Source organism: Nocardia sp. NPDC050630 (genome assembly GCF_044457245.1).
Taxonomy (GTDB): Bacteria; Actinomycetota; Actinomycetes; order Mycobacteriales; family Mycobacteriaceae; genus Nocardia.
In genome coordinates this window covers 594,289-709,631 of sequence record NZ_JBITGN010000001.1, presented here as the reverse complement: position 1 = coordinate 709,631, position 115,343 = coordinate 594,289, and the positions used below count along the sequence as shown (strand labels likewise).

The 115,343-nt window shown below is 65.6% G+C and carries 109 protein-coding genes and 4 tRNA genes (1 of these 113 running past the window's edge); 36 read left to right on the top strand and 77 right to left on the bottom strand.

Annotated features, from left to right (window positions below):
* On the top strand, positions 1–194 hold the 3' portion of the coding sequence (locus ACIBG0_RS03155) for an RNA polymerase sigma factor (protein WP_397028710.1). 1,063 nt of this gene lie to the left of the window's left edge; only the last 194 of its 1,257 coding nucleotides appear in the window; its start codon lies off the left edge, out of view; its stop codon occupies positions 192–194.
* A gap of 19 nt (positions 195–213) precedes the next feature.
* Here the strand turns inward: ACIBG0_RS03155 and ACIBG0_RS03150 are convergent, their stop codons facing one another.
* Positions 214–1,383, bottom strand: a complete 1,170-nt coding sequence (locus tag ACIBG0_RS03150) for a phosphotransferase family protein (RefSeq protein WP_397028708.1) — start codon at positions 1,381–1,383, stop codon at positions 214–216.
* A gap of 193 nt (positions 1,384–1,576) precedes the next feature.
* On the opposite strand from ACIBG0_RS03150, the gene ACIBG0_RS03145 reads away from it, so the two are divergent.
* On the top strand, positions 1,577–2,932 hold the full coding sequence (locus ACIBG0_RS03145) for a hypothetical protein (protein ID WP_397028707.1): 1,356 nt from the start codon (positions 1,577–1,579) through the stop codon (positions 2,930–2,932).
* Between the two features lie 66 nt (positions 2,933–2,998).
* Here the strand turns inward: ACIBG0_RS03145 and ACIBG0_RS03140 are convergent, their stop codons facing one another.
* Positions 2,999–3,967 carry a DUF389 domain-containing protein gene (locus ACIBG0_RS03140; RefSeq protein ID WP_397028706.1) on the bottom strand — a complete coding sequence of 323 codons (969 nt, stop codon included), beginning with the start codon at positions 3,965–3,967 and terminating at the stop codon, positions 2,999–3,001.
* 65 nt (positions 3,968–4,032) lie between these two features.
* Positions 4,033–5,835 (bottom strand): aspartate--tRNA ligase, encoded by a 1,803-nt coding sequence (gene aspS / locus ACIBG0_RS03135; protein ID WP_397028705.1) that lies wholly within the window; start codon positions 5,833–5,835, stop codon positions 4,033–4,035.
* 333 nt (positions 5,836–6,168) lie between these two features.
* Here aspS and ACIBG0_RS03130 point away from each other — a divergent pair, with 333 nt between their 5' ends.
* Positions 6,169–7,092, top strand: coding sequence for a neutral zinc metallopeptidase (locus ACIBG0_RS03130; protein WP_397028703.1), 924 nt, complete (start codon positions 6,169–6,171; stop codon positions 7,090–7,092).
* Between the two features lie 195 nt (positions 7,093–7,287).
* On the top strand, positions 7,288–7,809 hold the full coding sequence (locus ACIBG0_RS03125; RefSeq protein ID WP_397028702.1) for a hypothetical protein: 522 nt from the start codon (positions 7,288–7,290) through the stop codon (positions 7,807–7,809).
* Positions 7,810–8,042: 233 nt separating this feature from the next.
* On the opposite strand, the gene ACIBG0_RS03120 is transcribed toward ACIBG0_RS03125, so the two are convergent.
* The gene (locus ACIBG0_RS03120) at positions 8,043–9,641 is read right to left on the bottom strand and encodes a hypothetical protein (protein WP_397028701.1); all 1,599 of its coding nucleotides are present in this window, start codon (positions 9,639–9,641) and stop codon (positions 8,043–8,045) included.
* Positions 9,642–9,646: 5 nt separating this feature from the next.
* On the bottom strand, positions 9,647–9,976 hold the full coding sequence (locus ACIBG0_RS03115) for a type VII secretion target (RefSeq protein WP_397028700.1): 330 nt from the start codon (positions 9,974–9,976) through the stop codon (positions 9,647–9,649).
* Positions 9,977–10,221: 245 nt separating this feature from the next.
* On the opposite strand from ACIBG0_RS03115, the gene ACIBG0_RS03110 reads away from it, so the two are divergent.
* From ACIBG0_RS03110 to ACIBG0_RS03095, 4 genes are all read left to right on the top strand, one after another.
* Positions 10,222–11,226, top strand: coding sequence for an NAD-dependent epimerase/dehydratase family protein (locus ACIBG0_RS03110; RefSeq protein WP_397028699.1), 1,005 nt, complete (start codon positions 10,222–10,224; stop codon positions 11,224–11,226).
* 31 nt (positions 11,227–11,257) lie between these two features.
* The gene (locus tag ACIBG0_RS03105) at positions 11,258–12,274 is read left to right on the top strand and encodes an Rv2578c family radical SAM protein (protein ID WP_397028698.1); all 1,017 of its coding nucleotides are present in this window, start codon (positions 11,258–11,260) and stop codon (positions 12,272–12,274) included.
* Between the two features lie 83 nt (positions 12,275–12,357).
* Positions 12,358–14,283, top strand: coding sequence for a 2-oxoacid:acceptor oxidoreductase subunit alpha (locus ACIBG0_RS03100; protein ID WP_397028697.1), 1,926 nt, complete (start codon positions 12,358–12,360; stop codon positions 14,281–14,283).
* The gene (locus tag ACIBG0_RS03095) at positions 14,283–15,362 is read left to right on the top strand and encodes a 2-oxoacid:ferredoxin oxidoreductase subunit beta (protein WP_397028695.1); all 1,080 of its coding nucleotides are present in this window, start codon (positions 14,283–14,285) and stop codon (positions 15,360–15,362) included. The genes ACIBG0_RS03100 and ACIBG0_RS03095 overlap by 1 nt, the downstream gene beginning before the upstream one ends.
* Here the strand turns inward: ACIBG0_RS03095 and ACIBG0_RS03090 are convergent.
* Positions 15,355–15,801: a MarR family winged helix-turn-helix transcriptional regulator gene (locus ACIBG0_RS03090; RefSeq protein ID WP_397028693.1), complete on the bottom strand. Its 447-nt coding sequence runs from the start codon at positions 15,799–15,801 to the stop codon at positions 15,355–15,357. The two genes, ACIBG0_RS03095 and ACIBG0_RS03090, sit on opposite strands and share 8 nt — an antisense overlap.
* Before the next feature lie 58 nt (positions 15,802–15,859).
* Between ACIBG0_RS03090 and ACIBG0_RS03085 the strand changes: the two genes are divergently transcribed.
* Positions 15,860–16,255: a hypothetical protein gene (locus tag ACIBG0_RS03085; protein WP_397028691.1), complete on the top strand. Its 396-nt coding sequence runs from the start codon at positions 15,860–15,862 to the stop codon at positions 16,253–16,255.
* Between the two features lie 20 nt (positions 16,256–16,275).
* Here the strand turns inward: ACIBG0_RS03085 and ACIBG0_RS03080 are convergent, their stop codons facing one another.
* The 3 genes from ACIBG0_RS03080 to hisS all read right to left on the bottom strand — a co-directional run bounded on the left by ACIBG0_RS03080 (position 16,276) and on the right by hisS (position 19,612).
* Positions 16,276–17,283, bottom strand: coding sequence for a malate dehydrogenase (locus ACIBG0_RS03080; RefSeq protein ID WP_397028689.1), 1,008 nt, complete (start codon positions 17,281–17,283; stop codon positions 16,276–16,278).
* Between the two features lie 352 nt (positions 17,284–17,635).
* Positions 17,636–18,205, bottom strand: a complete 570-nt coding sequence (locus ACIBG0_RS03075) for a hypothetical protein (protein ID WP_397030171.1) — start codon at positions 18,203–18,205, stop codon at positions 17,636–17,638.
* 129 nt (positions 18,206–18,334) lie between these two features.
* On the bottom strand, positions 18,335–19,612 hold the full coding sequence (hisS, locus tag ACIBG0_RS03070) for a histidine--tRNA ligase (protein ID WP_397028687.1): 1,278 nt from the start codon (positions 19,610–19,612) through the stop codon (positions 18,335–18,337).
* 159 nt (positions 19,613–19,771) lie between these two features.
* Between hisS and ACIBG0_RS03065 the strand changes: the two genes are divergently transcribed.
* Both ACIBG0_RS03065 and ACIBG0_RS03060 read left to right on the top strand, forming a co-directional pair.
* Positions 19,772–20,587 carry a peptidylprolyl isomerase gene (locus ACIBG0_RS03065; protein WP_397028686.1) on the top strand — a complete coding sequence of 272 codons (816 nt, stop codon included), beginning with the start codon at positions 19,772–19,774 and terminating at the stop codon, positions 20,585–20,587.
* A 415-nt stretch (positions 20,588–21,002) separates the two neighbouring features.
* Complete coding sequence (locus tag ACIBG0_RS03060) at positions 21,003–21,557, top strand: hypothetical protein (RefSeq protein ID WP_397028684.1); 555 nt, start codon at positions 21,003–21,005, stop codon at positions 21,555–21,557.
* Positions 21,558–21,619: 62 nt separating this feature from the next.
* Here the strand turns inward: ACIBG0_RS03060 and ACIBG0_RS03055 are convergent, their stop codons facing one another.
* The 19 genes from ACIBG0_RS03055 to ACIBG0_RS02965 form a co-directional block, all read right to left on the bottom strand.
* Positions 21,620–22,006 (bottom strand): DUF4913 domain-containing protein, encoded by a 387-nt coding sequence (locus ACIBG0_RS03055; RefSeq protein WP_397028682.1) that lies wholly within the window; start codon positions 22,004–22,006, stop codon positions 21,620–21,622.
* Positions 22,007–22,079: 73 nt separating this feature from the next.
* A complete protein-coding gene (locus ACIBG0_RS03050; RefSeq protein WP_397028681.1) occupies positions 22,080–23,903 on the bottom strand; it encodes a type IV secretory system conjugative DNA transfer family protein in 1,824 nt (607 codons plus the stop codon).
* A 48-nt stretch (positions 23,904–23,951) separates the two neighbouring features.
* Complete coding sequence (locus ACIBG0_RS03045; RefSeq protein ID WP_397028679.1) at positions 23,952–24,674, bottom strand: hypothetical protein; 723 nt, start codon at positions 24,672–24,674, stop codon at positions 23,952–23,954.
* The gene (locus tag ACIBG0_RS03040; protein WP_397028677.1) at positions 24,671–26,353 is read right to left on the bottom strand and encodes a peptidoglycan DD-metalloendopeptidase family protein; all 1,683 of its coding nucleotides are present in this window, start codon (positions 26,351–26,353) and stop codon (positions 24,671–24,673) included. The genes ACIBG0_RS03045 and ACIBG0_RS03040 overlap by 4 nt, the downstream gene beginning before the upstream one ends.
* Positions 26,354–26,399: 46 nt before the next feature.
* Positions 26,400–26,708, bottom strand: a complete 309-nt coding sequence (locus ACIBG0_RS03035; protein ID WP_397028675.1) for a transposase — start codon at positions 26,706–26,708, stop codon at positions 26,400–26,402.
* A gap of 88 nt (positions 26,709–26,796) precedes the next feature.
* A complete protein-coding gene (locus ACIBG0_RS03030; RefSeq protein ID WP_397028673.1) occupies positions 26,797–29,100 on the bottom strand; it encodes a hypothetical protein in 2,304 nt (767 codons plus the stop codon).
* 7 nt (positions 29,101–29,107) lie between these two features.
* Positions 29,108–30,598: an SCO6880 family protein gene (locus tag ACIBG0_RS03025; protein WP_063825095.1), complete on the bottom strand. Its 1,491-nt coding sequence runs from the start codon at positions 30,596–30,598 to the stop codon at positions 29,108–29,110.
* A 2-nt stretch (positions 30,599–30,600) separates the two neighbouring features.
* A complete protein-coding gene (locus tag ACIBG0_RS03020; RefSeq protein WP_397028671.1) occupies positions 30,601–32,085 on the bottom strand; it encodes a hypothetical protein in 1,485 nt (494 codons plus the stop codon).
* The gene (locus ACIBG0_RS03015) at positions 32,079–32,930 is read right to left on the bottom strand and encodes a hypothetical protein (RefSeq protein ID WP_397028670.1); all 852 of its coding nucleotides are present in this window, start codon (positions 32,928–32,930) and stop codon (positions 32,079–32,081) included. Before ACIBG0_RS03015 ends, ACIBG0_RS03020 begins: the two co-directional genes overlap by 7 nt.
* Positions 32,924–33,739, bottom strand: a complete 816-nt coding sequence (locus tag ACIBG0_RS03010; RefSeq protein ID WP_397028668.1) for a hypothetical protein — start codon at positions 33,737–33,739, stop codon at positions 32,924–32,926. The genes ACIBG0_RS03015 and ACIBG0_RS03010 overlap by 7 nt, the downstream gene beginning before the upstream one ends.
* Positions 33,736–34,386: a hypothetical protein gene (locus ACIBG0_RS03005; protein WP_397028666.1), complete on the bottom strand. Its 651-nt coding sequence runs from the start codon at positions 34,384–34,386 to the stop codon at positions 33,736–33,738. Before ACIBG0_RS03005 ends, ACIBG0_RS03010 begins: the two co-directional genes overlap by 4 nt.
* A 23-nt stretch (positions 34,387–34,409) precedes the next feature.
* Positions 34,410–34,685: a hypothetical protein gene (locus tag ACIBG0_RS03000; protein WP_245567243.1), complete on the bottom strand. Its 276-nt coding sequence runs from the start codon at positions 34,683–34,685 to the stop codon at positions 34,410–34,412.
* An 8-nt stretch (positions 34,686–34,693) separates the two neighbouring features.
* Entirely contained in the window at positions 34,694–34,990 is a 297-nt protein-coding gene (locus tag ACIBG0_RS02995) for a hypothetical protein (protein ID WP_040692318.1), read from the bottom strand.
* A gap of 25 nt (positions 34,991–35,015) precedes the next feature.
* Entirely contained in the window at positions 35,016–35,657 is a 642-nt protein-coding gene (locus ACIBG0_RS02990; protein ID WP_397028664.1) for a hypothetical protein, read from the bottom strand.
* Positions 35,654–36,529, bottom strand: coding sequence for a MinD/ParA family protein (locus ACIBG0_RS02985; protein WP_397028662.1), 876 nt, complete (start codon positions 36,527–36,529; stop codon positions 35,654–35,656). Before ACIBG0_RS02985 ends, ACIBG0_RS02990 begins: the two co-directional genes overlap by 4 nt.
* A 19-nt stretch (positions 36,530–36,548) precedes the next feature.
* The gene (locus ACIBG0_RS02980) at positions 36,549–37,487 is read right to left on the bottom strand and encodes a hypothetical protein (RefSeq protein WP_397028661.1); all 939 of its coding nucleotides are present in this window, start codon (positions 37,485–37,487) and stop codon (positions 36,549–36,551) included.
* A gap of 50 nt (positions 37,488–37,537) precedes the next feature.
* Positions 37,538–39,166 (bottom strand): cutinase family protein, encoded by a 1,629-nt coding sequence (locus ACIBG0_RS02975; protein ID WP_397028659.1) that lies wholly within the window; start codon positions 39,164–39,166, stop codon positions 37,538–37,540.
* A 323-nt stretch (positions 39,167–39,489) separates the two neighbouring features.
* Positions 39,490–41,895 carry a RelA/SpoT family protein gene (locus tag ACIBG0_RS02970; RefSeq protein ID WP_397028657.1) on the bottom strand — a complete coding sequence of 802 codons (2,406 nt, stop codon included), beginning with the start codon at positions 41,893–41,895 and terminating at the stop codon, positions 39,490–39,492.
* 194 nt (positions 41,896–42,089) lie between these two features.
* Entirely contained in the window at positions 42,090–43,061 is a 972-nt protein-coding gene (locus tag ACIBG0_RS02965; RefSeq protein ID WP_397028655.1) for an alkaline phosphatase family protein, read from the bottom strand.
* Between the two features lie 179 nt (positions 43,062–43,240).
* Between ACIBG0_RS02965 and ACIBG0_RS02960 the strand changes: the two genes are divergently transcribed.
* Positions 43,241–43,996 carry a metallophosphoesterase gene (locus ACIBG0_RS02960; RefSeq protein WP_397028653.1) on the top strand — a complete coding sequence of 252 codons (756 nt, stop codon included), beginning with the start codon at positions 43,241–43,243 and terminating at the stop codon, positions 43,994–43,996.
* Between the two features lie 2 nt (positions 43,997–43,998).
* Here ACIBG0_RS02960 and ACIBG0_RS02955 read toward each other — a convergent pair whose 3' ends face one another.
* The 6 genes from ACIBG0_RS02955 to ACIBG0_RS02930 all read right to left on the bottom strand — a co-directional run bounded on the left by ACIBG0_RS02955 (position 43,999) and on the right by ACIBG0_RS02930 (position 49,242).
* Positions 43,999–44,625, bottom strand: coding sequence for an NUDIX hydrolase (locus ACIBG0_RS02955; RefSeq protein WP_397028651.1), 627 nt, complete (start codon positions 44,623–44,625; stop codon positions 43,999–44,001).
* A gap of 216 nt (positions 44,626–44,841) precedes the next feature.
* A complete protein-coding gene (locus tag ACIBG0_RS02950) occupies positions 44,842–46,095 on the bottom strand; it encodes an adenylosuccinate synthetase (protein ID WP_397028650.1) in 1,254 nt (417 codons plus the stop codon).
* Positions 46,096–46,120: 25 nt separating this feature from the next.
* Positions 46,121–46,276, bottom strand: a complete 156-nt coding sequence (locus ACIBG0_RS02945; RefSeq protein ID WP_397028648.1) for a hypothetical protein — start codon at positions 46,274–46,276, stop codon at positions 46,121–46,123.
* Positions 46,277–46,307: 31 nt separating this feature from the next.
* A complete protein-coding gene (locus tag ACIBG0_RS02940; RefSeq protein WP_397028646.1) occupies positions 46,308–47,258 on the bottom strand; it encodes a hypothetical protein in 951 nt (316 codons plus the stop codon).
* A gap of 276 nt (positions 47,259–47,534) precedes the next feature.
* Entirely contained in the window at positions 47,535–47,900 is a 366-nt protein-coding gene (locus tag ACIBG0_RS02935) for a DUF4345 domain-containing protein (RefSeq protein ID WP_397028644.1), read from the bottom strand.
* Between the two features lie 73 nt (positions 47,901–47,973).
* Positions 47,974–49,242, bottom strand: coding sequence for a hypothetical protein (locus tag ACIBG0_RS02930; RefSeq protein WP_397028642.1), 1,269 nt, complete (start codon positions 49,240–49,242; stop codon positions 47,974–47,976).
* A gap of 65 nt (positions 49,243–49,307) precedes the next feature.
* On the opposite strand from ACIBG0_RS02930, the gene ACIBG0_RS02925 reads away from it, so the two are divergent.
* Positions 49,308–49,661: an MmcQ/YjbR family DNA-binding protein gene (locus ACIBG0_RS02925; protein ID WP_397028640.1), complete on the top strand. Its 354-nt coding sequence runs from the start codon at positions 49,308–49,310 to the stop codon at positions 49,659–49,661.
* Between the two features lie 5 nt (positions 49,662–49,666).
* Here ACIBG0_RS02925 and ACIBG0_RS02920 read toward each other — a convergent pair whose 3' ends face one another.
* Together ACIBG0_RS02920 and ACIBG0_RS02915 are read right to left on the bottom strand one after the other, a co-directional pair.
* On the bottom strand, positions 49,667–50,932 hold the full coding sequence (locus ACIBG0_RS02920) for a HEAT repeat domain-containing protein (RefSeq protein ID WP_397028638.1): 1,266 nt from the start codon (positions 50,930–50,932) through the stop codon (positions 49,667–49,669).
* A gap of 67 nt (positions 50,933–50,999) precedes the next feature.
* Positions 51,000–51,500: a winged helix-turn-helix transcriptional regulator gene (locus ACIBG0_RS02915; RefSeq protein WP_397028636.1), complete on the bottom strand. Its 501-nt coding sequence runs from the start codon at positions 51,498–51,500 to the stop codon at positions 51,000–51,002.
* A 69-nt stretch (positions 51,501–51,569) separates the two neighbouring features.
* Here ACIBG0_RS02915 and ACIBG0_RS02910 point away from each other — a divergent pair, with 69 nt between their 5' ends.
* Positions 51,570–52,013 carry a nuclear transport factor 2 family protein gene (locus ACIBG0_RS02910; protein WP_397028634.1) on the top strand — a complete coding sequence of 148 codons (444 nt, stop codon included), beginning with the start codon at positions 51,570–51,572 and terminating at the stop codon, positions 52,011–52,013.
* On the opposite strand, the gene ACIBG0_RS02905 is transcribed toward ACIBG0_RS02910, so the two are convergent.
* The 8 genes from ACIBG0_RS02905 to ACIBG0_RS02870 all read right to left on the bottom strand — a co-directional run bounded on the left by ACIBG0_RS02905 (position 51,984) and on the right by ACIBG0_RS02870 (position 61,873).
* Positions 51,984–53,564 carry an ABC-F family ATP-binding cassette domain-containing protein gene (locus ACIBG0_RS02905; protein WP_397028632.1) on the bottom strand — a complete coding sequence of 527 codons (1,581 nt, stop codon included), beginning with the start codon at positions 53,562–53,564 and terminating at the stop codon, positions 51,984–51,986. The two genes, ACIBG0_RS02910 and ACIBG0_RS02905, sit on opposite strands and share 30 nt — an antisense overlap.
* 260 nt (positions 53,565–53,824) lie before the next feature.
* Complete coding sequence (locus ACIBG0_RS02900; protein WP_397028631.1) at positions 53,825–54,430, bottom strand: DUF4291 domain-containing protein; 606 nt, start codon at positions 54,428–54,430, stop codon at positions 53,825–53,827.
* A 51-nt stretch (positions 54,431–54,481) separates the two neighbouring features.
* On the bottom strand, positions 54,482–55,054 hold the full coding sequence (locus ACIBG0_RS02895) for an adenine phosphoribosyltransferase (protein WP_397028629.1): 573 nt from the start codon (positions 55,052–55,054) through the stop codon (positions 54,482–54,484).
* Between the two features lie 37 nt (positions 55,055–55,091).
* Entirely contained in the window at positions 55,092–56,795 is a 1,704-nt protein-coding gene (locus ACIBG0_RS02890) for an ABC transporter substrate-binding protein (RefSeq protein ID WP_397028627.1), read from the bottom strand.
* A 24-nt stretch (positions 56,796–56,819) separates the two neighbouring features.
* Positions 56,820–58,016: a protein translocase subunit SecF gene (gene secF / locus ACIBG0_RS02885; RefSeq protein ID WP_397028626.1), complete on the bottom strand. Its 1,197-nt coding sequence runs from the start codon at positions 58,014–58,016 to the stop codon at positions 56,820–56,822.
* Entirely contained in the window at positions 58,013–59,740 is a 1,728-nt protein-coding gene (secD, locus tag ACIBG0_RS02880; protein WP_397028624.1) for a protein translocase subunit SecD, read from the bottom strand. Before secD ends, secF begins: the two co-directional genes overlap by 4 nt.
* A gap of 113 nt (positions 59,741–59,853) precedes the next feature.
* Entirely contained in the window at positions 59,854–60,201 is a 348-nt protein-coding gene (gene yajC / locus ACIBG0_RS02875) for a preprotein translocase subunit YajC (RefSeq protein ID WP_397028622.1), read from the bottom strand.
* 181 nt (positions 60,202–60,382) lie between these two features.
* The gene (locus tag ACIBG0_RS02870; RefSeq protein WP_397028620.1) at positions 60,383–61,873 is read right to left on the bottom strand and encodes a flavin-containing monooxygenase; all 1,491 of its coding nucleotides are present in this window, start codon (positions 61,871–61,873) and stop codon (positions 60,383–60,385) included.
* A gap of 96 nt (positions 61,874–61,969) precedes the next feature.
* Here ACIBG0_RS02870 and ACIBG0_RS02865 point away from each other — a divergent pair, with 96 nt between their 5' ends.
* Together ACIBG0_RS02865 and ACIBG0_RS02860 are read left to right on the top strand one after the other, a co-directional pair.
* Positions 61,970–62,620: a TetR/AcrR family transcriptional regulator gene (locus tag ACIBG0_RS02865; RefSeq protein ID WP_397028618.1), complete on the top strand. Its 651-nt coding sequence runs from the start codon at positions 61,970–61,972 to the stop codon at positions 62,618–62,620.
* 150 nt (positions 62,621–62,770) lie between these two features.
* Entirely contained in the window at positions 62,771–63,340 is a 570-nt protein-coding gene (locus ACIBG0_RS02860; RefSeq protein WP_397028615.1) for a DivIVA domain-containing protein, read from the top strand.
* Positions 63,341–63,438: 98 nt separating this feature from the next.
* On the opposite strand, the gene ruvB is transcribed toward ACIBG0_RS02860, so the two are convergent.
* The 4 genes from ruvB to ACIBG0_RS02840 all read right to left on the bottom strand — a co-directional run bounded on the left by ruvB (position 63,439) and on the right by ACIBG0_RS02840 (position 66,282).
* Positions 63,439–64,524 (bottom strand): Holliday junction branch migration DNA helicase RuvB, encoded by a 1,086-nt coding sequence (ruvB, locus tag ACIBG0_RS02855; RefSeq protein WP_397028613.1) that lies wholly within the window; start codon positions 64,522–64,524, stop codon positions 63,439–63,441.
* Between the two features lie 6 nt (positions 64,525–64,530).
* Positions 64,531–65,136 carry a Holliday junction branch migration protein RuvA gene (gene ruvA / locus ACIBG0_RS02850; RefSeq protein WP_397028611.1) on the bottom strand — a complete coding sequence of 202 codons (606 nt, stop codon included), beginning with the start codon at positions 65,134–65,136 and terminating at the stop codon, positions 64,531–64,533.
* Positions 65,133–65,702 (bottom strand): crossover junction endodeoxyribonuclease RuvC, encoded by a 570-nt coding sequence (gene ruvC, locus ACIBG0_RS02845; RefSeq protein ID WP_397028609.1) that lies wholly within the window; start codon positions 65,700–65,702, stop codon positions 65,133–65,135. Before ruvC ends, ruvA begins: the two co-directional genes overlap by 4 nt.
* Before the next feature lie 94 nt (positions 65,703–65,796).
* On the bottom strand, positions 65,797–66,282 hold the full coding sequence (locus tag ACIBG0_RS02840) for an MmpS family transport accessory protein (protein ID WP_397028608.1): 486 nt from the start codon (positions 66,280–66,282) through the stop codon (positions 65,797–65,799).
* 178 nt (positions 66,283–66,460) lie between these two features.
* Between ACIBG0_RS02840 and ACIBG0_RS02835 the strand changes: the two genes are divergently transcribed.
* The gene (locus ACIBG0_RS02835; RefSeq protein ID WP_397028607.1) at positions 66,461–67,927 is read left to right on the top strand and encodes an alpha/beta hydrolase; all 1,467 of its coding nucleotides are present in this window, start codon (positions 66,461–66,463) and stop codon (positions 67,925–67,927) included.
* 34 nt (positions 67,928–67,961) lie between these two features.
* Here the strand turns inward: ACIBG0_RS02835 and ACIBG0_RS02830 are convergent, their stop codons facing one another.
* On the bottom strand, positions 67,962–68,957 hold the full coding sequence (locus tag ACIBG0_RS02830) for a GlxA family transcriptional regulator (RefSeq protein WP_397028606.1): 996 nt from the start codon (positions 68,955–68,957) through the stop codon (positions 67,962–67,964).
* 70 nt (positions 68,958–69,027) lie between these two features.
* On the opposite strand from ACIBG0_RS02830, the gene ACIBG0_RS02825 reads away from it, so the two are divergent.
* The gene (locus tag ACIBG0_RS02825; RefSeq protein WP_397028605.1) at positions 69,028–69,978 is read left to right on the top strand and encodes an NADP-dependent oxidoreductase; all 951 of its coding nucleotides are present in this window, start codon (positions 69,028–69,030) and stop codon (positions 69,976–69,978) included.
* A 7-nt stretch (positions 69,979–69,985) separates the two neighbouring features.
* On the opposite strand, the gene ACIBG0_RS02820 is transcribed toward ACIBG0_RS02825, so the two are convergent.
* Positions 69,986–70,237, bottom strand: coding sequence for a hypothetical protein (locus ACIBG0_RS02820; RefSeq protein ID WP_397028604.1), 252 nt, complete (start codon positions 70,235–70,237; stop codon positions 69,986–69,988).
* 302 nt (positions 70,238–70,539) lie between these two features.
* On the opposite strand from ACIBG0_RS02820, the gene ACIBG0_RS02815 reads away from it, so the two are divergent.
* A complete protein-coding gene (locus ACIBG0_RS02815; protein ID WP_397028603.1) occupies positions 70,540–70,746 on the top strand; it encodes a DUF5988 family protein in 207 nt (68 codons plus the stop codon).
* 178 nt (positions 70,747–70,924) lie between these two features.
* Here the strand turns inward: ACIBG0_RS02815 and ACIBG0_RS02810 are convergent, their stop codons facing one another.
* The 4 genes from ACIBG0_RS02810 to ACIBG0_RS02795 all read right to left on the bottom strand — a co-directional run bounded on the left by ACIBG0_RS02810 (position 70,925) and on the right by ACIBG0_RS02795 (position 73,975).
* Complete coding sequence (locus tag ACIBG0_RS02810) at positions 70,925–71,680, bottom strand: YebC/PmpR family DNA-binding transcriptional regulator (protein ID WP_062988892.1); 756 nt, start codon at positions 71,678–71,680, stop codon at positions 70,925–70,927.
* Between the two features lie 114 nt (positions 71,681–71,794).
* Positions 71,795–72,445 (bottom strand): pyridoxal 5'-phosphate synthase glutaminase subunit PdxT, encoded by a 651-nt coding sequence (gene pdxT, locus ACIBG0_RS02805; RefSeq protein WP_397028601.1) that lies wholly within the window; start codon positions 72,443–72,445, stop codon positions 71,795–71,797.
* Between the two features lie 332 nt (positions 72,446–72,777).
* A complete protein-coding gene (locus ACIBG0_RS02800; RefSeq protein WP_397028599.1) occupies positions 72,778–73,014 on the bottom strand; it encodes a hypothetical protein in 237 nt (78 codons plus the stop codon).
* A gap of 139 nt (positions 73,015–73,153) precedes the next feature.
* Complete coding sequence (locus ACIBG0_RS02795; RefSeq protein ID WP_397028597.1) at positions 73,154–73,975, bottom strand: acyl-CoA thioesterase; 822 nt, start codon at positions 73,973–73,975, stop codon at positions 73,154–73,156.
* A gap of 109 nt (positions 73,976–74,084) precedes the next feature.
* Here ACIBG0_RS02795 and ACIBG0_RS02790 point away from each other — a divergent pair, with 109 nt between their 5' ends.
* A complete protein-coding gene (locus ACIBG0_RS02790) occupies positions 74,085–74,711 on the top strand; it encodes a hypothetical protein (RefSeq protein ID WP_397028595.1) in 627 nt (208 codons plus the stop codon).
* A gap of 440 nt (positions 74,712–75,151) precedes the next feature.
* Here the strand turns inward: ACIBG0_RS02790 and pdxS are convergent, their stop codons facing one another.
* The 13 genes from pdxS to ACIBG0_RS02725 all read right to left on the bottom strand — a co-directional run bounded on the left by pdxS (position 75,152) and on the right by ACIBG0_RS02725 (position 90,093).
* Positions 75,152–76,054, bottom strand: coding sequence for a pyridoxal 5'-phosphate synthase lyase subunit PdxS (gene pdxS, locus ACIBG0_RS02785; protein ID WP_040692437.1), 903 nt, complete (start codon positions 76,052–76,054; stop codon positions 75,152–75,154).
* Positions 76,055–76,272: 218 nt separating this feature from the next.
* Positions 76,273–76,470, bottom strand: coding sequence for a hypothetical protein (locus ACIBG0_RS02780; protein WP_397028593.1), 198 nt, complete (start codon positions 76,468–76,470; stop codon positions 76,273–76,275).
* Between the two features lie 81 nt (positions 76,471–76,551).
* Positions 76,552–77,595 carry an NUDIX domain-containing protein gene (locus ACIBG0_RS02775; RefSeq protein WP_397030169.1) on the bottom strand — a complete coding sequence of 348 codons (1,044 nt, stop codon included), beginning with the start codon at positions 77,593–77,595 and terminating at the stop codon, positions 76,552–76,554.
* Between the two features lie 93 nt (positions 77,596–77,688).
* Positions 77,689–78,813 carry a glycosyltransferase family 4 protein gene (locus ACIBG0_RS02770; protein WP_397028591.1) on the bottom strand — a complete coding sequence of 375 codons (1,125 nt, stop codon included), beginning with the start codon at positions 78,811–78,813 and terminating at the stop codon, positions 77,689–77,691.
* The gene (locus ACIBG0_RS02765) at positions 78,810–79,808 is read right to left on the bottom strand and encodes a phosphatidylinositol mannoside acyltransferase (RefSeq protein ID WP_397028589.1); all 999 of its coding nucleotides are present in this window, start codon (positions 79,806–79,808) and stop codon (positions 78,810–78,812) included. Before ACIBG0_RS02765 ends, ACIBG0_RS02770 begins: the two co-directional genes overlap by 4 nt.
* Entirely contained in the window at positions 79,805–80,488 is a 684-nt protein-coding gene (gene pgsA, locus ACIBG0_RS02760; RefSeq protein WP_397028587.1) for a phosphatidylinositol phosphate synthase, read from the bottom strand. The genes ACIBG0_RS02765 and pgsA overlap by 4 nt, the downstream gene beginning before the upstream one ends.
* Before the next feature lies 1 nt (position 80,489).
* Entirely contained in the window at positions 80,490–81,089 is a 600-nt protein-coding gene (locus ACIBG0_RS02755; RefSeq protein ID WP_397028585.1) for an HIT family protein, read from the bottom strand.
* Positions 81,086–83,137: a threonine--tRNA ligase gene (gene thrS, locus ACIBG0_RS02750; RefSeq protein ID WP_397028584.1), complete on the bottom strand. Its 2,052-nt coding sequence runs from the start codon at positions 83,135–83,137 to the stop codon at positions 81,086–81,088. The genes ACIBG0_RS02755 and thrS overlap by 4 nt, the downstream gene beginning before the upstream one ends.
* Before the next feature lie 573 nt (positions 83,138–83,710).
* Entirely contained in the window at positions 83,711–84,373 is a 663-nt protein-coding gene (locus ACIBG0_RS02745) for a (2Fe-2S)-binding protein (protein ID WP_397028582.1), read from the bottom strand.
* Positions 84,370–84,795: a TIGR02611 family protein gene (locus ACIBG0_RS02740; protein ID WP_397028580.1), complete on the bottom strand. Its 426-nt coding sequence runs from the start codon at positions 84,793–84,795 to the stop codon at positions 84,370–84,372. Before ACIBG0_RS02740 ends, ACIBG0_RS02745 begins: the two co-directional genes overlap by 4 nt.
* A 70-nt stretch (positions 84,796–84,865) precedes the next feature.
* Complete coding sequence (locus ACIBG0_RS02735; protein WP_397028578.1) at positions 84,866–87,121, bottom strand: SulP family inorganic anion transporter; 2,256 nt, start codon at positions 87,119–87,121, stop codon at positions 84,866–84,868.
* A 280-nt stretch (positions 87,122–87,401) separates the two neighbouring features.
* Positions 87,402–89,666, bottom strand: coding sequence for a SulP family inorganic anion transporter (locus tag ACIBG0_RS02730; protein WP_397028576.1), 2,265 nt, complete (start codon positions 89,664–89,666; stop codon positions 87,402–87,404).
* A 355-nt stretch (positions 89,667–90,021) separates the two neighbouring features.
* Positions 90,022–90,093: transfer RNA gene (locus tag ACIBG0_RS02725), tRNA-Val, on the bottom strand.
* Between the two features lie 503 nt (positions 90,094–90,596).
* Here ACIBG0_RS02725 and ACIBG0_RS02720 point away from each other — a divergent pair.
* The 3 genes from ACIBG0_RS02720 to ACIBG0_RS02710 all read left to right on the top strand — a co-directional run bounded on the left by ACIBG0_RS02720 (position 90,597) and on the right by ACIBG0_RS02710 (position 90,861).
* Positions 90,597–90,669: transfer RNA gene (locus tag ACIBG0_RS02720), tRNA-Gly, on the top strand.
* 45 nt (positions 90,670–90,714) lie between these two features.
* Positions 90,715–90,785: transfer RNA gene (locus ACIBG0_RS02715), tRNA-Cys, on the top strand.
* A 1-nt stretch (position 90,786) separates the two neighbouring features.
* A tRNA-Val gene (locus ACIBG0_RS02710) sits at positions 90,787–90,861 on the top strand.
* An 83-nt stretch (positions 90,862–90,944) separates the two neighbouring features.
* Here the strand turns inward: ACIBG0_RS02710 and ACIBG0_RS02705 are convergent.
* Together ACIBG0_RS02705 and ACIBG0_RS02700 are read right to left on the bottom strand one after the other, a co-directional pair.
* Positions 90,945–91,619 (bottom strand): phosphodiesterase, encoded by a 675-nt coding sequence (locus ACIBG0_RS02705; protein ID WP_397028574.1) that lies wholly within the window; start codon positions 91,617–91,619, stop codon positions 90,945–90,947.
* A 184-nt stretch (positions 91,620–91,803) separates the two neighbouring features.
* Positions 91,804–92,406: a TetR/AcrR family transcriptional regulator gene (locus tag ACIBG0_RS02700; protein ID WP_397028573.1), complete on the bottom strand. Its 603-nt coding sequence runs from the start codon at positions 92,404–92,406 to the stop codon at positions 91,804–91,806.
* A 78-nt stretch (positions 92,407–92,484) separates the two neighbouring features.
* Between ACIBG0_RS02700 and ACIBG0_RS02695 the strand changes: the two genes are divergently transcribed.
* From ACIBG0_RS02695 to ACIBG0_RS02675, 5 genes are all read left to right on the top strand, one after another.
* Complete coding sequence (locus ACIBG0_RS02695) at positions 92,485–93,495, top strand: GlxA family transcriptional regulator (protein WP_397028571.1); 1,011 nt, start codon at positions 92,485–92,487, stop codon at positions 93,493–93,495.
* Positions 93,496–93,588: 93 nt separating this feature from the next.
* Positions 93,589–94,311, top strand: coding sequence for an alpha/beta fold hydrolase (locus tag ACIBG0_RS02690; RefSeq protein WP_397028570.1), 723 nt, complete (start codon positions 93,589–93,591; stop codon positions 94,309–94,311).
* A gap of 27 nt (positions 94,312–94,338) precedes the next feature.
* Positions 94,339–95,304: an alpha/beta hydrolase gene (locus ACIBG0_RS02685; RefSeq protein WP_397028569.1), complete on the top strand. Its 966-nt coding sequence runs from the start codon at positions 94,339–94,341 to the stop codon at positions 95,302–95,304.
* A gap of 34 nt (positions 95,305–95,338) precedes the next feature.
* Positions 95,339–96,046 carry an alpha/beta fold hydrolase gene (locus ACIBG0_RS02680; protein ID WP_397028568.1) on the top strand — a complete coding sequence of 236 codons (708 nt, stop codon included), beginning with the start codon at positions 95,339–95,341 and terminating at the stop codon, positions 96,044–96,046.
* Positions 96,047–96,323: 277 nt separating this feature from the next.
* A complete protein-coding gene (locus tag ACIBG0_RS02675; protein WP_397028567.1) occupies positions 96,324–97,541 on the top strand; it encodes a sigma factor-like helix-turn-helix DNA-binding protein in 1,218 nt (405 codons plus the stop codon).
* Positions 97,542–97,547: 6 nt separating this feature from the next.
* On the opposite strand, the gene ACIBG0_RS02670 is transcribed toward ACIBG0_RS02675, so the two are convergent.
* Positions 97,548–98,519: a hypothetical protein gene (locus tag ACIBG0_RS02670; protein WP_397028566.1), complete on the bottom strand. Its 972-nt coding sequence runs from the start codon at positions 98,517–98,519 to the stop codon at positions 97,548–97,550.
* 400 nt (positions 98,520–98,919) lie between these two features.
* Between ACIBG0_RS02670 and ACIBG0_RS02665 the strand changes: the two genes are divergently transcribed.
* A complete protein-coding gene (locus ACIBG0_RS02665; protein ID WP_397028564.1) occupies positions 98,920–100,110 on the top strand; it encodes a hypothetical protein in 1,191 nt (396 codons plus the stop codon).
* Between the two features lie 10 nt (positions 100,111–100,120).
* Here ACIBG0_RS02665 and ACIBG0_RS02660 read toward each other — a convergent pair whose 3' ends face one another.
* From ACIBG0_RS02660 to ACIBG0_RS02645, 4 genes are all read right to left on the bottom strand, one after another.
* The gene (locus ACIBG0_RS02660) at positions 100,121–101,032 is read right to left on the bottom strand and encodes a LysR family transcriptional regulator (protein ID WP_397028563.1); all 912 of its coding nucleotides are present in this window, start codon (positions 101,030–101,032) and stop codon (positions 100,121–100,123) included.
* A 406-nt stretch (positions 101,033–101,438) separates the two neighbouring features.
* The gene (locus ACIBG0_RS02655; RefSeq protein ID WP_397028561.1) at positions 101,439–102,962 is read right to left on the bottom strand and encodes a flavin-containing monooxygenase; all 1,524 of its coding nucleotides are present in this window, start codon (positions 102,960–102,962) and stop codon (positions 101,439–101,441) included.
* Between the two features lie 51 nt (positions 102,963–103,013).
* On the bottom strand, positions 103,014–104,330 hold the full coding sequence (locus ACIBG0_RS02650) for a cytochrome P450 (RefSeq protein ID WP_397028560.1): 1,317 nt from the start codon (positions 104,328–104,330) through the stop codon (positions 103,014–103,016).
* Positions 104,331–104,475: 145 nt separating this feature from the next.
* Positions 104,476–105,705: a cytochrome P450 gene (locus tag ACIBG0_RS02645; protein ID WP_397028559.1), complete on the bottom strand. Its 1,230-nt coding sequence runs from the start codon at positions 105,703–105,705 to the stop codon at positions 104,476–104,478.
* Between the two features lie 198 nt (positions 105,706–105,903).
* Between ACIBG0_RS02645 and ACIBG0_RS02640 the strand changes: the two genes are divergently transcribed.
* Together ACIBG0_RS02640 and ACIBG0_RS02635 are read left to right on the top strand one after the other, a co-directional pair.
* Entirely contained in the window at positions 105,904–107,130 is a 1,227-nt protein-coding gene (locus ACIBG0_RS02640) for an MFS transporter (protein ID WP_397028558.1), read from the top strand.
* Positions 107,127–107,666 carry a GNAT family N-acetyltransferase gene (locus ACIBG0_RS02635; protein ID WP_397028557.1) on the top strand — a complete coding sequence of 180 codons (540 nt, stop codon included), beginning with the start codon at positions 107,127–107,129 and terminating at the stop codon, positions 107,664–107,666. Before ACIBG0_RS02640 ends, ACIBG0_RS02635 begins: the two co-directional genes overlap by 4 nt.
* 5 nt (positions 107,667–107,671) lie before the next feature.
* On the opposite strand, the gene ACIBG0_RS02630 is transcribed toward ACIBG0_RS02635, so the two are convergent.
* On the bottom strand, positions 107,672–108,424 hold the full coding sequence (locus tag ACIBG0_RS02630) for an alpha/beta fold hydrolase (RefSeq protein WP_397028556.1): 753 nt from the start codon (positions 108,422–108,424) through the stop codon (positions 107,672–107,674).
* 112 nt (positions 108,425–108,536) lie between these two features.
* Between ACIBG0_RS02630 and ACIBG0_RS02625 the strand changes: the two genes are divergently transcribed.
* The 3 genes from ACIBG0_RS02625 to ACIBG0_RS02615 all read left to right on the top strand — a co-directional run bounded on the left by ACIBG0_RS02625 (position 108,537) and on the right by ACIBG0_RS02615 (position 110,794).
* Positions 108,537–109,424 (top strand): ABC transporter ATP-binding protein, encoded by an 888-nt coding sequence (locus ACIBG0_RS02625; protein WP_397028555.1) that lies wholly within the window; start codon positions 108,537–108,539, stop codon positions 109,422–109,424.
* A gap of 42 nt (positions 109,425–109,466) precedes the next feature.
* Positions 109,467–110,231, top strand: a complete 765-nt coding sequence (locus ACIBG0_RS02620; RefSeq protein WP_397028553.1) for an ABC transporter permease subunit — start codon at positions 109,467–109,469, stop codon at positions 110,229–110,231.
* 74 nt (positions 110,232–110,305) lie between these two features.
* Positions 110,306–110,794 carry a GbsR/MarR family transcriptional regulator gene (locus ACIBG0_RS02615; protein WP_397028552.1) on the top strand — a complete coding sequence of 163 codons (489 nt, stop codon included), beginning with the start codon at positions 110,306–110,308 and terminating at the stop codon, positions 110,792–110,794.
* On the opposite strand, the gene ACIBG0_RS02610 is transcribed toward ACIBG0_RS02615, so the two are convergent.
* Positions 110,791–111,585: a tyrosine-protein phosphatase gene (locus ACIBG0_RS02610; protein ID WP_397028551.1), complete on the bottom strand. Its 795-nt coding sequence runs from the start codon at positions 111,583–111,585 to the stop codon at positions 110,791–110,793. The two genes, ACIBG0_RS02615 and ACIBG0_RS02610, sit on opposite strands and share 4 nt — an antisense overlap.
* Positions 111,586–111,689: 104 nt before the next feature.
* Positions 111,690–112,706, bottom strand: a complete 1,017-nt coding sequence (gene zapE / locus ACIBG0_RS02605; protein WP_397028549.1) for a cell division protein ZapE — start codon at positions 112,704–112,706, stop codon at positions 111,690–111,692.
* 35 nt (positions 112,707–112,741) lie between these two features.
* Here zapE and ACIBG0_RS02600 point away from each other — a divergent pair, with 35 nt between their 5' ends.
* Both ACIBG0_RS02600 and ACIBG0_RS02595 read left to right on the top strand, forming a co-directional pair.
* Complete coding sequence (locus ACIBG0_RS02600; protein ID WP_397028547.1) at positions 112,742–113,503, top strand: pyrimidine reductase family protein; 762 nt, start codon at positions 112,742–112,744, stop codon at positions 113,501–113,503.
* Between the two features lie 32 nt (positions 113,504–113,535).
* Positions 113,536–115,092: an alpha/beta hydrolase gene (locus ACIBG0_RS02595; RefSeq protein ID WP_397028546.1), complete on the top strand. Its 1,557-nt coding sequence runs from the start codon at positions 113,536–113,538 to the stop codon at positions 115,090–115,092.
* The last annotated feature ends 251 nt before the right edge of the window (positions 115,093–115,343 follow it).

The window sequence follows — 115,343 nt, the reverse complement described above, 5'->3', positions numbered from 1 at the left end:
TGCTCGATGACCTCGCCACAGAACCGTCCCTCGCCACCTACGGCTACCTCGAAGCCTCGCGCGCGGCCTTGCTGACCCAGCTGGGCCGCATCACCGACGCAGCCCGAGCCTACGAATCCGCACTACTCCTGACCGAAAACACCATAGAAAGAGCCCACCTCGAATCGCGCCTGTCCGAGCTCACCGCCGAGTAGCAGCGCGAGGTCTCCTGACCTATTCCGACCAGCGCTCTTCGAGCATCGCCGACACATCCTCGGCGAAATCACCCACCGCGTCGTCCCCGGTGCAGCGCGCGTCTTCGGCCAGAGCGGCCCAGCGGTTGATGAGGGCTTCCGAGCGCGGAACCGACAGACCGTGTTCACGGGCGGCGGCGATGCGGGTGTGGTCGGCGGGCAGGAACCAGTAGGTGGTGAGCCACACCCAGATGAGGCGGGCTTCCAGGATGCGTTCGGCGAGCACAGCATCGTCGGCCAGTGCGGGCCAGACACCGACGACCTGGGCGCGCCACGCATCGACCATTTGCTTGGCGCGATCGCGGGACAGTTCGAAGTCGCAGAGGCAGCCGGGGAAGGACACCAGCGCGTAGGCGATATCGAGGGTGGCGTCGCGGTAGCCGCCCCATTCGTAGTCGAGGAAGCGCGCGCCTTCCTCGTTGAGGATCACATTATCGGGGCACAGGTCCGAGGGGCTGAATGCCCGGAAGCGACCTGCGGAGAAAAGACGATTGCCTCGTACGATCCGCTCGGCGATCTCGCCGGGCACCTCGATGCCGAGCTCGCGTTTCAGCATACCGGGCACCTCGGAGATGGCGGCCTCGGCCTGCTGCGCGATGCCGTCGACCCGGTGTACTACATCCACCCGGCGCAGCAGTGCGACGAAATCCGCTTCACGCCCGACGGTTGCCGCATGCATCCGACCCAGTGCCTGTGCGAAGGCCATGAGCGCATTGCGCGTCACCGGTTGCGCACCCGCCTGCAGCACCTGCGTCATCCGTGAATTCTCACCGAGGTCACTCAGGACGAGCAGCCGGTCCGGGAGGCTGTGCGCGATCAGATACGCGCCGGGCCGCTGATCGCGGCTCAGCGCGGTGGTGAATTGATACGACACGGCCTCGCGTAGGAATGCGGAGTCGATGCTGGCGACGCCGGGCGCTAGACCACCCGTTGTGCGGTCCGCCGCGGACCCGCGAACCTGCTTGATGATGAGCGTCCGGGGCAGGGAGTAGGCGTTCTCTGAAACACGCACGCGTAGGACCGTCGTCCTACCACTACCGCTGAGTTCCATCGGATCGCTCAGCTTTACCGGAGCACCCATTCGCTTTGTGAGCAACTGCTGTGCTGCGGACACGACTTCGGCGGCGCGTTCGGCCAATAGTGCGGTCATCGCTAATCAAGCTACTCGCACCGGGTCACTTCTAGCGAGCGGTTACACAACCTTTCCGCGTCGTTCGGCGTGTCTGCGTCAAGGTTGCGGAACGGGCGCTGCTTGCTTGACACCATTGCGGCTGTCCGGTTTTCTCATCGTCAACTGCTGTGCGCCACACCGCAAACCAGTTGCGTCGAAAGGTCTGCAGACAATGTCCGACTCACCGTCGCCCAAGCCGAACGAACCAACTGGCTCGCCCGAACCGAGCGGCGGCGCGCCCGACGAGGCGAGAGGCGAACAGTTCGCCGCGCATCCGGGTCAGCACGAAAGTACCGACGCGGAACCGACGCAAGCAAGCACCGGACACAGCAGGCACGAGATGGCCGGGCCCGCTGGCTACCCACAGTTCGAGGGTCCCGGAGCGGCACAGTACGGCAGTGAACCGCTCGAGCCGCCACCCGCGGTCGGCGCGCCGGGACAACCGGTACAGCCGAGCGACGGTCCACCAGGAACCGGTCCCGGCAGGCCACATCCGGCACCTGTGCCGCCTGGTGCGATGCCGTCCGGAGCTGCCACAACACCTGCAGGCGCGGCCCCGCCGGGCGCGATGCAACCCGGTGTCGGATCGGTTGGCGCGGCAGCCCCCGGCCTGGCGAAGCCCCACACGACGCCGCCTGGTGCCGTACCGCCGGGTGCGATGCCACCCGGCGCACCACAACCCAGCACCACGCCGCCCAGCACCATGCCCCCAGGCGCGATGCCACCCGGCGCACCACAACCCAGCACCACGCCGCCCAGCACCATGCCCCCAGGCGCCATGCCACCCGGCGCACCACAACCCGGCACCATGCCGCCGCCCGGCACGATGCCTCCTCCCGGCGCTATGCCCCCTGGCTCCGAGACCGGCACACCGACCTACGGCTATCAGTCCGCCCCCGGCACACCGATCACCCTCGACGTCGGTAATGCCCTGAGCTACGGCTGGGAGAAGTTCCGCGCGAATTTCGGCCCCTGGCTGGCCATTACCGCGGTCGGCGTGATCATCTATCTCGCCTTCGTGCTCATCGTCCAGGTCGTGCAACCGAATTCGCTGTTCAGTCTGTTGCTGATCTTCCTCGCGGTGATGGCCGCGATCTGGCTGCTGCAGGCCGCCATGATCCGCGGCGCGCTGTATGAAACCGACGGCAACAAACCGACTTTCGCGTCCTACTTCCATTTCGTGAATGCGGGAAATGTCCTCTTGACAGCCCTGCTCGCCTTCGTGCTCACCTGGATCGGCGCGGCGCTATGCTTCGTACCCGGTCTGATCGCGGGATTGCTGTGCATGTTCTCGCTGCACTTCGTCGTCGATCAGGAGCAAGGTCCATTCGACGCGATCAAGTCCAGCGCGACGCTGGTCATCGCCAATATCGGGCAGGTGCTGCTGCTTGCCATCGCGGTGTTGGTCATCGTCATTGTCGCGACTTTGCTGTGCGGCATCGGACTTCTCTTCGCCGGGCCGGTGTGCACGATCGCGGTGACCTACGCCTACCGGGCACTTACCGGCGGCACCGTGTCCGTGACCTAGCATTCGATGCGCTGGGCGCATCTGCCCCAGCGCTGCGGAAGCCCGGCCACGCAATAGAATTGGTCGTCACTTAGCGGGCAGAGTCCGCAGCCACCACCACTGCTTGAACCGTGCGATCGGACCGCCCTCGCTACCCGCGCGCGGGCGCAGCGCCAGCACGAGCACCCCAGCCGTGACGATGCCCGCCAAGTTCACCGCGAGCTGCCCTGCTGACATGAACGCGATATGCCACTCCCCCAGCGTCGCAGCGATCACCGCGAATCCCGCCGCGGGCACGGTCGTCACCGAGATGAACACCCCGACCAGCGCCGCCGATTTCGCGGTTACCAGCGCCAACATGCCCGCCGCGCCCGCCAGCAGTGCCACCACCAGTGAAAACGGCCCCACCTCATAGATGAAGTCGACATTCTTGATGGCGTCCACACCGGTCAAGGTGATCCAGCCGAACTGCTCCCACAGCAAGGTCGCCAACAGCGTGATGACCATCGCCACTGGAAACGCCACCAGCAGCGCGACCGCCGACTTGCGGGCGAGCCGGAAATCGCGCCGCCACAGCCCCACCGAAAAGGCTGCCAGCGGCCCGAATTCCGGCCCGACCACCATCGCGCCGACAATCGTCACCGGCGAGTCGGTAGCCACACCGACCGCCGCGAGCAGGCAGGCGATGGTGAGGAACGCGACGAAACTCAGGGTGAGCGCGGACTCCTCATGAGTCTGCGCGAGCAGTTCCTCCCACACCACCGCATCGGTCGGATCACCGGGCGCCTCCTCGATCGCCCGCTCGCCCGCATCGGAGATCACGGTCTCGACGGGGACGAGTGTGATGCCACCGGTGTGCTTGATCCCGAGCGTGGTCAGATCGGCGAGCACATCGTTGGCGGCCTCACGCGCGACATCGGCCTGGATCAGATCACCGACGGGTTCGACGGCGACACCCCGCGCCAGCGTCACATGGGTGACGCCCCGATCGGCACTCAGCACCGCCATCGCCTTGTCGGTGAGTTCGGGCGGGCTGATCATGCGCAAGTGCAGCACTGGAACCCCTTGTGGTCAGTATCGATGAAACTGACCAGAAAGTACCGTTCCAGCGGCAGCCCGCGCTATTCCGAAGCGCGAACCGCCTCGCCGCCCTCGTCCTTCTTCTTCTCCGGCTTGAAGTCCAAGCCCGCTTCCTTGCGCTGCTGCGCCGTGATCGGCGCGGGCGCATCGGTCAGCGGATCCACCCCGCCACCGGTCTTCGGGAAGGCGATGACCTCACGGATCGAATCCACTCCGGCCAGCAGCGCGGTGATCCGATCCCAACCGAAGGCGATGCCGCCATGCGGCGGGGCGCCGTAGGAGAACGCGTCGAGCAGGAAGCCGAACTTCTCCTGCGCCTCGTCGTGCCCAATGCCCATCACATTGAACACCCGTTCCTGCACATCGCGGCGGTGGATACGGATACTGCCGCCGCCGATCTCGTTGCCGTTGCAGACGATGTCGTAGGCGTAGGCCAGCGCAGATCCCGGGTCGGTATCGAAGGTCTCCAGCGACTCCGGCTTGGGCGAGGTGAACGCGTGGTGCACCGCGGTCCATGCCGAATGACCAAGTGCCACATCACCACTCGCGGTCGCCTCGGCGGCGGGTTCGAACATCGGCGCATCCACGATCCACACGAACGCCCACGCGTTCTCATCGATCAGACCGCATTTGCGCGCGATCTCCCCGCGCGCCGCACCGAGCAGCGCACGCTGCGCCTTGGCCGGACCGGCAGCGAAGAACACGCAGTCACCCGGCACCGCGCCGACATGCTTTGCCAGACCCTCTCGCTCGGATTCGCTGAGATTCTTGGCGACCGGACCGCCGAGCGTGCCATCCTCCTGTACCAGCACATACGCCAGCCCCTTGGCGCCGCGCTGCTTGGCCCATTCCTGCCACGCGTCGAGCTGACGCCGCGGCTGACTCGCGCCTCCCGGCATCACGACCGCGCCCACATACTCCGCCTGGAAAACCCGGAACGGAGTCTCCTTGAAATATTCGGTGCATTCGGTGATCTCGACGCCGAAGCGCAGGTCCGGCTTATCGCTACCGAAGCGGCGCATCGCCTCCGCGTAGGTCATATGCGGAATCGGGAACGGGATCTCATGGCCGACCAGCTTCCACAGCGACTCCAGGATCTCCTCGGCGACCAGGATCACGTCCTCTTGGCGCACGAAGCTCATCTCGAGGTCGAGCTGGGTGAATTCGGGCTGGCGGTCGGCGCGGAAGTCCTCGTCGCGGTAGCAGCGCGCGATCTGGTAGTACCGCTCTATACCGGCGACCATCAGCAGCTGCTTGAACAGCTGCGGGCTCTGCGGCAGCGCATAGAAGTTGCCCGGCTGCAGGCGCGCGGGAACCAGGAAGTCGCGGGCGCCCTCGGGCGTGGACCGGGTCATCGTCGGGGTTTCGACTTCGACGAATTCATGCCGTGCCAGCACCGCGCGGGCGGCCGCGTTGACCTTCGAACGCAGCCGGATGGCCTTACCCGGCGCCTCGCGGCGCAGGTCGAGGTAGCGGTACTTGAGGCGAGCCTCGTCACCGGGCTGCTCGTCGAGTTGGAACGGCAGCGGCGCACTCTCGTTGAGCACCTCGAGTTCGGTGACGTTGACCTCGATGGAACCGGTCGGCAGCTCCGGGTTCTCGTTGCCGTCGGGCCGCTGCTCGACCACACCGGTCACCTGTACGCAGAATTCGGCACGCAACTTGTGCGCCTGAGCAGCGGGCTCACCCTCGCGGAACACCGCCTGCGCCACACCCGAGGCATCGCGCAGATCGATGAAGATCACGCCACCGTGGTCACGACGCCGGGCCACCCAGCCGGTGAGGGTGACGGTCTGACCGGCGTGCTCGCTTCGCAGCGAACCAGCCAAGTGGGTGCGCAGCACGGGATTCCTTTCGACGGATGTGACACCGGCAGGGCGATCCGGTGCGCTTGCCATCGTAGTGAGACACATATCCCGAGAGGAAACCGATATCACCGCGCCGCATGCGAAGCTGTAGACATCAGGTCGTCGGTCCGCAGATTTGGGCCGAAACCGGGCAATACCGCACACGTCCCACCAGGATGCGAGTCTTACGAGCGCCGTTCGCGGCCCGTCTCGCATCCGAGTGGCCGCAGCGCCGTAGGCGCGAGTCTCGGCCGCTCGGATGCGAGACAGCAGGGGCCGCGAATACGCGGCGCCGCGGGCGACGTAAATCCAACACAGAAAGCGAAGCAGATGACCTTCAACGAAGGCCTCCAGATCGACCCGGATCGGGCTTCTTCCGGCGGTGGACCCGGCATGGGCGGCAAACTCGCCCTCGGCGGCGGTGCCGGAGGTCTCATCCTGCTGGTAATCGGCCTGCTGCTCGGCGGAGACCCCGGTTCGCTGCTCGGACAATTGAATGGTAGCGAGAACAGCACCGTGCAGCCCGGCGTCGCGGGCACGCCCGCGCACTGCAAGACCGGTGCGGACGCCAATAGGTACGTCGACTGCCGGGTGGTGCTGACCGCGCAGAGCCTCGACGCGGTGTGGGCGGCACAACTGCCCCAGCAGACCGGCAAGAAGTATTCGAAGCCGAAACTGGTGCTGTTCTCCGGCGCGGTCTCGACCGGATGCGGCAATGCGACCAGTGCGGTCGGCCCGTTCTACTGCCCAGCCGACCGGACCGCCTACTTCGACACCGCCTTCTTCCAGGAACTGGTCGACCGCTTCGGTTCCAGCGGCGGTCCGCTCGCGCAGGAGTACGTGGTGGCCCATGAGGTCGGCCACCACATCCAGAATCTGCTCGGCGATATCGGTCGGGCCCAACAGGATCCGCGCGGCGCGGAATCCGGCGCGGTCCGCACCGAACTCCAGGCCGACTGCTACGCCGGCATCTGGGCCCACTTCGCCGATAAGCAGCCCGCCCCCGGCACCAATCAGCCCTTCCTGAAAACCCTGTCCGACAACGACATCCGTGACGCGCTCTCCGCCGCGTCCGCCGTCGGTGACGACCGAATCCAGCGCGCCGCTCAGGGCCGCGTCAACCCGGAGGCGTGGACCCACGGTTCCTCGGACCAACGCCAGAAATGGTTCCTCACCGGCTACAAGACCGGCCAGGTCCAAGCGTGCGACACATACTCGGCGTCGGACCTGAACAACCCGTCTGCCTTGCGCTGATCACTCAACGGATGCCGCTAGATGGTCTGCTACGGCGATGCGCTGTGCATGCGGTGCAGGTCGACCGAGGCTCAGCGACAGGAATTCGAGCGACACCTCGGCGCGCCGTGCGAGTCGGTGCCCGCGCGCTGAGATGATCGATGCCTCGGTAACCCGAGACCAATTGGACTGCGGCACAGCGTAGATAGGGATTTCATGCGGATAACGAAGTCGGCACTGCTGGTACTCGTCGTGGCACTCGCGGGTAGGTGGGGCGTCGCCTCGGCCGAACCTGCCGCCGACACACCACAACCGCCCGCCACGGCGCTGCTGACACTCACCACCATCCCCAGCGGTTGGTCCGAGCGCGTCGACCTGCGTCCGCTGCTGCAGATCTACCCTGACGGCCACGCGGTCGAACACCCCGACGCGGCATCCACCACCCGCGCCGCCGACACCCCACCCCAGCGGCTCACCGGCACCATCCCCAGCGACGTCCTCAATGCCGCACTGGCGGAAACGAAATCGCTCGCCGCGCTCGACCTCGGCATGCCCAGTGCCACCGACCAGGGCACCGAGATCATCGATCTCATGCAGACCCCGCCCGACCAAGATGTCCATCTGCTCATGTACGCCCCCGACGCGACCGAGAACCTCACGTCCGACCAACAAGCCAACCGCAAGCGGTTCACCGACCTCTACCGAAAACTGCTCGACGCCTTCACCCGAGACCACTGAACCGGGTCGACCTCGAAGGCCATTGCCGCTCACGTACTTCGGCAGCACCCAGACCCGCTCGCGCGAAGACGGTGAGCTCTCGGCCACGAAAGGCTGCGACGGTATGCAACCACGAGAAACTTTGTGCGTCTTTGATATTCACCGGGATCGAGGTAGTACAACGACGTATGTAGGGCCAGAACACCAGTGCCCCCACTCGAAACCGAGCAGGAGCACTGGAGATCTGCTGTCGACTAGAACTGGTCTTGTTCGTAGTCGGAGCTGACCAGTTCATCCGGGTGGGTCGCGCCGATGACGTCCGGGGTGGACTCACCGAGTGGTCCGGTGAGGTCGTCGTTGCCGGTGCGGCTGTGGTACGGGTCCACATTGCGCGAGTGTTCGTCGTCACTGCCGCCGCGTTGGCCGGTGGCACCTGGGCTGCCACCCATGAACGAGTTACCGGCGCTGCCCGCGCTGGTCGAGGTACCCGCGCCCAAGGATGTGCCCGACAGGCCCGAGACCCGGCTGATGGGCGATACGCTGCTGCCCGGAGTGCCGGTCACCTTCTGCGTCGACGGCGAGCCCGATGTGCTCGGCGAACCGGAATGGCTTCCGATACCGGTGATGCCCGAACTCCCCGACGTGGAGTGCCCGGTATTGAACGATGCCGACGTGGTGGACGTGCTCGGCGAACCGGAGGTGCTGGAACCGTCCAACAGACTGGCCGCATTGGTCGACGCATCCTGCGCGACCGACTGTGCCTGTTCCATGATCGGCTCGCCGATGTTCTGCATGACCGCCTGCGCGACCTCCTGCGGCGCGGGCAGACCGCTGGTCCCGAGCAGCTGATTCACCAGACCGGTCAGCTCGGCCGTCTTGCCGGCCAGGTCACCGCGGGTCGCATTGGCGACCGCGACGGCTGAGCCCAGATGTTCGGTGGCGGTCGCGATGAGCGCGGCCTGGCCGGGCGGTGTCAGCGCTACCGGCACGAGTGCGGTTGCCTGCGTGGCGAATTCGCTCGCTATGCCGAGCAATTGCGCATTACCCTGCTGCACCACCGCGGCAGCGCGCTGGGTGAGTTCGGAGATATCGATACCGCGCTGACTGGTGTCCTGGCCCCGGGCCTGCGCGGTGTTGCTCGCGGCCTGCGCCTCCCGGGAGGACTGGCCCTGCCACAGTTGCTCGACGGTCTGCAGGCCGCCTTTGCCGACCGATACCGCGGCCTCGATGATCTTGGATGACTGACTGAGGATCGCGGTCGGGTCGAAGGCTCCGATGACGCCGGTGCCGAAGCTGTTGAGCAGTTCGAGGATCGGCTGGAACAGCGTGTCGATGCCGGGAATTCCGGGAATCGACAGTCCCTGCATCAGCGCCGCGGCCGGATCGGACGGAATATTCGTGGCCGCCGCGGCCGCACCCTGGTTGCCCGACGCGCCGAGCGCGCTGCTCACGGCGCTCTGCGCCTGCTGGGCCGCGCTCTGCGCGGCCTGCACCACCGGAGCGGCCGCATGGCTGATCGCGGTCTGCGCATCGGTGAGTGCCTGCGACACATCCGGCGGCACCGCACCGGACAGAATCGAACTCGCGTCCGGCGTCGAATTGCCGTTGAGCCCCGGCATGCCCGTTGGCATGGTCCCCAGCTGCGGCGAATCCTCGGTGATCTTGCGGGCGAGCACGAATTCGGGCGGCTCGATCGGCGGCAGATCCGCGGGCAACTGCGGCAGCGACAGATCGCTCAATCCCCGCGACGCGTTCTGCAGTGCGTCCACGGCGGTGTTCTGGGTCGCGATCACTGCCTCTTCGATCGCCGCGCTCTGATCAGGTGCGATTACGCCGGTCGCGCCCGTATCCATCGGCCTCATACCCCACCCCCGACCTGGTTGGTGATCGCGCTCAGTACGCTCGCGTTGCCGGAGTCGGTGCTGTCGAAGGCGGCGGCCGCGGTGAACGCCGACTTCGAGAGCTTGTCATATTTGGCCGACAGGTCATTGATGTCCTTGGCCTGCAATACCTGCGCCGCGGCGAACGCCAAAAGATAATCGGCTCCGATCAGACCGAATACCGGCGTGAGCGCGACAACGTTCTGTATGGCATCGAAATCGGCCGCACCGGCGATCTCGCCAGCGACCCCCGCATTAGTCGCCGCGAATGCTCGGACCGCCTCGGTTTCCACCGACAGATCAGCCATCGAGTTGCACCCCCCAAATCGTCGTGAACTGCAGTTCAGTGTTCATAGCGTCGATCAATGTCTACTCCCTGCCCGACCGGCAGCTCGGCTGCGATCGGGCCCCTACGCAGCTGCGAGACCGTACCGGCGCCGCTGCGGTTGCGCTCAATATAGCCGACCCCACCGGCAAGTTTCGAGCCCAACGTGGCCGCCCAGCGGAACTGGAACATGTTGCAAATTAGAACAAGTTCTATATTCTCGATCACATGAAGGTCGCAGTGACCGGCGCAGCCGGCTACCTTGGCACGAATCTGCTCAGCCTGCTGGTCGAACGAGGACACGAGGTCACAGCAATCGATCGCGTCGTTCCGGAGCAGCGGACCGACCCGAACGTCACGTGGGTCTCCGGCAATGTGCTCGATCCGGCATCCATGCGGTCCGTGCTCGCCGGCGCGGAGATCGTCTACCACCTCGTCGCCGTGATCACCCTGGCCGACCAGCACGATCTCGCATGGAAGGTCAATACCGAGGGCGTGCGCGTCGTCGCCGAGGCGGCACTGGATCTGGGCGTGCGCCGCATGGTGCACGCGAGCTCCATCCACGCCTTCAACCAGTACACCTGCGGCGGCCGCATCGATGAGACCTCGGCGCGTTCGACCGATGCCAGCCTGCCCGTCTACGACCGCTCCAAATGGGCGGGCGAGATCGAACTGCGCAAGGTGATCGAGCAGGGTCTGGACGCGGTGATCTGCAATCCCACCGGCGTCTTCGGCCCCCTCGACTACGGCACCCCGCTGTCCAGGATCAATCGCACCCTCAAGGACGCGGCGCGCGGTCGGGTGCCCGCGATGATCGGCGGCGGCTTCGATCTGGTCGATGTCCGCGATGTCGCGAAGGGCCTGATCCTGGCCGGGGAACGGGGCAGGACCGGCGAGAACTACTTGCTCGGCGGTTCGATGATCTCGATGCTCGACCTGTGTCGCATCGCGGCGGCATGCGGCGGCAAGAAGGGACCGAAGTTCTCGATCTCCCCCAAGGTCGTCAACGGTTTGATTCCGGTCCTGGCACCGGTAGGCAAATTGCTCAAGACCGACATCGTGTCCAAGGCCGCACTCGGCGCGCTGGTCTCCGCACCGATCGTCGACCACGGCAAGGCAGCGCGCGAAATCGATTATCAGCCAAGGCCGATCGAGGCGACCGTACGCGATTTGGTGACCTTCTTCGCCGATCCGAAGCAGCTCATCGCGTCCGACGCCCGACAGATTGCTTGACATCACTTAGAACACATGTTCGACTGATGGGGTGCGGTGGCAAAGCCAAACCCTGGATGCCGACGACGGCGCCCTGCCCGGTCTCGACCGGGCGGGCTTCGTGCGCACCGTGCAGACCCCCGAATTCGAGGGCATCACGTTTCACGAGGTGCTGTGCAAGAGCGCGCTGAACAAGATGCCGGAGGCATCGAATCTGCCGTTCCATTGGACGATCAATCCGATGCGCGGCTGTTCACACGCCTGCCGTTATTGTTTCGCGCGCCCCACTCACGAGTATCTGGACCTGGACGCGGGCCGGGATTTCGATTCACAGATCGTGGTGAAGACCAATATCGCCGCGGTGCTGCGCAAGGAACTCGGCCGGCGGTCCTGGCATCACGAACCGGTCGCCCTCGGCACCAATACCGATCCGTATCAACGCGCCGAGGGCCGATATCGGTTGATGCCGGGCATCATTCGCGCGTTGACCGATTCCGGCACGCCGTTCTCCATTCTCACCAAGGGCACACTGCTGCGCAGGGACCTGCCGCTGCTCACGGCGGCGGCGCGGCAGGTCCGGGTGAGCATCGCGGTCTCCATCGCGATCCTGGATGCGGATCTACACCGCAGCCTGGAATCGGGCACTCCATCGCCCAAGGCGCGGTTGGAGATGGTGCGGGCGCTGACCGACGCCGGGTTCGAGGTGAACGTCATGGTCGCACCGGTGATCCCTTATCTCACCGACAGCCGCGCCCATCTGACCGCACTATTCGGTGCGATCGCCGAGGCCGGGGCGGCATCGGTGGTCGCATTCCCGATGCATCTGCGCGGCGCCACCCGAGGCTGGTTCCTGAGCTGGCTGGCCGAGGAACATCCCGCACTGGTGCGCCGCTATCGCCAGCTCTATGGCCGCGGCGCCTATGTGACACCGGAATATGCGGCCTGGCTACGCGAGCGGGTGCAGCCACTGCTCCAGCGACACGGCCTCACCCGCGAGCACACCCCGGAGCCGGAGACACAACTCTCGACGCCGCTGCCCAACGACACGCAGCTGGCACTGTTCGCGTAAAGCATTTCACAAGCAATTCCCGCACACGGCGGAGTAGGTTGGCCAATGGCACCTCCCATCGGACGAGGAAGTGAAGCAGGCATATGGTTTCGGACCAAAGTGATGTCGGCACAGCGAAATTGGAAAAGGTCGTAATTCGGTTCGCCGGGGACTCCGGTGACGGAATGCAGCTCACCGGTGATCGCTTCACGCACGAGGCGGCCGCATTCGGCAACGACCTCGCCACCCAGCCCAACTTCCCGGCCGAAATCCGGGCGCCACAGGGCACGCTGCCCGGCGTCTCGTCCTTCCAGATCCAGATCGCCGACTATGACATCTTGACCGCGGGCGACCAGCCCGACGTGCTGGTGGCAATGAATCCGGCCGCGCTGAAGTCCAATCTCGAGGATCTGCCGCGCGGCGCCACCCTCATCGTGAACACCGACGAGTTCACCAAACGCAATCTCGGCAAGGTCGGCTACACCATCGATCCGCTCGACGACGACACGCTGAGCGATTTCGTGGTCCACCGCGTGCCGATGACCTCACTCACCCTCGGCGCGACCGAGCCGACCGGGGTCGGTAAGAAGGACGCTCAGCGGGCGAAGAATATGTTCGCACTCGGCCTGCTGTCCTGGATGTACGGACGTCCGATCGGCGGCACCGAACGCTTTCTGCGGGAGAAGTTCGCCGCGAAACCCGATATCGCCGAGGCGAATCTACTCGCCTTCCGCGCGGGCTGGAACTACGGCGAGACCACCGAAAGCTTCGCAACCACCTTCGAAGTGGCCCCGGCCAAGCTGCCGCCGGGAACCTATCGCCAGATCACCGGCAATACCGCGCTCGCCTATGGCCTCGTTACCGCAGGACAATTGTCCGGGTTGCCGGTCTTTCTCGGCACCTATCCGATTACACCCGCCTCCGACATCCTGCACGAGCTCAGCAAGCACAAGAACTTCGGCGTCACCACCTTCCAAGCCGAGGACGAGATCGCGGGCATCGGCGCAGCCCTCGGCGCTTCGCTCGGCGGCGCGCTCGGCGTCACGAGTACCTCTGGCCCAGGACTGGCACTCAAGAGCGAAACCATCGGACTAGCGGTGATGACGGAACTGCCGCTGGTGATCGTCGACGTGCAGCGCGGCGGCCCATCCACCGGACTGCCGACCAAGACCGAACAGGCCGATCTGCTGCAGGCGCTCTACGGCCGCAACGGGGAGTCACCGGTCGCCGTACTCGCGCCGCGCTCCCCCGCCGACTGTTTCGCCACCGCGGTGGAGGCGGCGCGCATCGCCCTCACCTATCGCACGCCGGTGCTGTTGCTCTCCGACGGCTCGATCGCCAACGGCTCTGAGCCATGGTCGATTCCGCGGGTTACCGAACTGGAGCCGATCGATCCGCGCTTCGAATCCGAAGCCGAAGAAGGCACGCCGTTCCAGCCGTACTCCCGTGACCCCGACACTCTCGCCAGGCCCCTCGCGGTGCCGGGCACCGCCGGTCGCGCACATCGGATCGGCGGACTGGAGAAGGCCGACGGCAGCGGCAATATCTCCTATGAGCCCGGCAATCACGAACTCATGGTTCGCCTGCGGCAGGCCAAGATCGATGGCATCACCGTCCCCGATCTCGAGGTCGATGATCCGGATGGGCGGGCCGACCTGCTGCTGATCGGCTGGGGCAGTTCCTTCGGCCCGATCGGTGAGGCGTGTCGGCGCGCCCGCCGACGTGGTGTCCCGGTCGCGCAGGCGCATCTGCGATATCTGAATCCATTGCCCGCCAACCTCGGTGCCGTACTGCGCAGCTATTCGACGGTGGTCGCGCCGGAAATGAACGGCGGTCAGCTGGCCATGCTGCTGCGGGCGAAGTATCTGGTGGATGTGCGACCGTGGACGAAGATCGCGGGAACGGCATTCTCCGCGCAGGAACTCGTCGGTGTCATCGATGCGGCACTGGACGGCTCGATCGAGGATATGGAACACGATAAGGCGTTCGCGGCACGAGCGCGGGCCACGTACTCGACTGGGGGCAACTGATGACCATCGTCGAAACCTCGCTCGTCGGAACCGATCTGGGTCTCACCGGACTCTCCGGTGTGCCATCCGCGGACGGCCCGCAGAAGGTCAAGGACTTCACCTCCGACCAGGAGGTGCGCTGGTGCCCGGGCTGCGGCGACTACGTGATCCTGGCGACCGTGCGCGGCTTCCTCGCCGAACTCGGATTGCGCAGGGAGAATCTGATGTTCGTCTCCGGGATCGGCTGCTCGAGCCGGTTCCCGTACTACCTCGAGGCCTACGGCATCCACTCCATTCACGGCCGCGCGCCCGCCATCGCGACCGGACTTGCGGTGACCCGGCCGGATCTGTCGGTGTGGGTGGTGACCGGTGACGGTGACGCGCTGTCGATCGGCGGCAATCACCTGATCCATGCCCTGCGCCGCAATGTGAATATGACGATCCTGTTGTTCAACAATCGGATCTACGGACTTACCAAGGGGCAGTACTCCCCCACCTCGGAAGAGGGCAAGATCACCAAGTCCACGCCGATGGGCTCGGTCGACCACCCCTTCAACACGCTCTCGGTCGCGCTCGGCGCGGAAGCCAGCTTCGCCGCGCGCGCATTGGATTCCGATCGCGCGGGTCTCACCGAGGTGCTGCGCGCGGCGGCCGAACATCGCGGGACCTCGTTCGTGGAGATTTTGCAGGACTGCCCGATCTTCAACGACGGTTCCTTCGATGTGCTGCGCAAGGGCGATGCCGAGTCCCGCCTTATCCCACTGCACCACGGTCAGCCGATCCGTTTCGGCGTCGATGGCGAATTCGCCGTGGTGCGTGCCGGATTCGGGCTCGCGGTGGTGCGCGCCGACGAGGTCGGCGAATCCGACATCATCGTGCACGACGCCTACACCGACAATCCCGAGTACGCCTACGCGCTCTCGCGCCTGTCCGACCAGGACCTCGGCCACGTGGTCACCGGCATTTTCCGCAATGTCACCCGTCCCACCTATGACGATGCGGTGCGCAACCAGACCACCATGGCGCGGGAACGCAAACCGGTAGATGATGATTCGCTGCAATCCCTGCTCAACGGCTCGGAAACCTGGACTATCAGCTAGGCAGACCAAGGCGATCGGCGAGCGTGCCGAGGATGCGATGTAGGTCGGCACGCTCGACGGCGGTGAGGTCCCCGGTGGTCTCGGCGTCGATCGCCTCCGCGGCGTCGAGGCATTTGCGCAGCAGTACGCGCCCGTGAGAGGTCAGGCTCAGGTTCTGACGGCGACGATCCGCCGGATCCCGTAATCGTTCGATGGCCCCGAGGGACTCGAGGTGGTCGGCCAGCGCGACTACCAGACTCGGCGCGACGCGCAGTATCTGTGCCATCTCCATCTGCGATGTCGGCCCACTGGCCGCCAACACATTCAGCATCCCGGCATGCTTCGGCTTGAGCCCGAGACTCGACACATCGGCGCTGAAGCGGTCGGTCAGGAACGCACCCAGCAGTCCGAGCCGGAAGGTGACGGTCTCCGGCAGCTTTTCCGCCTTGACGTTCTTCATAGCCAGCATAATACTACCCCTAAACCATTCAGATACTGAACGATTCAGGGAGTGAAAGATGCAGGCCCAGAAGCTCAACAGCACCGCCATCATTGTCAATGCGATCGGCGCGGGTGCCGCCGTGGCATTCAGCATCGCGGCTCTTGTCGATCCGACCCTCGCGATATCCGGCAGCGCGGACTCGCCCGGTATGGATCTGTATGCCCAGGCCTATGCGGCCCGCGCGATACCGCTGGGTGCCGCGCTGCTGTTCAGCCTGGCCAGCCGCCGCAAGCGCGCTCTCCTACCGCTGTTGACCGTGTCGGGCGCGGTACAGCTCGGCGACGTCGCCATCGGCGCCGCGCAAGGAATTCCGGGCATGATGGTCGGCGGCAGCGTGCTCGCGCTCATTCATCTCGCCACCGCGGGTCGGTTGGCCCTCGACAGAAGTCGCTCCGCCACAGTCGCGGCCTGAGCCACGACTTCGGGCGTGAGTCAGACGTGCTTGGCGAAGCCGAGGTCGACCACGGCGTCGCGTTCCTGTTCGAGTTCGGCGACGCTGGCGTCGATGCGGGCGCGGGAGAATTCGTCGAGCTTCAGGCCCTGCACGATCGAGTATTCGCCGGCCGCGCAGGTGACGGGGAACGAGGTGATGAGGCCTTCGGGAATGCCGTAGGACCCGTCAGAGGGGACAGCCATGGAGGTCCAGTCGTCGGCGTGGGTGCCGAGGGACCAATCGTGAATGTGGTCGATGGTGGCGCTGGCCGCGCTGGCGGCCGAGGAGGCACCGCGGGCCTGGATGATGGCGGTGCCACGCTGTTGGACGGTGGGGATGAACTCCTCGCGCACCCAGGTCTGATCGACGAGGTCCGGGGCGGGACGGCCCGCGATGGTGGCGTGGGAGATATCCGGATATTGGGTCGCGGAGTGGTTGCCCCAGATGGCGACGCGGGTGATACCGGCGGCGGGCGCACCGGTCTTCTTGGCCAGCTGCGCGATGGCGCGGTTGTGGTCGAGTCGAGTCATCGCGCTGAAACGCTCGGCTGGGACGTCCGGGGCATTGCTCATGGCGATGAAGGCGTTGGTATTGGCCGGATTTCCGACCACCAGCACCTTGACGTCGTCGGCGGCGCTGGCGTTGATCGCCTGGCCCTGTTCGGTGAAGATCGGACCGTTGGCGGCCAGCAGGTCCGAGCGCTCCATCCCCGCCGTGCGCGGCCGGGCACCAACCAGCAGCGCGACATTCGCGCCCGCGAACCCGACCCACGGATCGTCACTGATATCGATCGACTCGAGCAGCGGGAACGCACCGTCCTCGAGCTCCATCGCCACCCCCTCCAGCGATGCCACCGCAGCCGGAATCTCCAGCAACCGCAGCCGTACCGGCGTCTCGGACCCCAGCAGCGCCCCGGACGCGATCCGGAACAGCAGACCGTAGGCGATCTGCCCCGCACCTCCGGTCACGGCGACGGTCACGGGCGCGGTCCGAGCAGCGGTGCTCACGAGAAACTCCTTGCGATAGACGGACACTCGATCCCACCCTAACGACTCTCACGGCCCCCGAACCGCAGTGGTGAGCTACGCGACAATCACCTCGCCGTACCCATCCAACCACCCCAGCTAACGACAAGCTTCCCGTCGGCACCGCGGCCCCGACGGACCGACCATCCCCACCCGAGATGCCCTGACCGTTGGGCGCCGAGCCGCCACATCGAAGTCCGTACCGAGATTCGCGCATCCACAACGGGTACGATCCCGACAGCGGGTGCGAATTTTCAGCGCAGCACGCAACCGCGCATCGCATGCGATCTCACATCGCACACCGATTCACGTGTCACCCAACGCGTCTCGCGCATCAGCACAACCCCGCGACTTCCTGATCGGTCAGGACGATGGGCGAAATGTAGTCCTTCGCCCGGGCCAGCCGAACCGCGCGGTACAAAGGTCGCTCCTCCAGTCCGGCGTCTCGGGCCTCGGCGCGCAGTTGATGGACGAGCATGGTCGAAACCGCCACGGCCGCGGCGAGTTCGCTCGCGGCCAGTGCGTCGGCCAGTTCGCGAAGACCGAGCAGGTGCAGTTCGCGGCCGCTGCCCGCGTCGGTATACATCGCGAGCGGGACGACCTGAGAATCCGCTCCCGCGGTAACCCGCAGGACGATGCGGCTCAAACGGGCCGGAAAAACGAGGACTTCGACACCGCTTGCGGCCGCGATATCGACCCGACGCTCGCCGATCACCCGGCGCGCGTGAATGGTGGTCCCGGCCAACCACATCCGTCGCCGACGCAGCGCCATGGCATAGGCCACGGTGGGCGCACCGACGACCAGCCCGATCGCGATCGCGATCGACCAGGGCACCAGCAGCGCCGCGAGCAACGCCGCACCGACACCCACCCCCACTGCGGCTAGGGCGAGTCGCCGCAGCATGGGGGCGTAGGTTTCCGGCGCGACGAGATCGAGTCCGACAGCCGGAACCGGTTGGGCTGCACCGGGATTCGTGGGTTCTACAGGCACGGCTGCCCATTCGTCGTGGTGCGGGTGTACCCCGGCACCGTACTACTCGCCCGTGCGCAACGCGGCGGCGACGGCGGTCACCGTCTCGTCCAGTGGGATCTGACGCTGGTCACCGGTGGCCATATCCTTCAGACCGATGGTGTTCTCGGCCAGGTCACGGTCACCGAGGACCAGGGTGAATCTGGCACCGGACTTATCGGCGGCCTTCAGCGACCCCTTGACGCTGCGGCCGCCGTAGCCCAGATCGACCCGAATGCCCGCGGCCCGCAGCTGTGCCACGAGCACGACCAACCGCTGCTTGGCCGCATCGCCGAGCGATACGCCGTAGACCTCGCACCGCGCCCGATCGCCCGCCGATTTGCCCTCGGCCTGCAGCGCCAGCATGGTGCGGTCCACACCGAGGCCGAAGCCGATGCCGGACAAAGGTTGTCCGCCCAGTTCGGCCATCAACCCGTCGTAGCGGCCGCCGCCGCCGATACCGGACTGCGCCCCGAGCCCGTCGTGGACGAATTCGAAGGTCGTCTTCGTGTAGTAGTCCAGGCCGCGCACCATCCGCGGATTCACCACATAGGGCACGCCGAGTGCGTCCAGATAGCCGAGCACCTGCTCGAAGTGCGTTTTCGCCGACTCCGACAGGTGATCGATCATCAACGGTGCATTCGCGGTCATCTCGCGGACCTCGGGCCGTTTATCGTCGAGCACCCGCAGCGGATTCAACTGTGCCCGCCGCTTGGTCTCCTCATCCAGCGGCAATCCGAAAAGGAACTCCTGCAACAGCTCTCGATACTGCGGACGACAGGTATCGTCACCGAGCGAGGTGATCTCCAGCCGGAAACCATCGAGCCCGAGTCCGCGATATCCGGCATCGGCGATCGCGATCACCTCGGCATCCAGCGCCGGATCATCGATGCCGATCGCCTCGACGCCGACCTGCTGCAGTTGCCGGTACCGACCGGCTTGCGGGCGCTCATAGCGGAAGAACGGACCCGAGTACACGAGCTTCACCGGCAGCTGGCCCCGGTCGAGTCCGTGTTCGATGACCGCGCGCATGACGCCCGCGGTACCCTCCGGCCGCAGAGTGACACTACGATCGCCGCGGTCGGCGAAGGTGTACATCTCCTTGGTCACCACATCGGTGGATTCACCGACGCCGCGGGCGAACAACGCGGTGTCCTCGAAGATCGGCAGCTCAACATGCCCGTACCCGGCGAGTCGGGCGGCGCGGATCAAACCGTCGCGCACCGCGACGAACTCGGCCGAACCGGGTGGCACGTAATCCGGAACCCCCTTCGGGGCGGAGAAGCTGCTGGTCTTGGTCACGATGGTCCAGTTTCCACCACCACGGCCCGTCAAGTCCAACCGGTTTGCCGCCACGGGTTTGTACAGCGTCACGACTGGTCGAAATGGCCTGCTGAGCAGTCTCAGGAATAGATGGCACAATCCTGTGCCGTACGTAACGGATACGGGAGGAACGTGGGAGTGCCGAGCAACGAACAGCGACGGGCAGCGGCGAAACGCAAGCTGGAACGCCAGCTGGCCAACCGGGCCGATCGGGCGCGCAAGCGCAAGCGACTCACGATCGCCGGATCGGCGCTCGGCGTGGTGGTCGTGGCGGCGGCCGCCGTGGGCGTCTACTTCCTGACCAAGAGTGACGACAAGCCCGCGGCCATCAGCTGCGACTACCGAGACAGTCAGAAACCCGCCGATAAGCCGGTGAACAAGCCGCGTACCAGCGGCATCGAGAACACCGGCGACAACGCGAGTCTCAGCGTCAGCATGGAGACCACCCAGGGCCCCATCGGCATGACCCTGGACAATGCCAAGGCGCCGTGCACCGTGAACAGCTTCGCCAGCCTGGCCGGTCAGGGCTACTTCGACAACACCATCTGCCACCGCATGACCGCGGACGAGGGCCTGAAGGTGCTGCAGTGCGGTGACCCGACCGGCACCGGCACGGGTGGTCCTGGCTACCAGTTCGACAACGAGTACCCGACCAATCGCTACAACCCCGCCGACCCCGCATTGCAGCAGCCGATGGATTACCAGCGCGGCACGCTCGCCATGGCCAATGCGGGACCGGATCAGGTCACCGGCGGCGGCACCAACGGTAGTCAGTTCTTCATCGTGTACGGCGATTCCAAACTGCCGCCGAATTACACCATCTTCGGCACCGTCGATCCCGACAGCATGGGCACGCTGGACAAGATCGCCGCCGGCGGTCAGGACAATTCCAACGGCCAGGGCGACGGCAAGCCCAATCTCCCGGTGACCATCCAGTCGGTCCGCATCGACTGAGCGACACACCCGATCCGTCGCTGCATTCGGCCCGCTGCGCACCATGAGCAGCGGGCCCGAACCCTCTTGGCGATAAGCCAGGGTAGGCGACCCTAATCGTTCGGTAAGGTTGCGCTAACACCGGAGATCCTCCGAAGCTTTCCCCTACCCGCCGGAATTGTGCGACATATGCTGTTTAGCGGCACGCCTACACGGTTGGTGCCGAGCTTTCTCGGGTAATCTCGAATGAAGGAGAACGCGTAGCGTAGTCATCCCTGACCGGACGATCCCCACCGGGAATGCCGCGCAACGAGTCCTCCGGGTGTCCACGTTTGCAGGTGGGGCACCGCCGTGGCGGACTACAGTTCGACGTGGCGGCGTCCGTGACGAAGCACCACAACAACCATAGTGATCACTGCAGCATCGGGGAGCAGCCATGTCCGAGGAACTGGACGACATCGGCCGGGAAACCGCGGCCATGATGAGGACAATGTTGCAGCTAGCGACCCTTGTCGCACTGCGGACCCGCGAGCGTGGTCAGAAAGAAGCCGAAGCCCGCGTCAAGATCACCGAGGCCCGCATCAAGGAAGCCCGGGAACTTCAGATCCGTGAGGCTCGTGACGCCAAGGCGAAAGATCCACGCAATCTGGAACTGGCCCGCATGGTCGAGAAATCCGTTCCGGCCAAAGGTATCTCGTTGGAGAAGGATCGGTTCTCGGCACAGGCCGAAGCGAGCCGGATGGCCGCGACAGCGTCGGCTCAGTCCAAACCGCTCGTCCGCTACGACTCCCAGGAACGTCGGCAGGCGATCGCGGCACATCTCGCCCGGATCGGTATCGCACCGGAACTGGCGGCGGTGCGGATGCTCATCGAGGTAGGACAGGGGCAACCGCCCGAAGAAGCGGTACGCATTCGCGACGAAGCCGCCCGCGCGGCTGCGGCCCGAGGCCGGGAACAGGACGCACGCGGTTTGGAACGCGTCCGACAGTAGCCCGAGACCCGAAACCGAAAACGCCCGCTGAAATCAGCGGGCGTTTCGGTGTTTTGAGCTCCTCAGATGCGAAAGTCGCCGACGGTCGGGTCGCCGAAGAGTCCCTGGGCCGGGGACTTCAGCGGCAGTGGGCTGAGCATATCCTTGTGACCGTTACGGACACTGCAGTACTTGAACGGTCCACGGGGATCGAAGAGTTTGGTCATATGCGGATCGGCATGGTCGAGGAACCAGACGCTCAATCCAGTGCTCGGCTCGAGTCGGTAATGCTCCCATGCGCGCCAGAGCGCATCCAGTCGCGCGACAGCCTCGGCATGCTTCCACCACTCCGGGCACCACACCGTTTCACTGATGTCGGTGACCTGACGCCGGTACACCAGGCTGAGATAGTTCTCGACGAACTCCACCACATTGGTGTAGATCATGGGCTGTTCCTGCTGTTCGGTCACAGCCGCACCTCGCTGGCGCTCGGTTCCGCTGCGACCGATGGTGCTGTGCTCATGGTTCGCTCGCTACGCTCGCTCACAGTGGCCGGACCTCCTCGATTTGACCGTATTCGGGTGGCGGAGCAGCCTTGGTCAGGTTGGGCGAGCCGAACAGGTCGGCGATCTCGGTCTTACGGCCCGGAAGATGGTGCGAGATCGACTTCTTCACGTCATCAGCGTAGTCGCCCTCCCACCAGGGCACGGTACGCACGAGCACCGCGGGCTGGCCGGAGGTGAACACGATCGCGCGGCCCTGCGGCAGAGTCGCCAGCGCGTTCACGGTGAACGTCTTGGATGAGCCGAGTGAGCGCGAATAGCTCTTGCCGCCTTTGGATTCCGAGACCGAGGACGAGATCGAGTCGTATTCGCCGATCGCCTCGGAACGGTCGCGCAGGAAGTTCATATCGTCCACGCCGGGACCGAGCACCTTGATATTGGCCGCCGACCACAACGCCAGCATGCCGTCATCACCCCAGCAGCGCGCACCCTGGGCCCAGGACTGCAGCACCGTCATCACCACGATGCCGCGTGAGCCGAAGTGACTGTACTGCTTGGGCAAATCCTTCCACCGCACCACATTCGCCGCCTCGTCCAGCACCGCGAGCATCGGGATCGGCAGCCGACCGCCGGGCGAATGCGTGGCCTTGCGCATGGCCACATCGACAACCGCCTCGGTGAGCGCACTGACCAGCGGCGCCGCCGAACCGCGGCCCTCGAGCGAGAGGCTGTACAGCGTGCCGTTGTTCTCGATGAATTCGAGCTCATCGAACTGCAAGCGATTGTCGCCCGGCAGGATCCACGGGTGCACATTGGACAGCTGCAAGCAGCGGATCATCTTCTTCGCGGTGCCGAAAATACCGCTCTTGGTGCGCGGGTCGGCGTTGTACTGCATCGCCAGGCCCGATGCCGTGTAGTGCTTACTCGAATTGCGCAGCAGTTCGATGGGTTCGGAGTCGTTGGGATTGGTCACCCAGTCCCAGACCTGAACGATCGGGCGACCACCGAGCGCGGCCGCCAGAAACAGCCCGGCGAGCAGATCCTCGGCCTCCGGGTCGAAGAACACATCACCCTTGGCGTCGGAACCGCTGTCGGCATCGGCGAAGTGTCCGGCCAGCCGCGCGGCCCGCATCTCCGCACCGTCGTGATGTGCGTCGACCCAGGCGAGTGGATCCCAGAACCAGGTCGGCTCCTCCCCCGCGACACCCTGCGGATCGAAGACGAAGGTGCGACTTCCCTTGGCTTCGCGCACATCTCGGGTCGCATCGACCACGTCGCGCTTATTCGAGGTGGACAGCACCGGCCCGATCGCGGTCAGGATCGCCGGGATCACCCGCGAGGTCGATTTGCCCTGGCGGGGCCCCCAGATGTCCAGGTGCAGATCCTCATAGGAGCCGTAGAGCATCACACCATCGGCGACACCGACGCCGATCGGCACGCCCGGGCTATCGTTGTAGCCCAGCCGCACGCCGAGCATTTCGGCCTTCGCCCGCACGCCCGCCTCGGTAAGGGATTTGATGGCACTGCCGCTGCCCATCACATCGGCCTTGTCGTCTACGGCGAGCCGCCCGACCGACCGGCGTGCGGCGAGCCGTTTGCGTACCACCACATAGGCCAGGATCGCCGCGATCACGAGCAGCACGATCACCGTGGAAGCGCGCGGCCAGTGCAATTTGCCCTTGACCAGATCGGCGACGATCGCGATCGGGTTGATCGGAATGTCCTGCGGGGCGACAGCCATCGCGTTGCCGAGATGCAGGGCGATCCACAGGGTTCCGAGAGTCGCGAAACCGGCGTAGATCATGTAGAGGGTGAGATCGGGTCCGACCACGGCCGGATCCTGCACCTTCTTCTTTTTCGCCATGTCTGCCTCCTGTTAGGCCCTAGCTATGTGGTTGTCGCCGGTGCGGGTTCAGCGGAAGGCGTCGAGCCGCCAACCTTCCGATGTGCGCACCACGGTCGCGATAACCGTCGCGGGCGCCAGGGATTCCTTGCGCCCGTTCGGGTAGACGACCGTTTGCTCGATCCCGATCTTGAACTGTTGCACGTTCGGATCGGCGCTCGCTGGCGGGCGCTCCCCCGATGCGAACGTAAAGGCCTCGATATGTGCCTGTGCCTTGGCCCAGTCCGCCCACTGCAGCGTCGCTTTCGGTGTCTCGACACTGGTCGGCGTGCTGTCCAGCATGCGGATCAGACTGGGGCCCAGCCATTTCCGCGCGCGCGACAGCGACGCGCCCTGGGCCTCGGTGGCGGGCTGCCAGGAGTAGATCTCCTTCAGCGCGGCCACCGCGACGCCGTCGGGCGTCACCGGATCGGGTGCGGGCACCTCCTCCAGCAACCGGGTCGTTGACGTGGGTGGCTGCGGCGCACCGGAACCCGACTCCCGATCCGAGCTGGCGCACCCCGCACCCGACATCGCGACGCTCACCACCAGCATCACCACCAGTTTCGCGCGTGCAGTGTTCGATATGCGGCGTTCGCGGGCCCCTTCGTGGTCACGCTCCGCTACCGCCTCCGGGTCCGTCGCTCGCGCCGCCGTGTTATTCAAGGCTAGCCGTCGGGACCGACACTTGCGCGGTCCGATCGCCGCTTGTGCTTCGGCGTGTTCGCCCGCTGCGGTATCGGTTGTCCTCACAGCACCCTCCTTCCGCGGCCGTCACCCGGCACCGCGACCTGGGTCACGCCACTGGAATGCCCGTATGCGGCGGGCACGGATTGGATCATTCTGCCGTTGCCGGAATAGATTCCGACCTGGGCGGGTCCCCGCGGGCCGAATGAGCTGAACACCAGATCACCCGGTTGCAGCTTGCTCAGCGGGACTTCGACACCCGCCTCCCACTGCTGTTCGGCTGTTCGCGGCAATGTCACCGCCCCCGACGACGCCGCGAACACCGCCGCCGAAGTGAGGCCGGGACCGTCCATACCGCCGCCGCTCGGGCCCTGTGGACCGCCGCCGCCCCACACGTACGGCGTGCCGAGCCATTGCTGGGCCGCCTGGAGGACCTGGACCCCACCCGCACCCTCCTGCGGGGTGAAGCGGCCATTGGAGCCCTGGGCGCGGTATTGCGGTTCCATCGCAAGGATATTCGCGACGTAGGGCTGGGTCTCGGCGTAGTGCGCGGCCACCTGGTTCGGCATACCGCCAGAGGCGAGCACAGCGCCCTCACCGGCGTTGTAGGCGGCCAGAGTCAGCGCGACGACGTCGCCCTGCACGCGGCCCTGGGACTCCCACGCCATGATCTTGTGCGCGATCGCGCACATATAGCGGCCCTGACCGATGATCGCGTCGCCGTCATCCCATACGCTCGCGACACCGTTGCCGTCGGCATCGATGACATAGGGCTGACCGTCATCGGGATCGATACTTGCCGCGGTGCCGGGTAGGAACTGGGCAAGCCCCTGCGCGCCAGCGGGTGAGGCGGCGCCGCGTCGGAATCCGGACTCCTGCCTGCCCTGTGCGGCCAGCAGCGACGGGGTGATCTGCGGGCAGATGGAACCTGCACGGCGATACCAGATTTCGAGTTCCTGCGGCACCTTGCCCGCGGCCAGCGCACCGCCCGCGGTGCCGAAGCCGCGATTGCAGCGCGGATCGGACGAAAAGGCCTGCGCACCACCCACATCCGGAGTCGGCGCGCCATCGAGCCAGGGCAGCGGGTCGATTTGCCGACCGCCGGTGAAGCGTCCGCCGGGCACGATCTCGAAATGCAGGTGCGGGCCGCTCGATTCGCCGGCCGAGCCGACCTGCGCGATGGGCTGACCGGCCGCGACGGTATCGCCGACGTGCACATGCACGCCGCTGTCCCACATATGACCGTAAACGGCCGAGTACGCACGGCCGTTCGTGTCGACGGAATCGACGACGATCCAATTGCCGAAACCCGAAGCGGGACCGGCCGCTACTACACGTCCGTCGGAGACCGAGTAGATGGTGGTGCCGTCGGTCGCTGCGAAGTCGACGCCCTTATGGGCGCCGCCGCGCGCGCCGAATACATCCGACACGGTGAATGTGCCTGCGGCCAGCGGCAGCGTGCGGCGGATCGGGCCGACGCCCGCGGCCAGCGACGGTGCACCGGTGGCGGCCGAATGAGCTTGGGTGGCAGTTGGATTGCCGGTCGTACGCGTGGCAGTGGGCGTGCCGGCCACCCGCGAATTACCCGGCGCGGATCCGCCGAGCGGCGCCAGCACACTCGACGATACAAGCACCGAGGTGCCCTCGCAGGCGTCGTCCACAGCGGGCATCACGATAACGACCACCAGTGTGATCAGCGCGAGTACGCTCCCCAGCGCTACATACAGGAGGGTCCGCCCGTTCACCGAATCCCCGGCAGCGCCGAACGACCGCGGACCGAAGCGAGCACGTTCACGTTTGCCGCCGAGATTCGTTGAGCGTATCGGCCAGGGTGCGGTTCATCTCCGCGGCGGCGGCCAATTGTTGTTGTAGCAGTGCGACTTTGCGGCGCAGCGCCGTCGCGTCCAGCCGCTCCAGACTCGGTCCCTCGGCGGCACGCACCCAGTTGCGCACCGAGTTGGTATGCACGCCGATCTGCTCGGCGACCACTCGGCAGGCCTCCGATTCGCTGCTCAGTTTGCCGGTAAGTGCGATCACCTGCTCGACCGCGGCCTTGCGCACCTCCGGCGATACTCTCCGATAGGACCGGTGCGGCATCATGCGCCCCACCTCCCGCAGCCATCCGCCGTTCTCGAAAGCTGTGTTGTTTTCAGCGACCCGCACACAGTCGCAAGCGGCGCGAGCCCCCTCATGCGGCACTCCCACTGGGTGAATCGCCACCGCGCGAGGTCGACTCGGTGAACTCCGAGAAGCGCTGGTTGGTCTCGTGGATCCCACTCTCCTTCTCGGACACGGTGAATTCCATATGGAACGGGATGCCGGGACGACGATCCTCACCGATCTTCAGCAGGAATTTGCCGGTACCCGGCGGTGAGGGGCGCAGCTGACCGGGTTTGAGCGCCTCGCCGGTCAGCGCTTGCGGTGCGGACCATCCGGTCACCATCTCCTCCTCGGCGGATGTGAACGGAACCACGCTGTCCAGGCGTTTGATCTCCTCGCCGGGCAGCGCGCCGAATATCTTGGCGCGCGCGCGTTCGAGGAAGCCGAGCGCCTTGGCGATGGCGGCTTCCGATCCCAGTGCTTGCAGGTCCTTGATGGTGTGGCTGATCATGATCAGCGCGGTCGCGATGGTGCGCTGCAGACGGGTCAGCTCATCGACCCGGTCGACCATGAAGTCGCCGAGACCTAGCACCTGCCACAGCTCGTCCATTACCACCTGGAAATAGCGCTGCGGACCGAGTTTCGCATCCGCGAGCACATGCGCGGCCTCCACCGAGGCGAATCCGTCGGCCCAGCAGGCCAGCATCACCGCGGCCTTGAGCTTCTTATCGCCGGTGGGGATATGGGATACGTCGATACAGACCGCGACCGCGCTGGTATCGATCGGAACGGTGGTCTGCCCATTGAAAATCGCGCCGAACGGGCCCTGGGTCAACGCGCGCAGCGAGCGGCGCAGACCCTTGATGGCGACCTGGTATTCGTTCGGATCGTCCGCACCCGCATCGAGCTGCAATTCGTCACCTCCGGCGACGATTACCTCGAGTAGGTTCTCCATGATGGGCGGTTGGTCGGGCGTGTAGCCGCTGCCCGGTCGGTAGAGGATACGCAGCGCGGTGGCGATCAGCGTCTCCTCGTAGTCGCGCACCCGTGCGCCACGCACGAGTTCGACCAGACCGGCGATGAGCGTAACCTGGCGGGCGCGCAGATCCTGCAGCACCTGAAGTTGCAGTGCCGGAAACTCATCCAGCATCGGCACGACCGAACCGAGCACACCGGCGGCGAGCGGGTTGAGCTTGCCGTGGCCGTAACCGAGGTCGATCACCTGGCCGCCGACCAGTTCGACCAACTTGCGGTAGTCCGGTTTCACATCGGCCAGGATCAGCGGAGTGATGCCCTGTGCGATTCCGCCGAGCACAATCCGGCGCACCAGCGAGGACTTACCGAAACCGTTGAGTCCCAGGACGAAAAGGCTGGGCGCGGTGATGAAGCTGCCGCGCAGGAACCAGTTCATCGGGTCGAAGCAGACCGGTGCGCCGGTATGCAGATGCGAACCGAGCGGCGTGCCGATCAATGGCGCGCCCGCACCGACCGACCACGGCCACAGACCGGCCACCTGGGCGGTGGTGGCCCGGTATTCGACCGGGCGGCCCACGACATTCATTCGCCCGCCGCCGGGACCCATATAGCCGCGATCGGTGAGTTGGGCTGTGCTGCGATCGAATCCGTCCTCGAAGACCTGTTCGGCGCGGGCAGCGTAATTGCGCCGGCGAATATCGTCGGTGCGGATGCGGAAGGTGGCGAAGGCCGCCCGCAGGCCGGTGCCCTCTCGGCTGATCTGCTCGAGTTTGGCCCTGGTCGCATCGTCGAGCAGTGGCGGACCGGACTGTTTGCGCTTGTCCGATCTGGCCTTCGCGCGTCGCGCGGCCTTGTCCATCTGCGGGGTGCCCATGGCGCGGTCGGCGGTGTAGTCGATCTTGGCCGCGCGCTGTGCCTCGCGACTCGTCCGCGAGCCATTGCGTTCCGGTCGTGTCACGCGTTCCCCCCGTACCGATCGTTGCGGTGCGCCATCGCGCGGGCGAGCGGTCCTGGCACCGTCGAGACGGCCACGCTCGGCCGAAGTCCGTTCACTACGGCCGTTTTCCGACCTGGTGCGCCCGCGATCATGGTGCGGCCGATCGGCACGGCCACCGTCCGCGGTCGCGGCGCCGGGTCGCGCCCGGCGCTCGGCCGCATCGCGCGACGGTCGCCGCTCCCGATCGGACGTTTCGCCGATGCCGGTCCGCTCGCCGTCGGTCACTCGCGCCTGGCTCCGCGCGGACCGCCGATCCCGGTCGGGCATCTCCTCGATACCCGAGCGCTCGACCCGGCCCCCGGTGGGCCGCTGCGCGCGTTCGTCCGCGGGCCGTTCCCATGCCACGTCGTCGGGGCGCCGCTTGCGCCGCGTCGGCGCATCGTCCCGTTCGCGCACGGGTGGCTCGTACTCACCTGCCATGTATCGCTCACCCCGCCAAGGCTTTCGGAATTGTCGCGTGTTCCGGCAGGATCACCCCGCAGCCGAGCGAGGCCGCGAAGGCCGCCGCCTGGTAGCGGTAGCACCGCCGGATCTTCAACCGCGCCTGCGTGGACAGGTCGCGGGTAATGGCTTCGATACGCGGCAGATCGCCACGCAGGGGCTCGGTGATAGTCACCAGCGCCCCGAAGCGGGTCACACCGTGACCCCGGGCTTGTTCCTCACGGGCCTGCTGGGTGGCACCCACCCGCAGGGTCGCGGCCGCCGAGACGACACCGCGTTCACTCTGCTGGGCCACCAGCGCGTTCTTGAAATCGTCGTCGACGATTTCGGCGGCGTCGGCAGCCGAATGCGGACGGTACACGATGGCGATGCGCTTGCGCGGCACTTCAGGATTCGGTGCGAGCAGCCGCTGCAGCACCCGCTCGTCCACCGCGCCCTCGGGTGCCGCGTCCATCTCCCAGGTGACCGAGCGACCACCATCGTGCACCAGGTGATCCCACTTCTCGTCGTGCGAAACCGGCCCGGCATCGGCCCAATCCAGCCCGTGCCCTTCGGGTTCGCCCGCGGCGACCTCGAGATCGGCCTGCGAGGCCGGATCGTAGCTGCGTCGGATGAACGAAATGACCTCATCGGCAGACATCGGCTGGGCCCGTACACCCGCCTCGGCCAGCGCGGCACAGATGCCGGGCAGCCTGCGCCCGATCTCGACGGCCTCCTCGGCCGGATTCTTGCGCCGCTCGGCGGTGGTCGCCTTGAAGGTGATCGCGACGCGCGGCAGCAGCTGCACCCGCTCCTGCGGCAGCTCGGTGGCGAGTTCGTACATCACCTGCTGCGCCAGCTCTGGCGCTTCCGGGCGGGTGATCGTGGAAACCTCGGTGAGCAGGCGGTTCCCGGTCTCAGGCACAGTATCGATCACCGGGACGACGGCGACGATGTCACTGGTCTGGCCGACCGAGGCGAGAAAGGTGCCCCAGGCCGAGACCCAGCGGTCGATGACCGGCTGGTCCACCGCCTCGTGCCCTTGCGGCCAAGCTCGCAAAACCACTGTGTACTGGGCGAATTGCGGTAAGTGGATCATGCCGAAGCTGTAGCCGCCCGCGTCGATGCCCTCGTAGAGCTTCGAAGGCGCCAGCAGACCGGGTAGCCGCGTGACGCCGCCCGGAATCCGCGAGAACCTCCCACCGCGATACACATGCTCACCGCGGTTGCGTGAGCGCATCCAGTTGAACATCATCAATCCGTTCTCGTATCCGGAGCGGCCTCCGGTCCGCCACACCAGTGGAACCATCACGACGACCCCGGTGCCGCCCACGATCAAACCCCACTTGAAACCGCCGACCATGGCACAGATCAGGGCCGTGATCACGACGACGAAGCCGATGACGGTCTCTTCCCAGCGCAGACCGAAAAGGCCTGCGCTGCGCGGCTTCTGCCACAGCCCGTACGAACGGCGCTCGTAGGTATCGCTCGTCGTCATCGTCATCGCGGAATGGTGCTCCTCCCGAGGTCGGGCGAACGGTTCGCCCAACGGTCGCCCGCCACATCGCCCATGGCGTCATCGGCGCGGTTCAGCGGGGACGTCGCCGCGCGGGCCACGCCGATCGCACCCACCGCCCTCGACGCACCGGACGGTACTCCCGAGCCGCCCTGTGGGACGGAGGCGCGCGGTGGTCCGCTCGCCGCGGCAGCGCCGCCACCACCACCGCCGCCGCGGGGCGGAGTCGGACGCGGAGCGCCACCTCCACCGCGACCACCGGCACCGCCGGGCGGGCGTGGTCCCGCGGATGTGCCGCTGACATACCCCGCCGAACCTGGTGCGGCACCCCTGACCGAGACTGCCTTGGTGCCGACCGCGCCGAGCGCCATGGCGCCCACGACTGTGCCACCTGCCGCGGTGAGACCGGAACCACCGCTACCCACGATCGCGACCGCGGGCGTGACCAACCGCATCAGTGCGGGCAGCACGAACGCGACACTGCACAGCAGCACGATGGCGACCAACATCCGTTGTGCCTGTTCGCCTTCGGGCAGTCCGCCGGTATCGGTCAGCGAATCCACATGCCCCGCGGTGGTGAACGCGATCATGTAGACGATGGCGGCCACCGGCTTCCAGAGCATGAACGCGATGATCCAGCCGATCAGCTTCTGGTACGACTGCTTACCGATATTCATCCCGGACGCGGCCGCGGCCAATGGCAGCACACCCGCCGCGATGATCAGCAGCCCCTGCCGCACGATGGCGAGCACAATCTGTGCCAGCGCACCGAGCAGTCCGACGATCGCGATGATCAACACCAGACCTGGCGAGAATGCCTGCAGCTTACTGGTTTTCACCATCAGCTCGGCCAGATCCTTGGCATTGCCATTGGTCGAGTCGTTGATGATCCACTCGGAGAAGCGATCCGAGGCCTGAGTGCCCGCGACGATGACCGCGCCGAGCATCCAGGAGCTGAAAACCACCCGGGTGAACATGCGGAACGATTCGGCCGCCTCGTTCATGACGGCGCCACGTCTGGCCTCGGCCAATCTGGCGCCGGACAGTATCACCGAGGCTATGAGCAGCAATATCTGCGCTTGATAGGTGTAGTCGTTGATCTTGACGAACAACGACCCCGAATCGCTGGCCACCTCGTTGGGGACCTTCATCCAAAAGGTCAGTGCCAGCATGATGGCCTCGCCGAGGCCGTTCATCAGCGAATCGACGACCTTGCCGAAGGTCGAATCCCATGCCTTGTCCTTGACCGCGTTCGCGGCGCTGCCCGGGTGCGAAGCGGCATTGCCCGCCTTGCACGCGGCCGACGCGGCGTCACCGAGCGAGAAGCCGGGCAGACCGACGTTGTCGAGCGTGTCGTGCAATTCGTTGCACGTATCGTCGAATCCGTAAGTCTGACCGTATGCCACCGTCGGCGTCGCGATCATGACAGTGAAGATGACCGCGAGGATCGTGACAACGCGCCTCACCATTGTGTCCACCCATCGATCGAGTCGATCGTCTCGAGTGGCTGTGCATCACTCGTCGACGACTTGAGTTTCCAACCACCATCGCGCCAGAGCACATTCAGTCTCATGGCTACCCAACTGCGCCCGCCGTGCAGGAAATCACGGGTCTTGCGGGCGATACGTACCACAGCGAAATCGTCACCATAGCTTTCGATTCGGAATGCGTCGGAGGCGAACAACAACGGTTTGATGTTGTCGGGTAGTTCATCGGGAATCTTGCCGTCGGCGATCTTTCGGTCGCGATCGGCCTGCTCCTGGTCGGACAGGATCACCAGCTCCTGCCACAGGACCCGATCCGTCGGACGTGCCACAGTGCGCCAGTAGATCTGCTCGGCCGCGAGCGCGGCGCCCTGTGGGGTCCGAGTGAATCCGATCGGAATGTCGTTGTCGACGCGGGTCGGGCCGTCGGTGGTCGAGAACGGGATCACCGGGCCGCTGTACACGCGCTGCCAACCACCCTGCTGACCCGTGCCGCCCGGAGCGCCGGACAGCCAGTCGCCATCGCCGGGCTGACGCGGCGTAACGGAATCAGAAAGCGGTTGTCCGGCAGGGTTGTTCGGAATATCGAAACGATGCCCGAACGAATCCACATCGGAGCCGCTGAATCCGGTGCCACCCGCGGCGGCGGCCGACGCACTGCCCGAACCCGTGCCGGTCTTCGATACAAGGTCACCCCCGGCGGCATTGTCTCGCATCGCGACCGCCGTCACCGCGACCGCGACTACCACCGCAAGCACCGCGCCGACGCCCAGCAGCACGAGCGGCGAGCGTTTGCCTGCCGGACCGGATCCGGGCCCCGTGGTCACCATTTGGTCCACCCGTTCAACGACTCGATGTATTCGGTCTGCGGGCTATTGGAGGTCGCCGGTTTCAGCCGCCAGTCCCCCGCGTCCCAGATCATCACCAATCGCAAGGCCGCCCACAGCTGCTTGCCGTCGACCACTTGGCCGCGGGTGGCCAGCTGGATGATCGCCAGATCATCCGCGTAATTCTCCACCTTGAACGCATCCGAAGCGACGAAGTACTTGGTCACCTTCTCCGGCTGCTGTTGGGGGAGTTTGTCCTGGGACAGGGCCTTGTCGTAGGCGGCGATCTGCTGGGCCGAGACGCGAACCTGGCGGACGTAGAGGTCGCGGTCGGCGGGGCGGGCGTTGAGGCGGTAGGTGATCTGAGCCGCCGCGAGCACCGCGCCCTGCGGGGTGTGCGAATAGCCAACTGCCAGACCATCTTCGATGCGCGTCGGTCCGTCGGAGGTGGAGAACGGGACCGAGGCGCCGTAGACCCGCTGCCAACCGTGCGGTGCCGTAGTGCCCTCGGGCGCCGCGGTCAGCCAGTCCGCGTCCGACGGCCTGCGCTGTCGGGTCGGATCCTGTGGAAGTGGTTGTCCGGCAGGGTTGTTCGGAATATCGACGCGCCTGCCGAGAATATCCACCTCGGGGGTCGCGAAGCCCTCACCGCCGGAATTGGCCGCGGCGGCGGTCTTGTCGCTACCCGAACCCGAGTCGTCGCGGCTCACGTATACGAAGATGCCGACGACCACGATCAGCACCAATACGGCAGCGGACGCGATGGCACCGAAGGAGACGCGATCGCGCGCGTACGACTCCTTCTCACTCACTTCGGCGCCTCCAATTTCACTATGTCCGTAGGTAATTCGTCGACGGCCTCGATGGGCCGGGCGGGCGAGTCGGGGTCCGGCAGTCGTAATCTCCAGTCGTTGCCCGACCATTCGACAGTGGTGTGGTTCACCGCCTTCGAGTTGTCCGAATATTCGGTATAGACATCGACGGCGGAGGCCGCGTCGGTGTAGCCGATGATCTTGTACCCGAGCACTCTCGGCGCGTATTCGGGCGCGGCCGGGCCGGCGATCGCCAGCTGCACCCGGTTGACCGCCCACTCATCTCTGGCTTTGTTCGGCACCACCTCTCGGCGCACGATCTCGGCCCATTGACTGTCGGCGGCCACCGACAAGCGCACCGTGTGCACGATCGCCGCAAGCGCGGCACCGATCGGCGAATGCTCGAAACCCGTTGCAGCGCCGTCGGTTACCTGCTTCGGCCCTTGGTCGGCGCTCGGCAGCGCTACACCCTGGAACGGCTGCCACCGCACGTGGGTCGGCGCGGCCGCAAGGTTCGGGCCGGAATCGCCGTCACCGCCGCCGCAACCTACCGCCGCCAACAGCAGGGCAGCACCGACCGCACCGGCGGGCTTGCGGATGCCGCGCCGCCACACGCCGGGGTGCTCCCGCACAACAGTGGAAATCATCCCAGGGCCGTCCCCATCCCCGTTCACGTCGGCAGGAACGCCAACGCGATCCCCGAGGCAGTGCTCGCCACCGCTGCCCCGAGCAGACTCATCAATACACCGTGCGAGGCGTCGTTCATCGCCAGATCACTGCGGAACGCGATCCACAGGCGGCCCGCGGACACGATCATCCATGCCAGGCACACCAGCAGTACGAACCAGAGCAGCCAGTTCAGCAGCTGCATCAGCGGTTGCAGCACTTCGGCGGGCATCTGCTTGTAGGCAAGCAGTTCCGCCGCCGACATTCGCACGGTAGCCATCGCGTACATCAGGTTCCGATGACGGCGTTCATGATGGTGCCCGCGCTCGTCGCGACGACGCCGCCGATCATGGCTCCCGCCACCATTTTCGGTGATTCGAGCCCACCACCGGTCCATTTCTCCCACGCGAATTTGCCACCCGCGTAAGTGATTCCGCAGATACCGGAGAGCAACACGAACCAGGTGAGGTAGCGGACCAGCTGCAGGATCTTCTCCGAGCCGGGAGGCGCCTCCGGTGTCGGGTTACCGACCTGAGCGAGCACAGTGCCGTACGTGTCCTGCACGGCAAGGAGAATCATGCTCATCGGCTGCCTTTCTTGGTTGTGGTGATCAACGCTGGTCCTCCTCGAAAGATGCACCGTTGTCCAGGTTTTCGCGCACGACCGCAACAATATCGGCCCCGAGCTCCCGGATCTCGAGCGGAACTTCCTCGAGCGGGTCGATCCTCTTCTTCTTCTGCGGTATCTCGTCGCCCGGGGTCCAGATCGGCAGGGACTCCGGCTCGACGAGGGTCCATTCCTCGTACCACGGGACCTGCCAGACTTGACCGGCCAGGGAGCCGACCACGTCGCGATAGCGGCGGATTTCGGCTGGCATGCGGCCGGGGCGGGCCGCTACGGTGATCAGTCCGAGGACCTCGCTGGAACCGGCGAAACCCGAATGATGTTGGCGCAGTAGATCGTGTGCGCGTGCAAGCCCGGCTATGGTCTCGCGGGCCACCAAGACGACGAAGGGCGATTCGCGGTCGAAGACGCCCGGCCAGCGGCGGCCCGAATCCGCCGCCGGCGCAAGCACACGCGCGAGGCTACTGGCTCCGGCACCGCCGTGCACACCTAGCAGCCACCACAGCGGCGCCCGGCCGACGCCGGGTACGGGACGGTCCCAAATGGGCGCGCGACGGGACTCCGGCGGTGCGATCACACCGGCCTGCGCGGCTTCGGACTGGCGACGAAGTTTCATGGCGGCCGTCATGATGCCACTCCAGCGAGCAGCCGCCCATAGGCCCGGCGCGTCTGCGAAGCCAGCGATGCGTGGCGAACGAGTTCCCCGCGCGCCAGATGCGGATCGTAGGGAATCTCCATGATGTCACGGACCCAGCCCGAAAGATGTTCGCGCAAATGGTCGGCAACATGGGAATCGGTGCCAGGAAGTTGGTGCGAGACCACGATTGTGGTATCGCCGACGATGCCGCCGCCCTGCCCCTCGGCCGAATCGCCGAACTGGTCGTCGAGCCATTCCAGGGTCACCCGCAGTCGATTCGCGGCATCGGCACGCGCCGGAATGGCAAGAACCAGAGCGATATCAGCGTCATCGAGCAGCGGCCGCAGTTGCCGTCCGGCAATCGGATTGCCACCGTCGTAGACCGCAGTGTACCCAGCGTCATAGATCGCGCGCGCGACTGTGAGATATGTGGCACGTCGACGCAACGGCGCGGCGTCGCGCCACAGCAGGCCGATGCCCGAGCTCGCCTGCGACAGACACTCCTTCAACGGCGCCGGTTCGTCATTGCCGCGCCCGTACAACCACGATTGCAGGCTGATCGGATGCAGGTGCTCATCCGCCCCACGCAGCGCCAGATCGCTGCCCGCCGCCGTGGCGTCCACCGCCACCGTCGAGGTGCCCGTCGTGCCGAGTTCACCGGCCAAGCCCAATGCCGTGGTGGTGGTTCCCGCACCACCACAGCCGCCGACCACCAGAATCGAACGCTGCTTCGGTTCGGCGGATTCACTGTCTCCGCCCTTACGCCGCAGACGCACCACCGGAGCCTTCGAAGGCGCGGGCCGGTCCGACGAATCACCCTCATCGGGCGCCTCGTCGAGCCAGCGGCTCCAGTCGTCTCCCATCGCTATCAGCTCTCCCTAATCATCCGGCCGCGACGCTCGAGATGAGCGTGCGACCGTCGACCACCACCGTGGTGACGGTCTGCTTGTTGTACGTGGCGGGCGCGCCGCCGGGTCGGTACTCGGTGACCTCGACCGAATACCGGTCATCGGTGATCGTCTGGATCCGCACACAGTGCGTGGTGCCCAGCGGAATAGTGTCGATGCCGTGCTGGATCACCGCGGCCGAGGAGATATTCGAATCCGATGCCACCACCGCCCGGACCCGCTCGCCGGAGCGTTCCACGTAGTAGGCGTATTGGAACGCCAGGATCGCGTCCGGTCCCGATTCGGTGCCGCCGGGTTCGGCACTGCGCACGATGCGGTCACCGCGTTCGGTCGGACAGTCGGCGATACCACGGGATTGGACACTGCCCGCGGTGAATTGCATCGAGGGCACGACCGGGGCGGCGCCGCGATCACCGGACGAATGCAGGAGGTACAACGCGCCGCCGGCGGCCGCGGCCAACAGCAGCACCGCAACGACGAGTACCACGAGCACCCGGGCACGGCGTGCGGCCGGATGATCGCGCGCCTCCTGGCGCAGTGCGCGCGTCACGCGCGTCGACTCTCCGCGCGGAGCATCGTCGTTGTCATGGTCGTCCTCCGGCCACGGGAACTGTACAAGTTCGCCATCGCGCGGACCGATGTAGTCGTCGTCGGGGCCGGGGGCCCGCCCGGCCACCCAGTCCGACCACCCACCGGTGAATTCGCTGCGATTGGAGGCCAGATCGGCAGGCACTTCGTTGCGCGCGCGCACCTCGTCGGGATCCTCTTCACGGATGTAGTGCGGAAACCGGGGCGCACCGTCCTCGTCACCGGGTTCGCGCAATCCCGGCTCGTCGGGGTGCGCGGCAGCCACCCCCGTCTCCGGCTCCAGCGCGCCGTACCAGCGCGACAGCTGTTTGTACGACTTCAACATTCCCCCATTCCCGCAGAGCAAGGCACATGCATATCGGACCCTCTCTGCGATCAGTTCGTGGAGAACGGGTAGGTGTTGTTTACGGTGCCGGGTACTACGGTGGGCGGAGTCGACGTCGCGCCGCCGGATGAGGCGCCATCGGCTCCTGTCCCGAACGGAAATTGTCCCGTACCGGACGAATTCGGCGTAGTCGACGCGCCGGAACTTTCTCCGAAGAATCCGGTGGTCGATTTTGTGCTGCCACCGATAGGCACGGCGCGGCTGCCGAATTTGTCGGCCAGATCATGCGCCGCCGCGGCGAACCAGTCCGCGACGAATCGGGTGGGCGCATCACCGGTCGCGGTGACCGCCGCGGTGCTATAGGCGCCGTGGCGTTGCACGGTATCCCAATACCGTACCCAGGTTGTCACATTGAGCAGTTCGCTGTTATCGGTGATGTTCTGGACAACCGCGTCGAAGGCCTGGGTAACCAATCGGGCACCGGTTGTCGGCGGCACCAACTGTGGAATCGCGCCCAGCAATTTCGTGCCGAACAACAGGATTCCGGAGATCGGATCGGTTAGCCCCGCGGTCGCCAGTTGGCTGATATTGGCCGCATTGATGACCGACTTGACCACAGCGGATACCGCATTCAGTCCGATCGTGCCGACTTTGAACAGTGCCTGAAGTGCTGCGGGAATATTCAACGGCGCGCGCGGATCGGCAGCATCGGCCAGGCGCTGCGAAATCGACTTCTGCGGTGAAATCGACAAATTCGCGAGGGAGTTGCCCTGGACGTCCTCGTTGACGACTTTGGCGGCGGTCTTGATCGACGTGTACGCCAGCGCCTGGGAAATCGAAACCAATGACGCGATCGGATCGCCGCCACTCAACTTGGACTGTCCCGCAATAGACGCGACTGCCTTCAGGATCGGCGCGCCCTCCGGCGCATCGCACGCGAGATCGCCTGCGGCACAGAAGCTCGCGACACGCCCGGTGAGCGCGGCGAAATTGGGGGCCTTATCGCGTTCCGGCCCGATACCGCCGCCGCTCGCGGGCTCCTGCGGCAGTGCCGCGATGGATGCGATCCGGTTCCCCGCCGTGCCAGGCGCGGGATCGGGTGTCGCCTTGCCCGGCGAGCCGGGAAATAGCGGCGCACCGGGATTGCGGGTCGGATCGGCGAACAGGGCGACGGCGGCGACCTTCTCGGGCGGGATCACGCCGTGGCCCTGACCGACCTCCTGGGCGAACATCGAAGCCACATGCGCGCCTTGCGAATAGCCGACGATCGCCAACCGGGTCTGGGTGCAGCGGGCCGTGACATCCTGGGCCATCGAGCGCAGCCGGAGCAGCCCGCCGATCACCGACTCCGCATAGGACACCGTGCCACCGGCGGTCGCGCCGCCGAAGCCGGATTCGTATGGGACATAGGCGCGGTCGACCAGACCGGGATCGGCCTCGGCCAGCATCGGCATGAAGACCGTGGAGAGCATGCCGGTATCGGTGGTCGGCGCGGCATCCGGTGACGATTCGCCTGTGCCCTGAATTCCCAAGGCGTACAGTGCCGGACACGTACCAATGGCGAGGTTCGTCGTCGGTCCCGCGGAATCGGAGGGTTCGGCTACGGCGGTCCCTGCGGTCGCGACAGCAACGGCGAATGCGATCAGCATTCCCGAGATCCGCGCCGTGTACCTCATCATAGCGATCCGCAATCAATTCGTGTTGCCGCACATAACCTCAACGCCATGAAACCCAATAGACCGTAACAGATTCCGACTCTTGCTGCGGCTTCGGCGAAAAGTTTGCGGGAACCGCCGAATGGCGCATGGCAGTTCACGGCGTGCCATCCTGGATTGTCCAACATGTTTCCGACGACGAAAATCTCCCGCAATCTGTGGGCGACCCTTCGATGCTTCGAAACATCAACCTGGACTTCGCATTCCGGCGATCCCTACGCGAGGGCAGACAGCCGCAACTTTCCATGCGGGTACGCCAGCTATGTCCAGCGAGATTGACGGGTGTTTCAGGTGGCCGAGGTCACCCGGTAGACGTCGTAGACGCCCTCCACATTGCGCACCACATTCAGCAAGTGGCCGAGATGTTTCGGATCGCCCATCTCGAAGGTGAACTTGCTGATCGCGACCCGGTCACCGTGCGTGGCGACCGAGGCGGACAGGATGTTCACCTTCTCGTCGGCGAGCACCTTGGTCACATCCGAGAGCAGCCGGGTGCGGTCCAGGGCTTCGATCTGGATCGCGACCAGGAAAACCGAGGACGGCGAGGGCGCCCACTCCACGTCGATGATGCGCTCGGCCTGTTCGCGCAGTGAACCGGCATTGGTGCAGTCGGTGCGGTGCACGCTCACCGCGCCGCCACGTGTCACGAAGCCCATGATCTCGTCACCGGGGACCGGCGTACAGCACTTGGCGAGCTTGGCCACCGTGCCCGAGGCACCGGGGATCAGCACCCCCGCGTCCCCGGTCACGCGCTGCCGGCTCGGCGTCGTCGACGGGGTGGAGCGCTCGGCGAGTTCGTTCTCGACATCACCGATGCCGCCGAGTTGCGCCATCAACCGCTGCACGACGTGATGCGCGGACACCTGATGCTCGCCGACCGCGGTGTAGAGGGTGGAGATGTCGGTGTAGTGCAGTTCGTGCGCGACGGCGGTCATCGCGTCCACGCTCATCAACCGCTGCAGCGGCAGCCCGACGCGGCGGACCTCCTTGGAGATCTGCTCCTTACCGCTTTCCAGGGCCTCCTCACGGCGTTCCTTGGCGAACCACTGCCGGATCTTCGCCTTGGCGCGCGGGGAGACCACGAAGTTCTGCCAGTCGCGGCTGGGCCCCGCGTTCTGCGCCTTCGAGGTGAATACCTCGACGACCTCGCCGTTTTCGAGCTGACGTTCCAGGGCGACCAGGCGGCCGTTGACTCGCGCACCGATGCAGCGGTGCCCGACCTCGGTGTGCACGGCGTACGCGAAATCGACCGGAGTCGACTTCTGCGGCAATGTGATCACATCACCCTTCGGGGTGAACACGAAGATCTCCGGCGACTTCAGGTCGAAGCGCAGCGACTCCAGGAATTCGGCCGGATCGGCGGCCTCTCGCTGCCAGTCGAGCAGCTGTCGCATCCACGCCATATCGTCGACTTCGGTGGAGTCGTTGGAATGCTTGCCGCGCGTCTCCTTGTAGCGCCAGTGTGCGGCGATACCGAATTCGGCGGTGCGGTGCATGTCCTGGGTGCGGATCTGCACTTCCAGCGGCTTACCGTCGGGGCCGACGACCGTGGTGTGTAACGACTGGTAGACGCCGTAGCGCGGCTGGGCGATGTAGTCCTTGAACCGGCCCGCCATCGGCTGCCACAGCGAATGCACGACACCGACGGCCGCATAGCAGTCGCGCACCTCGTCGCACAGGATGCGGATGCCGACCAGGTCGTGGATGTCGTCGAAGTCCTTACCCTTGACGATCATCTTCTGGTAGATCGACCAGTAGTGCTTGGGGCGGCCCTCGACGATCGCGTTGATCCGCGACGCCGCAAGGGTATTCACGATCTCCGCGCGCACCCGCGCCAGGTAGGTATCGCGCGAGGGCGCGCGGTCGGCGACCAGGCGCACGATCTCGTCGTACTTCTTCGGGTGCAGAATTGCGAACGCGAGGTCCTCGAGCTCCCATTTGACCGTGGCCATACCCAGGCGGTGTGCCAGCGGCGCGATCACCTCGAGGGTTTCCTTGGCCTTCTTGGCCTGCTTCTCCGGCGGCAGGAAGCGCATGGTGCGCATGTTGTGCAGGCGGTCGGCCACCTTGATCACCAGCACGCGCGGGTCGCGCGCCATGGCGATGATCATCTTGCGGATGGTCTCGGCCTCGGCGGCCGCGCCCAGGTTGACCTTGTCGAGTTTGGTGACGCCGTCGACCAGATGCGCGACCTCGGCGCCGAAGTCCTCGGTCAGCTGCTCGAGCGAGTAGCCGGTGTCCTCCACGGTGTCGTGCAGCAGTGCCGCGACCAGTGTGGTGGTGTCCATGCCCAGTTCGGCAAGGATGTTGGCGACCGCGAGCGGGTGGGTGATGTAGGGGTCACCGGACTTGCGGAACTGGTGGGCGTGGCGCTCGTCGGCGACGTCGAAGGCGCGCTGCAACAGCGTGAGATTGGCCTTCGGATAGAGCTCGCGGTGCACGCTGGCCAGCGGCTCCAACACCGGTTTGACCGCCGCGATACCGCGCTGGCCGGTCATGCGCCGGGCCAGCCGGGCGCGCACCCGCCGCGAGGCGGAGGTCGGGACCGCGGCCGTGGTCCCGGGCTGACGCGCGGCTGCGGCATTGCCGCTCACCTGGGGTTTCGACGTAGTCGCAGCGGGGCTGGCCGCACCATTCGACTGCGGAGCGCCTGCCGATTGCTCGACATTCGCCTCGCCCAGATGCTGAGTCATGCCACCACCTCTCCACGCCGCGATCGGACCACAGTATCCGACCGCTGCAACCGCCCAGACCACAACTTTAGTCCGCGCGCAGGTCACCTGCCCGTTGCGAGGTTGCCGAGTCGGAAATGGCCCGGTTGTGCGGGTGAATTGCGGCGCTGGCGATCGTATGCTGCGACAACGAGCGGAGTGCGCGGGAGGTGCCCCTATCGGCGGGCGACGGGTTCGACGGGCAGGCGGATGCGCGATTTTCCGTCGAAATCCGGGTCGAGTGGGGCGTGGAAGATATCCAGCACGGTGGGGGTGATGTCGACCAGGGAGAAGCTGGAACTGGTCGCGCCCGCGAGGAAATCGGGGCCGCGGGCGATAACGAAACTGCTTGTCTCGTCGGGGGTTTGACCGCCGTGGCCGCCCTTGGGCCGGTGGCCGTGGTCGGTGGTGACCAGGATGGTCCAGCGTTCGGCGGGGTTGGCGCGGGTGCGCGCGTCCACGGCGGCGACTATGCGGCCGACGAGTGCATCGATGCGCGTGATGGCCGCGCGGTATTCGCCGGACGCGCCGCCGTGCTGGTGACCGGCCCGGTCGACCTGGTCGAGGTGGGTGAACAGGAAGTCCGGGGCGTATTTGGTGATGGCGGTGACCACGCTGTCGGTGGTGGCGGCGTCGGTGGCGCTTTCGTTGTCGTCATCGGGCACGAGTGGGGTGGAGATGACGACGTCGGCGCGCGGATCGCCGCTGGCCGTCATGGTGGCGATCTGATCCCAGGTGGCGATGGACTGGGTTTTGAGGGTCGGATCGTGACGTTCGAGTCGGGTGAAGACCGTTGGATATTTCGCGAACGGGGTGGCGTCGAAATTATTGTCGGTGATGCCGTGTTTAGTGCCCCACACGCCGGTGAGCGCGGTGGCCCAGGAGGGGCCGGAGATGGAGATATGCGGGGCGATGGACCGGCGGCCGAGGGTGCCTTCGGCGCTGAGCCGCAACAGGTTCGGCGCCCGCACCTCCTCGATCTTGCGATACATCGTGCCGTCGAGTCCGATGAGTACGACCTTGTCGTCTCGGGTGGCGGCCTGTGCGCGGCCGGTGGCGAGGACGGTCGAAACGGCCGCGGCGGCAACGGCGCCGGACAACAGTTGCCTGCGTGCGAGGGGCATGGTGGCTACGGTTCGCGCGCTCATATCCCGAACGATCCAGTACTACAGGGTCTTTCGGTAGCGCACCGAGTCACTGTTCATGGACGCTTCATCGGTCTCGCCATCACCGGTCGCCTTGCTGAACAACCATTGAACTGGCGATAGCGCATAGCTATTCATACTGTTCACCGGCATGTATCGGTGCGGTGAACAGGAGAAACCGGTTGACACGCCTTCCGGCATGTGGCTGGCTGGCCGCCATGTCCCCTGCCGCACCTGTCCGGATCGCCGCCGTCGCGGATCTGCATATGCGCGACGCCGTCGCGGGACGTTTCCGCCCGGACTTCCTGCGCCTGGATGCCGATGTGCTCTTGCTGGGCGGCGATCTCACCGAGGGCGGAAGTCCGCACGCGACGGATCTGCTGTGCGCTGAGATCGCGGGACTCGCGATCCCGGTGGTCGCGGTGCTCGGCAATCACGATCACGACCGGCGACTCGGATACCGCATCGCGGCAATGCTCACCGCACTCGGTGCGCATGTGCTCGATGGCGATGCGATCACCCTCGAGCTGCGCGGGCGACAGCTCGGAATCGCCGGTGTGATGGGTGGTAGCGGTGGGTTTCCCGACTACCCGGGCACGCCCGATGAAGGCAGTGCCGAGCACCGGGCCAGGATGCGACGCGGGCCATTGGACGCACTTCGGCTGCGTCAGGCGCTGGAATCGCTGGAGTGCGAAACACGCATCGCCCTGATGCATTTCGCGCCGATCATCGACACACTGGTGGGTGAGCCGCCGAAGATCTACCCGGGGCTCGGCTGTCACGACCTGGGTGCGGCCGTGGACGCGGGCGGCGCGGCACTGGCAATTCACGGACATGCGCACGGGGGCACGGAATTCGGACGCACCGCGGGCGGGGTGCCGGTGCGGAATGTGTCCTATCCGGTACTCCGACGCACGTATGCGGTTTATGAGGTGTAGCACTATGCGTCTGGGGTGAAGGCCCAGACGGCGGCGGGGCGCCCGGTGGCTTTGACGCGGCGGCGTTCGGTGGTGCGTGCCAGTCCGGGGATCGCGGCCAGGGTGCGGTTCAGGTTCGCCGGGTCGGGGCGGGCGCCCAGGATGGAGGAGCTGAGTTCCACCGCGCGGGTCGCCGGGAATTCGTCGCCGGTCAGCGCTCTGGTGAAAGCCATATCCTTCCAGAGCAGACGGGCCAGCAGGCCGCGTGCGGCATCGACGATGCGGTTGTGATCGAAGGCCAATTCGGGTACCGCATCGAACGAAACCCAGTGCGCGGGGCCCTCATGCGTCCCGACAACCGCCCACATGGCAATGGACAGCGTCGGCCCGCGCGGGTCGCGATTCGGTTCGTCGAAGGTCACCAACTGACCGACCGCCCCGATCGCCGCCTCCGGCACGCCCAGCTTGGTATGCACCGCCCGCCGCGCTGCCGCGACCAACCGCTCCCCTCGCCCGAGCAGCACGCCCGGCAATGCCAGATGCCCGGTGAACGGCTCCATCTCTCGTGGTGCGATACCCACACTCACCTCGGTATCGTCAGCCCAGAACCGCAATGCCACCACATCAACCGAAACCACGGATTGCTCCACGCGACCCCATCCTGCCGCACTTCGGCCAGCTCGCAGCGAGTGGCACACTATCGAGCCGCCGTATCGAAGTTTCCCGCAAGCGAGTGCCACTCGATGCGCCATGACTCGGCGCGGACGCGAGAGCGCACGCCAGTCGCCGAGCGCCTTGCCGCGGCGTGAGCGCGAGAATGCGCGCCGGTCACCCGTTGCCGCGTCGGCCGAGCCAGCTCCATAGTGCTAGGCGGCCGCGACAACTCGGGTCCGGATTCGGTCGCGACGGTCCGGGCCGTTGCCGGTCAGGACAACCGGGGTGCCGAGTTCACGCTCCAGCCACGGCACCGGGTCGGCTGGCACTGCTGTCAGGATCGGGTCGGCCGTGGTCAGTAGGGCAGTGAGGTCGCGCTGGTGGTCGAGGTCTTGCCAGCGGCCTGGTTCGAGGCGGTCGATCGCCCCGCGCGCGGTCGCGTATCCCGTTGCGGCGTAGCCGGTTCCGAATGCGTCGAGGTGGGTGAGGGCGAGCCCGTCGATGCCGCCGGAGACCTCGATGGCGTAGCGGAGCAGGACGGGGTCGAGGTGACCTCGACGGAAGTGGCCCTGATAGGGGCCGGTGGTGTTGTGGGGTTCGGGGATGATCATAGTGGGGTCTTCGGTCGGGAAGGGACCGGCGCCATGGCGGGTCATGTAGGTGCGCGTGACGCCGAGTGTGAAAGTGGTGGCGTCGATTTCGGCGAGTAGGGCACGGGCATTGCGCGGTTCGACGGTGGACCAGGTGGTGTGTGGATGGAAGCCGCGCCATTCGTCGAGGAGAACACCTTGTGCCCCTTCGAAAATCAGGCGGCCGCGTTGCGCGAAGCGGGTGAGTTCGGCGCCGTCGACTATGCGAACGGCGGCGGCGAATTCACGGTACATATCGACCAGATCGCGGATCGCTTCGTAGCGGTGGGCGCTGGGCGCGATCAGCGGTCCGTAGTGTGCCGCCATTGCCTGCAGCTTGGCGTACAGGATGTCGGGGTGCAGGCAATCCGAGACGGTCGGCGCGTCGTATTCCAGTGCGTGACTGGCGGTTTCGCCGATCCCACGGCCGCAGGAACCGTGTCGCGAGGAACCCCGCGTGTCCTCACGGGCACGGTTGGCAGCGATATGGATCGGCGTCGTGAGCAATGCGCGACCGTCGATCCGCAACAGCGACAGCGGATCCGGCACACCGAGTGCGGCCAACTGCCGCGATTCACCGGCCAGCGCGATCGGCTCGACCAGCATGTGCCGCGAAAGCAGCGTGGGCACCCCGGAAAAAGTTCCGGACCCGAACTGCGCGAAGGTGTGATGGCGACCGTCTGCGACCACATTGTGCGCCGCCTGCGCACCGCCGTTGAATCGCACGACCGCCGATACGTCCAGCCCTGCCTCCGGCGAGCACAGCCAATCGACGGTCGCTCCCTTGCCCGCATCCCCGAATCCGAGATCGAGCACGATGATGTGCGACTGAATCACTTTTCGCCCTTACCTTTCCAATGATTCATCCGAGAGCCAGACAGTCCGCCCGTGTGGCTACGCAGCCCGGTTCGGCCTTGCGCACCGCCATCCGCGTGCCACTGCGGCGTCGGTCACCGTCCTCAACGCTGCAGATCAGCAGCGTGCCCGCGCGGTAGCGGTCCAGAGACGGACTCCGCATCGGAGCCGCAGCACTCCAACACTTGCCGGATTCAGCTGCGCCCCCGTGACAGGGCGCGAATGCTCGGTCCCGCTTTGACGCCAAGCGCCTTTCCGACCGAATCGGCCTCGGCCATCGACCCCACATCACGCAGATCCGCGAGTCCTGCGTGCACGTCGATGCGATCTTCCTCCAGTCCGATGGTGAGCGCGATGAGCTCACAGACCGCGGCGGGATCGTCGAGTTTCATGAAGTTCTGGCCGAGCAATCCCCGCCAGTGCTCGGCGATCTCGGGATCGTCGAAGTAGCTCGACTGGTTCGGCAAGACGTAGTACACATGCCAGCGCTTGGCCAGTTCCCGATAGATCGAAGCGACCTCGATATCGGTGCGCACGTGATCGCCGATGACGGCGCGGATGTGCCGTCCCGCCAGTTTCGCCTTGTTCAGCTCGTCACCGATGATGAACAGGTAGCCGCGCTTACCGCGCTGCTCCCATGCGTCGGTCGCGACATGGGTGGCCATGAAATACGCCGCCAATTCATAGCTTTCCGACTTCTGCCCACCGCCGCCACCCTCCAGCAGGATATTGCGCAACTGCTCGTCCATCCGGTTGTCGGATTCGAACTGCCCCACCTGCAGTGGTACGCGATCGGAGTCGGCATCGCCGATGGCGCCGAACATGATCTGCGGATCCTGCGCGTAGCCCTTGCGCTGCAGCAGCCCGTGTAACTTGCCGAGCTTGTCCTGCATGATCCGCGGCACCCGCCCCATCGATCCGGTGACGTCGAACAGCACCGCGATCGGTAGCGAGTTGCCGTGCTCGGCCGAATCCCGACACTCGCGCACGGTGACGCCGAGCGGTTCGAGCGCGGGATGCGCTCGCCAATCCACATACGGTTGCCCCTGCATCTCGGCGGTGTATCCGAAGTCTTCCAGACCTCGACTGGCACGGAAGGTCTTGGCCGCGCGGTAGGCGGTGTCGTCCCAGCGTCCGTATCCCATGTCATCACTTCCTCTCGTGAACTTAGTTTTAGTGTATGAGACTAAAACTAAGTCGTCAAGAGTCCGCTGGTCGAGACAAGATCATCGAACTAGCGGGATCCGCTCGGGCGTCGCGCCACTCGCGCTTGCGCGCCAGTGCCCGACCGGGCTACTTCTCGAACCCGACCAGCCCGGTCGCCAGTTCTTGGCTGGTGAACCGGATCCTGCTTCCGCTCGCCCAGGCACCCGAGGACGATGCAACGTGACCGGAGCGGCCGATTCGGTGACGCCGCCAGCTCAGGAGGCCGACACCAGAGCCGCCGCTGCGACTGTTTCGACAACGCAGTAGAACCAGTTGGGGTAGAAGGTGATTCGCTCATCGAGCACCGCGGATACGATGCGGCCGAATGCCATTCCGCCGAGTGCGATACCAATGGTGATCATGATTCCGGTGCGCAGGGCTCCGTCGTGGGTTGCCGCCACCGCCAGCATCGCCGCCATCGCCAGACCGAATCCGCCGTAGACGGCACGAATCTCGTAGCGCGCCTCGGGTTGCTCGAGGCGAATGCCGAAGGGACGGATCAGCGCCTCGGGGGCAGCGAGGGCATAGCCACCCATCGCGAGGAAGAACACACCGACAACGGTATCGACAGCAATGGCCAAGGGAAATCTCCTGTTCGAGTCGGAAGGCCAGCATGCTCCGCCCGGGCGCGCATCCGCTTCCACAAACGTGCGGTCAGTCCCCGTTGTACTGCAGCGAGCGCCAGGCCTCGATCGCCCAATCCAGTTGCGTTCCGGGCACACTGATCGTCACCAGCAGCAACTCACCATTGCGGCGGCTGGCGATGCCCTGCACGCCGACCTCCGCACCGTCCTCGGAGGGCAGCCACCATCCGTCACCGGGTCCGCCGGTCACCGGTTCGCCGCGATGACCCGCGGTCGCGTTGGCACCGTATTGCAGCATCGCGGCCGGTGGTGGCCCGGTTTTCGGGTCGCCGACGCGTAGGATGGTGATCTCGATCTGGCGGATGCCGTCCCATGCCCACCATCGATCGCCGTCCCAGCCATAGGTGAAATCGCCAGGAATCCGCAAGCTCCACCCGGAGACCGGTGTGGTGTGCACCGGGCGGCGGCGGTAGCCCACCGGCATCTGGTCCGTCGCGGCGGCGCGCGCAGGCAGATCGGCGGGCGCCCCGGCCGCAGTGGCCGAATCCGCGAGCAGCAGCCGTAATTCGTGCCAGGCCGCCCACGGCAGCTCCAGCTCGGCATCGAGCCGATGCGCCTCGGCAAGCAAAGCGTCGGCCTGGTGCAGCGCTGGGGTGTCATCGGCGTCCGATGGCGCGCGCCACCGCACGTCGTTCCACATGATGCCGATCGCGGTATTGCGAATCGTCGGCGCGGTCCAGCCGTCCTCCCACCATGGGAAGAATGCTCGCGCTGCCGCCTCGTCGCCATCGCGGACCGCCTGGAACCAGTCGCGATCGCGCGGTCCAAGCCAGCTCGCGGCCAGCCCGTCGTAGTCGAAACGGTCACTACCGAGTGACAATCCGATCGAAACCCAGGCGCCCTCCGTAGGAACCTCGGTCAGCACCGTCTCCGCGAGGCCGCGGATCCACACCAGATAGTCGCGTTCGACCTCGGCGCGGTCATCGCCCAATCCGAGCGGATCCTCGGTCCCCTCGTCCCACACGATGTCGAATCGCCGACCCATTTCGTGCAGCACCGCCGCGACGTGCCGGTGATAGCCCGGCCCGGCCGACGCACAACCCGCACTCACCACCACTTGCCCGTGCGCCGCACGCAGATCGACCGGTTCGGCCGCCGGATGCAGCACGGCAAGCAGGCGATCTCCGGATACCTCCACCGATTTCCGCAGTGGCGCGGACGTGGCGGTCCAGTCGACCCGCGCACCGGCGGGGCCGGTCCGCAACCACTCCCCCACCTGATCGAGGAAGTCCGCGGCGGGCGCGCGGCATACCCCCGCCGCGTGCAACTCGATTCCCATGGATACACATCCTTGTGTCCGCGTTCCGGCGGCGAAAGTCAGGACCCTACACCTACACTGCGGACGTGGACCCGTTGACGCGGATCCGGGCGATCTGCCTGGCACTGCCCGAGAGCAGCGAGCGGCTCAGTCACGGCTGCCCGAATTTCTTCGTGCGGTCGAAAACGGCGTTCACCATGTATATGGAGGATCATCACCGCGAACCTGGTGCCACGATCTGGTGTCCGGCCCCGGAGGGCGTGCAGGCCGAACTCGTCGATGCCGAACCCGAACGGTTTTTCGTACCACCGTATGTCGGGCATCGCGGATGGATCGGCGTGCGGCTCGAAGTCGATCCCGATTGGGCGGAGATCACCGAGATCATTCATGACGCATACCGGAAGGTCGCACCGAAACGGCTTGCGGCCCAGCTGGATTGACTGAACTACTGCTCGACGAGCCGACGGCAACTGTCCCGCCCGCCGGGCAGACCCGCGTTATCGAGCCAGTGTTCGAGTTGACCGAGCTGCCATAGATCATCGATCTCCACCAGCACCGCTAGGAACGACAGCTGGGCGGCGGACAGCTGCGAATCGATACCGATCGGATCCGGAAAGGCTCTGTGCAGGAAGGAAATACAGTCGGAGTGCACGGTGCTGGGATTCGCGGCCCAGGCCGCTTCGATCGCGGCGGGCAGCAGCGTCTCGAAATCACCGACCCGACTGACGAGCTCGCGAATGACGTCGTGGCGCAACCACCCGTCCTGTCCGGGCAGATGACGATCGAACCACCGGTCGATGACCTCCGGATGCTCCAGCGCGGCAAGTAGTTCGTCGGTGGCGCGCTGCTCGCCGGCGAACGCGGGTGCGAGAGCGGCGCAGGTGCGCACACCGGGATGGGCATCGGCGAGCAGTTGCTCAGGACGGCCGCCGTTGATGCCGGAAATACGTGCGGCGGTGGCGCGTTCGGTCGGGTCCGAGATGGTCGGCGCGATCTCGTCCAGCTGCCGCAGCAGCGCGACCCGCTTCTCGGCATAGGCCGGATGCGCGGTGAGTTCGATCAGCGCCCGCAGCGCGGCCATGCGCACCATCACGTCCGAATCCTCGACCAGCGGCTCGACCGCCTCGATCACGGCGGGAATAACTGCGCGACAGGCGATCTCGTCTCTGGCCCGCATCGCCGCACGGAATACGTGATCATCGATGGCCGCCAACAAACCCGGTGGCGTCGGAACATGTTCGACCAAAAGGGCATTCGCCGGATCCGGCCCCAATTCCAGTAACCCGGCGCGCCGATTCGCTTTGACGCGCTGCAGATCCTCCTCGGTGCGCCCGGGTGGATATGCCTCGGCATACAGCTGCTCATCGGAGATTCCCGAACAACACCCCTGCGCGAAGACCTCGAGGTAGTCCAGTAGCGCGACGCGCAACGGTCGCGGCCCCGGATCCCACGGCAGTATGTCTTCGACCTTCATCTCGGTGTGCGGACGCGCCAGCAGTTCGGCCACGATCGCGACGAACGGCGCGGTCGCGGAGTACACACTGCCCTGATGCAATAGCGCGGCGTCGAGATAGCCGACCGCGTCGACACAGGCCTCGGCATCACCGTCGATCAGGGCCCGCAGGTGCGTCGGAGCATCCACCGCCGGGCCGTAAGCATGTTCCAGCTCGACCCAATCGATATCGGCTATCGCCCGCAACACCGGATCCATCGGATTGATCATGCTGCAGCTGAGCACGTCGATCAACTCGAGCGAAACACTTGCGTTACCGACGGATCTACAGTGCCGGTTCCAGATGATCACCGATCAGCATGGTTCCCGGTCCGCGACGGGCGCCGGGCCCGTGCCGCCAGTACACATTGTCGGCGGTCAGCGGCGCGCCGCATTCGCGGCAGACCACCACACCGGATGTCGGGTGTCCGCAATCGCGATGCACGACAACTGCGGGCGGCCCCGCGGGCCCGGCGAGCCATTTATCGCCCCATGAGATGAGCATTGTGAGCACCGGATACAGATCGCGCCCCTGCTCGGTGAGCACATATTCGTGGCGCACCGGATTGGTCTGGTAGATCCTGGCCTCGACGATCCCGTATTGCCGCAACACGTCCAGACGCGCGGTCAGGACATTGGTGGCAATGCCCAGATCGCGGCGCAGGTCCTCGAACCGGTTCACCCCGACGAACAGATCGCGCAGGATCAAGGGCGTCCACCGCTCCCCGACCACGTCCAGGGTTCGCGCGATCGAGCACACAATATCGGACATGGCAGCTTTGGGCACCCACCCATCGTAGTCCATTGCTTTTCGCAAGTGACTCCGATACGTTGCGAGCGAGCAAACTGTGAAGGGGTGATCGAGACGATGTCGGATACCGTGACGCGGTTTCGCGAGGCAACAGAAGCCAGCGATTTCGATGCACTGATGACGACCCTGGCCCCCGATGCCGAGCTGACATCGCCGGTCTCGGGCAGATTGGTATTCCGAGGCCACGACGACTTGCGCATCCTGCTGACCGCTGCCTACGGCAGCCTCGGCCGACTGCGCTGGACCGAGCACATCGGCGACGGCGCCCGCCGAGTTCTACTCGCCGAAGCCGCCGTAGGACCATTCCGGATGACCGAGGCCATGATCCTCGAATTGGCCGCCGACGGCCGCATCCGCCGACTCGAACCGCACCTGCGGCCCTGGCTCCCACTGACCCTGCTGGCGGTGAAGCTGGGACCGCGCCTACTTCGTCATCCGAGCGTCATGCGGCGCGCGCTATCACGTTTCGACAAGCCCGTTGCCGGTTAGTTCGAGACGTCTGGTCACCCGGATATCGTCGAGGAAACGGGGATCGTGGCTGACGACGATCAGTGCACCCTCGTAGTTGGCCAGCGCCTGGGTGAGGTGGTCGAGGCTGGGCAGGTCGAGATTATTGGTTGGCTCGTCCAGCAGGAGGAGCTTCGGTGCCGGATCGGCGAGCAGAAGCATGGCCAGGGCGGCGCGCAGGCGTTCCCCGCCGGACAGGGCTGCCGCCGCGACATCGGCATCACTGCCGCGGAACAGGAAGCGGGCCAGTTGGGCTCGGATCTGTTCCGCGGCGGCGTGGGGTGCGGCCGCCGCAACATTGTCGAAGACCGTGCGCCGCTCGTCGAAGATGTCGAGGCGCTGCGGCAGCATGCGCCACGGCACCTGCGGCGGTTCGGCGGCGACGCGGTTCAGCAGCGTGGTTTTGCCCGCGCCGTTGCGGCCGGTCAGCGCGATTCGCTCCGGACCGGAAATCCGCAATGTCACGGTCGGACCACAGGCCAGTTCGACCTCCTCGAGATCGATGACGTCCTGGCCCGGGTAGAGCCGGGTGCCCGGTAGGTCGATCCGGATCTGTCGGTCGTCACGCAACAGATCCTCGGCCTGCTGCAGCTGTTCCTTCGCGGTGTCCAACTTTTCGATGTGGTTATTGCGTAGCTTGCCCGCCGATACCTGCGCCGCCCGCTTGCGTGCGCCCATGACGATCTTCGGCTCGCGTTTGTTCTCGAACATCTTCTGCCCGTAGCGCGCTCGGCGATCGAGTTTGATCCGGGTTTCGACCAGTTCGCGCGCCTGTTTGCGAACGTCGCTGCGCGCGTCCCGGATCGCGGCCCGTGCCAGCTGCTGCTGTGCTTCGATGATCTGCTCGTATTCGCTGAAATTGCCGCCGAACAAACGCAATTCCCCCTGCCGCAGTTCGGCGATGGTGGACATTCGTTCCAGCAGTTCGCGGTCGTGGCTGACCGTGAGGACGGTGCCGGAGAACTGAGTGAGGACCTCGTAGAGGCGTTGGCGAGCAAGGTGATCCAGGTTATTGGTCGGCTCGTCGAGCAGCAGCACGTCCGGATCACGCAGCAGCTCGGCGACCAAGCCGAGCAGCACTGTCTCACCACCGGAGAGGGTTTCCAAGCGGCGGTCCAGCTGTTCGGTGGAGTCGGCGAGGTAGTGCAGACCCAGGCGACCGAGCAGCGCGATAGCGCTCTCCTCGACATCCCACTGCGCGCCGACGATATCGAAATCGGCCTCCTCGCCGATGCCGGATTCGATGCGGTGCAGTGCCTTTCGCGTTTCGGCGATGCCCAGCACCGCGTCGACACGCTGACCGTCGCCGAGGCCGAGATCTTGGCGCAGATAACCCAGCCGCCCAGTGACCGTGATCGAACCACGCGCGGGTGTCAGCTCACCCGCGATCAGCCGCAGCAGGGTGGACTTGCCCGCACCGTTGCCACCGACCAGGCCGAGATGGCCCGGTCCGAGCACTGCGTCCAGACCGTCGAAGACAGGAGTGCCATCGGCCCAGGAGAAAGTGAGATCGGAAATAGACAGATTGGTCATGTGGTCCCCAGAGGTCGCGCGGGAATGCGGCGCACAGGATGCGGGCCGCCCGAGTGGCTACCTCATGAGAGCAACGACATGACTCCGATCAACGGGGATAAGACCCTTCTAGGTTAAACACATCCCCTGCTGTCGCGCCACTGATATTGCGATCACACACTACGTCGGCACCACCGCGGCGGCTCGACTCATCGGCCGCCACCTCGACTGCACGGTTCGTAATCCCTGACCACCACGCCCAACCAGCATCTGCGTCGGCGCTAACCGATCGCACCGATGGGGCGCGCGGTCTCACCGGCGAGCGGATACGGCCGCTCGACCGGAAGGGCGGCGGCAGCTGCGGATAGTTGTCCGGCGGTCACCAAGTCGTGGATTCGCCGCGCCTGATCGGTCACATCTCGAATCCCGGTGATCCAGGTGTCCACATACGCGTCGACCGCCTCACCGCTCAGGCCGACTTGTAGCGATCGGTAACTCCGCGGTCGGTGATGCAGATCGCGTTCGGGATCCCATTGGATCCGCACCGGACTCGTCCGCAACCGATGGGCCCACTCACGGCGATCCGAATACAGTTCCGGCACATAGTGACTCAGGCAGGCACGCGCCAGCGCCGACTCGAATCCGGTGCGCGTCATGGTGATCGCGAGTACGCGCTCCTGCCCGGGCTTGCGGTCCCATCCGCAGCGATACATCATCCACAGGAACGACGGTTTGATCCACGTCATTCGCTCCCGCTTGAACGGTGGCACGAAAGTCCCCGCAGCGAGGGCCGGGTCGGCGATGTGCGGCGAATACGCTTGATAGACAACTACTGTCGAGTCGTCATACGTAGCCCGAATCTGGCGCATCGGCACGGAATCAACCACTCGGTGATCCTGGCAGGACGATTTCGAACGGGCAAACCGCAGACGTGCGACCTAGACTCGCACCACCGAGGTCAGCGGGTAATCGCCTTGGCGATCTCGTCCGTTCAGGAAGCCCAATTCCAGAACTACTGCGGCGGCTACGATTTCGGCCCCGGTGGCCTGGAACAGATCCGCGGCGGCGGCCAAGGTACCGCCAGTGGCCAGCACATCGTCGAGCAGCAGAATGCGCCGACCCTCGAGGTCGACCCCGTCGGCCGGAATCTCGAGCGATGCGGTGCCGTACTCGAGACTGTACTCACGTGAGACGACCGGCGGCGGCAACTTTCCGGCCTTGCGCACCGCCATGACACCGGTTCCCAGCGTCGCGGCAACGCCGGCCGCGATGATGAATCCGCGAGCGTCGACGCCCGCGACCAGATCGGCATCGGGCGCGCACGCCGCAAGGCAGTCGATGACGGCCCGGAAACCCTCCGGATCGGCAAATACCGGCGTGAGATCGGCGAAGCGGATGCCGGGAGAGGGGAAATCGTCGCGCCAGCGGGTCAGGCGTTCGACCAGTTCGGCCGCCTTACCTGTCCGCTCGGCTAGAACGTCGTCCGATTCCACCGCCGCATGCTTGCTCATCGACACCTCTCCATGGTTCCTCACCCACCAACACCTGTCACCGCTTCAACACCCAGCGGTCCATGTTCCAACCGGTACCCGCCTGGGTGGGACCGGCTATGCCGTTGCGCAGACCGTCGCCGAACGCGATGGTGCGGGGTGTGACGAACAACGGAATGCTCGGCATCTCCGCCCACAGCAGGTTCTCGGCCTCGGTGCGCAGATTCAGCGTTGCGGTCGAGTTGTCGTCGCCCGCAAGCTGGTCGGTGATCGAATCGTAGCGGCCGTTACCGTAGCGACCGAAATTGAGCCCGCTACCTGTGCGCAACGCACTGGTAGCGGCCACTCCGGTCTCGGATCCGGCCGGACCCGGGGCCGATGCGGTGCTGCCGAGGACGGCGTCGACTTTGCCCTCGGTGAGCTGGGACGGCGTGAAATCGACGGATCCGGCATCCACTACGTTGATACCCGCCGGTTTGCATGCATCCGCGATCATCTGCACGGTCTGCGTGCGGCGGTCGTCCGGTTTCACATATCCGATCCGAATGGTCGGCTTGGCCGAACTGGCCGCGGCCGCCGCCGTCGCATCACCGCCGCGGTACTTGTCGGCCGCGCCGATGACGTTCGGGTAGTACAGCGAATCCTGCTGTGTGATACGAGAGTTCAACACCGCGGTGCCGAGTCCGCTCTTCGGTGCGTCCTTGGCCTTGCCGAGCTTGTCGAACAGGTCCTGGCGCGGCACGCAGAATGCGAAGCCGCGCCGCGCGTCGGCCGAGGCGAAGACTCCCGAAGTACCCAGCACCAATTGCTCGGCACCGCGCCCCGGCACGGTCCGCACCGAGAATCCGCCGAGATTGATATCTTTCACCGATCCGGCGCCGATATCGACGACTCCGACCGCATTGTCACCGACCTTCGCTTTCAGATCGGCGGTCTTCGGATACACCACGATTCGCCCGGTCTCGGGCTTATTGCCCCACCAGCGCTCGTTGGCGACCAGCACCAGACCGTCCTCGGCGGAGTAGGAATCGATCCGATACGGTCCCGACGACGGGAACCGCGAAAGATCCATCTTGTCTGTTCCGATGGTCCACCCGTTATTCCAGAAGTCGGCGATCCGCTGCAGAGATGCCTGATCACCGGACTGTACGGCCGTCACGACATTCTGAACATTCGCCACCCGAGCCGCCACATGCGCGGGCATCAACTCCCCCGCGGTGAACAGATTGCGCCACGGCAGATAGTGATGGTCCGCGCGGAACACGACGGTGGCGTCTTTGGATCCCGGCTGACAGTCCACCCGCTCGATATCGGCATATCCCGCGGTGCTCGCGGCATCGAAGAGCGGAACCTGGCCGCGGTCACCGGGTTTGGTGTAGCGACCACTGCGCGCGGCCCAGGCGAGCACCAGATCGTCACATGATGTCGGCACCCCGTCGGAGTACACCCCGTCCGCATTGAGCCGGTATTGCACCGTCTGCGCCTCGCCCGGCACCTCTTTCGCGGTGCCGACATCGGTGTCGGCGACCTGCTGACCATCCGGTCCGGTATAGAAGAACCCGGTCAGCACCCGCGCGAAGACCGCGGCAGAACCGCTGCTCGCACCGAGCGTGTTACCGCCGTTGTAAGTGGCGATCACCGAGTCGACGGCATAGCCGATGGAGGGTACCTGGTTCTGGCTGGAGCATCCGGCCATCACCGTGGCGGCCACGGTGCCCGCAGCCACCGCTCCGATCAGACGTACCGCTAGCGACTGCTTCATATATGCAAACCCCTGCCGTCGGTGTCAGTGCCTGCGCTTGTTCCGCTTTCCGCTAGGACGAGCGCCCGGACGCGGAGTCTGTCCCACATCGCGAACCGGACGCGCGCCCAGCTCCCGACCGGTCGCCGCGACCGCGCGCCGCTGCGCCTCGGCGCCAGCACGTGCCGATGCCAGCCCGGCCCGCTTGTTGTGCACCTTCTTGGTGTGCGCCGCGACCGGACCCCACCGCTCCTTGATCGACACCAGCAGCGGCACCGCGAAGAAGATCGACGAATACGCGCCGACGATCATGCCGACCAGCTGCACCAGCGCCAGATCCTTCAGCGTGCCGACACCGAGCAGCCACACCGCGATCACGAGCATGCCGACAATCGGCAGAATGCCGATGACCGTAGTGTTGATCGACCGCATCAACGTCTGGTTCGCCGCGAGATTCGCCTGTTCGGCATAGGTGCGCCGGGTCGTATTGACCACACCGCGGGTGTTCTCCTCGACCTTGTCGAAGACGACGACGTTGTCGTAGAGCACGTAACCGAGGATGGTCAGCAGACCGATCACCGCGGCGGGTGTCACCTCGAAGCCGACCAGCGAGTAGATGCCTGCCGTGACGATCATGTTGAAGAACAGCGAGGCGATCGCCGCTATCGACATATCCCGTTCGAAGCGGATCGCGATATAGACCATGGTGAGCGCGATGAACACGACCAGCGCGATCAAAGCCTTCTTGGTGATCTGGCTACCCCAGGTCTCGCTGATCTCGGCGATGCTGATCGCATTGCGGGAAACGTTGCCGTCCTTGTCCTTCGGCTGGAAGGCATTGAACAGCGCGCTCTGCAGCGCATCGGTCTGGCTGGCACTCAGTGTGTCCGAGCGGACCTGGATGGTCTCCGCAGAGCCGGATCCGACCTTCTGCACCGTCACCGGCGCGTGGCCGATGGTCTGGTTGTAGATGTCCTCGACCTTCTGCGTGGTGGCCGTGCCCGCCGCGGGCAACTGGATGCGCGACCCGCCTGCGAAGTCGATGCCGAGAGTGAAGCCGCGAAGTCCGATACTCAGCAACGAGATCAGCACGAAGGCCGCGGTCAGCGCGTAGTAGAAACGCCGCCTACTGACGATCTTGAATCCGCCGGTACCGGTGTAGAGACGCTCGAAAATACTGTGCTTGGGCGTCTCGAAATCGTTCACCTCGTCAGCGAACGGCTCCAGGGTCGAGTTCGTCATCGTGCCGTCTCCTTAACCAGCGCCTCGCCGGCCCTACGCTCCCTGGCCACTTCCTGAATCGCACCGAGCCCGTTGACCGATGGCTTCGCCCAGAACGACGAGCGCGAGGCCAACATCATCAGCGGCGCGGTCACCAGGTACAGCACGATCACGTCGAGAACGGTGGTGATACCGAGGGTGAAGGCGAATCCCTTCACCTGACCGGCGGCCAGGATGTAGAGCACCACCGAGGCGATGAGGCTGACGGTCTTACCGGAGAGGTTGGTGCGCTGGGCCCGCTGCCAACCGCGCGGCACGGCCGAACGGAAGCTGCGCCCCTCGCGCATTTCATCCTTGATGCGTTCGAAGAACACCACGAAGGAGTCGGCGGTCAGACCGATACCGATGATCAGACCGGCGATACCGGCCAGGTCCAGCGTGAATCCGATCCACCGGCCGAGCAACACGATGATGCCGTACACCGCGACACCCGAAGCGATCAGCGAGAAACCGGCGAGGAAGCCGAGCATCCGGTAGTAGAGCAGGCAGTACAGCAGCACCACCGCGAGGCCGATCGCACCCGCGAGCAGACCCGCGCGCAGCGAGGACAGACCCAGCGTCGCCGAAACCGTCTCGGCCTCGGAGGTCTGGAACGACAGCGGCAGCGAACCGTACTTCAGGGTGTTGGCGAGTTCCTTGGCACTGGCCGCGGTGAAGCTACCGGAGATGGTGGTGCGGCCGCCCTGCTGCGGACCCGACTGCACGACTGGCGCGCTGACCACCTTCGAGTCGAGTACGAATGCGACCCGCTTGTTGATGTACTCACCGGTCAGCGTGGCCCAGGCATCGCTACCACCGGATTTGAATTCGAGATTCACCTCGTGGCGCGCCTGCTGCTGGTTGAGCCCGGAGGTCGCGTCCTTGATCTCCTGGCCGTCGATGCGGCTCTTGTCCAACAGCAGGATTTCCTTGCCGTCGGTGGAGCAGGTGACCAGCGGCAGATTCGGATCGTCGTTACCGGCGAGCGGATCGGACTTGTTGCAGTCCATCGCGGCCATGGCGGCCTGCTGCACCGTGGAATCGGTGCTCTGCCTGGTCGCCTTGGCGTCGGCGATCTCCTTCTTCGCCTGTTCCTGCGGCGTCAGACCGCCGGGCGGGGCCGGCGGGGAGGTCGGGGCCTGTGCGGGGAATACGCGCGGCTGGGGGGTCGATTCCGCCGCGGGCGCAGACTCTGTGGTCGGCGCCGGCTCGGTGGTGGGCGCGGTTTGCGTCGGCACGGTGCCGTCCGGGTTGAGCTGGGTGGCGTCCGGAACCGTGCCCGGCGTCGCCGCCGTGCCCGTCTGTGGCGTGGCCTTGCCACCTGTCGCGGGCACCGCCGACAGCACCGGACGGATGTAGAGCTTGGCGGTCGTCGCCAGCGCCTTGGCCTGACCGCCGTCGTCACCCGGAACCGTGATCACCAGGTTGTCGCCGTCGATGACGACCTCGGAACCCGAGACACCGAGGCCGTTGACACGGTTCTCGATGATCGTCTGCGCCCTGCGCAGGCTGTCCTGGCTGGGCTTGCTGCCGTCGGGAGTGCGCGCGGTCAACGTGACGCGGGTACCACCCTGCAGGTCGATGCCGAGCTTGGGAGTCGGGGAATGGTCACCGGCGAATAACACCAGCGCATAGATCACGGCCAGCAGCACGGCGTAGACGCTGAGCAACCGGAGCGGATGCGCCGATCCCTGGGAAGGTGGCACAGTTCGTCATCTCCTAGGCGGAAGTCGAGGTGGAACAGGCGGGCGCGCACGGCCGGGCACCCGGACGGATGGCCCGCGGCGATCTGCAGCACGCGGGCCCACCAGCAAACCGATCAGTCCTTGGTCAGCCGGGTCTCGGTCTGTTGCGCGGACTCCTCGACGGGACCGGCCTCGGCCTCGTCGGTCACGGTCTCATCCGTGGTCTCGTCCTCGGTGCGCACATCGCGGATGGCCTGACGCAACCACGTGGTGATGACGTCCTCGGCGATCTCGAGATCGACCGTGGTGTCGTCGAGATCGACCACGGTTCCGTACAGACCCGACGTGGTGGTGACCTGATCGCCGACCTTCAGGCTTTCCTGCATGGTCGTGACCTTCTCGGCCTCGCGCTTCTGGCGGCGCACACCGAGGAACATGGGCACGAGCAGGGCTACCAGTAGGAGCGGAAACAGAAGTTCCATCGTCGAAGTCAGTCCCTAGTCTGTGGGGGGAATGGGCTATTACCCCAACAGTCTGCCAGCTCATGTCGTCACCACCACACCGGCACACCCTTGACGTCCCGGAATCCGGATATCGAGCCGATCCACCGACAGCATGACGCCCGCGACCGAGCAAGGGTCGCGGGCTGCGCAACGCGGCGTCCTAAGCGGTCTTGCCGTAGGTGTAGTCGTCGAGCGGGAAGCTCACCGCCTCGCGGTGGGCATTGATGGTGCTGGTCGGGCGCAGTAGCGCGGCCTCGCCGTGCTGGTTGAAGTAGTAGCTGCGCGCGCTCGCGCAGTCGCCGCCGTAGAACACCGACGAACCCAACTTCTCGGTGACGCGGTCCAGGAACCGGGTATTGGCCTGCTCGGTCACCTCGAAGGTGGTCGCTCCGCGCCGGAACATCTCACCGAGCAGCCGACCCATGTGCTTCATCTGGGCCTCGATGGTGGTGAAGTAGGACAGGCCGCTATAGGAGTACGGGCTGTTGAGACTGAGGAAGTTCGGGAACTTCGGCACGGTGATGCCCTCGTAGGCCTGGAAACGGTTGTCGCGCCAGAATTTTCCGAGATTCACGCCATCGCGGCCGATGATCTCGATGGCCGGGAAGTTCACATCCCACAGGTTGAAGCCGGTGGCCAGGATCAGCGTATCGATCTCGGTCTTGTGCCCGTCGGCGGTGACGATGCCGTCGGCCTCGATGTGATCGATCGAGTTGGTCTCCAGTCGGACATTGGGCTGGTTGAACGTCTTGAAGTACTGGTTGGAGAAGGTGGGGCGCTTGCAGCCGAAGTCGTAGTGCGGGGTGAGCTGCCTGCGAATCTCCTTGTCGCGCACCTGCGCAAGCAGATGCGCCTTGGCGAGTGCGCCCGCGGCCATATTCAGCGGCTTGGCCTGCTTGAAGTGCAGTACCCCGATCACCATGAGCGCCTCGAGCAGACTGGTGTTGACCAGGCGCGCGGCCTTCTGCGTGGCGGGCACTCGCGCGAACAGCTTCTGCACCGGCGCGGGGATCGCGGTGTCGATCTTCGGCACCACCCAGATCGGGGTGCGCTGGAATACGGTGAGTTCGTCGGTCTTCTTCGCGGCCTCGGGTATCAACTGCACGGCCGTGGCGCCGGTGCCGATGATGGCGGCCTTGCGGCCGGTCAGGTCGAAATCGTCCTCCCACGCGGTGGTGTGGATGATCTTGCCCGCGAACGAATCGATGCCGGGAAACGGTGGTGTGTAGGGCTGGGACAGGAAGCCGGTTGCGGTGAGAAGGTAACGGCCGGTGAGGGTTTCACCACCGGCGAGGGAGACGATCCAGTGCTGGTGCTCCTCGTCCCAGCGAGCGCCGTCCACCACCGTGCCGAAACGCATCCGGCGGCGCAAGCCGTACTTGTCGGCGACGTGGGCGGCGTACTTCTGGAGCTCCTTGCCAGGTGCGAACAGGCGCGTCCAATACGGGTTGGGCTCGAAGGAATACGAGTAGGTCACCGAGGCGATATCGACCGCGAGACCCGGGTAGTGATTGACATGCCAGGTGCCGCCGAGGTCGTCCTCGCGCTCCAGAATGACGAAATTGCTCAGACCCAGCCGGTCGAGCTGGATACCCGCGCCCATGCCGCCGAATCCCGCACCGACCACGACCGCGTCGTATTGAGGCGCCACGTCGAACCTCCTGCTCAACATTCCATCGCGAATGTAGGAACCATCTCTCACAGAATGACATCTCATTCCGTTTGTGAACACCGTATCATCGGACAGGTGACGAAGCCATCCACGCGTGCGCCCCGCCCAGCGGCCGGAAATGCGATCCAGCGACGCAAGGCCGAACTGCGGCAGGAGATCATCGATACCGCCTTCGTGTGCTTCGCCGAGAAGGGCTATCACGCCACCGGAATCGCCGATATCGCCAGCGAATTGGGCATCGGCCACGGCACCTTCTACCGGTACTTCAGCAATAAGCGCGAGATCATCGATGTGGTCATCGACGATCTGGCCACCCGGATCATCGAGGCACTCGGCACCGATAACGCGCCCGACGCCGCCACCTCCCTCGATGAATATCGCGCCCAGATAGATCGCATCGGCGCCGCGCTCACCCGGATCCTGGTGGACGACCGACGCGTCGCCCAACTACTGCTGTTCCATGCCACCGGAATCGATGACGAACTCACCACCCGGCTCTATGGCCTGCTCGATATGGCCGATGCGCTCACCGCGGGGTATTTGTCGCACGGCGTCGAACTCGGTTATCTGCGGGCGGATCTCGATACCAAATACACCGCCAAGGCGGTGACCGGCATGCTGCTCGCGGGCATCGTGCACGGGCTGCGCAATCCGGACGAGGCCGCGGTCCAGGAATTGAACGAGGCAATCCGACGGCTGCTGATCGACGGCGTGCGCAAGGACTGAAGTCCGACAAATCGCCAGCGGCCAGGTGACCCGATTCCGGCTAGGGTGGGACCCGGATCGACCGGCCAACGGGGGCAACACGTGTTCGGCAGAGACCGCCTAGTTCGAAAAAACCGCATTCGACGCGAGCAGGGCAGCGACCCTGGAACAATGTCGCGGGTGACCCCCGACGACGTGAGCCGAATCCACTTCGCCATGCCATCCGTGGGGCACCGCGGATATCACGCCGATGAGGTGGACGCGTTCCTGGAACTCGTCTCGGCGACATTGGCCGGCAAGGGGGCGCTGACCGCGGACGATATCCGGCACGTCGCCTTCGACGCCCCGCGCTTCGGCGGCCGCGGCTATCAGGCCGATCAGGTCGACGAATTCCTCGATCGGGTCCGCGTGGAACTCGAGTTCCGCCAGCGCGGGTCCCGCCCGGTCCCGGACGGTGGCAACGGTTCCGGCCCCGCGCTGCTCACCCCCGACGACGTGCACCGCATGCAGTTCACCCAAGCCGCTGTCGGCCGCCGCGGCTACGACACCGAAGAAGTGGACGCGTTCCTGGATCTGGTCGCCGCCACCCTCGCACACGGCAGTCCCGGCAGCCTGACCGTCACCGACGTCCGCGCCGTCCGCTTCACCGAGGCCCGCCTCGGCACCCGCGGCTACGCCCGCGATGAGGTCGACGCCTTCCTCGACCTCGTCATCACCGCCCTCCAAAACAACCACCACTGAACCCCACCGCCGATCAGCATCAGATGGAATCCATCGGGGGCATCGCCCGAGCAGCCACGCCACCAGCCCCACCTGAGCTTGATCCAGCGGCCCGGGTGTTAGTCGAAGAGGTCGAGGGTGGGGTGGGGTTCGCGGCCGCGGACTTCGATGGAGCCGAAGACGAGGTCGGGGGGCGGCACTAGGCCGAGGTGTTCCCAGGCTGCGGCGGTCGCGACGCGGCCGCGCGGGGTGCGGGCGACCATGCCCGCGCGGACGAGGAAGGGCTCGCAGACCTCTTCGACGGTCGCGGCCTCCTCTCCGACGGCGACCGCGAGGGTCGAAACACCAACGGGCCCACCGCCGAAGCTGCGGACGAGCGCGCCGAGGACGGCGCGGTCGAGCCGGTCCAGGCCGAGGGCATCTACGTCGTAGACCTCGAGTGCGGCCTGAGCGATGCGGCGGGTGACCACGCCGTCGGCGCGAACCTCGGCATAGTCGCGGACGCGGCGCAGCAGGCGGTTGGCAATGCGGGGAGTGCCGCGGGAGCGACCCGCGATCTCGGCGGCGGCATCGCGATCCATGGCGACACCGAGGATATGAGCCGAGCGCTGCAAAATGCGCAGGAGTTCTTCGGGATCGTAAAAATCCATATGGCCGGTGAAGCCGAAGCGATCACGCAGCGGTCCGGTGAGCGCACCGGAGCGGGTGGTCGCGCCGACCAGCGTGAACGGCGCGATATCGAGTGGAATCGACGTTGCCCCAGGGCCCTTCCCGACGACCACGTCGACGCGGAAATCCTCCATGGCGAGGTAGAGCATCTCCTCGGCGGGCCGGGCGATCCGGTGGATCTCATCGATGAACAGCACGTCGCCCTCGACCAGATTGCTGAGCATCGCGGCGAGATCACCCGCGCGTTCCAGCGCCGGACCGGAGGTTATGCGCAGTGCCGTACCGAGTTCGGCGGCGATGATCATCGCCATACTGGTCTTGCCGAGTCCGGGCGGCCCGGACAGCAGCACATGGTCGGGGGTACCGCCGCGCTGTTTGGCGCCGCGCAGCACCAGCGCGAGCTGTTCCCGCACGCGCGGCTGGCCGATGAAATCGTCCAGGGACTTCGGGCGCAGACTGGCCTCGATCTCCCCGTCGGACTTCAGATAGCTTGCGCTGATCTGGGATTCGGTGTCGTGCTCTGGATCCTGATCCATGACGTCTTACCGATTCTTCCCCAGCGAGCCGAGCGCCGCCCGCAGCGCCTTCGACGTATCGGCGGCGGGATTCTCGGCGAGCACCGCATCGACCGCGGGCTCGGCCTGTTTGACCGGGAATCCGAGTCCGACCAGTGCCTCGACGACCTGCTCGCGCACCGGCGTGAGCACCGGCGTCGGTGCGCTGCCGGGCGGACCGGCCTGCACCGGAACGAGATTCACCTTGTCACGCAACTCGACGACCATGCGCTCGGCGCCGCGCTTACCGATGCCGGGCACCCGGGTGAGCGCCGCGACATTGCTCTCGGCCAGCGCCTTGCGCAACGCCTCGGGCTCGAGCACCGCGAGCACCGCCATGGCCAGCCGGGGACCGACTCCGGAGACGGTCTGTAAAAGGCCGAACAGGTCACGGGATTCGGTATCGGCGAATCCGAACAGCGTCATCGAATCCTCGCGCACGATCATCGCCGTGAACAGCCGGGATTCCTCGCCGCGGGTCAGCGTGGACAGCGTCGCCGGGGTGACATTGAGCCGGTAGCCAACGCCCGCCGCCTCGATCACCACATGATCGAGCGCGATCTCGAGCACCTCACCGCGTACCGACGCGATCACCCGCGCACCACCTTCCGTTGTTCGGCAAGCCGCTGTGTATACCGCCGCTGCGCCTCTGCGGCACGCGCCTCGGCCTCGGCCATCCGCGCCATCAGCGGCGCCCGCCAACAATGACAGATCGCCAGGGCCAGCGCATCGGCCGCATCCGCCGGTTTCGGCGCGACCTGGAGGCCGAGGATACGCGTCACCATCGCCGTCACCTGAGCCTTGTCCGCGGTTCCATTGCCGGTGACAGCGGCCTTCACCTCGCTGGGGGTGTGGAAGGCCACCGGTATTCCGCGGCGCGCCGCCGCCAGCGCGATCACTCCACCGGCCTGCGCGGTCCCCATCGCGGTGCGCACATTGTGCTGCGCGAATACCCGCTCGATCGCGACCGCGTCAGGTTTGTGGGTGTCCATCCAATGTTCGGCGACGTCGGCAACACCCATAAGCCGGTGTGCCAGGTCCATATCCGCGGGTGTGCGCACCACGTCTACATCGAGCGCCGTCACTTTCCGACCCACCCCGCCCTCGACGATGCTGAGGCCGCACCGAGTGAGTCCCGGGTCGACGCCCATCACCCGCACGCGATCCCCTCTCGAAGGCACGAACAATTGTTCGAGAGTCTAGTGGACGGCGCACTTACGTTCACCAACGACACGGTGGCCGTCCGGGATTCGGCTAGCTGAACGAGTGGTAGCAGCTCACATACGCGTAGCTGCCGGAGTCCGAGTCCTCGACGACCACCTTGCCGTCCTGCAGGATTCGGCAGGTCACCGTGCCGCCGCTGGATCCGCTGACAGTCGCCGTCACCCGGCCCGTGCGGACGTATCCGGTCACCGTCACCGCCTTCGTCCACGGCAGCGGCGAATCCTTGGCCTCGGTGGTGTCGAAATCGCCAGTGTTGTAGGAGATATCGGCGGTGCCGGAGCCGGTGACCTCATAGGTGATCGAGGTTTCCTTCTTCGACTCCTTGTCGATCCGGTAGATGACGGATCCGAATACCGCGACGCAGCCACCGACGGTGAGCACGATCGCCAGGAAAACACCACCGAGGACCCACGGCCACACCGGCTTACCCTTGGGCGGCTGCGGCGGATATCCCGGATAGCCCGGATATCCCTGCCCCGGATAACCCGGGTACTGCGGCGGTGGTTGATAAGTCATGTGCACCCCTCCTGAATCCCTGCACGACCGGCCACTGGACTTTACCGGACACGGCTGTTCGGAGCCCGGTTCACCTGTGCGGTTATCGACCTGCCATCGACCAGCGTTTCAGCGTCGCCCAGGTTCATCGGAGGGAATTCACAGGCTTTCTCGAGGAACGGTCTCGACAATGCCGTAGGTGCCCGTAGTCCGTGCCCCGCTCGCCGCACCCGCGACCCCCGTGACACCGCCGCCACCACCGCGGCTGCCTTCGGCGAATCTGAATCCGAACTATCAGAACGGCTTTCACCACGGCATATCGCTGCTGCACGGCTGGCTGCCGATGACCGTCGAGTTGGTCGCGGTGGCCGCATTGATCCTGGCGATCGGCTGGCGGACCCGGCGCTGGCGGCTGGCGCTACTGCCGGTCTGCGTCGTACTCGGTGCGGCGGGTGCGGTGGCCGCGTGGGCGTATGTGAACGATCAAGGGCTGGCCTCGGATCCGGCGCCGGTCGCGTTGTGGGCCTGTGTCGGCGTCGCGGTCGCGGCCATCGCGATTGCCGCGCTCGGCTGGCGCAGTGCCAGGTGGTGGCGGCGCGGCGTCTCGGTCCTCGCCATTGCGCTGGCAGTGATGAGCACCGGCATCGTGCTCAATCAGTGGGTGGGCTACTACCCCACCGTGCAGTCGGCGTGGAATGCGCTCACCGCGGGTCCGCTGCCGAATCAGACTGATATCGATGCGCTGCCCGGACTGCGCAATACCGATGTCAGCACCGGCAAGATCGTGCCGGTGCAAATTCCGGACGCGGCCAGCGGTTTTCCGCATCGAACCGAATATGTATACCTGCCGCCGGCCTGGTTCGCCGGTCCGACTCCGCCGACACTGCCGGTCGTGATGATGATCGGCGGTGAATTCAATACCCCCGCCGACTGGATCCGCAGCGGCCAGATCATGCCCGAGGTGGACAAGTTCACCGCCGCCAATGGCGGTCGCGCGCCGATTCTCGTCTTCGTCGATTCCAGCGGCAGTTTCAACAATGACACCGAATGCGTGAACGGTCCGCGCGGCGATGCCGCCGACCACCTGACCCGAGATGTGCCCAGTTTTATCGAATCTCGGTTCGGCGCCGCCGCGGATCCGGCCAGCTGGGCGGTGGTGGGCTGGTCCATGGGCGGGACCTGCGCGGTCGATCTGGCGGTCATGCATCCCGAATTGGTGCGCACCTTCGTCGATATCGCGGGCGATCTCGGTCCGGCATCAGGCAATAAGGAACAAACGATCCGAAGGCTTTTCGGCGGCGACGCCGACCGCTGGGCCGCCTTCGATCCGCTCACCGTCATGGCCGAACATGGTCCCTACACCGGCATGGCAGGCCTGTTCGACGATCTCAGCCCGCCCAAATCCGGTCCGGGGTCCCATGGCGCACATCAGCAATCCGCAGCCGACGACGACAACGTCGGTATGGGCGGCCACGACGGAGTTTTCGACACCGGTGAGGTCGGCGCGGCCGAAAAGCTATGCGACGCAGGCCATGCAGTCGGTATCGATTGCACCATCCACACCACCCAGGGCGGCCACACCTGGCAGTTCGCCTCGGCCGCGTTCACTTCGTCATTCCCCTGGATCGTCGCCCGCGTCGGCCTTCCGGTTCCCGACGCGACCTGAAACATATTCCACGGTTGATGAATTGAGTTGTTACTCATCCCAGGGCTGCGGCCGGTGCGACCGACTCGGCGCGGAAGGTTCGGCGATAAGCCAACGGTGATACGCCGATGGAATCGTGCAGGTGTTGGCGTAGTGAGCTGCCGGTGGCGAAGCCGACTTCGCCCGCGATGCGGTCCACGGTCATATCGGTCGATTCGAGGAGTTGGCGGGCTCGGAAGACGCGCTGTTGAATGAGCCAGCGCCCCGGGCTCATACCGACCTCGTCACGGAAGCGGCGGGCGAAGGTGCGCTTGCTCATTCGGGCCTGGATGGCGAGATCATCGATGGTCAAAGGCAATCGGAGGTTCTCGAGGGCCCAGTGTCTGGCAGCCGCGGTGCCCGCCGAGGTCGACGGCGGCACCGGCTGTTCGATGTATTGGGCTTGGCCGCCATCGCGCCACGGCGGTACGACGCAGCGGCGCGCCACCGTATTGGCGACCGCACTGCCGTGATCGCGGCGCACCAGGTGCAGGCAGAGGTCGATGCCTGCCGCCGCACCTGCCGAGGTGAGCACATCGTCGTCGTCGACGTAGAGGACATCGGTGTTCAGCAGCACCCGCGGAAAGGTGCGCCGGAACAGCTCGGCCACATTCCAGTGCGTCGTCGCGGGACGACCGTCGAGCAATCCGGCGGCGGCGGTGACGAATGCACCGGTGCAGATCGAGACGATGCGGGTGCCCGGTCGGATGCGGGCTAAGGCGGCGGCCGCCGGGGACGGCAGTGTGCCACCGAGCGTCATATCGATATCGCAGGCCGGAATGACCACGGTGTCCGCGGTTGCCAGCGCCCGGCTGTCGTGCTGGACGGCAATGGCGAAATCGGCTCGGCTCGGTACCGGTGCGCCATCGATCGAGCACGTGCTCACTTCGTACAGATCCGCGGCAGTGCCGAAGACCCGGCTCGCAATGCCGAGTTCGAATGGATACACCCCATCCAATGCGAGCACGACCACCCGATGTCGCGCTGCCTGCCCATCCGAGCCAGCAACCATGGCACGATCATATCGAATATTGGCATTTGTGCCATTTTCTCGCATCGCCGCCGACGGCAGGCTGGGCGATATGAACGACACCACCATGCGCGCGATCAGCCAGGACGCGATCGGCGGCCCCGAGGTACTGACCGAAGTCGAACTGCCCATCCCCTCGCCCGGCCCGGGCGAGATTCTGATCCGGGTGCGAGCCGCCGGTCTCAACCCAACCGATTGGCGGCATCGCGGCGTCTCCGGACTCTTCCTCGGCGAACCACCCTTCGTGCTGGGCTGGGATGTATCGGGCGAAGTGGTGGCCGCGGGTATCGGTGTCACTCTGTTCGAACCGGGCGACGAGGTCTTCGGCATGCTGCCCTATCCGTACGGACACGGAGCATTCGCCGAATACGTCGTCGGCCCCACCCGCGCATTCGCCCCGAAGCCGGTCAACCTGGACCACATTCAGGCCGCTGCCATCCCCTTGGCCGCCCTCACCGCCTGGCAAGCGCTCATCGATACCGCGAAACTACAGGCCGGACACCGCATTCTGATCCACGCGGCCGCCGGTGGTGTCGGACATTTCGCCGTTCAGATCGCCAAGGCGCGCGGCGCGTACGTCATCGGCACCGCCAGCGCGGCCAACCACGAATTCCTCCGTGAAATCGGCGCGGACGAGACGATCGATTACCGCACAACCGATTTCGCCGAGGCGATCGGCAATATCGATGTCGTACTGGACTCGATCGATGACGAGAACAGTCTGCGCTCCCTGCGCACACTCCGCCCGGGCGGACTGCTGGTATCATTACGCGCCTTTGGCACGACCGAATTAGCCACCGAAGCAAAGCAATTAGGCCTACGAGCGGTGCGCATGCTGGTGCAGGACGATCACGCCGGGATGACCGCGCTCGCAGAACTCGCCGACTCCGGGACGCTGCGCCCCACCATTGCCGGAGTCTTCCCACTCGAGGAGGCGGCGAAGGCGCACGCACTCGGCGAAACCGGCCGCACTGTAGGCAAATTGGTGCTCACGGTGCCGTGAACGCCCGTCAGCGTTTCCTATCGTGGCTGATCAGAATGTAGGCGCCCCACCAAGTCAGACGGCCGGTGATCGCCACGTGGAGGAAGATCGCGAAATAGACCAGGCTGGCGCCGTAGTCGGCTGCCCAGCCGGGCATCCGGTACACCGTCGCGAATGCGCCGACGAGCAGGATCAGCCCGGTCGCGACCGCGAGCGGCGCGAGGGTGATATTCAGGTCGGTTGAATCGCCGGGACGCTCATCGGCAAGGAATCGACTCATGATGGCTCGTCTCTTTCCGGGCGGAATAAGTTCTCGGTGCGCAGGCATGATCGAGCGGCCGCGGCATGCTGTCGCGGCTCTCGATCTGCTATCAGCAATCAAGCCGCAACCGTTACACCGCCGAGATCGACCCCGAGCGATCAGTGCTCCCAATACAGGAGATGCTGACAGTAAACATTTAGCAATCTTCGACCGGTCGGAGAGGCTATCTCGACGCCGGGATCCGGAAATCCCCTCAGCGCAACACGGATGTTCGGCCATGTTTGTGGCGTGCATCACATAGGAGACCTACCATCCGAAGGATGAGCAATGTTTCCAAGGCTGTCCTGGAAGGCGGGCCGAACGACTTGCCCGCACGCATCGTTGCGATCACGCCGCCCGGCGTCGAGCTCAAAGTCGAATACCGTGGCGGATACGAGCACTTCAAGGTCACCAATCGGGAGGCCGATACGCCCGAGGGGCGACTGCGGGTCTACGAGTGGTCCGATCGGACACGAATCGCGGAATAACCTCCGCGCGCCGGATGCGAAACGCACTCGGGGCGGTCCGCATCTCTGCGAACCGCCCCGAGGCACCGGTCAATGATATTTCGCGTCAGCCCTGTTCCAGCTGGGCATCAGATCTTCCACCGTCGGATGCAATGACGTTCTACACGTCAAAGTGCCCGATGCACCGGCAAACTGAGCATCAGTCCTGTTCCAGCTGGGCGCCGACCTCATCGGAGATATCCACATTGGTGTAGACGTTCTGTACGTCGTCGCTGTCCTCGAGCGCGTCGACCAACTTGAATACCTTGCGCGCGCCGTCGACGTCTACGGCCACCGATACCGACGGCTGGAAGCCGGATTCAGCGGAATCGTAATCGATTCCGGCATCCTGCAGCGCCTTGCGCACCGGGATCAGATCCGATGGGTCACTGATGACCTCGAAGGACTCACCGAGGTCGTTGACCTCCTCGGCGCCCGCGTCGAGCACGGCCATCAGCACATCGTCCTCGGACAGCCCGTTCTTCTCCAGGGTCACAATGCCCTTGCGGTGGAACAGGTAGGAAACCGAACCCGGGTCGGCCATATTGCCGCCATTGCGGGTCATCGCCACGCGCACCTCACCGGCGGCGCGGTTGCGGTTGTCGGTGAGGCATTCGATCAGCACCGCGACACCATTGGGGCCGTAGCCCTCATACATGATCGTCTGCCAGTCGGCGCCGCCGGCCTCTTCACCGCCGCCGCGCTTGCGAGCACGCTCGATGTTGTCGTTCGGAACCGACGACTTCTTCGCCTTCTGGATGGCGTCGTACAGCGTCGGATTTCCCGCCGGGTCACTGCCACCAGTGCGTGCCGCCACCTCGATGTTCTTGATCAACTTGGCGAAGAGCTTGCCGCGCTTCGCGTCGATCCCCGCCTTCTTGTGCTTGGTGGTGGCCCATTTGGAGTGGCCGCTCATTCCCTACTTCCTCCAGTCGACAGCACGTTCTGATCGTGCGCACGGTACCCGCACCGGCCGGGTAGACAACTCTGCCAGCCTACTCGTCCGGTTCCGTCGCATTCCTGTGGGCGACTACTCGCCGTCGCGAACCAGATCGACGAACATCCGGTGCACCCGCAAATCGCCGGTGACCTCCGGATGGAACGACGTCGCGACCACCTTCCCCTGCCGCACCGCGACAATGCGCCCGGCGGCCGGACCACGGGGAACCGTCGCAAGCACCTCGACACCCGCGCCGACCCGCTCCACCCACGGCGCCCGGATGAACACCGCGCGCACCGGACCGTCGCTCAGACCGGCGAAGTCCAGATCGGTCTCGAACGAGTCGACCTGGCGACCGAAAGCATTGCGCCGCACCGTCATATCGATACCGGACAGATGCTTGGCATCCGGGCGGGTGTCGAGCACTTCGGAGGCCAGCAGGATCATCCCGGCGCAGGATCCGAAGGCGGGCATACCTTCCCGCAGCCGCGCGCGCACCGGCTCCAGGAGTTCGAAGACCTCGAGCAGCTTGCTGATCGCGGTCGATTCGCCACCGGGCAGCACCAGCGCATCCACCGCGGCCAGTTCGGAGGCGCGACGCACCAGCACGGGGTGCGCACCGCATTCCGCGAGTGCGGCGACATGTTCGCGCACGTCCCCCTGCAAGGCCAGCACGCCGATGGTGGGCCGGTCGGGACTGTGCTGCGCGCCTGTTGCGGGCGAGGCGACCGATGCGTTCACGCCACGAGCTTACGAGGCGCGACGCTGTGGCCCTGCTCACGGCTTCGCCGGACGCCGCAACGTCGTTGTCATCGCCGAGATCGAGGTGCCGATCGGCTGGGACCGGGCGCTGCCAGTCACCGCCGTGACGAACTCGAACGCGCATCCCTAGGATCCACACCGTGGTCCGCCACCTGCGCGTTGCGCCGGCCCGAGCACGACACAGCGACCGAACAGCGCCGCCACGGCCGGGACTACGGCATTAGCGCAGGTCAGCGGGACCAGCCAGGTGGTCGACTAGCTACGCACGCCGCGGACGGGCGAGGTGTCGGACCAGGATGATCCGGCCGGGGTCAGCTGGTGAATTTGCAGCTCTGGTAGCCGGTGCTCACATAGGTGCTGGCGCCCGGATCGAGATAGATCGAATCCCCTTGACCGTCGCCGCGCGCATACAGCCAGACCGTCGCGTTCGTCTGGTTGTCCACCGCTCCCCGGCCGATCGCTATGTTGTAGGTGCGGTACTCGTCCGGATTATCGATCCGGTCCGAATAGCCCGATCCGTTCTGGAAGGTAAAGCTTCCGACAGCCACATTCCTGCCTCCATTCTTGACGCATCGAAACCGTCGTTCCTGGTCGGCGACTTCTTTGCGCGGCAGTCTACGAGCTACCCGGATAAAATACAGACCGTTCGGCATTTCACGTCACTGGGAAAACTGAGCGTTTCGGCGCTCACTCCCCGCGTAAGGTGCGAATCAAGCCCTCTTGCACAACCGCGGCAACCAACTGGCCCTCGCGGTTGAAAATCTTGCCGCCGGTCAGTGCGCGACCGAAGCCCGCGGACGGGGAGGACTGGTCGTAGAGCAGCCAGTCGTCGGCGCGAAAGGGACGCAGGAACCACATGGCATGGTCGAGCGAGGCGTTCTGGGTCGGTTCGTCCGGATGAGTGACCTTGGAGGAACCGAGCAGGGTCATATCGCTCATGTAGGCGAGAGTGCAGACGTGCACGACCGGGTCATCGGGCAGCGCATGCCGGTAGCGGAACCACACCTGCTGCGGGGAGACGACGCCGTCTCGGCGGGTCACCACATCCTGCGGCACGGTGCGGATATCCCAGTGCTCCCATTCGCGCATCGCCCACAGCCGCTCGGGACTCATCGTGATGCTGGCATCGGGCAGCTCATCCGGCCCCTGCACCTGCGGCATCTCGTCTTGGTGTTGTGGACCCGAGTCACCGACATGGAACGACGCCGACATGGTGAATATCGCGGCGCCGTCCTGTACGCCGGTGACCCGGCGGGTGCAGAAGGACCGGCCGTCGCGAATGCGCTCCACCAGGTACACCGTCCGCTCTTCCGGATTGCCCGGCCGCAGGAAATATCCGTGCAGCGAGTGCACCTGAAACCGTGGCTCCACCGTCCGTACCGCCGATACCAGCGCCTGGCCGGCAACCTGTCCGCCGAATGTGCGTACGAGCTGGGTCTTGGTGGATGCGCCACGGAAGATGTCCCGCTCGAGCCGCTCGATCTCCAGCGCCTCTTCGATTGTCGCCATGGGGCCGAGATTAACCCGAGCGCCGATGCGGCCCGATGGTGACCTCTCGGCAATGGCCGCGCCCGCCACCCAGAACGTGGTGCGCGGCATCATTTGATGGAATGGATCGGTGCCGCATTTCGATCCGATCACCCCGGACGGACTAATCGAACTCATTGTCGACCGCGTCCGCGAGCTCGGCGAGCGGGCACTGGTCGCCATCGATGGCGCCGACGCGGCCGAGCCGGATACGATGGCGCACCGCATCGCCACCGCACTGCGCGACACCGGACGCACCGCCGAGGTCGTCGCCCTGCACGACTACATTCGCCCGGCCTCGCTTCGTATGGAATTCGGCCGCACCGACGAAATGTCTTATCGCACCGCCTGGTTCGACTACGCCGCACTCGACCGCGAAGTCATCCAGGCGCTACGCCGCGATGCCCGCTGGCTCCCCGCACTGTGGAACGAGGCCCGCGACCGCTCGGCCCGCTCCCCCATCCGCACCGCGGCCACCGACACCGTCCTGTTCGTCGCGGGACCCATGCTGTTGGGCCGCGGCCTCGCCTTCGATTTCACCGTCCACCTCGACATGTCCGAACCGGCCTTGCGCCGACGAACTCCAGCCGACGACCTGTGGACCGTTCCCGCCCTCTTGCACCATGACCGCGACAACCCCAGCGCTCCAACCTTTTTCATCCGATGGGACCACCCGGATCGTCCGGCACTCCGTATAGACGACACCGCTCGTCGGTAGTCGTACCCCATCCCGGAACACTGGCCACCTCTCTCTCCTCCTCTGCGATTTGTTTTGGGAGACAGTCACTTGTATTCAACGCGGGACACATAGTTGAATGCGCATATCCGCGTATCGATATGAATTAATCTCCAGGCGACCCGAACCGCTCTCCAGTATTCGTTTCCTCCGCAGGATGCGAATCTGTAAGAAGATGTGGATATTTGCGATATGAGACACAGCGATGCCGCGAGGTCCGCGCCCCCGACGGTGCCGCGCGAACTGCCCGCACGGCCGCCGACATGCACGAATCCCGAAGCTAGCCACCAGCTCTGTGGCGGGCATAAGACAACGGTGAAAGCCGCGACAGCTTCCGCCCATCGGTCAGGACGAGCAACGCCCGCGGCAGTGGATCAATCCCTCTGCCGCGGGCGTTGATTCGGTTCAGCGGTAGCGCAGCCTCACCAACCGCGCTCGGCCAGCCGGTGATCGACCGGCAGTTCCTCGACATTGATGCCGACCATGGCCTCGCCCAGACCGCGCGAGACCTTCGCCAGCACATCCGGGTCGTCGTAGAAAGTGGTCGCCTTGACGATGGCCGCGGCACGTTCTGCCGGGTTACCGGACTTGAAGATGCCAGAGCCGACGAAGACGCCCTCGGCGCCGAGCTGCATCATCATCGCCGCATCTGCGGGGGTGGCGATACCGCCCGCGGTGAACAGCACCACCGGCAGCTTGCCGGTCTGGGCGACCTCGCGCACCAGCTCGTACGGCGCCTGCAGTTCCTTGGCGGCGACGAACAGCTCGTCCTCGGGAAGCGACGACAGCTTGCGGATCTCGGCGCGAATCTTGCGCATGTGGGTGGTGGCATTGGAGACGTCACCGGTGCCCGCCTCACCCTTCGAGCGAATCATGGCCGCGCCCTCGGTGATCCGGCGCAGCGCCTCGCCCAGATTGGTCGCACCGCATACGAACGGCACGGTGAAGTTCCACTTGTCGATGTGGTTGGCGTAGTCGGCGGGGGTCAGTACCTCGGATTCGTCGATGTAGTCGACGCCGAGGCTCTGCAGGATTTGTGCCTCCACGAAGTGGCCGATGCGCGCCTTGGCCATGACCGGAATGGAGACGGCGGAGATGATGCCGTCGATCATGTCCGGATCGCTCATCCGGGAAACGCCGCCCTGTGCACGGATATCGGCCGGAACACGCTCCAGGGCCATCACCGCGACCGCGCCGGCGTCCTCGGCGATCTTGGCCTGCTCGGGGGTGACGACATCCATGATCACCCCGCCCTTGAGCATCTCGGCCATCCCCCGCTTCACGCGGGCGGTGCCGATGGTGTTGGTGGTCTCGGGCGTGGTCACGGCAAACTCCTGAGTCATGTGCGCCAATCGGGTCGCTTGGAACTAACGCCACCGATTCTAGGCGGACCGATCAGGCCACTTGATAGCCAGTTGCACAGCACTGGCCTTGCCCCGACCAGCGAGTCTGCGTCCGGTCCGCGGCCACTGGACCCGGTCACGAGCCGGATCCGGCGGGCCGACGCAAGTCTTGCGCCGCCCCGACGAATACCCGACAAGAACTAGAGCGGGCCGACTACCAGCAACTGGGCCCAATACCCCGCGGCGTCGGAACCCAACAATGGCAACAGGAAATCGAACAACAGGTAGGACATGTACTGCTTACCTTCCACACGCCAACGGACCTTCTCACTGCAGTGGAAGTACCACCAGAATTCCAGGTAGCGCTCCCCCAGCAGCACTACCCAGGGCGGCGGCAATCCAGTCGCGACGCTATCACGATCGTGAAACACATCACAGCCGAAAGATCCAGGCGCGCACGCCGATCACGGGCGTGGCACTCACCGGATAGACCGCACCTCGGGATCGGAATCACCCGACGCAGCCGCGGCAGCTTCGGGAAGCAGCTGGTCCAAATGGTAGGGGTAGACGGTTTCGCCGGTGTGATCCAAGGCGACGATGTCCGACCCGGTGCACCATTTGTTGTCGGTGATGCTGCGTCGCTCAACCGCGGTCAGATTGCCCGGTTTGGGATCGAAGGCGCGGACGCGCAGTGCGAAGAACAGTTCCTCGGCGCGGATGAGTTCGCCGTCGAACGGGAATACCGCCACCCGCCGCCACATGGGACCGCGCAGACTGGTCGGATCCGCGGTGTATCCAGTCTCCTCCCACAGCTCGCGCACCGCGGCACTGCGCAAGGTCTCCCCCGGTTCCACACCGCCGCCGATCGTGAACCAGAAGGAGACGTCGGGGGTTTTCGGGTCGTTGCCGCGCATGAGCAGTACGCGGTCCTGTTCGTCGAGCAGCACCACGCGCGCCGAGGTGCGCACGGTATCGACGTCCAGGCCGGTCGCGGCCGCCGGGGTGGCGCGTTCGCTGATCTCGAAGTACGTCGGGAGCGGTGCGGTACCGCCAAGGTGCAGAATGCGGACAGGGCGGCGGGTACGCAGCGCAAGGGTGTCGCGGACCGCGTCGTTGTGAAAGCGGCGCGCGATGAGCACCCGGGCCTCGGCATCGGCGAGTTCGGCGACCTGCTGTGGGCGCAACTGGGCGATATCGATCGTGGAAAGTGCTGCGGAAAGCTGATTTTCGATGGTTTCGCGGTCGGCGCGGCCCGCGCGCTCGGCCCGATCGGCCAGTGTGGTCAGCCGTTTGGCGTGCTCGACGAGTGCGGAATCGGCGCTCGGCCCGGCAATGGCCACTGCGACCGACCTGGCCACCACCGCCCGCCGTGCCAGTGCACCGTCGAGTGCCTGCCAGGACTGATCCGACCGCACGTGCAGCCGGTCGAGCCGGTTCGCCGTCGAAGCCGCCCATAGACCGATCGCGACGACCACCGCCGCGATGAGCGCTAGTACGAGCACCGTTGTCGCGGAAAAGGTAATCATCGAACAGCCCTCACCTTGCTATCGCCGACAACGACCGGCGCATCCGCTCGAACATGATCCATGGTCGCGAATGACGCGGTGACGAGAGGGTCATCCGGCGGCTCGCACTCGCGTATCACCCACGGTGACAGTCTCGTACACCCGCAGGATCTGTTCGGCGACTACCGGCCAGTCGTATTCGCCGACTACCTGATTGGCGGTATGGATCAGGGCTTCGCGGCGCACCTCATCGGTGAGCAGGGTGTCCAGCGCCGCGGCGAGCCGAGCCGAATCCCCCACCGGGACCAGCATTCCCGCGGTGCCGTCGCGCAAGACCCGACGGAAGGCGTCCAATTCGCTTGCCACCACGGCGGTTCCGGCCGCCATCGCCTCGATCAGAATGATGCCGAAGCTCTCCCCACCCAGATTCGGCGCGACGTACACATCCGCGCTGCGCATCGCCGAGGCCTTGTCCTCGTCCGATACCTGACCCAGGAAGCGCAGGTGGCGAGCGAGCGGCCCGGCCTCGCGGCGCAGTCGATCCTCGTCACCACGCCCCACGATGAGGATCTCGACATCCGGATGTCTGCGCACCAATGCGGGCAGCGCGCCGAGCAGGACTTCCATCCCCTTGCGCGGTTCGTCATAGCGCCCGAGGAACAGCACCGTCCCGCCCGCACGCGGATATCCGGGCAGCATCGGGGCCCGCGCGAAGGCGGGCACATCGACACCGTTGGGGATTTCCACCGCATCCGAACCGAGCGCCTCCACCTGCCAGCGCCGCGCCAATTCGGAGACCGCGATCCGGCCGCTGATCTTCTCGTGATAGGGCCGCAGCACACCCTGAAAGGTGCTCAGCACCAACGATTTGGTGGTCGAGGTGTGGAAGGTAGCCACGATCGGCCCCTCGGCGATCTTCAGCGCGAGCATGGACAGGCTCGGCGCGTTCGGTTCGTGGATGTGCAGCACGTCGAAGTCGTTGCCATCGATCCAGCGCCGAATCCTGGTGTAGGCCATGGGCCCGAAGGACAACCGGGCCACCGAACCGTTGTACGGAATCGCCACCGCGCGACCGGCCGACACCACGAAATCCGGCAGCGGCGTGTCCTCGGATGCGGGTGCGAGCACGCTCACCTTGTGGCCGCGTTCGATGAATACCCGCGCCAATTCGACGACATGGGCCTGCACACCGCCGGGGACATCGAACGAATAGGGGCAGACCATGCCGATTTTCATGGTGTCTTCTCCCCTTGGGCGCCATCCATCCCGGCTTGCGCCGCGGCGATTCTGGCTCGCCGCTGCGCCGAGAGGTCCTGCTCCCATTGTGGCTGCAACATATGCCAATCGGCCGGGTGCTCGGCGATATTGGCCGCGAACCGGTCGGCCAGCGCCTGGGTGGTCGCCGCGACGCCACCCGAAACATCCAGTGGTGCTTCGGTCTTCATCCCCCAACCCTCGCGACCATCGGCATCGACGGTGAACCAGAGGTGCACCGGGATCAGCGCGGCACCGGTCTCGATGGCCAGCTTCGCCGCACCCGCGGGCAGCCAGGTGCGCTCGCCGAACATGGTCACCGGCACACCCTTACCCGTCAGGTCGCGCTCGCCCATCAGGCATACGACATTGTTCGCGCGCAGCCGAGCGGCCAGCGCCGCGAACGGCGGCTGCTCACCACCGGTCAGCGGAAATACCTCGAAATTCAAACTCTCCCGGTAGGCGACGAACCGTTCGAACAACGATTCCGGCTTCAGCCGTTCGGCGACGGTGGCGAGGGTACCGCTGTGGCTGACCAGCCAGACCCCGGCCGCATCCCAGTTCCCCGAGTGCGGCAGCGCCAGCACCACACCGCGTCCCCGCGCCAATGCGGCATCCAGATTCTCCACACCCTCCACCGACGAACCGATCAGTGCCGAGTGATCCATCGTGGGCAGCCGAAAGGCTTCGCGCCAGTAGCGGGCATACGAACGCATGCTCGCTCGGATCAGCTCATCGGGCACCTCGCCCGGAGTCACACCGAGCACGCGAGCGAGATTGCGCCGCAACTGATTGGGTTCACCACCGGCACGGAAGGTTCGATTCGCCTTGTCCGCGACCCAATTGCCACCCCAATCGAACACCCGCCGCGCCGTCGATTCGGGCAGTGCGCGCACACCCCGCCAACCTGCCGCATAGGCCCAATCCGTCAGTCTCGACTTAATCCGCGAGCCGACGCCTTCGGACTGCGAACTCACGAGGGCAACTCCGTCGCGTCGGCCGGATTCTGCGGCGGCGCCGGCGGAATCACGTCCCGCGCGCCGGGCGAATTCCGGACCGCCAATACCCGCTGGAACACCGTGATAATGCTCAACACCGCCAGAATCCACATCGCCACGTGTACGGCCCAGGTCAGCCATTCGATCCCCCAATACCCACCGATACCGGTGAATCCCGCGCCGACCAAAACGATGATCAGCCGATCCGGCCGCTCGATGAGTCCACCGTCCGCGGATAGTCCACTCGCCTCCGCACGCGCCTTCGCGTACGAGATCACCTGGGACGTGACCAGAACCACCAGTGTCGCCAGGAACAGCGGCTTACTGTTCTCGTGATACACCGCCCACCAGGCCAACCCGGCGAAAATGGCGCCGTCGGCGACCCGGTCACAGGTCGCGTCCAGTACGGCACCGTATTTCGTACCGCCGCCACGCGCTCTTGCCATGGCGCCGTCGAGCATGTCGAACATGACGAACAGCCAGATCACCATGGTTCCCCAGAACAGATGTCCGGTCGGGAACAGGGTGACCGCGGCCGTGATCGAAGCGACGGTGCCGACCACCGTCATCGCGTCGGGAGTGAGTCCGGTGCTGACAAGCGCTCTGCCCAGCGGCGCAGTCGCTTTGGAGAACGTCTCGCGGCCGAAGAAGCTGAGCACCCTACTCGACTTCCTTCCACGCCGCCGATAACAGCGCCCGAGTTTCCCGCAACAACTGCGGCATGACCTTCACACCGCCGACGACGGTAATGAAGTTGGCATCCCCGCCCCAGCGCGGCACGATGTGCTGATGCAGGTGATCGGCGAGTGAACCACCGGCCACCCCACCGAGATTCAGACCGACATTGAAACCGTGCGGTCGCGAGACCCGCTTCATCACCCGAATCGCCTGCTGGGTGAAAGACATCAGTTCGGCGCTCTCCTCGAGCGTCAGATCCTCGAGGTTGGCCACCTTGCGGTAGGGCACCACCATCATGTGCCCCGGGTTGTACGGGTAGAGATTCAGTACCGCGTAGACGTGCTCGCCGCGAGCGATGACAAGACCGTCCTCATCCGACATCTTCGGGATATCCGTGAACGGATGGCCCGTGGTGTCTTTCGGATTGGAGGTGGCCGCCTCGGCGATATAGGACATCCGGTACGGAGTCCACAGCCGCTGCAGCCGATCCGGCTCACCCGCCCCGGTATCCACGATGCTGCCGTGCTCGTCCGAGTCCGCGTTCAAATCCGCGAGCCCGTCCGGCACCGTGCGCTCAGTCATGCTCCGCCCTTCACCACAAAACCATCGGCGGTCGGCGAGGCGTTCTCCCGGTTCGCGATCCATTCCACGATCGTGGCCACTGCGGCGGCGACCGGGACGCCGTTGACCTGGGTGCCGTCGCGGAAGCGGAAGCTGACCGCGCCAGCGTTCACATCGCGCTCACCGGCGAGCAGCATGAACGGGATCTTCTGCGCGGTGTTGTTGAAGATCTTCTTCTGCATCCGGTCATCGCTGCGGTCGACCTGCGCGCGGATGCCCGCGTCCTGCAGCTGTTCGATGACCGAATCCAGATGCGGCGCAAAGGTTTCCGCGACCGGGATACCGACGACCTGAACCGGTGAGAGCCAAGCGGGAAAGGCGCCCGCGTAATGCTCGGTGAGCACGCCGAAGAAACGTTCGATGGAACCGAAAAGGGCGCGGTGGATCATTACCGGCCGTTGCTTGGTGCCGTCGGAGGCGGTGTATTCCAGGTTGAAGCGCTCGGGCAGGTTGAAGTCGAGCTGGATGGTCGACATCTGCCAGGTGCGACCGAGCGCATCCTTGGCCTGCACCGAGATCTTCGGCCCGTAGAAGGCGGCGCCGCCCGGATCCGGGACCAGTTCCAGTCCGGAGTCGGTGGCCACCTTGCGCAAGGTCTCGGTGGCCTCCTCCCACATCTCGTCGGAGCCGACGAACTTCTTCGGATCCTTGGTGGACAGTTCGAGGTAGAAGTCGTCGAGGCCGTAGTCGGCGAGCAGCCCGAGCACGAATTGCAGCGTGCTCGTCAGCTCGGCGTGCATCTGCTCCTTGGTGCAGTAGATGTGCGCATCGTCCTGGGTCATGCCGCGCACCCGGGTCAGGCCGTGCACGACACCGGACTTCTCATAGCGGTAGACCGAGCCGAATTCGAACATCCGCAGCGGCAGTTCTCGATAGGACCGGCCACGCGAGCGGAAGATCAGATTGTGCATCGGGCAGTTCATCGGCTTGACGTAGTAGTCCTGGCCGGGCTTGCGGACGGTGCCGTCCTCGTTGAGTTCGGCGTCCAGGTGCATGGCCGGGAACATGCCGTCCTTGTACCAGTCCAGGTGACCGGAGACCTCGAACAGGTGGCCCTTGGTGATGTGCGGCGTATTGACGAATTCATAGCCCGCGGCGACGTGGCGACGGCGCGAGTATTCCTCGAGCTCTTTACGGATGATGCCGCCCTTGGGGTGGAAGACCGGCAGGCCGGAGCCGAGTTCGTCCGGGAAGCTGAACAGGTCCAGCTCCAGACCGAGTTTGCGGTGGTCGCGGCGCTCGGCCTCGTCGAGCAGGTGCAGATGCTCGTCGAGGGCCTCCTGCGATTCCCAGGCGGTGCCGTAGATGCGTTGCAGATCTTCGCGGTTCTGGTCGCCGCGCCAGTAGGCGGCGGAGCTACGGGTCAGCTTGAAGGCGGGGATGAATTTGGTGGTCGGGATGTGCGGGCCGCGACACAGATCGCCCCAGACCTTTTCACCGGTGCGGGGGTCCAGGTTGTCGTAGATGGTCAGCTCTTTACCGCCGACCTCCATGACCTCCGGATCGTCGATACCGGACTTATCGCTGATCAGCTCGAGTTTGAACGGCTCCTTGGCCAGTTCGCTCTGCGCCTCATCGATCGCTACGACCCTGCGCGAAAACCGCTGCGCGCCTTTGACGATCTTCTTCATCCGGGATTCCAGCTTGACCAGATCCTCGGGGGTGAACGGCCGCTCGACCTGAAAGTCGTAGTAGAAGCCGTCCTTGATGGGCGGCCCGATGCCGAGTTTGGCGTCCGGGAACTCCTGCTGCACGGCCTGGGCCAGCACATGCGCGGCAGAATGCCGGATCACGCTGCGGCCGTCCTCGGTATTGGCGGCGACCGCCTCGACCTCGACATCGGTATCCGGCGTCCAGGACAGGTCCTTGAGCCCCTCCGCATCGCGAACCACGACGATGGTGTCCGGCCCCTTCGTCGGCAACCCCGCCTCGCGCACCGCGGCACCCGCCGTCGTCCCGGCCGGCACCCGAACGAGGGCGACAGGGGTGATAGGTGCTGAGGTGGTCACGGCGAGAGACTCCTTGGCGTTGGCTGGCGGGCGTGTTCCCGCGTTGGTGCGGGCGGTTGCCCACGGGTCATCGTCGGAGGCGATTTGCTCCGGCGCGACCATGCTATCGGCACCGCGACGGCCCCGCGTCGATGGACTCGGATCGCCGCCTCGCGGTTCGGCCGCTGCGGTTGCGCGAGACCAGAACGTGACATCGGGCAGTCGGTTCGACCATCCGACCGCCGCCGGTTCGATGCGGTGCTCTCCGCGGCTGCGCGGACCCCACCTCCTACGGATCCGACGCCGGGGCCCGCGGCCGTGGGCTCGGAGGGATCGCGCTGATCATGCACATTCGGGCCGCTCCGGTGATTGCCGCCGAGTTCGCGCGAGCAGCCCGGCTTCGCACGGTCGCGCATGCCGGGACCAATCCAGCGCTGATTCTGTCTGCCATCGCCGCGCACGCGGTTCGGTTTTGGATGCTGTGCTCCCGGCAGCGCGTCGACGCGTTCGCAGTCAGGCCGAACCGGCGATTTCTGCCACACCCGGGCCAGACTCACCGAGTTCCATGTGGGACACCGAAAGCCTTGCGGGCGATCAGCTTTCGGCGGCGAGCCGAGCCAGGAGCGTCTTGCGTTCAGCGGACGGCCGCTTCGGGCAACTGGTGCACATTTCGCAGCCGGGCACCTCGAAGACCAGGCAGCACGATATCCGGCGGACAAAGGTGCGCCCGTCAACGTCCACGAACCGGGGAACCGGCAGTTTCCCTCCGACTTGGCTGGCAAGCCGCGCCCCAGCTTCGGGATTCCCCGCATCGAGGGCCCGGTTCCCGATGGCATCGGCGGCAATCGCCCACAGTGACGGCACTCCCACACCAGAGACCGCCGCTACGGGGCCGATTACGGCCGCCAAAGTCTCCCGCAACGCCTCCGCGCAGGCATGGCCCAGCGCGGCGTCGGTCTCCTGCGGCGCACCGCTGTCCCCTGGTGCACCTCGACCCGCGACCGCATGGATATGGACGCGTTCTATGCCGCCGTCCGGACGCACCACGCAGTCGAGGTTGTCCAAGAACGGCTCCGGCGCGGGTTTGTCGTTCGCGTAGGCGCAAGCCAGCTGTTCGACCAGTGCCGAGGCGACCATGCACCACCAGAGCGTGCCCGAGACGCGCGGTTCGATGGTGCCCCAGGAACGGCCCATTTCCGCGATGCGCGCCGACAGCCAGTCCGGCTCGGTCAGGGTGCGACCGGGGACCGTGTTCACCACTTCAGGGGACTGCGCAACCACTGCCATTCGACTCCGATCCAGCCGCCGACCAACCCGAATGTTCCCAACACCCACAGTGTCGCGAGGACCAGCGCGAAGGTCGCCATTGCCGCGAACACCCGCATGGCCGGGCCTCGTGCGGAGTACCACGCGATACCCTGCCGATACTTGTCACGCAGCCAGCCGAGCACCTGGCGCGCCCAGGCGAATTCGGTGGCGAGAATGCCAAGTCCGGCGAAAACGATCGCCCAGCCGGGTCCGGGATAGGGAATCGCCAGGATTCCGAGGCCCAGCACCGCGACCCCGACCACCGCGACCCCGATTCGGTAGGCGAGGTTCAGCGTAGGCCGCGCGCCCAGCCGGGCGCGGAAGGCACGCCATCCGGTGTGTGTGGGTTCGGACTCCAACTCGACACTCATCTCCACCAGCCTACGAGCGACTTGCCTGGACCCGCCCGACCAGGCCCGGGCGGGTCCAGCTGTCATCGGCTCAGACGAGTTCCGGTGCTATGCGCGCACCGGTGTCGTCGATATGGGCGAGGCCGTTCACGGTCACCTCGATGACACGTGCGCTGGCGATATCGAAGAAGAGCCCCGATACCGTCACATCACGCTCGGCCATCGCCGCGCGGACCGCGGGATGGCGATGCAGCGTCTCCAACTGAACGGCAACATTGACCATGCTCAGCTGGTCGACTTCGCCGAATCCGGCGGCCGCGGCCGCCTGCGCCACCGGGTGTCCGACCCGGAACCGCTCCAGGCTCGGATGCGCATGGGCGAGCCACGGCCCGATCCCCGGTCCATCGTCGGTGCCGGAGTGCAGCGCCTTCATCGCACCGCAGGACGAATGCCCACACACCACGATGGACCGCACGTTCAATTCATTGAGTGCGAAGACCAGTGCGGCCTCCACCGACGCGTCGCCGCTGTCCGGCACCAGATTGCCCACATTGCGCACGGTGAACATGTCACCGGGACCACTGTTGGTGATGACGTTCGGAACCACCCGGGAATCCGCGCAGGTCAGGAAGAAGGTATCGGGATCCTGACGGTCACGCAGCTCGTCCAGATGCGGCCGCACGACATGGGCGTGGCTGCGGTGGTAAGCGGCGACACCCGAGGTCACCCGGTCGGCATTCTCGTTATCTCCGCGCCATGGGCCGAGGATTTCGTCGAGCACCGCGCGCCCGAACCCGCGGGCGGGGGGACCGGCGGTCGCGTGCGCCATTCGCGCACTGCCGATTTCCACGAAATTTACTGTGCCGCCACCACTTTCCTGCTGACGCACCCAGTCCTCGATGGCCTCGAAGGCGGCATGGTCGAGGAAGTCGACCGTCATCTCGACGGTAACGTCCGCGCCTGCGGGCACTTTGGCGAACTCCGCGGACAGCTTCGGCAGTGCGAGAAAGGTGCAGGAACCGTCAATCGTGAGTAGCCAGCGCTGCGAGCCCGGAATCGCCTTGGCCGCCACGGCAACTCGAACGACACGCCACAACAGCAGTCCGAAAGCCAGTGCCAGACCGATGATCACGCCTTCCAGCAGATTCAGGAAGACCACGCTGACGATGGTGACGGCATAGATGAGCAGATCGCCGGTGCGCCTGGCCATCTTGATGTGGGCCAGCTTGACCAGCTGGATACCGATGACGATCAGCAGACCCGCGAGCGCGGACTTCGGAATCTGCTGCACTACCCCAGCGAGGACGACCGAGAACAGCAGAATCCAGAAGCCGTGCAGCACGGCCGATGCGCGGCTGCGCGCACCCGCCTGCACATTCGTGGCACTGCGCACGATCACACCGGTGACAGGCAGACCACCCAGTAGACCCGAGAGCACATTGGCCGAGCCCTGGCCGATCAGCTCGCGGTCGAAATTGGTTCGCTTACCGGTGTGCATCTTGTCCACGGCCACCGCCGACAGCAAGCTCTCGACGCTGGCGATGAGCGCGATGGTCAGAATCATCAGCGCCACCGCGGACCAGTCGCCGCTGGGTATCTGCGGTAGTCCGATGGCATCGAACAGCGAGCCGTTCAACACGATTCGCTCGGCCTCGAACGGCAGCACCAGCGACATCACCGTGCCGACCAAGACCGCCACCAGCGGTCCCGGCACCACCCGCACCTTGGCTGGCACCCGGCGCCAGCCGAGCATGATCGCGATGACAACCGCGCCGATGATGGCGTCATCACCGTGCAGCGACAACAACTGCGACGGCAACTGGGTGATGTTGTTCCAGGCGGAACTGCGCGAAGCCCCACCGAGCAGCACGTGAACCTGTTGCAGTGCAATGGTTATGCCGATGCCCGCGAGCATCGCGTGCACCACCACCGGTGCGACGGCCAATGCGGCCCGCGCAATCCGGCTGAGCCCGAATAGGATTTGCAGCACACCGGCCACGACAACAATGAATGTCGTTGTACGCCAGCCGAATTGATTGATGGACTCGGCAACGACAACGGTCAGGCCCGCGGCGGGTCCGCTGACCTGCAGCAGCGAACCGCCGAGCGTGCCCGCGACGATGCCGCCGATAACGGCGGCGATGAGTCCGGCGGCGACGGGTGCGCCGGATGCGACGGCGATGCCGAGGGACAGCGGCAACGCGACCAGGAAGACCACGATGGAGGACGGCAGATCGTGGCGCAGAATCGATGTCAGTCGATCGGACAGAGGTTCGGAACTGCGATGGCCCTTGCCCTGTTCAGTGGGCGGTAACGGTGGTGCGGCTACAGCGCTATCAATAGCCATTGACTTCTCCTTCGCCGACTCGGCGCGAACGCCGAGGTCGGTTGACGATCAAAATGTCCAACAGGGCACAGACCGCGAACCGGCATCTCGCGGTGAAGCAGTTCCCGACACAGCGATGGATCGAGAGGTAAATCGCGTCAAGGCTATTGGTAAAGACTTAGCAAAGCCTGAGAAGTTGGTAAAAAGTGCTCGAATCCGTACCTCCGAATCGGTGTGAAACGCGACACATTCGTACCGAGTTGGCATGTCGGGCCGCACTATTCGGCCCGACAGCACGCGACTAGACGGGCTCGGCAGCCACCCCCCGCACCTCGACCAACTCATCGAATGCCGCTACCGTCAACTCGTCGTCGAACTCGGCGATGCCGTCCATCGTCACCTCGATGACGCGGGCGGTCGCGAGATCGAAGAACAGTCCGGACACCACCACGCCCCGCTCCGCTATACCGCGCCGGACCACGGGATGGGCATGCAACCGTTCCAGTTGCACCGCCACATTCACCATGCCGAGCTGGTCGACCGTGCCGAATCCGGCGAATTCCGCGGCAGCCGCGACCGGATGCCCGAGCCGGAATCGGTCCAGGCTGGGCCGCGCGTAGGCGAGCCAGTCGCCGAGCCCCGATCCGCTGCGCACCTCTCGATGCAGTGCCTCCATCGCGCCGCAACCGGAGTGCCCGCAGACCACCACGGCCCGCACATCCAGCTTCTCCAGCGCGTAGATCAGTGCGGCCTCCACCGAAACATCACTGCCACCGGCCGGGACCAGATTGCCCACGTTGCGAACGGTGAACAGATCGCCCGGCCCGCTATTGGTGATGACATTCGGAACGATACGGGCATCGGCGCAGGTCAGGAAGAAGGTATCGGCGTCGGGCCGGTTGCGCAATCCATGCAAATGGGGGCGCATCAAATGGGCATTGCCGCGATGATAGGCGGCGATACCGGCCGCGATCGGATCCGCCCGATTACCCGTCCGCCGCCACGGCCCGATGACCTCATCGATGACCTGACGCGAGCGCCCACGCTCCGGCGGACCAGCAACCGCCGTCGCCATTCGCGCGCTGCCGAGTTCGACGAAATCGACTGTGCTGCCACCAGCTCGACGCAGACCGGCCCAGTCGGTGATCAGTTCGCAGGAAGCGTGATCGAGGAAGTCGACCGTCATCTCGATGGTCACGTCGACCTCGGCGGGGACCTTCGCGAGTTCGGCGGTCAGCTTGGGCAGCGCGAGGAAGGTGCAGGTGCCGTCGATGGTGACCAGCCAGCGGCGGGCATCGGGCACCGGTTCGGCGTGGATGGCCACCCGCACCACCCGCCACAACAGCAGGCCGAAGGCGAGTACGAGCCCGATCACCATGCCCTGCAATAGGTTCAGGAACACCACACCCAGCACCGTGACCACGTAGACGAACAGGTCGCCGTTGCGCCGGGCCAACCGGATATGGGCCAACTTCACCAGTTGAACGCCGATGAGGATGAGCAGCCCCGCCAGGGCCGCCTTGGGAATCTGCTGCACCAGCCCGGCCAGCGCGACGGCGAACAGCAGGATCCACACGCCGTGCAGTACCGTCGCAGCCCTGGTCCGCGCCCCGGCGTTGGCATTGGTAATGCTGCGCACGATCACGGCCGCGATCGGCAGACCGCCGAGCAGACCCGACACCACATTGGCCGAGCCCTGCCCGATCAGCTCGCGATCGAAATTGGTTCGATGGCCGGGCCGCGTCTTATCTACCGCGACCGCCGAGAGCAGGCTCTCCACGCTGGCGATCAGCGCGATCGTCACCATCGCCATCGCCACGGCGAACCAACCGCCGGACGGGATCGCGGGCAAACCAATCGAATCGAGCAGCGACCCATTCAGCACGACGCGCTCGACATGGGTCGGCAGTACCAGCGACAGGAGCGTGGCGACCATCACGGCAACAAGCGGGCCAGGTACGACGCGGATCGTGGGCGGAACGAACTTCCAGCCGGTCAGGATGACGATCACCACCAGACCGACGAACAGATCGCCGCGGTGCACCGACATCAGCTGATGCGGCAGCTGGATGAGGCTGGCGTAGGACGAACTCAGCGAGTTGCCGCCGAGCAGAATATGGACCTGCTGTAGCGCGATGATGACGCCGATACCGGCGAGCATCGCATGGACCACCACCGGCGCGATGGCGAGTGCGCCACGCGCAACGCGACTGAGCCCGAACATGATCTGCAATAGGCCCGCACCAATGGTGATGAAACAGGTAGCGGACCAACCGAACTGGTGCACGCTCTCGGCGACGACGACGGTGAGACTGGCCGTCGGCCCACTGACCTGTACGGCCGAGCCACCTAGCAGCCCGGCGACGACACCGCCGACCACGGCGGCGATGAGTCCGGCGGCAACCGGCGCGCCCGAGGCGACCGCGATGCCGAGTGAAAGTGGTAGTGCGACAAGGAAAACCACGACAGAAGCGGGTAGGTCGTGGCGGCCGACGGCGGCGAGACTTGCTGGAAGACTTGCGCGAAGCGGCGACGTCCGTGTTACGGGATCGGTGTCGGTGGACATTACTCTCCTTCGCCGAAACGGCTTGGAGCCGATCGGTTCATCGGTCGAACATCTACTGGCATCGAAAGCGAGCGGCGGGCGAAGCTTTCTGGAGAACGCTGGGTGCTACATGTGCTCCGCTGGAGCACTTCTTGGAGCAGTGACCCCATGGCGCGAAGGTCAGACGCAATAGTAAAGACTTCGCAAAGCGTTTGGAAAGATTTGTGGTGCAGATGTGGCCAACTGCTATCAAAATGTGACCCAAGTCACAGCACGGCAGCGGGGATCCCTATTTGAGGGGCGGCCGGAGATGGGGCGGACGTTGCGCCGACAAAAAAGGTCGGGCACCGCGTGGTGCACCGACCTGATTGATGAGTGGTCCCAGCTGGTTTCGAACCAGCGACCTTCCGCGTGTGAGGCGGACGCTCTCCCACTGAGCTATGGGACCGAACTCGGCGCTCGAGCGGCGGCGGAGCAGCCGTTCGAACGAGATGGAACCTTAGCACGCACTACCGGCGTGCCGCCAAATCGCCACCCCGACACGGGCGATCGGCCGTCGAGGTTTGCGACTGCGGTTGGCGTCGGCTCGCGAATTACCAAGGGGTGCAGCAGGTCCCGGAGGGGCCGCGCACATGCACAGGAGCGGGATCACCCATCGCGGGGCTATGGCATCCGAGTGCGCGGGAGTTCAGCTTCGATCCCGTCTGGCGGCCTCGTGCCAACGGGTGCGATACCGCTATGCCACTATTCCCGCCCGATGCGCCCGAGTGAAGCGCGACTCGGTCGCTTCGAGCACCTTTACCCCGCGATGCGTCTTATCGGACCCCGCGAATGACACGCATGTAATTCAACTTCGCGCCGTTCTACCAGCGGATTTGTAGGTTGCGCCGAACGTCGGCTAATGTTCTGTCTCGCACCACGGAGGGCCGCGAGGCCGCCGGAGATGCAAATGCGGATGTAGCGCAGCTGGTAGCGCATCACCTTGCCAAGGTGAGGGTCGCGGGTTCGAATCCCGTCATCCGCTCGAGGAGTAGGGCCAGGCAATAGTTAAAGCCTTCCCCCTTCGCACGGTGGAGTGGCCGAGTGGTGAGGCAACGGCCTGCAAAGCCGTGCACACGGGTTCGATTCCCGTCTCCACCTCGCGCGATTAGCTCAGCGGGAGAGCGCTTCCCTGACACGGAAGAGGTCACTGGTTCAATCCCAGTATCGCGCACCACCGTTTTACCAGGTCAGACCCGGTTTTCACCGGGTCTGATTTTGTTTGTGCCCAACCCCGGCCTTGCGGAAGCTGGGGACGCGTCATGGTGCCTCGCCACGCCCTTGGCGGCTACCCGCGTATGCCACCTCGCGTAGCTGTCGGATTACTTTCGGCACCATCTCGACCTCGCCGGGATGATTGATCATCGGGTCGAAGTAGTCGGTCCGGTGCTCGCCCTCGGCCAAACGCAGATTGATCTCAGCGAGTTTGGTGGTCGGGCCGCCGATGGGGCTGCCGATCAGATCGAGATGTACCTCATGTTCGCCCAGGTATTCTTCGAGTGCTTCGATGGATGCCGATTTCGGTTGTGCCGCATCGGGTTCGGCGAATACCCAGGTAGGCGTCGAATCGCCGAAACGGTACGGCATCAGGCTGCCGTACCTGGCGCGGGCCCAGCCGGTAGCGACGGTGATCACGAACCGACCGACCGTGCTGCGGCCCGTGGTCGCAAGGGCGAAGTCCCATGGCCTGTCGTCACGATCCAGGACGCGAAAGGCGAACCCGAGCACATCCGGCACGGGCCCCGGTAGCCCGGTGCCCTTCGACATACGGGCGATGACGGCCCGTTCACCGCTGCCGAACAGGTTCTCGAACTGGTATTCGGCGTGCAGCCTGCCCGACAGGTGCAGTCCGTCAGGATGGAGGACCCGCGCATGCCGGAGCCTGGCCCCGGCTGCGAACGCGCTTCGCACGACTGCGGCAGATAAATCGACCATGGCGAGCCCTCCGAGGTAGACGACGTGTTGTCTCCCGGTTGCCCCGCGCGTAGCCGGATAAACGGTAAGCGATCCAGGTGGTGATGGCCCCAACGGCAACGATCGAATACCGCGCCGTCGAACGACGCTTGACCGACGACGACAGCAGCGCGACCTCAGCGGCTCCTCGAACGCATGACCGATGTCAATGGACCAAATGGTCGACCCAAGGGGATGGCAGAGCGGCGCTCGACACCTCAGCGATTTCCTGGAGGCGGGCGGAGGGGATTCCTAAGCGGCTCAATTGGATCAGACCCTGGGAGATGACGATGATGTGAGCGCTGAGGGCGGAGAGGGTGGCCCGATCGACTTCCGGGCGGGCGGTTCGTAGGCGATCGGCTACGCCTTCTTCCATGGCGGTGGTTGTGCGGGCGCCGATGGTGGCGACTTCGGGGATGCGGGTGCCGAGTTGGGCGATGCTGTTGATCATGAGGCAACCGCGGCGGTCGGGGTAGGCCGCGCAGTCATCGATGACCGCCTGGAACAGGGCGCGGACGGCGATGCGCGGCGGGCCGGAAGCGGATGTGACGACCTCGCGAACGAAGCGAGCACGGCGTTCGCAGTAGCGCTCGAAGGCGGTGAGGAACAGGCCGCGTTTATTGCCGTAAGCGGCGTAGATGCTGCCGTTCCCGACGCCGGTCGCGCGGGACACGTCCTCCACCGATGTTTCGTCGAAACCCTTCGACCAGAACAGTTCCGTCGCGGCGTCGAGCAGGTTCGATTCATCGAACTGTCGTGGCCGTCCCATGCGCTCACCGTACCAATCGAGCCGTGATGTCGAGCACCTCATTTGTTCTGGAGGCGTTCCTCCATAATACTGGTTGACATGTCCGCAAGTTTCGGTGGTACGGCCCGCAGGCGGGTTGGAGTGCTGGTTTTCGACGGCGTCAAGATGCTCGATTTCGTTGGTCCGGCAGAGGTATTCGTCGAGGCGAATCAGTCGGTGGCAGGTTATGAGGTGGTGCTCGTTTCGGCCGACGGGCGGGACGTGCATACCTCGATCGGTGCGCGCACGCAGGTGAGCTGCGCGGCGGCCGAGGCGGGTCGCTTCGATACGGTCGTGATTCCGGGCAGCGAATTGCCCGTGGATAAGTTCGCGACGCCCGAGGTTTTGGCGGCGGCACGGCACCTGTCGTGGCATACCCGACGGATGACCTCGATCTGCAGCGGCGCGTTCGTGCTGGCCCAACTCGGACTGCTCGACGGTAGGCGGGCGACCACACATTGGAAATTCACCGCCGACCTCGCGCGTCGGTTTCCGTCGGTACTGGTCGAACCGGATGCGATTTTCGTGCGCGACGGCAACCTCTACAGTTCGGCGGGCGTCGCGGCCGGTGTGGATCTCGCGCTGGCGCTGGTCGAGGAGGATCATGGTGCCGATGTCGCCCGACGGGTGGCACAGTCTCTGGTGGTGTACATGCAGCGCGCCGGTGGACAGTCGCAGTTCTCGGCATTACTGAGCGGACCCGCACCACGCAGTCCACTGCTGCGCGGGGTCGTCGATCTGATCTGCGCCGATCCCGCGTTCCCGCATACCGTGCAAAGCCTCGCCGAACACGCGCGCGTCAGCGTCCGGCACCTGACCCGGCTGTTTCGCACGGAACTCGAACGTTCCCCCGCCGAGTACGTGGCATTCATCAGGTTCGGTGTTGCCCGGGATATGTTGCACGCCGGACACAGCGTGACCGAGGCGGCGATGTCCGCCGGATACGGCAGTAGCGAGGCGTTGCGGCGGGCGTTCGTGGCGCGGCTCGGCATTTCGCCGCGCAAGTATCAGCAGCGTTTCCGAACAACCGGATCGACCATGGACACCGAGTTCGCGGCGGCCGTGTCCTGATCGGGGGCATTTGCGGCCGGTCAAGGGGGGCGCGGGTGAGAGGAGGCAGCGGAAACTGCTCAGGGCCACAGCGTCAGATCAGAAAGGACCGCGATGTCCCTCGCATCACCCCCGACCGTTGTACTCGTGCACGGCGCCTTCGCCGATGGGTCGAGTTGGTCACCGGTCACCCAGCGGCTGCTGGACCATGGCCACCGGGTGGTTGCGCCGCCCGTGTTCAATCGCAGCCTGTCCGCCGACGCCGCGTACATCCGGTCGGTAGTCGAACAGATCGATGGGCCGGTGCTGCTGGCCGGGCATTCCTACGGCGGCGCGGTCATCACCGTGGCGGGTGTGGCCGAGAATGTTATCGGTCTGGTCTATGTCTCCGGTTACGCGCTGGAGGAGGGCGAGAGCCTCGGCCAACTGCAGGGCCGGTTCCCGGATTCCGAGCTGGCGGCACATCTGATCTACAGCTCGTATCCGGTCGACGGCGAAACCACCGGAACCGATGTATCCGTCGAAATCGACGCATTCCCGGCCATTTTCGCGGCCGGAGTCGAAGCCGCGGAGGCGCGGGTGCTCGCAGTGTCGCAGCGTCCGCTTTCGGCGACCGCGTTCGGCGAGCCCGCCACCGCCGCAGCATGGAAGACCAAGCCGGGCTGGGGAATTGTGTCCAGCGCCGACCGCACCATCAATCCGGACGTCGAGCGTTACGGCTATCGACGGGCCGGGCTGCGGGCGGTCGTCGAGATCGATGCACCGCACCTGGTGATGCGGAGCCATCCGGACCAGGTCGCGTCCGTCATCACCGACGCGATCGCCGAATTGTCCTGATCCACAACACGAGAGAAAGGCACCACCATGTCCGGTAATCCGTTGGGCATCTCGCTCGAGCAGGCGGCGCAGGAGTTCGTCGACGCCACGTCCCAGCCGCCGTTCCTCTACCAGCTCGCCCCGGAGGAGGGCCGCAAGGCGGTGGATTCGGTGCAGGATTCGCCGATTTTCAAGCCCGAGATCGATGAGGAATGGGTCACCGTCGAGGGCGGTCCGACCGGCTCGGTGCGGGCACGCATCGTCAAGCCACAGGGGGTCACCGAGGTGTTGCCGGTGATCATCTACACCCATGGCGCGGGTTGGGTTTTCGGCGATGCACACACCCACGACCGGCTCGTGCGCGATCTCGCCGTCGGGGTGCGCGCGGCCGTTGTCTTCCCCGAATACGATCGGTCCCCGGAGGCGCGTTATCCGGTTGCCAACGAGCAGTCTTACCGGGTCGCCCAGTGGGTGACGACCGACGGTGCCGAGCACGGCCTGGACGCGTCCCGGATCGCGGTCGCGGGTGATTCGGTCGGCGGCAATATGGCCATCGCGCTGACGCTCATGGCGAAGGAGCGCGGCGACGTCTCGTTCGCGCAGCAGGTACTGTTCTACCCGGTGACCGACGCGAACTTCGACACCGGCTCCTACCAGCGGTTCGCCGAGGGATACTTCCTGACTCGCGACGGAATGCAATGGTTCTGGGATCAATACACCACCAGCGCCGAAGAGCGTGCGCAGATCACCGTGTCGCCGCTGCGGGCCAGCACAGAGCAGTTGAGCGGGCTGCCGCCCGCGCTGGTCATCACCGCCGAGGCAGATGTGTTGCGCGATGAGGGCGAAGCCTTCGCGGGCAAGTTGCGTGCCGCGGGTGTTCCGGTGACACAGGTGCGCTACGGGGGGATCATCCACGACTTCGTCATGGTGAACGCGATGCACGATACCCACGCCGCTAAAGCCGCTGTCGCCCAGGCTGTTGCGACGCTCGAGGGTGCCCTGCACACAGCGTGATCGACCTCGTTCGCAAACAGATCAGGAGCAATCCATGACCGCTGCAACCATCGTGCTCGTCCACGGCGCGTTCGCCGATTCTTCCAGTTGGAACGGCGTCATCGAACGTCTACGCGCACAAGGACATTCCGTGATCGCCGCCGCAAATCCGCTGCGCGGCCTCGACAGTGACGCGGCCTACATCGCGTCGGTCCTCGATAGCGTCGAGGGCCCGTGCGTGCTCGTCGGCCACTCCTACGGTGGCAGTGTCATCAGCGTGGCGGCCGAAGGGAAGGCCAACGTCACCGCATTGGTCTACGTTGCCGCGTTCATTCCCGACGAGAACGAGAGCGCGCTACAACTGACCGACAAGTACCCCGGCTCCACCTTGGGACCGAACACCCGTCCCGCGAGTTACCCGCTGTCCGATGGCAGCACGGGGACCGAGCTCTACATCCGCCAGGATCAGTTCCACCGCCAGTTCGCCGCCGACGTCCCGGCGGCAACAGCTGAACTGATGGCCGCCACGCAGCGACCGGTCGCCCTTGCCGCACTGCAGGAGACTGCTACCGCGGCAGCGTGGAAGTCGGTTTCCACGTTCGCATTGCTGACCACCGATGATCAGAATATCCCCATCGAGGTGCAGCGATTCATGGCCGAACGCGCCGGGGCCGACACCGTCGAAATCTCCGCCTCGCATGCGGTTTCGGTATCCGAGCCCCAGGCGGTCGCCGACCTGATCCTTCGGGCGGTAGAGCGCTAGTCCGCGTCGAACCGACTCGCGCTGCGGGAATTGCGGCGCGAGTCGGGATGGGGTCGGCGCGGTGTCGGCAGGTCGGGTTCGGCCGCGGCGCTGTCGAGGGGCGGTCCTGGCTGATGGTGAACATAGAACCGTTTCCGATGACGATCAGGAAATATCGACGACAGCGACATCGAGCTGGCGGACGCAGAGAAACCCCGTCGTGGGCCGGGTTGTCGGTGGTCGACATTAGGCTTTGTCGCACAGGTCGAGTGAAGCCGAGTCGTGGTCAGGGGTGCAGGTGACGGCAAGCGAGGTCGATGGGCGCGATCGCGCCGCCGCGGACGCCGCTCCCGAGGTGCTCGACGATATCGCCGGGGATGTGTCGTTCGATCTCGAGGAGATCAACGAGCTTTTGGGGGAATTGATCGAGATGCGGGGTGACCGCAAGCGGCGCGATGCCGAAATCGTGGGGTTTCGGCTGGGGGTGAGCGGGGAGGCACCGGAGACATTGGCGCGGATCGGTGCCCGATTCGATCTGTCGCGGGATCGGGTTCGGCAGTTGCATACCCGGGCGGTGGCGCAGATTCTGCGGGAAGCGCAGTTGAGCGGACATCGAGCGGCCGAGGTGTTCGGGGCGCGGTATCCGGTGGGGACGCGGGATCAGCAGTTGGTGCGGGCGCTGTTGGTGGAGACCTACGCGACCGATACCGATCTGGCCGCCAATGAGTTGGCTTATCTGAAGCTGCGGCTGGCGGGGCACGCCGGCGAGGATGCCAAGCGGGTCGCCGGATATGTCATGCAGCGGATCATGGCGTGGCAGAAGAAGACGAATCGGCGGTTGGCGAAACTGCACGAGCCGCTGGCGACGAGTGAGCTGAATTCATGGCTGGAACAGGTCGAATGGCCCGCCTCCGCACCGGGCCCCGCTCCCCTGCCGATCGCCTCGGCGCGCACGGTCGATGGCGATGACGAAGGACGCGGGAGGTTCTATCTCGACAAGGTCGGACGCGATGTCGGCTTCGATTCCGGTCTGGAGGCTCGACTGCTGCGTACGGTGAATGCCAGCGACCTGGTCGAGACGTTCCAGGAGCAACCGAGTGCGGTCACTTACGAAATAGACGGCGCGGATCGGATCTACTACCCCACCATCGCCGCACGACTTGCCGATGGGCGCGTGGTCCTTATCGATGTCGAACCGCTGGGACACGTCGGCTTCCACATCAATCGGATCAAATCGGCGGCGGGTCGCGCCCATGCGCACGCCAACGGCTGGGGCTGGCTGGTGTGGACCGGCAGCAAGGTCGGGATTCCAGACCTATTGCGACGCAAGGTAGCTGCGCCGGCCGAAAGTCGACTGCGGGAGTTGGTCGAGCGTGGTCCGGTGTCTTGGTCCGCGCTGCGACAATTGCGCGATGAGGTGGAACTGGATGTACTGGACCTGATCGCGCTGGTGCTGCGCAACGAATGGCGTTGGGACCGTGCGCCATTCCGCTTGAGCGGCACGCACCAGAGCTGAACCGGCTCAGCGCACGAACATCGCCCCTGCGATGAATGTCACGATCAGCATCATCGCGCAATAGGTGATCAGCTGCCAGTGACCGATCGCCTTCTGCATGCTCACGATGGTGGCGCGCAGGCTGGCGTCGATGCGGTGATGATCATCGAGCTTGCGCCTGACCTCGGCCAGCGAGTCCGCGCGTTTCTGCGCGGACTCCTCGGCGCGTTCCAGCCGGGTAGTGAGCTTCATGATCTGTTTCTGCTTGTCCCGCACGGTTTTTCGGGACATAGCCAAGGTGGTGCGTTGGTTGACCAACTCCTGGCGCTGCCGAGCGATGACGCTGGCCTGCGTTCTCGTGTGGTGTTCCCAGTCGGTCACGGTGGCCCATCCTCCGGTCTTCACATCGCGGTAGCCCCAAGCGATTTCACCCCGCACCCAGCCGGACAGGAAATCGCGCAGTTCATAGGGTTCCCGGCGCGGCACGACGAGCGCGCTGTTCGAGGCGTCGAACATGCCGTCTTCGACCCGGTAATCGCAGGCGGGCGGCGCGAAATCGGCAATGCCGAGCGCGGGCAGATGCCCGACCCAGTAGCCCGGCGGGCACAGCCACAGCACCCCGTCGCAGCCGGAGGTGCGCAGGCGCGTCGTGTGATGTTGCGCGGATTCCCGATCCAGCGGTCCGGTGCGGACCTCGATGGCGTACTGCCGCTCGCCGCTGCGCCAGAGTACGTCCACCGGGACGTCACCTACCCGGCGATCCACCTCGGCCAGGTCCGCACCGTAGGACACGAGTCGACCGCACAGCCAATACTTCAGCCGCTGGATATCCCATTGCGCGGCGGCACATTCCGGACATGTGCAACCGTATCCGCCAGCCCGGACCGCTGTGCGGCCATCCGGCGCCCGGACGTCCGCGATGCGACCGTCCGACAACCCCAATTCGGCGAGCATCGCCCGACGCCCGCACGCCCGCTCGACGCGCTGCTTCGTTCTCACGCGACCTCACCCCTGCCCAAAACCACCGCAGGTCAGGTACGACCTACGCCATAGATCAAGAGTGCGTCAGCTTTGGCTCGCCCGCCAGCCCCCTTTACCCCGCGCTCGGGTGCGCCACAACCCGCGAATACGCTCCGACCAGCCGATGTGCGCTGTCTCACAAGCGATTTCCTGCGACACGCGAGAGCATCGCCACAGTTATTCCGATGATTGATAGTTGCGGCCATTCCTGCAACACGGCCGGGCACGGATCGATGTTGTCGCACCCAGCGGACGAAACCGGACGAATCGTGCACGGCGGGGTCGGGGCCGGTACTCGAACCGGCGTCGGTACCGATCGACAGATAGAATCGGCCGGCCACGAGCGGAGTTTCGGGCAATACGGGGAAGAAGGTATGGGATGGACCACGACGAGCGGAGTGGCGAATCGATCGGCGCACTCTTGTCGAGTCTCGCGACAACTCTGCGCGAGGTGAGCAATAAACTCGACGCCGTTGCCGCGCACGTGGACGACGATCGTAATCTCGCCGGTCGCTTGGCCAAGCTGGAGGCGTGGGCTTTCCGCACGGGGGAGGATGTTTCCAAGATCGGGTCGCGTTTGGAGCAAGTCGTCACCGTCGAACCGGGTGACGAACCGGCCGGGCCCGCGCCGCTCATCCGTCCCGAGCCCGCTCCCATGGCCAGAGAACGGCGCGAACCGATTCCATCGCGTCGCGACCGTCTCGATGCCGTCAACGGACGGGCCGACACCACGAGTGCGCGCACCGAAATCGGTCGCAACGACCTCCCGGATATCACGACTGTGCTCAGCGAGACGCCGACCGGACGCAACAACCGCTCCGACACCACCGCAACAAACGAGCGCCTCGAACCCGCGACCGCCCGCAATGAGCGCAGCACGCCTACGACCGGATCCAACGGACGCTTAGCGAGCCCGACGGGACGTCTGGACGCCCCGACCGGACGCAACGAACGGCTGGAAGCTCCCGAAGACCACGCGAACCCCCGCCCCGCACGGACCGAATTCACCGCGCCGATCACTCGCACCGAACACCTCGAACCCTTCGGCCCCGCGACGCCCAACGACTCGCTGTCCCTCCCGGCGCGGACACCGCAGCCCGTGCCGCCCCCGGTCCCCGCGACCTACCGCAGTGAACCGCTGTCCGCACCCGCCTCGCGCCCCGATTGGCTCGACTCGAGCACGTCGGCCAGCACCGAACCTGCCGCGCCGACATATACCAATTCGCAGCCGGCGACCTCAGGCGACCGGCTCGAATACGGCTCGATCGGCACGAGCAACGGCCGCTTGGAGCCGCTCACCTCGCCCCGCAACGGCTACGAGGACGCAACGCCTACAACCCGTCCGGATTCCGGCATGACCGCACCCCGCGCCGAGGACAACGGCGCACTGACCCCTGGCGCACACCGCGCGAGTACCGGGGAGGACAACTCCCACGTCGACAAGTTGCAGGCCATGCTCGACGAACTCAAGCGCAATCCCAACGGCCCGTTCGGCCGCCCCGAACCAACTGCCGCGGCGAACGAGCTACCCGGGGTGGACCCGAACTTCGCGATCCGTACCGAGGGCTGAGCAAAGCAACTCACCGACCCGACGAGTCCAGACCGGCGAGCGTGCCGCGAATCAATTCGCGCAGCCATCGGTGGCCGTTGTCGGCGGTGTTTCGGGGGTGCCACGCCATGGCGATGGCGATTTCGGGCAGGGGTAGGGGGATTTCGAAGGCGCACAGGCCGAGTGCGGTGCGAGTGGTCGCGGTGAGCGCGGCGGGGACCGGGCAGACCAGATCACCGGAACGGACCGCTAGCAGGGCGCTGGTCAGGTCGGGAACGGTGGCCACGACGCGGCGGGTGCGACCGTGCAGCGCCAAGCGATCGTCGATGGAACCACGGGCGCGGCCGCGGCGGGAGATGCCGAGTTGGGCGGCCGCGGCGAACCGGGCCACGGTTACGCGGTCGGTGATCAGCGGATGTTTCGGTGCCGCCACACCGATTACGCGGTCGCGCAGTACGCGTTGCACGGTGGTCTCGGGATCGGTGTGCTCGATGACGCCGACCTCGATATCGACGCGGCCATCGCGCAGCGCGGCGGTGCCCTCGTCGCGGTCCGGAAGCAGGTGCAGTGTCACGCCGGGCGCCTGCGCACGGACGGCCGCCAGCAGTGGGGTCGCCAATTCGCCGAGCACCATATCGCCGGCTTGCACCGCGAAGTCGCGTTTCAGCGTGGTCGGGTCCAGTGCGCCGCGCGGGGCGAGCAGCGTCCGTCCCCGCTCCACCAAAACGCCGACCTCATAACGCAATTCGAGTGCGCGCGGCGTCGGCACCAGGTTGCGGCCCGCGCGCACCAGCAGCGGATCGCCCAGCACCCGGCGCAGCCTTGCCAGCGTTCGGCTCATCGCGGGCGCCGAGGTATGCATCCGCTCGGCGGCCCGAGTGACGCTGTTGGTCTCCAGCAGCGCATCCAGAGCAACCAGCAGATTCATGTCGAGGGCGTCCACTCCTGGATTATCCAGAATGGAATGGCTGGTGACCAATATTGCACTGGTTGATAATCCGTCGCGTGGACCTCGATGCGTTGGCGCATCCGATCACAGAGTCTGGTCGGAATGACCGCGTATCCAATGCGGCGTCGGTCACACTGTGCACCGCTTCGACTCGAAACCCACAGTGGCACTGCGAAATCAACATGCGGCCGGACTCTGTTCCGTTCCCGCATTCCTCCGGCGACCGCTGCCACGATCGGCATCGGCTGGTGAAGAACGAAAGATCCCTCCCCGCGATCGGCGATGCCGATAGAACCCGCGCAGGGGCAGTACGCACGTCCGCTCGACGCCGCAACCCAGATCTAACGCGACAGCATAGAGGAGCGCCCAGCCAACGCCGGGCGCATTGCGGGCAATCGACCTAGGGCGTGCGCTGTTCGACGGAGACCGCGGGCGCGGCTTCCGGCGCGGGGGCAAGCACCGGCCCCTTCGACCGCTCGGCGAGCCCACGATACGAAGACGGTTTGATCGTCCGGAACCATTGTGCCGCACGGGTCCTGCGCGGCAGCCGGAATTTCAGGTCGGCCAGCATCTCATCGAGATTGTGGATCGAGAACGGGGTGATGGCGCCGCCGTGCGCGTGATGGCCGCCTGTGCGTTCGGCCATCCAACGCAGCCGCTCGTCGACGTGCGCGGTCATTTCTTCCTGCGTCGGCAGAGCAAGACGGCCGCGCAGCAGTGCCGCGGTCCACTGCGCGCCGACCTCGGCGCTGAGTGTGCTGATGACCGAGGAGTTGTATCCAACGAAGCTCAGATTGGGCACGCCGATCGGCAGGATCTGCCGGTACAGGCGGAAATTGCCGTCGTCATCGGTGAGCTGGCGCTGCACATACGGGGTGAGGAACGGCACCCGCTGGTGGAATCCGGTCGCGCAGATGACGATATCGGCCTGCAGGGTTGTGCCGTTGGACAGTCGCACCTGGTTCGCGGCCAACTCGGTGATGGTGCTGTCGCGGTGCACCGCGATCATTCCCATCCCCACCCGCTCGAAGAAATCCTCGGTGACCAGGCTGACCGTGCTCTCAGCGATATCCTCGAAGCGTCCATCGGGCACCAGACCCAGTTCGCGCAGATGCGAGTTCTTGGTGACGAGCTCCTGAATCACATCGAAATTGCTTTCGCGGAAGCTACGTCCGGAACCGTGCAGGAACCGCTCGATCCGACCGAGCTCCTGATAGCGGAAGTGTGCCTCGCCCAGTCTGGTCAGCATCAGCCGCTCGTAGTCGACCAGCCCGCGCGCCAACTTGCGCGGCATCTTCCACAGCAGCCGCCGGGCGACCACATTCGTCGAAGCCGCGACATGGCTTACTGCCTCGGCGATATCGCAGGCAGATTTGCCGTAGCCGACCACCACGACCGATTTCCCACGCGCCCACTCGACATCCAGGAACTCCGAGGCGTGCCCGACCTGTCCACCCGCCTGCCGGAACCGCTCGATGCCTGGATAGTCGGGCACCGCGGGCTCACTGAATATTCCGTTCGCGATGACCAGATGGTCGCAGGAGGTGCGGTGAACGCCGATGTGGTCACGGATCTCCAGCAGCCAGCCGCTGTCCACCGGATCGGCCGCCACCACCTCGGTGCCCAAGCGCAGGCTCTCGCCGAAGCCGAAGTGCCGCACGTACCCGTCGAGGTACTGCTGCATCTGCTGCCCGTCCGGCACCCGCGGATAGTCGTCGGGCATCGGGAAGTCGGAGAAGTGATACGTGTTTTTGCTGTTCTGTGCGCGCACACCGGGATACCGGCGCGTCGCGCTCCATACTCCGCCGACGTCCGGGGTCCGATCGAATACCTCGACCGGAAATCCCTCCTGGCGCAATATTTTCGCGCAGGCAAGGCCTGCGATGCCCGCACCTACGATTGCGACGCGGTTCCCGCTCGTCATGGCACGGAGATTACGTCGCTCACGCGAATGCGGCAAAGCCTCGGTGCGATTTCACGAAGTTGAACGTGGGGTGACTACAATCCTGGCCTTCGCGCGCGGCACAGTGGTGATATTGCGCACCCGTGCGCGCTCTGATTTCGCCCCCTCGGGCGCGGCCAGGGTGTAGCGGGACAGGATCTCGCGCAGCACCGTTGTGCCCTCCATCAGCGAGAATCCGGCGCCGATACAGCGGCGCACCCCACCGCCGAAGGGCAGCCAGGTATTCGGTTCGACCTCGCCGTCGAGGAAGCGCGATGGACGGAAGGTCCAGGTATCGGGATAGTTGGCCGGGCTGCGGTGCGCGAGCAGGATCGAACAGCTCACCACAGTGCCCGCGGGCAGATCCCAACCGCCGATGGCCATATCCCGGGTGAGTTTGCGGACCGCGCCGGGGATGACGGTGCGCAACCGCATCGCCTCCTTCATGACGGCCTCGAGCGCTCTGTCGTCCTCGGTGCGGACCGCTTCATACGCGTCGCGTTGTACCCGCGGGTTGACCGACAATTCGTGTAGGGCCCAGGACAGCGCCGCCGCGGTGGTTTCGTGACCGGCGAGCAGCAGGGTCATGAGTTGATCGCGCAATTCGGGGTCGGTGAGCGGCGGATCGGCATCGGCATCGCCGCCGGCCCGCAGCAGCCGGGACAGCACGTCGGTTCGTGCGGCGAGGTCGGGTGCGGTGCGCCGGGCCGCGATCTCGGCATACAGCAGATCATCGATGGCGGCCATAGTGCCGTGGAAGGATCTCCACGGCGGATACTTCTGCAGCGCCGGTTTCATCAGGCCGAGGTACTGCAGTGGACCGATACCGACGATGCGCCTGAGGCGCGGTGCGAGCGCGGCCCGGGTGCGTCCATCGGTGACGCCGAAGACCACCCGCATGATCACCTCGAGGGTGAGCGCGTTCATCCGGTCGAGGGTGATCACCGTCGAACCGGACGGCCAGTGGTCGACCTCCGCGGCCGCGATCTCGGCGACCAGATCGCGGTAGCCGCGCAGGGCCGCGCCGTTGAATGCGGGCATGAGCAATCGGCGGGCCCTGGCGTGTTCGGCCTCATCGGTCAGCAGCACCGAATGCTCGCCCATGACCGGGCCGAGGATCTGATTGCCTTCGCCCGCGTGCAGGTCGCGCGGGTCGCCCGCGAAGATTTCCTTGATGTGTTCGGGGCGGCTGAATACGACGAGGTTCTGTGCGAACGGCGGCACACGCAACGAGAAGACATCGCCGTAGCGCCGCCGCAACGGCGGCAGCACCTGGGCGCGGTTACGGATATACAGCAGGCCCTGCAGAAATGCGGGAATCGGCGGACCGGGTGGATACGCCGCAGTCATCTTCCCCTCCGCATCCAGCGCCGGACGCATCGTTACGACCGGTTCGCTGCACTGTTCCACAGTTGTCCGGCATGACGGAAGCCCCTGAGGCACACACCCTGATCAACGGGACCGTCCATCAGATAGACGCACACCCATACCGGACTCAATGCAGCGCTGGCGCTCCGGCCAATTCGACCGGAAGATCCTGCAATCCCCGAATGAGCATGCTCTCCCGCCAACGCAATTCCCCACCATCGGCGGCCAAACGCAGATCCGGATACTGCTCGACCAACCGTGTGATCGCGATGCGCGCCTCCAGCCTGGCCAGGCCCGCACCCAGGCAGTAGTGGATGCCGTGGCCGAACGCCAAGTGGCCCGAAGTGGAGCGCTGCGGATCGAACTCTGCCGCGTCGGCGAAGTGCCGTTCGTCGTGGTTGGCCGAACCCAGTGCGACAAGCACCATCTCGCCCGAGGGGATTTCGGTGCCGCCCAGCGTGATCGGTTCGGTGGTGTAGCGCAAGGTCGCGACGTTGACTGGACCGTCGTAGCGCAGCATCTCCTCGATCAGGGCGGGTACGGCCTCGATGTTGCCGTGCAGCGCACGGTAGCGCGCCGGATCCGACAGCAGGGTGAGCACCGTATTGCCGATCAGATTGACCGTGGTCTCGTGTCCCGCGACCAGGATGAGGAACACCATGGAGATCAGCTCGTCATCGGTGAGACGGTCACCGTCGGCGTTGGCGGCGATCAGGTCCGAGACGAGATCCTCCCCCGGCCCCTCGGCCCGCCGTCGAATGACAAGCCGCTCGAAATAGTCGGCGATGGCATCGGTCGCCTGCCGGACCTCCTCGGGCGTCGCGGTGGACAGCTCGACGATGATGCGCGACCACTCCCGGAAATCCGCGCGATCGGCCACCGGCACACCGAGCAGTTCGCAGATGACGGTGATGGGCAGCGGGAATGCGTACTCCGACAACAAATCCACCCGGCCGGCGCCGCCCGCGGCGATCCGGTCTAGGAGTTCGTCGGCGATCGCCAACACGCGCGGGGTCAGCGCCTCGATCCGGGCGGGCGCGAATGCGGGCGCGACCAATCGGCGCAGCCGGGCGTGCCCCGGCGGATCGGTATTCAACAGGTGGTAGCTGATCCGGGCATTCACCGCGCCGACGCCGGTCTCATCGATGGGCAGGCCGCGGGCCTTGCGGCTGGCGTCGGTGCGGGGATCCTTGCGGATGGCCGGATGGCGTAGCACCTCCCGCGCGACGTCCAAATCCACCACCAGCCAGGCGCGCACGCCGGTATTCAACTCGACTGGGTGCACAGGTCCTTCGGCGCGTAACTCCTCGTAGAAGGCATACGGTGTATGAAAGAAGTCCTGCGGCAGCTTTCTCATTCGACGGCCCTTCCCGTTCACGAGTTGTCTTGCGCCCCTTCGATAGTGGCACGCGACACCGATCTCGACTACCCGCGCGCCCGACGGTAGCCACCGAATCTGACCAGAGGATGACCTTCGCGCGCATCGCATCCGACGAAAGGATGACCGCGACAGATTCACTACACACGGCCACGGCGGGGCCGATACTCTCCGCGGATGGGACCGATTTCTCCTGTCCTGCGCGGAGCCCGGATCGCGAATTCGTTCGCCTTCGGGTTGCAGGGCTTTTTCTTCGCGGTGGTGCTCACCGAACTGCCCCAGCAGAAGGATCGCTTCGACCTGTCCGATGGCCTGATCGCGGGTTCGGTGGTGCTGGTTTCGATCCTCGCGGGCCTCGGCAGTGTCGCGGCCGAGCAGGTGGCCACGCGATGGTCGAGTCGAGTCACGGTGCGGATCGGCCTGCTCGGCATCACGGTCACCGGATGCGCCATCGCGCTGGCCCCGAACACCCCCGCACTGCTGATCACCCTCGGGCTCTACGGAATCGCGGTCGGCATCGTCGACGCGAGCACCAATATGCAGGGGGTGTTCATTCAGCACGGATACGGGACCTTCATCCTGTCCTCGTTCTATGCGATCTGGAGTGCCGGATCGATACTCGGCGCGCTGTTCGTATCCGCCTGCGAGGCAATGGATGTCACGCTGCGCGAATCGCTGTTGACGGCGGCGGGCATAGTTCTCGTGATCGGATTGATGCTCGGTCCACGCCTACTCGGTGCAGCGGAAGCCGAATCCGGCCCGGCCGAAGTGGCCGACAGCGAATACGGGGCGGCCGGGATGGTCCCGCTGCGCATGTACCTCGCCTTCGGCATCGCTGCCTCGCTCGTATTCGCCATCGATCTCGCGGTCAGCAACTGGTCGGCGTTGTATCTGAAGGAGGATCTGCTGGCCACTTCGTCCGCGGCGGCGTTGGCGCTGGCGGTCTATCAGTGCGCATCGCTGGCCGCCCGACTCAGCGGTGATCTGTGGGTGCGGCGGCTCGGCGGACGCCGGGTGGTGCGCATCGCGGGGACGATCGGCGTACTCGGACTGACTGTCGCGGTCGCCGCGCCCGGGCCGGTTATCGCGATCCTCGGCTTCCTGATCGGCGGTTTCGGGACCGGCGTCGTCGCACCGCTATGCTTCAGCGAGGCCGGACAATTGACCAGCGGACGCCAGCTCGACGCACTCATCGCACGCCTGAATCTGTTCAACTACGCGGGCACACTCGTCGGCGGCGGGCTGGTTGGCGCGATCGCCGCCGGGTTCGGACATCGGATCGGTTTCGCGATTCCCGTCCTGTTCATGGCGATCGTTATCGCACTCGCGCGGGTATTCCATTCCCGTTCCGAACCGGATGAACTTTCCGCGTCCAGCGATGGTCGTGCTGTACTGGACATATGAGCAACATCCCAGTCACCGTCGACCGGGCCGGAATATGGGACGCCGAGGCGCTCAGTGACGTTGCGGCCGCGACCTTTCCGCTGGCCTGTCCGCCGCACGCCACCGCGGACGATATCGAGATCTTCATCGCCGAGGCGCTCTCCGGTGAACGCTTCGGCGAATATCTGACCGACCCCGCCCGGATCGTGCTCAAGGCAGTCGCGAACGGCGATATCGTGGGCTACGCGATGTTGAACTACGGCGACCCGGCCGATCCCGACGTCGCCAAGGCCGTCGACCTGCGGCCGGCCGTCGAGATCAGCAAGATGTACGTACTGCCCGGCCACCACGGCGCCGGGGTGTCGAAGGCGCTGATGAACGCGTCGCTGGAACTGGCCCGCGGGGACGCGGTCGCTGCGGTGTGGCTGGGAGTCAACCAGGAGAACGAGCGCGCCCAACGTTTCTATCTCGAGCACGGATTCGAACGAGTCGGCACCAAGACATTCATGGTGGGCAGCCAATTGCACCACGATTTCGTTATGCGGCGGGTCTTCTGACCGAATCAGGCCACGAACTCGACCAGCGCCGCATGGAAATGCGGATCCACCACGGCCATCAGATGGTCGCCGGGCACGATCCGCAACGTCGCCTCGGGTAGTGCGGCCGCGAGCCGATCGGGCTCCGCGGCGAACGGGTCGTTATCGCCGGCCAGAACCAGGCTCGGCATCGTGATATCGGCCAAAGTCTTTATGGGCTCGTCATCAAGGCCGGTCGCGACCGCCTCGATGGCGTCGCGATCGGCGCGTACCGCGTCGGCGAGAATTCGGAACATCATCGCGATCGGTGGTGTGCCCGCGCCATCACCGCGCATGGCGGCGCGCAGATCATCGATATCGATGACGCGCCGGTCGACGCCGCCGCAATCGAGCACACCGGAGCCGATGCCGCCCACCGCCAGCTTGCTCACCCGCTCGTCGGAGCCGGCCACCAGCAGCGAGATGATCGCGCCCATCGAATAGCCCACCTGCACAACGCGATCGAAGCCGAGTTCGTCGTAGAGCGCGCTGACATCGCGTGCCATCCCCGCCCATGAATACCGCGACGGATCATGGGGTTTCTCGGAACGACCGTGCCCGCGCGCATCGAGTGACACCACGGTGTGCCCGGCGGCGTGCAGGGCTCCGACTACCCCGGTGGCCATCCAGTTGGCATTCGTATCGGCCACTACCCCGTGTTGCAGTACGACCGGAATGCCTGCGCCCTCCCACACGCGGTAGTTGAGCTCCAGTCCGTCCCAGGTCTTGAACGTCGTCATGACCGGATCGTAGCCGGATAGCATGATTGACAAGTTCGATGTGTTCAGTATTTACTGAACAAGTCAGTTTTCACTGAACTTCCCGGGATCAGAAATCTCTTTAAGGAGCCTCATGACCACCACCGCGATCCGCACGGAGGGCCTGACCAAGCACTACGGCAAGCATGTCGCACTCACCGGGCTGAATCTCGAGGTCGGCCGGGGCGAGGTGTTCGGTTTTCTCGGGCCCAATGGCGCGGGCAAATCCACCACCATCCGGATCCTGCTGGATCTGATCCGACCGACCGCAGGCCGGGTCGAGGTGCTCGGCATCGAACCGCGCGTCGGCGGTGCGCAATTGCGCAAGCGCATCGGTTACCTGCCGGGTGAACTCGAGATCGAGGGCCGCAATACCGCTCGTGAGCTGCTCACCTTTCTGGCCGACCTGCGCGGCGATGTCGCACCGAGGCGGATCACCGACCTTGCCGATCTGCTCGATCTGGATCTGTCCAAGAAGGTCGGCGCGATGTCCAAGGGCAATAAGCAGAAGGTCGGCATTATCGGCGCGTTCATGCACAATCCGGATCTGCTGATCCTCGACGAACCCACCTCCGGACTGGATCCGCTACTGCAGCAACGCTTTCTCGAGCTGGTCGGCGCGGCCAAGCGCAATGGGCAGACGGTGTTCATGTCCTCGCACATTCTCAGCGAGGTGCAGCAGAGCGCCGACCGGGCGGTCATCATGCGCGCCGGTCAACTGCTCGGCACCGAGAATGTCGAGGATCTGCGCAGGCGTTCGCCGCGCTCGGTCGAATTGGTCTTCGTCGAGGACATCCTCGGCGACGACTTCGCCGAGCTGCCCGGCGTGCGCGATGTGTCCGTCGACGGAAAAACCTTGCGCTGCACCACCGAAGGCGAGGTCGACGGCCTGTTCAAGGTGGCCGCGAAATACCAACTGGTGAGCGTGCTGTCCACTGAGCCGGATCTCGAACAGATCTTCTTCAGCCGCTACGGCCGCTAATCCTCTATCACCCGAATCATCTAGTGCACAAGGGAATTCGTCATGACTCGCTCGATCTTCACGCAAACGTTGAAGGAACAGCGGCGCGGCCTGATCGGCTGGTCGATCGGCTTCGCCATCATCCCGCTGATGTACCTGCCGTCCTATCAGTCGCTGAAGGAGCAGGGCTCGCTCGATATCAAGCAGAACAAGATGTACGACGCGATGGGCGTCAGCGATTTCGCCAGCGCCAGTGGTTATTTGAACGCCACGGTGTACTCGTTGATGGGTCTGCTGCTGATGCTGATCTTCGCGGTCACCTTCGCGAGCCGTTCGGTGGTGCAGGAGGAGAACGGGATGCTGGATCTGCTTCTCGCCCAACCGATCAATCGGATGAATCTGCTGCTGCAGCGATTCGCGGCGCTGGCCGTGCAGACAGCGAGCGCGACAGCCGTGCTCACCCTGAGCGTGATTGTGGGGGCCGACCAGGGTGGGCTGGACGTACCGACCGGCAATATTGTGGCGGCAAGCGCGGGGCTCGGATTGCTGGCGCTGGTCGTGGGCGCGATCACGCTGCTGATCGGCGCGGCCACCGGAAAGCGTTCGGTGACACTGGGTTCGGCGTCGCTGATCGCGGTGGCCGGTTATCTGGCCAATAATCTCGGCGACGACTCGGTGCGCAAGCTCTCACCCTTCTACTGGGCCAATGGCGGCGCGCCGCTCGTGCACGGCTGGAACGGTATCCACCTGACGGTGCTCGTCATCGTGGCCGCCGCCGCCCTGGTTCTGGGGCTAGGTGCCTTCGATCGCCGCGATCTGGCGGTCTGACCGACCGCTCCGGGGCGGGCCGACACGGTCCGCCCCGTTACCGCTACCCGTATTCTGGAAGGGATACTTCTCCGATGGGCACCACCGACAACGAGCAGGCCACCGAACCGACTCCGGAAAAGTTGGCATTCGTCGAGGATTTCGCGCTCGTACTGGAGCGGATGGGCCTGGTCCGGATGACGGGTCGGGCCGCGGGGTGGTTGCTGGTCAGCGATCCGCCGGAACAGACCTTCGGCCAGATCGCCGATGCGCTGCAGGCCTCCAAGGGCTCCATTTCGTCGGCACTCAAGACGCTGGTCACCATGCGCTGGGTGGACAAGATCTCCAAGCCCGGCGATCGCAAGGACTACTACTCGATCCGGCCCGGAATCCTGCCCGAGCTGACCCGCCAGCAGAGCGGTATGTACACCGATCTCACCAATATGACCGCGCGCGGGCTCGCCCTATTCGACGACCCGAATGGTACTGATGCCGAACGGGTTCGGGATATGCACGAGTTCTTCGTGTGGATGGGTAAGGAGCTACCCGCACTGATCGATCGGTGGTACGCGGAACACGCCTAGGCGAGCAGCTTCGCCTTCAGTGCGCCGATATCGGTGGCCGACAGCTTCAATCCGTCGCGGATGTAATTGTCGAAACTGCCGTAGCTGCGGTCTGCCTGATCGAAGGCGGCATCCAGCCAGGCGGCCGAAACACCATTGAGCGGATCGTTCGGGCTGGCATCGCGGTACTGGTTGGACAGCAGGAAATCCCGCATGACGGTGTCGCGGTCCACGCCGAGGACGGTCAGTAGGACGGCGGAAGTCCAGCCGGTACGGTCCTTACCGGCGGTGCAGTGGAACAGCACGGCGCCGTCGGCGTCGACGATGTCGCGCAGCACCGCGGCGAACGCCTCGTTCGCACCGGGCGCGGTGATGAACGCGCGATACAGGTCATTGCCGCCGGTGAGGGTGGTGATCAGAGTTTGCGGCGGGGCTTGCCCGATGACGTCGTTCCAATTCGCGACCGCACCCGCGGGCACGCGGTCGGCCGCGATGGTTCGCTCGTAGACGGTGCGCAGATCGTCGACCACGCGCACCCGACGGTCGGTCAGCACCGCCAGATCGGCCGGAGTCGCATTGTTGAGCTGACCGGTGCGGTAGACCAGCCCGGTGCGTACCCAGTGGCCGTCGGTGGTGCGGTAGCCGCCCGCGTCGCGGCCGTTCTGCACGCCCTGCAGCGGCAGTGCGCGATCGAAGGTCACCGGATCGGCGACGCTGACCGGGTCGGCCAGTGCGACACCCGCCACCGGACCGAAAGCGACGGTGAGACCGGCGGCGAGCGCGACCGGAACCCGAACGGAACGACGGACCATGCTGCTCCAATGCACTCGGCGTGAACGCCCACTACACAATCAAGTGAAGTATGAGTTGGTCAACTTTCCTGTTCGGCTCGGCCGCGTAGGTCGATCCTCGACAGTTACGCGGCGACCTCGAAGCGCGAAAGCGCCAGCAGACGCGAAATCGCACGCAGGTACTTCTTGCGATATCCGCCGTCGAGCATCTCCTTGGAGAAGATCTCATCCAACTTCGCACCCGAAACCGTCACCGGGACACTCGCGTCGTACAAACGGTCGGCGAGCACGACGATCCGCAGCGCGACCGCCTGATCGGTCACCGGATGCACATCCGAGATGTACACCGACGACACACCGGCGATCAGCGCGCCGTACTTGGACGGGTGCAATGTGCTCAGATGCTTCAGCAGCGCATCGAATTGGTCGAGCGTGGAACCCGTTGTGGCAGCGGCACGTTCGGTGAGCGACTCCGGCGAGCTGGGTTCGGGTGCTGGCGGCAGATCGCGATGCCGGTAGTCCGGACCGTCGACCCGTACCGCCTCGAAGATCGAACCGAGCTTCTTGATCTCGCGCAGGAAGTCCTGTGCGGCGAAGCGACCCTCCCCCAGCTGGCCGGGCAGGGTATTGGAGGTGGCGGCAATGGAGACACCGCGCGCCGACAGCTCGGTCAGCAACCGCGAGACCAGCATGGTGTCGCCGGGATCATCGAGTTCGAATTCGTCGATGCACAGCACACTGTTCGTCGCGAGCCGCTCGAGGGCGTTGTTGAAGCCGAGTGCGCCAACGACATTGGTGAGTTCACCGAAGGTGCCGAAGGATTTCGGCGCGGGCACGCTGTGGAAGACGGAGGCCAGCAGGTGGGTCTTGCCCACACCGAAGCCGCCGTCGAGGTAGAGCCCGGCGCCGCTGATCGGTTTCTTCTTCCCGAACAGGCTCTTCTTGTTCACCGCCTGATGGATCTTGGCGACCTGACCGGCGAATCCCTCGGCCTTGCCGACCGCGGCCGCCTGTGACGGCTCATTGGGATCGGGGATGTAGGAGGCGAAACTGACCTCGTCGAACATGGGCGGTGGCACCATCTGGGCGACCAACTGGTCCGCCGGAACCTCCGGATGGCGATCGACAAGGCGTTCTTGCATGCTGGAAGCCTAATGACGTGGTGTGATCTTTGTTCATGCAGCGTATCCACAATGCGATCCAGCTCACAGGACTGAGCCGCGACGACCTCGCCGACCTGTACGCCTACCCCACCGAACTCCAGGCCCCTTGGGTCCGCGCCAATTTCGTTTCCAGCATCGACGGCTCCGCAACCAGCGACAATGTCTCCGAGGGCCTCGGCACCCCGGCCGACAAAACCGTCTTCATGCTGCTGCGCCAATTGGCCGATGTGATCGTGGTCGGTGCGGGCACCGCGCGGGCGGAGAACTACGGTGGCGCCGGGACCGACCCGGTCTTTCGGCGGGCGCTGTACGACCGCGGCATCGGCGGACATCGCGACGGCGCACCGCCACCGATCGCCGTGGTCACCGCGAGCGCTTCGCTGGAGCCGGGTGCGCGGCTGTTCACCGAGACCAAAGTTCCGACGCTGATCATCACGACCAGCACCGCACCGGAGGATCGCAAACAGCAACTCGCCGAGGCGGGCGCGCAGGTCATCGAGGCGGGCGGTGTCGCGGTCACTCCGCAGGGCCTGATCAACACACTCACCGATCTCGGACTGCGGCGCGTGCTGTGTGAGGGCGGCCCGCATCTGTTCGGTGAGCTGCTGGAGGCGGATGCGGTCGACGAACTGTGCGTCACCACCTCCCCGATCCTGGTGGGCGGCACCGCGCGCCGAATCTCGCTGTCGGCACACGAATTCCGGGTACCGATGGTGCGCGGCCATATCCTGCTCGACGACGACGGCACCATGCTGACCCGCTGGACCCGTTCATGAACACACCGCACGAACCTGGCAGGCTGTAGCGCATGCGCTGGACTCGGGCCGTCGTGCTGGCATCGACACTCTCGATCATGATCGCCGGATGCGGTGCGGGACCTTCCGATCGCCCCGGCGTCGCCGTCGAGCGCGCGCCACAGGGCGGGGCGGGTCCGCACCCGACCACGGTCATCGCGCCACCGCCGGATGCCGGTGTCCCGAAAACCGATCTGGCCTGGCGCGATTGCACGACACCGACGCTCGACCTACTCAGCCTCGGCCCCGCGCCGTCCGGCCTGGTCCTGGACTGCGCCGAATACACCACGCCGATCGATTCGACCGGCGGCGTGCTCGGCAACTTCCGCACCGGCGCCATGCGTGCCCGGCTGGCGCAGACCCCGACCGATGTCGCTCCGCTGGTCATCACCTCCGGCTCGGACCGCTCCTCGACCGCGACACTGGCCGGGTTCGCTGTCGGCGCGGCCAACGGTCTGCTGGCCACCCGCCCGATCGTCGCGGTAGACCGGCGCGGCCTCGGCACCTCACAACCGATCGACTGCATGAGCGTGGAGTCCCGCCGCGGCCTTGCCGATAACGGGCAATTCGGACCGGGCGCGAGCGATCCGATCGAAGCGGCGACCGGATTCAGCCAGGACGCCACCATTGCCTGCCGCGATTTCCTGCAGCCCTATGAAGGGACCTTCGACGCACCGCACGCCGCCGATGACATCGAACAGTTGCGCAGGCAGTGGCAGGTCGATCGGATCGACCTGCTCGGATCGGGCAACGGCGCGAAGGTCGCGCTCAGCTACGCGCGGAAATTCGGCGACCACCTCGCGCGTCTGGTGCTGGACTCGCCGGAGGCCGTCGGTACCGATGCCGTCACCCGCACCGAACAGCGCGTTCAGGGCGCGGAGGCGGCGGTTACCGCATTCGCCCAGCGTTGCACAGGAGTCAACTGCTCACTCGGCGCCGACCCACGAGCGGCGATCATCGATCTGGTGCGCAAGGCGGGCAGCGGCGGACTCGGCGATATCTCCGCGAACGCGCTATTGACTGGTTTGTCGGGGTTCCTCGCCGGTCCGCGCGACCAGTCATCGCATATCGCCGAACTCGCCGACGCGCTCTCGACCGCCGGGCGCGGCGATCGCGGCCCGCTCGGGACGCTGATCCAGCGCGAAACCGCCGCCACCGCGGCCGATGGTCAGTTCGTCAACCGCTGCACCGATAACCAGCTGCCGCCGAGCCCCACCAAGGCCAAGGAACTCGCCGACACCTGGGGTGCCAAGTATCCGGTGTTCGGCAGGTCGGCCGCGATCGGGATGATGGAGTGCGTCGCGTGGCCGGTCAGTGCCGCACCGCCGCTGCCGGAGAAGCTGGACCTGCCGGTTCTCGTACTCGGTGGGGTGGCGGATCCACTGGTGGGCGATGGCGGTCAGGCCTCGGTGACCGGGGCGCTCGGCGCCGCGGGCGCGCGCAAGGCCGCGATCACCTGGCAGGGTTGGGGACATCCGGTCTTCGCCCATTCCGGTTGTGCACAACGGGCCCTCACCGACTATTTGAAGGACGCCAAGCTGCCTGCCGATGGGACGGCGTGCCCCGCATAATCGAGCGAATCAAAGATACAGCCCCGTTAGGGGAGATGACCGAGGCGAGCGCAGCGAGGCTGCGGTCATATGAGCGAGCGCAGTGAGCGAATCAAAGACACAGCCCCGTTAGGGGAGATGACCGAGGCGAGCGCAGCGAGGCTGCGGTCATATGAGCGAGCGCAGCGAGGCTGCGGTCATATGAGCGAGCGCAGTGAGCGAATCAAAGACACAGCCCCGTTAGGGGAGATGACCGAGGCGAGCGCAGCGAG

Coding starts and splice junctions, on each gene's coding strand:
- ACIBG0_RS03150 (WP_397028708.1), bottom strand. CDS start 1,383: ATGACCGCACTATTGGCCGAACGCGCCGCCGAAGTCGTGTCCGCAGCA.
- ACIBG0_RS03145 (WP_397028707.1), top strand. CDS start 1,577: ATGTCCGACTCACCGTCGCCCAAGCCGAACGAACCAACTGGCTCGCCC.
- ACIBG0_RS03130 (WP_397028703.1), top strand. CDS start 6,169: ATGACCTTCAACGAAGGCCTCCAGATCGACCCGGATCGGGCTTCTTCC.
- ACIBG0_RS03125 (WP_397028702.1), top strand. CDS start 7,288: ATGCGGATAACGAAGTCGGCACTGCTGGTACTCGTCGTGGCACTCGCG.
- ACIBG0_RS03120 (WP_397028701.1), bottom strand. CDS start 9,641: ATGGATACGGGCGCGACCGGCGTAATCGCACCTGATCAGAGCGCGGCG.
- ACIBG0_RS03115 (WP_397028700.1), bottom strand. CDS start 9,976: ATGGCTGATCTGTCGGTGGAAACCGAGGCGGTCCGAGCATTCGCGGCG.
- ACIBG0_RS03110 (WP_397028699.1), top strand. CDS start 10,222: ATGAAGGTCGCAGTGACCGGCGCAGCCGGCTACCTTGGCACGAATCTG.
- ACIBG0_RS03100 (WP_397028697.1), top strand. CDS start 12,358: ATGGTTTCGGACCAAAGTGATGTCGGCACAGCGAAATTGGAAAAGGTC.
- ACIBG0_RS03095 (WP_397028695.1), top strand. CDS start 14,283: ATGACCATCGTCGAAACCTCGCTCGTCGGAACCGATCTGGGTCTCACC.
- ACIBG0_RS03090 (WP_397028693.1), bottom strand. CDS start 15,801: ATGAAGAACGTCAAGGCGGAAAAGCTGCCGGAGACCGTCACCTTCCGG.
- ACIBG0_RS03085 (WP_397028691.1), top strand. CDS start 15,860: ATGCAGGCCCAGAAGCTCAACAGCACCGCCATCATTGTCAATGCGATC.
- ACIBG0_RS03075 (WP_397030171.1), bottom strand. CDS start 18,205: ATGCTGCGGCGACTCGCCCTAGCCGCAGTGGGGGTGGGTGTCGGTGCG.
- ACIBG0_RS03060 (WP_397028684.1), top strand. CDS start 21,003: ATGTCCGAGGAACTGGACGACATCGGCCGGGAAACCGCGGCCATGATG.
- ACIBG0_RS03050 (WP_397028681.1), bottom strand. CDS start 23,903: ATGGCGAAAAAGAAGAAGGTGCAGGATCCGGCCGTGGTCGGACCCGAT.
- ACIBG0_RS03035 (WP_397028675.1), bottom strand. CDS start 26,708: ATGATGCCGCACCGGTCCTATCGGAGAGTATCGCCGGAGGTGCGCAAG.
- ACIBG0_RS03030 (WP_397028673.1), bottom strand. CDS start 29,100: ATGGCAGGTGAGTACGAGCCACCCGTGCGCGAACGGGACGATGCGCCG.
- ACIBG0_RS03025 (WP_063825095.1), bottom strand. CDS start 30,598: ATGACGACGAGCGATACCTACGAGCGCCGTTCGTACGGGCTGTGGCAG.
- ACIBG0_RS03020 (WP_397028671.1), bottom strand. CDS start 32,085: ATGGTGAGGCGCGTTGTCACGATCCTCGCGGTCATCTTCACTGTCATG.
- ACIBG0_RS03015 (WP_397028670.1), bottom strand. CDS start 32,930: ATGGTGACCACGGGGCCCGGATCCGGTCCGGCAGGCAAACGCTCGCCG.
- ACIBG0_RS03005 (WP_397028666.1), bottom strand. CDS start 34,386: ATGATTTCCACTGTTGTGCGGGAGCACCCCGGCGTGTGGCGGCGCGGC.
- ACIBG0_RS03000 (WP_245567243.1), bottom strand. CDS start 34,685: ATGGCTACCGTGCGAATGTCGGCGGCGGAACTGCTTGCCTACAAGCAG.
- ACIBG0_RS02995 (WP_040692318.1), bottom strand. CDS start 34,990: ATGAGCATGATTCTCCTTGCCGTGCAGGACACGTACGGCACTGTGCTC.
- ACIBG0_RS02990 (WP_397028664.1), bottom strand. CDS start 35,657: ATGACGGCCGCCATGAAACTTCGTCGCCAGTCCGAAGCCGCGCAGGCC.
- ACIBG0_RS02985 (WP_397028662.1), bottom strand. CDS start 36,529: ATGGGAGACGACTGGAGCCGCTGGCTCGACGAGGCGCCCGATGAGGGT.
- ACIBG0_RS02980 (WP_397028661.1), bottom strand. CDS start 37,487: ATGTTGAAGTCGTACAAACAGCTGTCGCGCTGGTACGGCGCGCTGGAG.
- ACIBG0_RS02975 (WP_397028659.1), bottom strand. CDS start 39,166: ATGATGAGGTACACGGCGCGGATCTCGGGAATGCTGATCGCATTCGCC.
- ACIBG0_RS02970 (WP_397028657.1), bottom strand. CDS start 41,895: ATGACTCAGCATCTGGGCGAGGCGAATGTCGAGCAATCGGCAGGCGCT.
- ACIBG0_RS02965 (WP_397028655.1), bottom strand. CDS start 43,061: ATGAGCGCGCGAACCGTAGCCACCATGCCCCTCGCACGCAGGCAACTG.
- ACIBG0_RS02945 (WP_397028648.1), bottom strand. CDS start 46,276: ATGCGGAGTCCGTCTCTGGACCGCTACCGCGCGGGCACGCTGCTGATC.
- ACIBG0_RS02940 (WP_397028646.1), bottom strand. CDS start 47,258: ATGGGATACGGACGCTGGGACGACACCGCCTACCGCGCGGCCAAGACC.
- ACIBG0_RS02930 (WP_397028642.1), bottom strand. CDS start 49,242: ATGGGAATCGAGTTGCACGCGGCGGGGGTATGCCGCGCGCCCGCCGCG.
- ACIBG0_RS02920 (WP_397028638.1), bottom strand. CDS start 50,932: ATGGATCCGGTGTTGCGGGCGATAGCCGATATCGATTGGGTCGAGCTG.
- ACIBG0_RS02905 (WP_397028632.1), bottom strand. CDS start 53,564: ATGACCAATCTGTCTATTTCCGATCTCACTTTCTCCTGGGCCGATGGC.
- ACIBG0_RS02895 (WP_397028629.1), bottom strand. CDS start 55,054: ATGAGCAAGCATGCGGCGGTGGAATCGGACGACGTTCTAGCCGAGCGG.
- ACIBG0_RS02890 (WP_397028627.1), bottom strand. CDS start 56,795: ATGAAGCAGTCGCTAGCGGTACGTCTGATCGGAGCGGTGGCTGCGGGC.
- secF (WP_397028626.1), bottom strand. CDS start 58,016: ATGACGAACTCGACCCTGGAGCCGTTCGCTGACGAGGTGAACGATTTC.
- yajC (WP_397028622.1), bottom strand. CDS start 60,201: ATGGAACTTCTGTTTCCGCTCCTACTGGTAGCCCTGCTCGTGCCCATG.
- ACIBG0_RS02860 (WP_397028615.1), top strand. CDS start 62,771: ATGTCGCGGGTGACCCCCGACGACGTGAGCCGAATCCACTTCGCCATG.
- ruvB (WP_397028613.1), bottom strand. CDS start 64,524: ATGGATCAGGATCCAGAGCACGACACCGAATCCCAGATCAGCGCAAGC.
- ACIBG0_RS02840 (WP_397028608.1), bottom strand. CDS start 66,282: ATGACTTATCAACCACCGCCGCAGTACCCGGGTTATCCGGGGCAGGGA.
- ACIBG0_RS02830 (WP_397028606.1), bottom strand. CDS start 68,957: ATGGTTGCTGGCTCGGATGGGCAGGCAGCGCGACATCGGGTGGTCGTG.
- ACIBG0_RS02825 (WP_397028605.1), top strand. CDS start 69,028: ATGAACGACACCACCATGCGCGCGATCAGCCAGGACGCGATCGGCGGC.
- ACIBG0_RS02820 (WP_397028604.1), bottom strand. CDS start 70,237: ATGAGTCGATTCCTTGCCGATGAGCGTCCCGGCGATTCAACCGACCTG.
- ACIBG0_RS02815 (WP_397028603.1), top strand. CDS start 70,540: ATGAGCAATGTTTCCAAGGCTGTCCTGGAAGGCGGGCCGAACGACTTG.
- ACIBG0_RS02810 (WP_062988892.1), bottom strand. CDS start 71,680: ATGAGCGGCCACTCCAAATGGGCCACCACCAAGCACAAGAAGGCGGGG.
- ACIBG0_RS02795 (WP_397028597.1), bottom strand. CDS start 73,975: ATGGCGACAATCGAAGAGGCGCTGGAGATCGAGCGGCTCGAGCGGGAC.
- ACIBG0_RS02770 (WP_397028591.1), bottom strand. CDS start 78,813: ATGAAAATCGGCATGGTCTGCCCCTATTCGTTCGATGTCCCCGGCGGT.
- ACIBG0_RS02755 (WP_397028585.1), bottom strand. CDS start 81,089: ATGACTGAGCGCACGGTGCCGGACGGGCTCGCGGATTTGAACGCGGAC.
- ACIBG0_RS02740 (WP_397028580.1), bottom strand. CDS start 84,795: ATGAGTGTCGAGTTGGAGTCCGAACCCACACACACCGGATGGCGTGCC.
- ACIBG0_RS02735 (WP_397028578.1), bottom strand. CDS start 87,121: ATGGCTATTGATAGCGCTGTAGCCGCACCACCGTTACCGCCCACTGAA.
- ACIBG0_RS02730 (WP_397028576.1), bottom strand. CDS start 89,666: ATGTCCACCGACACCGATCCCGTAACACGGACGTCGCCGCTTCGCGCA.
- ACIBG0_RS02705 (WP_397028574.1), bottom strand. CDS start 91,619: ATGGTCGATTTATCTGCCGCAGTCGTGCGAAGCGCGTTCGCAGCCGGG.
- ACIBG0_RS02700 (WP_397028573.1), bottom strand. CDS start 92,406: ATGGGACGGCCACGACAGTTCGATGAATCGAACCTGCTCGACGCCGCG.
- ACIBG0_RS02695 (WP_397028571.1), top strand. CDS start 92,485: ATGTCCGCAAGTTTCGGTGGTACGGCCCGCAGGCGGGTTGGAGTGCTG.
- ACIBG0_RS02690 (WP_397028570.1), top strand. CDS start 93,589: ATGTCCCTCGCATCACCCCCGACCGTTGTACTCGTGCACGGCGCCTTC.
- ACIBG0_RS02685 (WP_397028569.1), top strand. CDS start 94,339: ATGTCCGGTAATCCGTTGGGCATCTCGCTCGAGCAGGCGGCGCAGGAG.
- ACIBG0_RS02680 (WP_397028568.1), top strand. CDS start 95,339: ATGACCGCTGCAACCATCGTGCTCGTCCACGGCGCGTTCGCCGATTCT.
- ACIBG0_RS02665 (WP_397028564.1), top strand. CDS start 98,920: ATGGACCACGACGAGCGGAGTGGCGAATCGATCGGCGCACTCTTGTCG.
- ACIBG0_RS02655 (WP_397028561.1), bottom strand. CDS start 102,962: ATGACGAGCGGGAACCGCGTCGCAATCGTAGGTGCGGGCATCGCAGGC.
- ACIBG0_RS02650 (WP_397028560.1), bottom strand. CDS start 104,330: ATGACTGCGGCGTATCCACCCGGTCCGCCGATTCCCGCATTTCTGCAG.
- ACIBG0_RS02645 (WP_397028559.1), bottom strand. CDS start 105,705: ATGAGAAAGCTGCCGCAGGACTTCTTTCATACACCGTATGCCTTCTAC.
- ACIBG0_RS02640 (WP_397028558.1), top strand. CDS start 105,904: ATGGGACCGATTTCTCCTGTCCTGCGCGGAGCCCGGATCGCGAATTCG.
- ACIBG0_RS02635 (WP_397028557.1), top strand. CDS start 107,127: ATGAGCAACATCCCAGTCACCGTCGACCGGGCCGGAATATGGGACGCC.
- ACIBG0_RS02630 (WP_397028556.1), bottom strand. CDS start 108,424: ATGACGACGTTCAAGACCTGGGACGGACTGGAGCTCAACTACCGCGTG.
- ACIBG0_RS02625 (WP_397028555.1), top strand. CDS start 108,537: ATGACCACCACCGCGATCCGCACGGAGGGCCTGACCAAGCACTACGGC.
- ACIBG0_RS02620 (WP_397028553.1), top strand. CDS start 109,467: ATGACTCGCTCGATCTTCACGCAAACGTTGAAGGAACAGCGGCGCGGC.
- ACIBG0_RS02615 (WP_397028552.1), top strand. CDS start 110,306: ATGGGCACCACCGACAACGAGCAGGCCACCGAACCGACTCCGGAAAAG.
- ACIBG0_RS02610 (WP_397028551.1), bottom strand. CDS start 111,585: ATGGTCCGTCGTTCCGTTCGGGTTCCGGTCGCGCTCGCCGCCGGTCTC.
- zapE (WP_397028549.1), bottom strand. CDS start 112,706: ATGCAAGAACGCCTTGTCGATCGCCATCCGGAGGTTCCGGCGGACCAG.
- ACIBG0_RS02600 (WP_397028547.1), top strand. CDS start 112,742: ATGCAGCGTATCCACAATGCGATCCAGCTCACAGGACTGAGCCGCGAC.
- ACIBG0_RS02595 (WP_397028546.1), top strand. CDS start 113,536: ATGCGCTGGACTCGGGCCGTCGTGCTGGCATCGACACTCTCGATCATG.